Here is a 115,343-nt window from a genome sequence, read left to right as displayed (position 1 = left end):
CTACGATTAAACACGCAGATAAAATTGCTGTTTTTGAACATGGTAAGCTGGTGGATTTAGGTAATCATAAGAAGTTGATGGCGGGTTGTGAGTTATACCAACGGTTGGTTGAGCTTCAGTTTAAGCATTTAGACTCAGAATAAATCGTGATCAGTTAAGCTTATGTATTCATCTTGAACGTATACAAGAGTGAATTCTTGAAGAGATAGCTCATGTCGACAAAACAAAGAAACATTCCAACTCATCGTATTTCACGCTTTGGAAAGCTCGCAACACTGGCGACTCGTGTTGCGGGTAACGTATTAACCGAAGGGACCATGCAGTTAGCAAAGGGACAAAAACCTAAAGCAAAAGATCTGATCTTGACTCCGGCTAATATCTCCAGACTAACTAAGCAATTAGCTCATTTACGTGGGGCTGCCATGAAGCTTGGCCAAATGCTTTCGATGGATGCGGGTGATGTCTTAGAGCCGGAGCTCGCTGATATTTTGGCGAGATTGCGCTCAGACGCGGATCCGCTACCATCAAAACAGCTCAATAAGGTGCTAGAAGATGCTTTGGGAGCAGATTGGAAAAGTCAGTTCACGGCTTTTAATTTTAAGCCAGTAGCTAGTGCGTCAATAGGCCAAGTTCATCAAGCTTATAATGATGATGGTGAGAAGATCGCAGTTAAAGTCCAGTATCCGGGTATCAAAAAGAGTATCAATAGCGATGTGGACAATGTCGGGACCTTGCTCAATATTGTCGGCCTAATTCCAGACTCTGTGGATTATAAGGGGCTGTTAGAGGAAGCAAAAAAACAGTTACATGATGAAGCCGATTATCAGCGTGAAGCGGATTTTGCACAGCGTTATCACCAAGCTCTTGCAAATACTGACCACTTTGTCGTGCCTAATATCCATGAATCGATAACATCGTCATCTGTATTGGCAATGGACTTCCTTGAAGGGATCTCAATAGAAACGGTAGAAACTCTAGCCCAGAATGAGCGTGACCTTGTGATGCATCGGCTGCTCGAACTGATGTTTAGAGAATTGTTTGATTTTAAGATGGTTCAAACTGATCCAAATTTTGCCAATTACCTTTATATGCCAGAAACAAAGCAGATCGGATTACTCGATTTTGGTGCGACTCGTGAATATAGCAACAGATTCAGCGATGGTTACCGCCACGCGTTTTCGTCAGTATTGAAACAAGATGAAGTCGGATTGGATCAAGCGTTGACTCAAATAGGATTCTTTAGCCAAGATATTTTACCGGATCAGCGCCAAGCAATTCTAAATCTAGTTAAACTTGCGTGTGAACCTATGTTGGTGGATGAAGATTATGATTTCAAAGCCAGTGGTTTAGCTCAACGTCTTAGAGAAGCTGGGACAATACTAAGCATGGAGCAAGATTACTGGCATACGCCACCTGCTGATGCCTTGTTCTTACATAGAAAAATTGCTGGTATGTATCTTCTTGCTGCCCGTTTGGGTGCAAAAGTAAATATCCACCAATTAGCTATGCCTTACTTAGATGTCTGATTTATGATTAACAGCGATTAAAAAAGCCACTCGTCTGAGTGGCTTTTGTCTATCTAAAACAGAAGTACTTAAGCTTGTTGTTTTTGTAACTCAGCTTCTTTTGCTTCGTCTTCGATTAGCGCATCAACGATAACTGCACACGCAGCGTCGCCAGTGATGTTAAGCGCTGTACGAATCATGTCGAAGATACGGTCTAGAGCGAACAGTAGTGGTAGACCTTCGATTGGGATACCAGCGGCAAGAAGTACTGCCACTACTAGGAATGAAGGACCAGGAACGCCTGCTTGACCAACTGCACCTAGTGTAGATGTTACGATGATAGCAATGTAAGCGCCCATTCCTAGATCAACGTTGAATAGCTGAGCAAAGAAGATTGCAACCAAACCATAGTAGATCGCGTTACCAGACATGTTGATCGTCGCACCTAGAGGTAGAACGAACGATGCTGTAGAGTTCTTAACGCCTAGTTCGTGCTCTACAGTATCCATTGTAACTGGAAGCGTCGCCATCGAAGATGCTGTAGAAAGAGCAACTGCTTGTGGTTTCTTCATTGCTGTTAGGAATTTCTTCGCTGAAGTCTTAGTGAAGATATGTACCATTAGAGGGTAAGCAACAAAACCAAAGATAAGAATCGCAGCAACGTAAACAACGAATAGCTTGAACACAACCATTAGTGCGCCAAAGCCGAATGTACCAACTGCTTCAGCCATTAGACCAAATACGCCGATTGGTGCAATGATCATCACCTTGTTGATCATCCAAACCATAGCGTCAACGATAGCATTTACACCGTTGATGATTGGCTCACGTTTTTCTTTCGCTTGCTTAGAAATCGCAATACCGAAGAACATACAGAATACAAGGATCTGTAGGATGTTAGCTTCATTCAGTGATTGGAAAACGTTTGTTGGGATCATTCCAGTGATGGTCGCCCAGAAAGTTGGAAGTTCACCTTTTGAAGCATATTCAGCTGAGAACATACCCTCAACGCCAGATACGTCGATACCCATACCAGGCTTGAAAACTTCACCCATAAAGAGGGCAAGTGCTACTGCTAGTGCAGATGTTAGGCCAAAGTAACCTAAAGTAACGACACCAACTTTACCAGCTGATTGGCTATTGCCAAGACCTGCAGCACCAGAAATCAGTGCAACGGCTACCAATGGGATAACCAGCATTTTAATTAGGTTGATGAAGATCGCACCTAGAGGAGCGAACATCGTCGCGCTCTCACCCATGAAGGCACCAACGGCAGTACCGATAATCATGGCGATGACAACTTGCACACCAATATTGCTTAGCAAACTCTTTTCTTTTAACACTTCCATAACCTCTGTGCTAATAAAATTTAAATATCCAGAATTACCATCTAAAGCTAGTCGATAGAATGGTTAATAATTTCGCCTCGCTTTTTACACGTTATTTTTACAATTGGCAATATGAAGCATTGACCAAAAGAGACAAATTCCATAAAACAGCAAGAGTTTGGTTGTTTTATGCTCAAAAGCAAACGTTTGCCTTTGGTTTTATTGATGGTAGTTGAAAAGGTATTTATAAATGTGATGATTATTTAGGAGAGAAAAAGAGAGATTATATGTTAAAAAAAAGATCAACTTCTTAGTGTTAGATAAGAAGCTGATCTCATAGAAGTTTAGATGGCTAACACGTTACTTTTGTGTTGCGGCCTTCATGGTTGAAACAAAGCTTGCGAGCTGCTGTAACATATTATCTGGCTGTTCTAGATTGTTTTCGATAATCTTCACGACCGCTGAACCTGAAATTGCACCAGCTGCGCCAGCATCGATAGCTTGCTTCACTTGCTCAGGTTCCGAGATTCCAAAACCAAGCAATGCTGGAGGCGCATCAAACTGGTTCAACCGGTCAAGTAGGGTGCTGACTGGCATATTAGCTTTAGTTTCTGCACCGGTTACGCCGGCACGCGATAGTAAGTAAGTGTAGCCACCACCAAGTTCAGCGACTTGAGAAAGCGTTTCGTCTGATGCTGTTGGTGGAGCAATAAAGATGGGTTCGATACCGTGTTTAGTTGCTGCTGCGACAAACTCTGCGCTCTCGTTAGTCGGAACGTCAGCAATAAGAACTGAATCGATACCAGCTTTGGCACAACGTTCATAGAAGTTGTCGATGCCACGTGAATACACAAGGTTCGCATACATTAGCAGGCCAATTGGTAGCTCTGGGTATTTAGCTCGTATTTGAGCAATTAAGTCAAAGCAGATATCAGGTGTGGCGCCAGAATCTAATGCTCGAATGTTCGCGCCTTGGATTGTTGGACCATCGGCTAATGGATCTGAAAATGGGATGCCTAACTCTAATGCGTCTGCGCCAGCTTCGACTAAGGTATCCATGATCTTTAGAGATTGCTCAGGGTTTGGGTCGCAAACTGTAACGAAAGGGACGAAAGCACCTTGGCCGTTTTCGTTTAAGCGCGTAAATAGCTTTTCATAACGGTTCATTAGATCGCTCCTTTTTGTTGCAAAATGTCATGTACAGTGAAGATATCTTTGTCGCCGCGACCAGATAGGTTTACGACAAGTAGTTGCTCTTTTTCTGGATTTTCACGAGCCATACGCAGTGCATGTGCAAGAGCGTGAGAAGACTCTAGAGCAGGGATAATGCCTTCGTTACGGGCTAGTTCTTGGAATGCTTCTAATGCTTCGTCATCCGTTACATTATCGTATTCAGCGCGACCAATCGCATTAAGGTGAGCATGCTGAGGACCAACTGATGGGAAATCTAGGCCAGCAGACACCGAGTAAGATTCTTCGACTTGACCATTTTCATCTTGCATCAACGGTGCTTTCATACCAAAGAAGATACCCGTTTTACCATGTTTTAGCGGAGCACCGTGTTGGTCTGTATCAATACCTTTACCTGCAGGTTCAACACCAATTAGGCGAACCGTTTCTTCTTCAATGAAGTCAGCGAACATACCGATGGCATTTGAACCACCACCTACACAGGCGATTACTGCGTCAGGTAGGCGACCTTCACGTGCTAGAATTTGGTTTTTCGTTTCTTCACCAATCATTCGCTGGAAATCACGAACAATTGTTGGGAATGGGTGAGGGCCTGCTGCAGTACCTAGTAGGTAGTGCGCTTCTTCATAAGATGCTGACCAGTCACGCAATGCTTCGTTACATGCATCTTTCAGTGTTGCAGAACCAGAATGAACAGGAATAACTTCTGCGCCCATAAGCTTCATACGGAATACATTCGGGCTTTGGCGTTCAACGTCTTTAGCTCCCATGTAGACACGACATTTCAGACCGAGTAGGGCGCATGCTAGTGCAGTCGCCACGCCGTGCTGACCCGCGCCAGTTTCAGCGATGATCTCTTCTTTACCCATGCGTTTCGCTAGTAGAGCTTGACCTAATACTTGGTTAGTTTTGTGTGCACCACCATGAAGAAGGTCTTCACGCTTTAGGTACAGTTTAGTTTTCGTACCTTTAGTCAGATTTCGCGTTAGTGTCAGTGCAGTTGGACGACCGGCATATTCCTGAAGCAGAGTCATGAACTCGCTGCGAAATTCTGGGTCTTCTTGTGCGTCAATAAACGCTTGCTCTAGTTGCTCAAGAGCTGGAACTAGAATCTGTGGTACGTACTGACCACCGTATTCGCCGAAGTAGGCATCTAATTTAGCCATGATGTAAATCCTTCATATTTCCTATAGCACGAGTGGCTCATGCTATTAATAAACTAGTAATTGCGTATTGCTTCGAAAGCTTGTTCGAGTTTTTCTGCGTCTTTCTTACCTGGAGAGGACTCAACGCCAGAGTTAAGGTCTAATCCTAAACAGCCTTGCTCTGCTGCTTTTTGTGCGTTGAACGGAGTAATTCCTCCAGCCAACATTACCTCTGATGGGTCGCCAATCAGTGACCAGTCAAAGACCAATCCGGTGCCGCCGACTTGTTTGCCGACTTTGGTATCCAATAAATGACGGTCGATATGTTCAGCGATTAGTTCAGGCATCGACTCGCTTACCCCATACGCTTTCCAAATCTCCACAGGTTCAGGAAGCTGAGCTTTAAGTTCTGAGACAAAAGCTTGTTGCTCGTCGCCATGGAGTTGCACGGCTGAAAGGCCTAAGTCGTTACACGTTTCGACAATCGACTCAACAGAGTGATTTTGAAAAACGCCGACGTATTTTAGAGGTGCACCGCTCATTGTCAGGCGTGCTTCTTCTTTGCTTACAAAGCGCTTTGATGCTTCGACGAAGATCAGCCCCCCGAATATAGCACCAGATTGATAAACCTTAGCGGCATCATCTGGGTGAGTCAGACCACATACCTTGTTTTCGCCTAGTATGACTTTGCGTACCGCTAGTTCTAGGTTTTCTTCGGCCATTAAAGAGCTGCCAATAAGGAAGCCATCAGCAAACGCAGCAAGGTCACGGACTTGTTGGTGCGTGTAGATGCCTGACTCAGAGATCACGATAGCATCAGGTGCAAGTTCACGAATCGTAGGTGCTAATTCTTTAGTGCGATTTAGGTCGGTCGAAAGGTCACGCAGGTTACGGTTATTAATACCGATAACCTTGGCACCTAACTTAACGGCGCGATGAAGTTCTTCTTCGTTGCTGACTTCCGTCAACACGCCCATTTCAAGTGAGTGGGCTACTTTAGCAAGTTCAGCATACTCTTGGTCGTTGAGTACAGAAAGCATCAGTAAGATTGCATCCGCTTGGTAGTGGCGAGCCAAGTACACTTGGTAGCTATCCACCATAAAGTCTTTGCACAGAATCGGCTGTTTCGCCACTTTGCGCACTTGAGGTAAAAAGTCAAAGTTACCTTGGAAGTACTTTTCATCAGTTAAGACCGAAATTGCCGTTGCATGGTCGTTATACACTGAAGCAATGTAATCTAAATCGAAGTCATCTCGAATCAACCCTTTAGAAGGGGACGCCTTTTTACACTCTGTGATGAAAACCGTTTTGTCATCTTTTAGCGCATTGTAAAAGCTGCGATCTGATGGCTTTAGCTCACTTTTGAATGAATCGAGAGGTTGTGTCTCTTTGCGCTCAGCTACCCACTGATATTTGTCTTTAACGATTTTTGCCAACACTTCAGCCATTTCTGCTTCTTTCGCAGAAACGTGTTCGGATAGCTTGTTTTCAACCTGAGTCATGTTGTTTCCTTTTGATCCGGATTATGCGTGCGCAGCGAGTTGGTTGACAAGTTCATATGCCTTGCCAGAGTTCATTGCATCGATTGCTTGTTGGGTGTTGGCTTTGAGGTCTTCGTGACCGAATAGACGCATTAAAAGTGCTACGTTAGCCGCAACTGCACCAAGTTGTGCGTCGGTGCCTTTACCCGTAAGCATATTGGTAATGATGGCTTTGTTTTCTTCTGGGTCGCCGCCTTTGATTGCCTCAAGTGGATGAGTATCTAAACCAAAGTCAGACGGATTCAGCGTGTACTCGGTAATCTGACCATCTTTTATTTCAGCCACGGTTGTTTCACCATGAATAGCAACTTCATCTAGACCACTACCGTGAACGACTGCCGCGCGTTTCATACCCATTTGAAGCATGGTTTCAGCAATTGGTCGTACAAGTTCTTTTGAATAGACGCCCATCAGTTCGATATTAGGGCGTGCAGGGTTAATCAGCGGCCCTAAGATATTGAAGATGGTGCGAGTCTTCATGGTTTGACGTACAGGCATCGCATGACGCACTCCGCCGTGGTATTGCGGTGCGAATAAGAAAGCGACACCGAGTTTGTCGACTGCAGTGCGAGTGTCTTCTGCGCTCATCGCCAAATTAATACCAAAAGAGTCTAGTAGATCCGAGCTGCCCGATTTACTTGATACACTGCGGTTACCGTGTTTAGCAACTTTTAGCCCACATGCGGCTGCGACGAATGCAGCGGTAGTTGAAATGTTGATGGTGTTATGGCCGTCACCACCGGTACCTACGATATCAGCAAAGTCATAATCTGGACGAGGGAATGGGTTAGCATTCGCCAGTAACGCTTTAGCTGCACCAGCGATTTCGTCTGGTGTTTCACCTTTAATTTTGAGTGCGGTTAGTGCTGACGCCATTAGGATAGGGTCAAGTTCACCACGGATGATGACATCAAATAGCTGCTGACTTTCTGACTGAGTTAGCGACTCTTGCTCGTAAAGTTTATTAATGATCTGTTCCATGACGAATTCCTTATTGTTCCTTTTTCTCTAGAGCCCACTCGATCGCGTTAGCAAGTAATGTCGCACCATGCGTGGTCATGATTGATTCTGGGTGGAATTGGAAACCACATACTTTGTCTTCTTCTTGTACTACAGACATCACTAGTCCATCAACCTCGGCAGTCACTGTAAGAATTTCTGGTACATGAGTTGCGACCAATGAGTGGTAACGTGCAATCGCAAGAGGTGATGGCAACTGAGCGTAAGTAGGGTGGTTTTGGTGCACCATCATTGATACTTTTCCATGAATGATTTCACCAGCACCTGCAACGGTACCACCATAGGCTTCAACGATCGCTTGATGGCCAAGGCAGATACCAATCATAGGGACTTTGCCTTTTAAACGTTGAATGATTTCTGGCATTGAGCCCGCTTCAGAAGGAGCACCTGGGCCAGGAGATAATAATACAACTGGGTTCTCTAGTTCTGTAATCGCTGATTCAATAGCATCAGCAGCAATGTTGTTACGATAAATTTTCACGTCGTGACCTAGTGAGCGAAATTGATCCACTAGGTTGTATGTGAAAGAGTCAAAGTTATCGATAAATATGATATTCGCCATCTCTTTCACCTATGCTTGATTCTGATTTGGTTTGTGTGCTGCTTGTATCGCAGAGATAACAGCCTGAGCTTTACCACGAGTTTCATCCGCTTCTGCTTGAGGTACAGAATCAAAGACTACACCTGCTCCAGCTTGAACTTGAGCAATGCCGTTTTCTACATATGCAGAACGGATAACAATACAGGTATCTAACGTCCCTTCACCAGTTAAGTAACCTACAGCACCACCGTAGCTTCCTCGGCGTGTTCCTTCTACATCACGAATTAATTGCATTGCGCGAATCTTAGGAGCACCTGTCAACGTGCCCATATTCATACAGGCTTGGTAAGCGTGTAGGGCGTCAAGATCATTACGTAACTGACCGACTACGCGAGAAACAAGGTGCATTACATGGCTGTAGCGGTCGACTTTCAGTAGGTCAGCCACATGGCGTGTACCCGCTTCAGAAATACGAGCGACATCATTACGAGCCAAATCGACCAACATCATATGTTCCGCATTTTCTTTCTTATCGGTGCGCAGTTCTAGTTCGATACGGCTATCTAGATCGAAATCAATATCGCCATTTGGGCGCTTACCGCGACGACGTGTACCAGCAATCGGGTAAATCTCGACTTGGTTGGTTTGAGTTTCGTATTTCAGCGCGCTTTCAGGTGACGCACCAAATAGGGTAAACAGCTCGTCCTGCATGTAGAACATGTATGGGCTTGGGTTTGACTGTTTAAGCTCTTTATAGGCGGCAAGTGGAGAAGGACAAGGCAGAGTAAAGCGACGTGATGGAACTACTTGGAACACATCGCCTTTCACCACGAACTCTTTCAAGTCACGTACTGTTTGGCAAAAATCTTCATCTGATACGCTCGGTACTGCAGTGGTATCTGTTACCGCGGTTGCTGTTGGCAGCTGTTTTAGAGATGTACATGCTTGACGGATTTCTTCAATACGAGCTTCAAGCGCAGGTTTTTGTTCGTCGGTGGCAAACAGCGCAGCTTGTAAGTCACAGCTCTGTTTTTGGTGATCAACCACTAAGAGTGTTTCTGCGACGTAGAAAACGTAATCAGGACATTGGTTCGTCGCGTTTGCAGTGCCTAATGGTTCGAAATTAGCCACTAAGTCATAAGCAAATAGGCCGCCAATAAAAATTGCATGCTTATGTAGCCCTTCAATACTGAAGCTATGTTGAACCAGTCTTAGCGCATCAAATGAAGAGGCTTCACGTAAACGAGTATCCTCATCAAGTGTGTCGCACGGTGAAGAGTATTCTAGAACTAGCTCATTGCCGTTAAAGCGATGTTCGATATCGTCGTTTATATTGTGAGTTAAATGAGAAAGTAGGTGCTTGCCGTTTTCTGTCAGTGCAGTCATCGTGACTGTGTGGCCGAAACAAACGATGCGTACTGCAGAGTCAACGATCAACAGACTTTGTAGGTCTTGTTTGGAGTCGATTTCTGCTGATTCAAGCAATAGGCTATCTGTCTTGTTTTCGCACAGTGTATGAAACAACTGTGTCGGATCTTGAGCGTACGGAGCAGTTGTACGAATTAATTCAAGGTCGCCTAGCTTTTGGATATTAATGGCCTTGTTCACAAGACCTCCTTTTCTCTTAATAATTTTTCTTCCTGCTGTACATAGTCGCATAAAGCAAACGTTCTCCCAATTAAGATTTGGTCAAATCTGATGATTGTTTAAGCACTTAGATGTGAGGCAGACAACAAAACAAAAAGCCCGCTATGGTAGCGGGCTTTGTATACATAAAATCTATAACTTAGAAGTACACGTTAGCCCACCATGAACTTGTCCAAGTGCGCCACCAAGCAAGATCCGCTGAGCTACGATTAAACGTATCAGCGTTAACTTTTACTTTTTGCTTTTGGTTGATGTCTTGTAACATAGTGAGCCTTAATTCAGGTACTTCGTATTTGTGTACTAGTTAACTAGTGCAGAGGTAAAAAGTCAACTAAAAAAATAAAATTATGAGAATTGATTTACATAGCCACACGACCGCCTCTGATGGACGATTACCTCCGAATGAACTGATAGATAGAGCACTTAGCTTTAACCTCGATGTTTTGGCTATTACTGACCATGATACTGTTGATGGGTTGGATTTGGCGCATCAATACATCAATGATAATGAACTACCGATCAAACTGATCAATGGCATCGAAATATCTACGGTTTGGCAAAATAAAGACATCCACATCGTTGGGTTGAATATCGACCGAACTTCAGAAGCATTGTTGGCCCTAATTCAACAACAGAAAGATCACCGAGAGTCGCGTGCCGAGCTGATCGCACAACGTTTAGAAAAAGCGACGCAAGAAGGTGTCCTAGAAGAGGTCAAGCAGATAGCTGGCGATGCTCCTGTAACACGAGCGCATTTTGCTAAATGGTTAGTTGATAACGGTTATGCGAAAACCATGCAGCAAGTCTTCAAAAAGTACTTAACGCGTAATAATCCAGGTTATGTGCCACCCACTTGGTGCTCAATGAAGGAAGCCATTGAGGCGATTCATGCTGCTGGAGGTCAGGCGGTATTGGCTCACCCTGGGCGTTATGATTTGACTGCGAAATGGATAAAACGTCTTCTTGCCGCGTTTGTAGAGGCTGGTGGCGATGCAATGGAAGTTGCACAACCACAACAAGGTCAACAAGAAAGGCGCAACTTGGCGGATTATGCTATACAATACAAACTATTAGCCTCACAAGGCAGTGACTTTCACTATCCTTCACCGTGGATGGAACTCGGACGAAACCTTTGGTTGCCGTCTGGTGTTGAAGCAGTGTGGAAAGATTGGGGTATTGAGCCTTCTAATTCAGATTCAGTCGATACCAATTAACTATAGAGTCGTGAGACTCGATAATGAGGAATTACAATGAGCCAGTTTTTTTATGTACACCCAGAAAACCCACAGGCTCGCTTGATTAACCAAGCTGTAGCAATCATACGTAACGGTGGGGTAGTGGTTTACCCAACCGATTCAGGTTATGCCCTTGGCTGTCAGCTTGAAAATAAACAGGCGTTGGAAAGAATTTGCCAAATTCGCCGCTTAGACGATAAGCATAACTTCACGCTTTTATGTCGTGATCTTTCAGAGCTCTCTTTATATGCTCGAGTTGATAACACGGCGTTCCGTCTACTGAAAAACAACACTCCGGGTCCTTACACCTTTATTTTCAAAGGGACGAAAGAAGTACCACGACGCTTAATGAATGCGAAGCGTAAGACAATTGGTATCCGTGTACCGGACAACCGCATCGCGCTAGATCTACTTGAAGCATTAGGTGAACCGTTAATGTCTACCTCGTTGATTTTACCTGGTAGCGATGTAACCGAGTCAGATCCTGAAGATATTCGCGATAAACTGGAACATGCAGTGGACTGTATCTTAAACGGTGGTTACTTAGGCGAACAGCCAACCACAGTTATCGATTTCAGTGATGAAGAACCTAAGGTAGCTCGTTTAGGTTCAGGTGATCCTGCCCCTTTTGAGTAATCAAAAGTTAGTGATTTCCTCCACAGTTTTTGCGATAATGTGCGGCCGCGATTTTGGGTCGCACTTGTTTATTCGACGTCTGAGAAGACGACACATAGGTAGATAAATGAACGAAAAATTACAGAAAGTATTAGCTCGAGCTGGCCATGGCTCTCGTCGCGAACTGGAAGCTTTAATCAAAGCGGGTCGCGTGAGTGTAAATGGTGTTGTAGCTAAGCTTGGTGAACGACTAGAAGATGAAAACGCCGTTGTGCGTATCGATGGTCATACTGTTTCTGCGAAAGCTCAGGAAGAGGTGGTTTGTCGAGTTCTTGCGTACTACAAGCCGGAAGGCGAATTGTGTACTCGTCATGACCCAGAAGGTCGCCGAACTGTATTTGACCGTCTACCTAAGATTCGTGGCTCTCGCTGGATCTCTGTTGGTCGTCTAGATGCGAACACATCTGGTCTACTGTTATTTACAACAGATGGTGAACTCGCTAACCGCCTAATGCACCCTAGTCGCCAGGTTGAGCGTGAATACCTAGTGCGTGTATTCGGTGAAGTGAACGAACAGAAAGTTAAAAACCTAGTTCGTGGTGTTGAACTAGAAGATGGTATGGCACGTTTCGAAGATGTTGTTTACGCGGGCGGTGATGGTATGAACCACACTTTCTATGTTGCAATCAACGAAGGTCGTAACCGTGAAGTTCGTCGTCTATGGGAATCTCAAGATACTACTGTTAGTCGCCTGAAGCGTGTACGTTACGGTGATATCTACCTAGACAAAAAACTTCCTCGTGGTGGATGGATGGAACTGGATCTGAAAGAAGTAAACTACCTGCGCGAGCTAGTAGAACTTCGTCCAGAGAAAGAAACGCTACTTGATGAAAACAAAGCGAACACTTCTCGTAAACGCGAGCGTTCTCGTAGCCAGAAGATTCGTCGCGCCGTTAAGCGTCACGAAGAGCGTGTAAACAGCGGTGGTGGTCGTAGTAATAACCCATCTCGCCGTAAGCCAAAGAAAGGTGCAGGTCAGCCAAACGCTCGAAATAAACAGCGTTAAGCCGCACTAAGAGATTTTAAAAGCAGCCTAAACAGGCTGCTTTTTTGTTTGCGATGAATAGACCTATGGCGCTTTTCTAGCTCGTCTAGATTTGCAGTGCTCTAATATAGCTTTCTTCTCGGCACTGGTAGATTGAGACCAACTTAGTATCTCTTGGAGAGTACGGAAACAGCCTAAGCAGATATCGTCTCCATCAAGGCAACAATGACGGATACATGGGTTCGGTGGTGTTACTTCGTCATTAGAAATCGCTTTCAAGGCGGCCTCTGCGATAAAACTATATACTTTAAATATACAAAAAGACCCAGCCTGACGAGAAGTCATCTGGGTCTTTTTATTTTTAGGCAACGTTACAAGGTCTGATTTAAAGAGTAGTAGCGACCTTGTTGCTCCATTAACGCGGAGTGATTGCCATATTCAACGATTTGCCCTTGCTCGATTAGACAGATTGAATCCATCTTATCGAGATCAACCAATCTATGCGTAATAAACACAACGGTTTTTCCTTCGAAGTGTTTCTCAAACAATTGCAGGATTTGCTGTTCAGTCTGCTTATCCAACCCTTCAGTCGGTTCATCGAGCAATAAGATTGGTGCATTGTGCAACATTGCGCGAGCGATACCGATACGGCGTTTCTCACCACCTGAAAGTTGACGTCCACCGTCGCCCAGCCAGGTATCTAAACCAGTGTCTTCTAAAAGTTTAGCTAGACCAACATCTTCTAGTACTTTAGCAAGCTCGTTATCGTCTGAGTCAGGTTTTGCCATAGACAAATTATCACGAAGTGAACCATTTAAGATGTCTACACGTTGGCTCACGACACTGATTGCTTGACGAAGTTGGCTTTCGCTCCAATCTTTAATCGGCTGGCCTGCAATCTCAATCTCACCTTGTTGAACATCCCAGTAGCGGTTTAGCAGCTGAAGTAAGGTTGACTTGCCTGAACCAGTTTGACCAACGATTGCGATTCGATGTTTCGCAGGAATTGTTAGATCAACATTAGATAATACTTGGCTATCACTATCTGGGTAGTGGAAAGAGACCCCTTTATAAGCGATTGAAAATTCGTTGTTGTGCTGAGTTTCTCCCTCTGGGAATTTTACATCTGGCTCGGACAAAATGATGTCATTCAAGCGACGAGCAGACGTGAGGGTTTGCCCCAAGTGCTGGAAAGCTCCGGCGATAGGCATTAGCAGCTCGACACTTGCCATAGTGGCGAAGGCAACTAAAGCGATCATTGGGTCAGGTGTGTTACCACCTACACCATCAGCAGCTAACCAGAGCATCAATACCACAGTCCAGCCGTTAGCTAGCATAAGCAAAGCTTGAGCAATACCAGAAAAATGTGCATTAAAGAATTGGTTTTTAAGCAGTTTATCTTGAGCGTTTAGGATTGCATTACGGTAGTGTTCCTCCGCGCCAAATAACGTTAGTTCACTATAGCCTTGCAGCCAATCGAGTGTTGAGATTCTCAATTGCGCTTTATGTTGAGTAAGCTCTGTACCGTTTCGTTTGCCTAATTTGTAGAAAATTACAGGCCAAGAAACGACTAATAGCATCAAAATCGCACCAAGTGTTAAACCAAGCTCGGTATCAAACCAACAAATAAGCGTGGTCAAACCAAGTATGGCTAAAGTGCCGACGATCATCGGACTCACAAGTCGCAAGTAAACATGATCCATCGCGTCGACATCTGCGACTAGTCGGTTGAGTAGATCAGCATCACGCAGGTTTGAAACACGGCCTGGGATCAAAGGCGCTAACTTGGAGAAGAAAAAGACACGAAGATCGGTCAGTAACTTGAAGGTGGCATTGTGACTAACAACGCGTTCCCCCCAACGACCTGCTGTTCGGCCCATTGCAAATCCACGGACAAACGCTCCGGGTAACATGTAGTTAAAGGTTTCACGAGCGATGGTTAAACCTGCAACTGCAGCCGCAGATAAGAACCAGCCAGAAAGGGTTAATAGTCCAATTGACGCCGCAACGGTCAAAAAGGCTAATAGCATCCCAAGAGATAAACCAAACCAGTGCTTCTTATATAGTTTTAAGTAGGGAAGTAAATCACGCATCTAGGTTCCCCTTATTAGCTTGGTTTAAGTCGTGGTTAGCTTGAAGCATTGAATGGAACAAACCTTCTTGATTGGACAGTAGCTCGAAGTCACCGGATTGTACGATTTGTCCATCTTGCATTACGAGTATCTGGTCAACACTTTTCAGAGGTGTGAGTTGGTGGGTAACCATAAGTGCTGTTTTGCCGCTAATTTGATTCTCTAAACCTTGCATGACAAGCTTTTCGCTTCGAGCATCAAGGCTTGCGGTAGGTTCATCGAGTAGCCAGAATTTACCGTTTTGTACCATTGCACGGGCAAGCGCTAGACGTTGTGCCTGACCAACGGATAAGCCGCCAGAACGGTCTGATACTTCATACCCCAATCCATGTTGATTGACGAATTCGGCAGAGAATGATTCTTCAAGTGCAGCGTTAATCGTCTCATCACTCACATTAGATTTCCCTAGTGTGATGTTGTCACGAATTGAACCATGGAGTAGGAGAGGATTTTGGCCAACCCAACTGATTTTTTCACGCCAGTTTTCGAGTGAAAGGTCACTGCGCTCGATTCCATTGATGGAGAGTGAACCTTTGTAGGGTAGGAAACCAAGAATCGCATTGATCAAGCTTGTTTTCCCCGCGCCGCTAGGGCCTACAAGCGCAGTTGTTTGACTTGGGTTTAGTTCGAAGCTGATTGGGCCGACCAATTTCTGGCCTTCAGGCGAATAAACTTCCAGATCTTTCGCTTCAATCGTTATGTCACCCTCGTTAGAGAGTGTCTGGGAGCCAGAACGTACTGTTTCTACTTCAGTTTCAATGAACTCTACTATGCTCTCGGCAGCGCCGACAGCTTGTTGCTTAGCATGGTAGAACGTACCTAAGTCGCGTAAAGGTTGGTAAAACTCTGGAGCAAGCACAAGAATAAATAGGCCGGCAAACAAGGTCACACCAGCGCCATAATCACCAAAGTTAAGCTCGCCGATAAAGGCAAAACCAAAGTAGACTGCGGTCAGCGCAATTGAAATAGAAGTGAAGAACTCAAGCACAGCGGAGGATAGAAACGCAATCTTCAAGACGTCCATCGTACGAGTTCTAAATACTTCAGAGGCGCCGTGCATTACTTCAGTTTCTGCTTTAGTGCGATCAAACAATCTAATAGTAGTCATTGACTGTAGTCGGTCGTAAAAATGGCCAGATAGGCGTTGAAGTGCTTTGAAGTTTTTACGGTTTGCATCAGCGGCTTTCATTCCTACCAGTGCCATAAACAATGGAACTAGTGGCGCAGTAATTAGGAAAATTAGACCAGCTGCCCAGTTAACTGGGAAAACAACGATAAGGATAACGAAAGGAACTAACACTGAAAGGGACATTTGCGGCAAGTAACGCGCAAAGAAATCGTGCATATCTTCGACTTGCTCAAGCAATAACGTTGCCCAAGCGCCAGCTGGTTTTCCTTTGATGTAAGCCGGGCCTAGTTCGCGTAATTTATCTAAAATTAGTTGTCGTATGTAGACGCGTATTTGCTCGCCACAGCGATAACCAGCGATTTCACGTCCCCAAGAGCAGAGGGCGCGAACAGCGATGATTGCCGCGAGGCCGAAGAAGTGTGGAACCAGTTCGTATTTATCCACTTGTTCAATGATGAGCTGGTGCAAAATAGTGGCAAGCAAAGCTGCTTGTGCCAAGAGAAATATGCTTGAAAGAAGACCTAGACCAACAGCGATCATAAGCCAGCGCTTGGCGAGCTTACTCTGCTGCTTGAGCCATTGATTCAAGCTGCGTTGTTTCTTTTTATCCATCGTGAAGGCTTAATGAGAATTATTATTACGAAATAGAAGGGCGCATTATACAAAAGAAAGCCCCGCGGGAATACCGCAGGGCTTTAAGGATTTGAGCTAAAAGTGAAAAATATTATTTACGTTTAGCGTGCAAAAGCATGGGGTCTTACTTGTTGTCTGCTAGAGCATCAAGGTAACGCTCGGCATCTAGTGCTGCCATACAACCTGTACCGGCAGATGTAATTGCTTGGCGGTAGTTATGATCCATAACGTCACCCGCTGCAAAAATGCCTGGAATACTTGTTTGGGTTGCATTGCCCTCTAGTCCTGACTGAACGATGATATAGCCATCTTTCATTTCTAATTGACCTTCGAAAATCGAGGTGTTTGGTTGGTGTCCGATTGCAATGAACGCACCCATTACGTCGATTTGTTCAATGGTATCTGATTGAGTGTCTTTAATGCGAACACCCGTTACACCCATGTCATCACCAACCACTTCTTCAAGTGTACGGTCAGTATGAAGAATGATGTTGCCATTCTCGACTTTATCCATTAAACGCTTCACAAGAATCTTCTCTGCGCGGAACGTGTCACGTCGGTGAATTAGGTGAACTTCTGACGCAATATTCGAGAGGTACAGTGCCTCTTCTACTGCAGTGTTACCACCACCTACAACCGCAACTTTCTGGTTGCGATAAAAGAAACCATCACACGTTGCGCAAGCTGATACGCCGCGACCTTTGAATGCTTCCTCTGATTCTAGGCCAAGGTATTTTGCTGAAGCACCAGTAGAAATAATGAGCGCATCACAGGTGTATTCGCCACTGTCGCCTTTTAAACGATAAGGGCGCTGACTAAAATCAACCTCGTTAATGTGATCAAATAGGATCTCAGTTTCAAAACGTTCCGCGTGTTCTTTCATTCGATCCATTAAGCCAGGTCCAGTAAGACCTTCAGGATCACCGGGCCAGTTTTCAACTTCTGTTGTCGTCGTTAATTGACCACCTTGCTGCATACCTGTTACCAGAACAGGGTTCAGGTTTGCTCGAGCAGCGTACACTGCCGCGGTGTAGCCAGCGGGACCTGAGCCTAGGATTAGAAGGTTACTGTGTTTTACGTCGCTCATTTGTGCTCCATTAGCGGTGACGCTTGATCATTCATTTGAATTCGATTGTATGGAATATATGGGGTCTTTTAAAGAGTTCCCAAGGCTCCGGAATGTAATAATTGGTTATAGATTAGAACGCAATCGTTAACCTGTGTAACTAATTTAAACGTCTAACACTCTGATGAATATAGATATTTATAAATGGGATAGTGAAGTCATCTAGTTTTTGATGCTCTGGCTTTTTAAAACTAGAGTTTACATCTGTGAATTCCAATTAACGCAGTGAATATATCTTTAATTATAAAAATGATGGTTTGTAATACTAAAAAAAGTTGATCGAACGATATAAGTGCGCAAATAATAATTGTGAACAAGATGTTAACTAAAAACTATAGATATGTACCTTCATTAAGGAGATGATGATGCTACATCAGAGCGAAACCACTCTACAACTGACTAAGTTAAGCGACTCGGCAATTTCGCAACTTGCCCCTTCATTCATGCATTTACCGCATACAGAACATGCTGATGGCAAGTTCCGATTAAGACGCTACTCAGTGGTTGCACTCCAAGATGGGCAAGTCGTCGACTTAAACAAAAATGAATTTATGCAAACGGACGATATTAATCGCTTTCAAGGTAACGTTGTTCGTCAATTTGAAGGCATAGAAGAATCGATTATCAGCAGCGAAGGTATGCGAGAAATGTGTTCTCTTTTCGTTGCATCTAACGGTTTGCAGAATGGCCAAGAAATTGAAATACACCAAATTCGAATCTCTGCAGTTTATGATGAAACACAAGTGGCGCCAGAAGGGGTACATCAAGACGGGTTTGAGCATATTGCCCTCGTAGGGATGGGTCGTCATAACATCGAAGGTGGTGACATTATGCTGTACAACAGTTTTAACGAAGCCCCATTTTTCCGCAAAGTACTTCTCAGCGGTGAAGTAGCAATGCTAGCGGACAATAAATTATGGCATAACGCTCAGCCTATTCGTTCAGTGATTGAAGGACAAGAAGGGCACATGGATGTATTTGTTCTTACTGCAAAGGGTGGCATGAATGAGCTTCACTCCTAATTTATCGCGCGCGCAGTTTAGCGCTCTGAGTCAAACTCGCAACGATCTACCAGTGATCTTTTTAGATGGCCCGGGTGGATCTCAAGTACCCAAGTCGGTACTAGAGGCAATGCAGTCTTACTTAGGCTTTTTCAATTCAAATCTCGGTGGGCATTATTTCTCAAGTAAACACACAACCGACTTAATGAAACAAGCCCGAGAGTATGCGCAAGCTCTAGTCAATGCTGAGTCGAGTGACAATATTGTCTTTGGTGCCAATATGACCTCTTTGACCTTCCAACTAAGCCGCGCGATTAGCCGTGATTGGCAGTCTGGAGATGAAGTGATTGTTACCGCACTCGATCATTACTCTAATGTATCTAGTTGGCAGCAAGCGGCAGCTGATAAGAATGTTACTGTCCATCAAGCACGTGTTGAAGAACAAGGCTATGGTCTGGATGTGGAACATTTACTTTCACTAATTAACGATAAGACTAAACTGGTCGCATTGACATTTGCATCTAACACTACTGGCTCCATCGTTGATGTGAAACGTGTAGTTAAGGCAGCTCATGAAGTTGGGGCGATGGTTTATGTGGATGCGGTTCACTACGCGCCACACCATTTAGTAGACGTTCAAGCATTAGGGTGTGATTTCTTGGCGTGCTCGGCTTATAAATTCTTTGGACCACACGTTGGCATTGCTTATGTAGCGCCGAAATGGTTACACAGTTTAAGCCCATATAAAGTTGAACCTGCGACCAATGAAGGTCCAGGTCGTTTTGAAACAGGAACGCAAAGTTTTGAAGGGTTAGCTGGTGTTATTGCAGCGGTAAAGTATTTATCACAGTGGGGTAATACTTCAGATTCACTGAGGCAGCGACTAGTAGCGTCGTTCCAACAGTTCAATCGACATGAATCGGCAATCAGTGAAAGATTCTTAATGCGATTATCGGAATTAAATGGTGTGACTTTGTGGGGATCACAGCACGCTGATAGTGAGATCAGAACTCCAACATTTGCACTAACCTTTGATAATCATTCTCCTCAAGAGGTCGCTCGAAAACTTGGTGAACGCAATATTTGTGTTTGGAATGGCCATTTCTACGCGCTTGGGTTGGTACGTCAACTTGGCTTAGAGGCAAGTGGCGGTGTTCTACGAATTGGGTTTATGCATTACAACACATTAGAGGAAGTCGATATTTTCTTTGATGAATTGAAGATTATATTGAACCAGTAGAAAAGAAAGACCTCCAAACGGAGGTCTTTTAATTTGAGTTTATGCCGAAACTTCGACTTCGTACGAGGTGAACTTACGAATGTTGATTACGCCAGTATCAAAGATCATATACTGACCTTTAATACCTTGAAGAATGCCGGTTACTTCAGGGTTTTTGTCAAAGTTATGCGATGTAATTTTTGTTGGATGCTGGTTTACTGGGTAGCTGATCGGCGTAATGTTCTCACTTAAGATTTCAATCGCATCGTCACCAAATTGCTGCTTGATCTCGGAAATTTTGTCTTCCACTAAAGGTAACAGCTCTGCAAAACGCTTAGCGAGCTCCATTGGTTCACCGTCACCTTTTAGTAAAGTGCGCCAATTGGTTTTATCAGCGATATGTTTTGCGAGTTCAACTTCAATTAAACCAGATATGTAGCGGGTCTTAACCTTAAAAATCGGCAGCCCCTGTGTTGCGCCTTGGTCGATCCAGCGTGTCGGAATTTGAGTATGACGAGTAATGCCTACTTTCAAACTGGATGTATTTGACAGGTAGACAAAATGATCAACCATACAGTTTTCTTCACCCCACTGAGGTTCACGACAGGTACCTTGATCGTAGTGACAAGTCTCAGGCTTCATGATGCACATATCGCAGCTTGCAAGCTTCTTCATACAAACAAAGCAGTGGCCTTGTGAATAGCTTTTCTTAGTTTTCTTACCACAAGAGCTACAAAAAATGTTTCCTGTATGGGTGAGCGTTAAACGCTGTCCAATGAAAGGGGCCAGGTCAACAAGTTCATCGCCAACAGGAAGCCTATAATGGACGGTGTTTTCGAGAGAGGCACGCATCTTACTCAACGTACCTTTAGCTAATAAAGACATGACATTGCTCTTATTATTTTGGGCGAACCCATTCGATTATAAGTGAGTAGTGTAGCAGTTTTTCGTAGCGGACTCAGTCGTGAATTTGGGCATTAAAATGGATATTTTGAGTGATGGAATGTTAGGCGTTTTTCCACTAATCGATCTTGTTTATGATTGATGTCTAATATTTATTGATTCCTTGGTTAATAAAACAGGTAAAATGGAACGAGAGTTGTATTTTATACTGGTTGCTATCTTGTAAAGTAGAGAGCGAATTGCGCGGTTATGATGGGTGTAGAGTGAAATTAATACACAAAGTTATCTTTGGTTTGGTCCTAGGGACAATTCTGTTAGTGCAACTCTATTGGATGCATGGCGGTGGCCTTGTGTACAAAATATCTCCAAATAAACTATTGTTTTTGGCAACAAATGACCAAACGCAGGGGGGCGCATCTACATCTAACCTTTCTGTTGCAGATGGTGAAGCAATCTTAGAATGTTCGTTAGTTGAATCGCCTAATTATCGGTGGCCCTACTGCGGTGTCTCCGTCAACCTTGGTGAAACTGCCGATGACGGTATCAATCTTGAACAATTCCACACTATTCGCATTAACATCAACTTTGACAAATTGGACAGTGATGTGGATCCGGGGTTACGTTTTTATTTGCGTAATTTCAATCCAATTTATTCACGTGTTGGTGATGAGTACACTCAGAAATACAATGGGTTAGAGTTTACGCCTGGTGTTGGTAAGGGTGTTATTGAGATCCCAATTAAAAACCTACAGGTACTGACTTGGTGGTTAGCTGACAACAATATACCTATTGCGCATTCTGCTCCGGAATACAATAACGTGACTAAGTTAGAACTCGCGACGGGGTCTGGGCAAAACAGTGGTGATTACCGTATGGAGATCAATAGTATTGAGCTTGTGGGTCACTATATTGCCGGAGAAAGCCTAATGCTTGGCCTTCTTGTATTCTGGGTATCGTTAGCGCTTGTTTACAGCATTGTGGAGATACGTCGCAGCCATCAATTGATCCTTCAATCTCACTTTCGACAAGCTCACCTCAAAAAGCTAAACCGCAGCCTTAAAGAACAAAATGTGCACTTTGCTGAGTTAGCAAATCGTGATGCGTTGACTGGTGCGATGAACCGCCATTCCATTCGAGACTGGCTAGACCGCAACTTTGAAAGTGATAATAGGCAAAATAAAAAGCTCTCTGCGCTTTATCTCGACATAGATCACTTCAAGCTCGTAAATGACCAGTATGGACATGGAATGGGTGATGACATTCTACGAGAATTCACTATGGTATTAATGACTATGCTAAGCCCTAGTGAGCGGCTCGTAAGGTGGGGTGGGGAAGAGTTCGTCGTGTTTTGTCCAGGTGTAAATCATACAGAAGCCAGAGAACTTGCAGAGCGGATTCGTCATAAAGTGGAAGCACATATCTGGGTTCATGGTGATGTTTTGACGACGAGCATAGGTGTGGCGAGTTTAGGAAACGAACGAACCAACGAAATGTTAACGAGAGCGGATGAAGCCTTATACCTAGCAAAACGAAATGGCCGAAACCGAGTCATCGTTAGTGAGTAGTTTCTTCTGATAACTCAGAGGTTGTGTCTTGCTCGTTTTGAACGCTGAGAATTGGTTCTTTCGGACCCAAGAATCGAGGCTTGGTGTTGGTAATATAGATATCTAGTACGGCTTTAGCGCGAGCGAACACTTCACGGACCCTAACTTTCCAACCCGAATGACGTGAAGGCCCAGGAACGGCAAAGCAACTGGCGTTGATATTGTGCGATTTAGCGATAAACAGTGCTCGTTCACAGTGGAACTTTTGAGAAATAATCAAGAAGTTATCAGTGTCAAAAATCTCTTTGGCACGGACAACGGAATCCAACGTTCTGAACCCTGCATAATCGAGGAAAATTTTCTCTTCTGGAACCTCAGCCCTCAAGAGATCTCGTTTCATCGTCCAAGGCTCGTTGTAAGAGCGATGGGCGTTATCACCACTTAATAAAAAGTGACCCACTTTCCCCTCATTGTATAACTCAATAGCAGCGTCCATACGATGTGAGTAATATTCATTGAGCACTTTACCTAAGTATTTGCTTGTGCCTAAAACGACGGCAACATCAAAGTTTTCTACTTGGCTCACGTCTGTAAAGAGCTGATCTTTGGCTTGGTATGACACCCAACGATCAATGACAAATAGACATAGCCCCATCATCAACACAGCAGCAGGCACCCAAGTAATGAGCTTGAGAAGTAATGCCCAACTTAGCCTAGGTGATTTCTTTCGATGGAATAGTCTTCGCACTAGATTTGTCGATTCCTTTGTGCCCACAGGCCGATAATAACAAAAACAAATACAACCCCTGTAAACATGATTCCAGAGTCTAATGAACGTAGTGTCCTAGATAAGTAAGGCGTTGCTTTTACGATGATTAAGCCGTATCCGAAAGCGTTAATCAATATAAAGGCGAAGGTTCTAATCACGAAGTTGTATGGCCTTAACACTTTTCTCAATATCGAGTTAATTTCCCCACCGCCGACAACGAGCGCACAAGCGATAAGTGCTGTCGAGATTTCACTTAAATATGGGACAAGGTAGTCACCCAGTAAGTTCAAGTATTCCATTTAATTGACATTTTTCTGAAACGAATGAAGAGCATACCTAAACTGAGTTTGTAGAAGCAAGCATAAAAAAGCCCGGCGAACGGTGCCGGGCTTTCAACATAAAGTAATATCGTTTAGAACGCAGTACGCTTGTATCGGCGGTAAACTGGCTGCCAGAATGAAGCATCGATCGCTTCTTCTAGTGCTTCGTCCGTGATTTCAAGAGCAACACCTTGTTCAATCGCTTTCTTAGCCACTGCGAAAGCAATTTTCTTCGATACTGAATGAATAGCTTCAAGCGGCGGTAGTAGAGCACCTTGACCGTTAATTGCTAGTGGAGAACACGTTGCGAGTGCACGGCTCGATTCCATCAGCATTTCATCTGTAACGCGTTTTGCTTGTACCGCTAATACACCCAAGCCAATACCAGGGAAGATGTAGCTGTTATTACACTGAGCAATAGGGTATGTCTTACCTTCGTGTACTACAGGATCGAATGGGCTACCTGTTGCGACAAGAGCTTCACCGTTTGTCCAACGAATGATGTCGTTTGGTGTTGCTTCTACGCGGCTTGTTGGGTTCGAAAGTGGGAAAACAATCGGGCGAGCGCAGTGCTTGTGCATCTCTTTGATTACTTCTTCACTGAATAGACCCGGCGCACCTGATACGCCAACCAATACTGTTGGCTTCGCATTGCGCATTACGTCTAGTAGTGAGTAGCCATTGCCTTCTGATTCCCAGTCAGCAGTATTGCTGTGCTTTTGCACCAAACGCTGTTGGAAATCGAGTAGGTTAGGCATGCCTTCTTGCAGTAGGCCCCAACGGTCAACCATGAAGACTTGAGAGCGAGCTTGCTTGTCACTGATACCTTCAGACACCATTTGAGCGATGATCGCTTCTGCGATACCACAACCGGCTGAACCTGCACCTAAGAAGGTGACGCGTTGATCAGAGAGTTTGCTACCCGCTGCCTGACAAGCTGCAAGTAGAGAACCAACAGTCACAGCTGCAGTACCTTGAATATCGTCGTTGAAACAACAAACACGGTCTTTGTAACGTTCTAGAAGAGGCATTGCATTTTTCTGAGCGAAGTCTTCGAACTGAATCAAGGCATCTGGCCAACGGCGTTGAACGGCTTGCATAAATTCTTCAACGAATGCGTCGTACTCTGCACCAGTGATACGAGGATGACGCCAACCCATGTACATAGGGTCCGCTAGACGTTGTGGGTTATTTGTGCCGACATCTAATACGATTGGTAGCGTGTAAGCAGGGCTGATACCACCACATGCTGTGTAAAGTGCTAGCTTACCGATTGGAATACCCATACCACCGATACCTTGGTCACCAAGACCTAAGATACGTTCGCCGTCAGTCACAACGATTACTTTTACGTTATGGCTCGAAGCGTTGTTTAGAATATCGTCGATACGGTCACGGTTAGCGTAAGAAACGAAAAGACCACGACCACGGCGGTAAATGTTTGAGAAGTTTTCACATGCCGCACCTACGGTTGGGGTGTAAATGATCGGCATCATCTCTGAAATATGGTTTTGTACCAGGCGGTAAAAAAGAGTTTCGTTAGTGTCTTGAATGTTGCGTAGGTAGATGTGCTTATCCATATCGCTTTCGAAGTTACGATATTGTAGGTAGGCGCGTTCTACTTGTTCCTGGATTGTTTCAGTATTTTCTGGAAGCAGACCTTCTAAGTTGAATGAGCTTCTCTCTTCAGCTGAAAAAGCACTGCCTTTATTAAGAAGAGGGGTGCTGAGAAGCGCAGGGCCTGCATATTGGATATATAGAGGGCGTTTATCGTTATTCATCACATGCCTATAGTAAGGTTTAGGGTCGACAGACCTTGGGGAACAGGAACATAAAAATGATAGGGATTCGTTGTCGTATTGTAAACTGAATATTCCTGCATTCTGGCACAGTTTACGTATATAATTTCGCGGTTTACCCCAATAGATGCCCATGTTCATGACTTGCTTGCCAATCGATACCCTCAAAACGCAATTTTTAACCGATCTCGCTGCTCATCATCTTATCGTCGAAGCGGAAACTGGCTCAGGTAAGTCTACTCGTTTGCCATTATGGGCGGCGGAAAAAGGGCGCGTCCTTGTTATCGAACCAAGGCGTATCGCATGTACGTCACTTGCACAATTTTTGGCAGAGCAAACTGAACAACCTTTGGGTAAGGCGGTAGGCTATGCAATCAAGTTAGAAACTTGCTGTGATGAAAATACACAGGTTGTATTCGTTACCCCTGGTGTGGCTCTACGTTGGTTTTCTGAGAACAAATTGGCCGATTTTGAGACGATTATTGTCGATGAGTTTCATGAACGGCGTTGGGATACCGATCTGCTCGTTGCACTGCTTAAAGAAGAACAACAGCATCGATTGGTTGTTACATCTGCAACAATTGAAGGTGAGAAGTTAGCCTCCTATGTGGGTGCAAAACGACTACAGGCAAAGGGACGTAACTACGATGTTGCTATCGGTCATCGTAGTGGTGACTCTAGACAGTTGCCAGATTCGCGCAATTTGGATGAAAGAGTAAAACAAGAGGTTCTTGAACTGTCAGATATGGACGGTGACATTCTTGTCTTCTTACCAGGACGCAAAGAAATAACACAGTGTTTAAGTAAGCTTTCAAGTGTCGAAGGCGTGACAGCTGTTCCTTTGCATGCTTCTGTTACAGATGAGCAACGACAAACCGCCTTGAATTCCCAACCTTTTAAGAAAGTGGTGTTGGCGACTAATGTAGCTGAAACATCATTAACTATTCCAAATATTGTAGCTGTGATTGACTCGGGCCTAGAGCGTAGAACTGAGCAGAGAAATGGCCGTACGACATTGAGCTTGAAGCACATCTCAAAAGCCAGCGCCAAGCAGAGAGCCGGTCGAGCAGGGCGTGTCATGGATGGTGTATGTATCCGACTTTATGGTGAACATGCGGCACTATCTACCACCACGCCACCGGAATTGCATCGAGAAGCCCTCACCGAAGCGATGTTGGCCTCCGCAAGCTGTGGTAAGGCAATGACAAGCTTAGAGTTTTTAGAACCACTTCCTGAGAAATCGATACATCAAGCATCAACCATTCTTACTAAAATGGGTGCAATCGATGAAAGTGGCTTGGCAACGGAACATGGAACTCGAATTTACCCTTTACCCATTGATGCACTTTATGCCGACTTGGTAACACGGATCGACAAAAAAGCATTGAAAGAAGCGATGGTCGATATGACCGCGGTTTTGACAACGCCAGCTACACTATATCGCTATTCTGGCAGCGAAGAGCAAAAAGAAAAACTCGCTTTGGAAGAGCCAAAAGGCTGTGATGGCGAGCTCGCTATAGCGCTATTGAGAGGAGAGAACTTCTCAGGTGTGAATGTTGATCTGGACGTATTAAAAGAGGCCCAAGCGTTATCAAGGCAGATGCGAGAAGCGTTCGAACTGCCCCAACTGAGCGTCGCCTCACGTTACTCTCACCAAGAGCTCGTTGCTGCCGTGGCGGCTTTACACCCTGAATTGATTTTTGTAAGAAGAGCCAAACGTAGAGATGCTTTCTCAAATGGAGAAATGGAAATTACTCTTGGTAGAGAAAGCCGTCTACTGGATAAAGTAGAAGCAGCGTTAGTGCTAGATACCCATAGCCTTCCAGGTAGAGGCGTAAAGCAGACTCTGAATTTAGCGACATTCACCATACCCCTCAATGAGTCGATGTTGATTGAGCTGGGTATTGGCCAGTGGGAGCAAGGTGAAGTGCAGCTTATTGATGAACAACCCCACGTTGTTATGCGGCTCATCTACGCTGGTAAGGTGATCGCAACTAAGTTGGAACTGGCTAAGGGCGCACTTGCCATCCAGCCTATGCTTGCAGCGGTGAAAGCGAATCAAGTCATGCCTGGTTTTGCTCAATTAAGATCTCAGCAGATAGAACACTGGAAAATGTATGTGGCACTAGGCCTTAGTGAGACGAAAGAAGAACAGGAACAACTTACTTTTGATTCATGGTTTCAAGAGCAGCTAGAACTGCTTGAATTGAGTGATATTGAGGAGCTTGAGCTATTTAATGCGGATGACTTTATGTTCGAAGGTATTCCATATTGGGAATACGATGATTTCGCACAAACTTACCCGTTCGAATTGGCATTGGGAGACTTGAACCTAGACGTTGAATATCACGTTAGGAAGAAACTGGTCTATGTCATTCACAGAGATGGATTAAGAAAAACCTATCCAAAACGTTGGGAGCTACCACGATGGAATGGATGGCGAGTCCAATATAAAAAAGCGAGTAAGGTCATTGACATCAAATAGACGGTTTTGATGTATATTATTCGGTAATAAAAATATTAAAGTTCGGAAACTGTATAGCGTTTAGTTGTGCTGATTATGTTACGAAACATGTTTTTATATAGCTTTTGTTGTCCGTTAATGGGTATAAAAGATGATTGTTTTATATCCTATTGCTATAACGAGGGATATGAAGGATATTGAATACACTGTGTTGCCGATATTACGGGGGATGATATGGAACATCTAGGCAAGACAAGTGTTGTATTCGACTATACTTCTTTTCTCGGTGCTTCTTGTAGTAAGAAATGGACATTCTTAGAGGCAATGAGTACGTTCGCTCCGATCTTTAGTTTAGCTTGGAAGAATACGATAAAAGAAACTATCTCGGTTGAAGACCGCTTGTGGGAGCAGGCAATGAAATCGTTGTCTGCTAATCGTAGCGATGAATCAAACATTGTGACTTTACTTCGATTAGCTCAGACCGAGGGCATTGAAGAGTTAAAGCTCGTCATGCCTTATGAGTTAGAGACTGAACAATTAGAAAAAGTACGATCAAAAATGAATGTGGAAATATCCGCACTGTCTCAAGATGAGCTCATCATCAAGTTCTAGCAATAAAAAGATCTCTTTATGAGATCTTTTTTTCTATCTACTTTTCATAACATAGCGCTTGATCATAAATCTAACATTACTTCAGTAACTTGCCTAAAACTTAAGCTATATTTCTAACTACTATTCTATTTAAGCTTATACAAACTTTAGTGGTCATTTGCCCCAGTGTCATGGGGTGATAGGCAGATTAGTAAGGGAATCACAGGGGTTATAGATGGATTTAAAACTAAGCTGGGTATTCGCACCTCTTTTTGTCGTTACATCATTCTCATCACTGTCGAGCACAGAGATGAACAATGTTAACTATAACAACCTCTATGCCGACTTAAGTGCAGGCTCATTGAATGAAAATCTGGGTGTGAACAATAATGTGACCGCGTTGTCGATAGGGGGGAATTACCTCTGGACTGACAATATCTTGGCAACACTAGATTATTCAGCACGCTTTATCCACCCAGACGCAACGACGACAGAATTTTATACATTACTCCCGGGCATTGCTTACCGCTATCCAATCATGGATAAGCTAGATATCGTCGCGACGGCTAAGTTGGGTTATCTATGGGCGTCACAAACGGTTGATGCAACAGACCAAGAGCTATTTAAAGATAATGGCGTGATGTGGGGAGGTAGCTTAGAACTTAAGTACGCCCTAACTAAAGCGTGGGAGTTAGCAATGCGGGGAGAGCTAAATAACAGTGATACTGCAGATGTTGGTGTGTTCCACGTTCGTGCTGATTATCAATTTAGTTCAAACTTGAGTATTGGTGGCTTTTATACTCACCGAGATGGTGATTACAAAACCAGCGAAATATCAGGGAGTGCAACGACAAACGAAGGTGGGATCTCGCTTCGTTACTTCTATTAGCGCTATTTGATAGACTGAAATGAAAAGAGCCAGCATATACGCTGGCTCTTTTACTATGAAGGGGTTGCGTTATAGGACAGCAGCAATACCTTTACATAGTGGAAGCATGTTTGAACGAGTCATACCAGCAACGCTGATACGGCCAGAACCAACGATGTAAATTGCGAACTCATCTTTTAGACGGTTTACTTGCTCTTTAGAAAGGCCAGAGAATGAGAACATGCCGTTTTGACGCTCGATAAAGCTAAAGTCAGCGTCTACACCTTGTTCTTTCAGAGTTGCTACAAAAAGCTCACGCATATCTTGGATGCGGTCACGCATTTCTGCTACTTCTGCTTCCCACTCAGCGCGAAGCTCTGCGTTGTTTAAAATGTGTGTTACAACAGCGCTGCCGTGAGCTGGTGGATTAGAGTAGATTGAACGAATGATCGCTTTAACTTGAGAGAATGCTGTTGCTGCAACATCTTCAGACTCAGCTACAAGAGTGAATGCGCCAACACGTTCATTGTATAGCCCAAAGTTCTTTGAGAATGAGCTAGCTACTAGGATCTCTTTATTGTACTGAGCAAAAATACGTAGGCCTTGCGCATCTTCTTCAACGCCTTTGGCGAAACCTTGGTAAGCGAAGTCGAATAGTGGAAGTAATTTTTTATCTGCAACTAGCTTTGCAAGTGTTTCCCACTCCTCAGTGGTAGGGTCGATACCTGTTGGGTTGTGACAGCAACCGTGCAGTAGAACGATGTCGCCTTCTGCTGCTTTTTCAAGGTCTGCGACCATAGCAGCGAAGTCTTTGTCTTTGGTTTCTGCGTTGTAGTAGCTGTACTGCGCTGTTTGAATACCAGCAGCTGTGAATACGCCGTTGTGGTTAGCCCATGTTGGGTTACTGATCCAGATTTTCGCATCGCCTAGCTGGCGTTTGATGAACTCACCTGCCACGCGAAGTGCACCGGTACCACCTGGAGCTTGAGCTGTTTTCGCACGTTTACCGGCAACGATTTCAGAGTCTTCACCAAATAGAAGCTTTTGAACGGCTAGAGCATACTCTGCAGTTCCTTCGATTGTTAAGTATGATTTGGTTTTTTCCGTTTCAATAAGAGCCGCTTCGGCTTTCTTTACTGTCGCAAGAACAGGTGTTTCACCTTGTTCATTTTTGTAAATACCAACACCTAGGTTGATCTTTTCTGAGCGAGCGTCTTTTTTAAACTCTTCAGTAAGGCCAAGGATAGGGTCCGCTGGTGCCGCAACTACTTTTTCAAACATAATCGTCATCCGTGTTAATCGAAGGGAAGTATAAATAACTCGCTTATTTATACCTGTCTAAGCGATGAGTGACAACAGCGAACAGGAAGAAAATGGTGAAATATAAACGTTTAGTGGCTAAGTAAAGAAAATGAGTGTATTTAGAGCAGCTATCCCCTTAACTTTTGAGATTAAGGGGATAGTTGATTAGTGAAAACTAAAGCTCGGTTTAAGCAGGGGCAGAAGAGAAGTTTTGTAGCTGTTCACGCTCTAGCTCATTCTCTTGCTTTTCCATTCCTCGGTATTTATCGGCGATGGCGACAAACTCATGTTCAATCGCGAGGAAGGCTTGAACAACCTCAGGATCGAAGTGCAATCCGTCGCCCTCTAGTATGATCGATTTCGCTTTTTCATGACTGAATGCTTTTTTATAGACGCGCTCAGAAATAAGTGCGTCATAAACGTCAGCTAATGCCATCAAACGACCTGAAAGGGGGATTTCTTCGCCTTTTAGTCCATTAGGGTAGCCATTTCCATCCCACTTTTCGTGGTGGGTTAGGGAGATTTCCTTCGCAAGCTGAAGGAAAGAGTTACTTCCGAGCTGTTTTTCAGCCATCGACAGCGCCTTCGCCCCAATTTCTGGGTGACCTTTCATTATTTCAAACTCTTCATCGGTTAATTTTCCAGGCTTAAGAAGAATTTGGTCTGGGATACCAACTTTACCCACATCGTGTAGAGGTGCCGATTTATACAGCAGTTCAATGTAACTATCAGTAAGCAGTGCTTTATGTTGTTCAAATTGACTTAAATGCTGAGCTAACGCGCGAATGTATTCTTGCGTTCTTAATATATGTGCGCCGGTTTCATTATCACGAGATTCGGCTAAAGCAGATAAGCTGATAATGGCAACATCACGAGTTGTTTTGACTTCTTCTTGGCTTGATTGCAGGCTATCCAACATTTCATTGGTTAGAGAAGCCATTGAACCGAGTTCATCATGTTCGAAAATAGGCAATCGAGTATTAGTATTGCCTTTTGTCACTTCTACTAAAGAGCACTCTTGGGCAAGCAAGATCTTGTGCATCAGTTTGGACCACAGAGCCATAATGGTTATAGCGTAGCCGCCTAAGACCAAAGCGATATAGATAAACTCTTTAATGACGCTTACTTTTCCGCTGCCATCGAGTACTCGATCAGGGTTATGCTCTAACCAAAAAATGTCTTTGACAGCGACCATCGCAAGCATAGTCGATAGCGTAATGAGCAACAAACTAACCATCATGATCATTTGTTTAACCATTGATTGACGCTCACCACTTAATTGGAAGTTATAACGTTGCTGTGTAGAGAGGTTTTCAAATTGCTTGAGCTTCGTAGTGAGTTGTAAGATCAAGCCAGTAAAAAAGCCAAACAGAGTCATTCCAAGCAGGACTTTTAGGTTACTATCCAGCGGGAATTCGTATTGGAGGTTGTAAAACAGGGCTAGGGGAATACTTGCTAAGAAAAACAGTGTTGCATCTAAGCGAGCTAGTCGGTTTTCTAGTACAAGCGAATGGTTTCGTAGTAAGTAATGCCGAAACAAGAAAACAACGCCATATGTGACGGACACATGCCCCAGTATTTGGCTTGCCGTTAGCGTTTCTAGCATTGGGCAAACCCTTCCTCCGTAAGTACCAAAAATCAGTGCAGCTACTGCATAGAGTTTAATTGTAAGAGGTGCATTATAATTTGAATTCACCATTATCTAGCCCTTGCGTCTTAAGTTTATCCCATCGGTTTCTGGAATATTTATAACTATCACTAATAAAGACCCGGAATGATATCGCCAAATTTCGTCGCTGAACACATTTTTGCAACAATAGTTGATGTATTGGTCTCGTACTAAAGATTAGTACAGCGGAAGCAAGTAGGCGGGGGGACGTTCCATGCTAAGAGCAGCATGGAACAAGGAGTTTTATAAGAGTGATTACTTTTTCAAGTTAATTTCTGACTCGCGAGCTTGAGTTTCAATGTCTGGGCTTGAGCTAAGCTTTCCTTTTGCCCATTCATTAATATGTGACAGGATCGCTTTTACCGCGTGTTTTTCTGTCGCTACTTCACCTTCGGTGATCTCAAGATCTTGCTTAGGGTGTGAGCCTGTTGCGTCCTCAGCGATATGCAACCAGTCAGGGTGCCAGTAATAAGGCTGGCCGCTTGGCGTTGTCCAACTATGAACGCCGTTGCTTTCGCCTTTGTATTCAATATGTGATGAATCGAATTTTTTCATTATTGTTATCCCTTTCTTTTAAGGTTAATTAGATCACTTTAACTTGATAAATGTAACAGAGTTTTAAAGAATTAATGTGACTTAACTCTACAAACAGGGTTCGTTAAAAACTAATATGGTTTACGAGAGATAAGTAACCCATTGATTTTGTGAACTATGGTATGGTTCGAATAGCAAAGAGGGAACCATGAACCGATATCAACAACTCGCCCAGCAGCTCAAAGAACAGATTAGATCAAATACCTGGAGAGCAGGAGAAAAAATCCCTTCTATTCGAGCGGCAAGCCAAAGTTTTTCTGTAAGTCCTGCTACCGTTTTACAGGCTTACCAATTACTCGAATCTGAAGGTTGGCTTAATGCTCGTCCTCAGTCTGGGTACTTTGTCAGTTCTATACTTGAACGAATTGAAGATGGCGACATCGAAGTGAATGAGGACTCACCACAATTCACTGATACCCTTTTTGAATTCCTACAATCTAATGGACGAGCGACAATTGCTCTAGGTTCTGCATTTCCTGACCCTAATCTATTTCCGATTGCCACCTTAAACCGCCACTTAGCCAGCGCTGGACGAAAGATGTCTGCGGAAAGCGTTGTGTCGAATATGCCTCCGGGTAATGAAGATCTGAGGCGACTTATCGCCCAGAGGTACTTGAAACAAGGCGTAGATATTTCTCACCAAGACATTGTTATCACTTCCGGTGCACTTGAAGCATTAAACCTTAGCCTGCAAGTAGTGACCAAGCCAGGTGATACCGTCGCTATTGAATCCCCAACTTTTTATGGGGCATTGCAAGCTATCGAGCGACTGGGCCTCAAACCAATCGAGATTCCCGTTGAGGCTGAGCAGGGGCTCAATGTACAAGTATTGGAAGAGATGTTTAAAAGGCATGACGTGAAAGCATTTTGGTTGATGCCTAATTTTCAAAATCCAACTGGTTCAACGTTAAGTGACGAAAAGAAACAGGCTATCGTTCAACTTGCCAGCCAATACAACGTCAAGCTTATTGAAGACGATGTTTATTCAGAGTTGTATTTCGATAGTACTAAACCTAAGCCATTGAAAGCTTGGGACACAAAAGGGGATGTATTACTTTGCGGCTCGCTGTCTAAATCACTGTGCCCCGGTTATCGCATTGGGTGGGTGGCAAATAAACCATTTAACGAACCTATTCAAAAGCAGCAGTTGATTTCCACTCTATCTGGAAGCGTACCGATTCAGCAAGGTGTTGCGCATTTCCTGACACATGAAAGTTTTGATAGCCATCTTAGGAAGTTACGTAAAGAATTAGAGCTAAGGCAACACCATCTTGTGACGTTAATCCAGAGTTTGTTAGGAGAGAAAATCAAACTTCATGTCCCTAATGGTGGCTATTTCGTTTGGATAGAGTTACCAGCGCATATAGACAGTCATGCATTGTTCAAGGTTTTAGTTGAACAGGGAATTACCGTTGCCTTCGGTGGGTTGTTTGGGGACAACAAGCAATTTTCGAATTTTATTCGAGTGAACACCTCATTTGCACCGAGCTCTGAACTGGATGAAGCACTGACACATCTCTCATCGCAGCTATTAAAGTAACTGCTTGGCTTTTTTTGGTGGTAACTGTACTGCTTGTAAACCAATGATTTATGCTGAAATGACCTCAGTTGTTTTCGTGAGGTGACAGTATGGAAAAGCGCAGTATTAACAATGAAGTTCGTCTGATTGGTGTGGCGATTGTACTCGCATTGCTCTTAGTAGTAGGTCATTTAATTTTGGCTAAGTCATTTGAAGGGATCGCGTGGGTTGAATATACCGCCGCTGCAATACCTTTTATTATGTTTGGGTTATGTTTGTTTGGAATACACTCAGCCGCGCATTCTAATGACTCTGACTGAAACAAAAAAGCCTCCAATTTTGGAGGCTTTTCTAATTTAAGGCTTCAGCAATTAGAAGTTTGCAGAGCGCGGAGTACGTGGGAATGGAATCACGTCACGAACGTTACCCATGCCTGTTACGTAAGAAACAAGACGCTCAAAGCCTAGGCCGAAACCAGAGTGTGGCACAGTACCGTATTTACGTAGGTCGCGGTACCAGTTCATGTGCTCTGGGTCGATACCTACTTCACGCATACGCTCATCTAGAATCTCTAGACGTTCTTCACGCTGTGAACCACCGATGATTTCACCGATACCAGGTGCTAGTACGTCCATTGCCGCTACAGTCTTACCATCATCGTTAGCACGCATGTAGAATGCTTTGATGTCTTTCGGGTAGTTCTTAACGATTACTGGTGCTTTGAAGTGCTCTTCAGCAAGGAAGCGCTCGTGCTCAGAAGACATGTCGATACCCCATTCAACTGGGAACTCGAACTCTTTACCAGAATCTAGAAGGATTTGGATAGCGTCAGTGTAGTCAACTTGAGCAAAGTCAGAAGTCACAAACTGCTCTAGACGAGTGATAGCTTCTTTGTCGATGCGCTGAGCGAAGAATTCAAGGTCATCACGACACTCAGCAAGTACCGCTTTGAATACGAACTTAAGCATGTCTTCAGAAAGCTTAGCAATATCTTCTAGATCGGCGAACGCTACTTCAGGCTCAACCATCCAGAATTCCGCTAGGTGGCGGCTTGTGTTTGAGTTCTCAGCGCGGAATGTAGGACCGAACGTGTAAACTTTGCTTAGTGCACAAGCGTAAGCTTCTCCGTTAAGCTGACCAGATACCGTTAGGAATGTCTCTTTCCCGAAGAAATCTTCGTTGTAATCTACTTCGCCTTTCTCAGTACGAGGTAGGTTTTCCATGTCTAGAGTAGAGACGCGGAACATTTCACCAGCGCCTTCTGCATCAGACGCTGTAATCAGCGGAGCAGATACCCAGAAGAAACCTTGTTCGTGGTAGAAGCGGTGAATCGCTTGAGATAGACAGTTACGAACACGCGCTACGGCACCGATTACGTTTGTACGCGGACGTAGGTGTGCTACTTCGCGAAGGTATTCGATAGAGTGGCGTGTTTTTGCCATTGGGTAAGTTTCTGCATCTTCAACCCAACCAACAACTTTAACATCAGTTGCAGCTAGTTCGAAGTCTTGACCTTTTGCAGGAGACTCAACAATCTTACCAGTTACTTCAACAGAGCAGCCAGTTGTCAGCTTTAGTACTTCGTCTTCGTAATTATTAAGATTATTAGGGACCACGGCCTGAATCGGGTCGAAACAAGAGCCGTCGTAAATGGCAAGGAAAGAGATTCCAGCTTTGGAATCACGACGCGAACGGATCCAGCCACGTACAGTAACTTCACTGTCTACTGCTAGCTGACCTTTCAATACGTCTGATACAGGCGCGTAAGTCATGTTTGAAATATTCTCCATTGAGGTAAAAATTCAACCCAATGTCTTTTGGCTCTGGATAAATAGTGAGCATACATTGGGTTGGATAGAATTCTACTGAATCAAAGGAACATATTACCTCTCAAATCTTATGCTTCAACCTTTATTCTCACTTCCTCGTACAAAAAGCGTGTTGTAAGCGCTATTTCTTTACTGAAAGTTTAAATTGGTCGAGTAAAATCTCTAAATGATCAGAGAGTTGCTCAAGATTTATACTGATGTCACGTGTTTCAGCTGCGGACTGAGAAGTTTGATTCGCATGTTCAGTTATCACTTGAACCTTACTTTGAACCTGATGACTAAGGTGTGCCGTACTGCTACTTTGTTGTTGGATGCTGTTAGCGTGTGAAAGCGCCTGTTTCATTTCCTCAACAACTTCTGACATTGCCAATGATAACGTTTCGATTTCATTGGAACGTTGATGCGCTGTATTACAAACTGTATCTACAGACGAGAGTGAAGCCTCGCTATCTTGTTGGAACTGAGAAATAATAGTTTCAATACTTCCTGTTGCTTCGGCTGTTCGACTTGCTAGTTGACGCACTTCGTCAGCAACCACAGCAAACCCTCGACCTTGTTCACCTGCACGAGCAGCTTCGATTGCAGCGTTCAGTGCTAAAAGATTTGTCTGTTCTGCAATACCTTTAATGACTTCTAGAATTGTAGATACTTCTGCTGTTTGGTCGTTTAGCTCGACGATGTTGACCTTCACTTGCTCGATATCGGTAACCAAGCTCTTAATGTCGTGGCTAGCATTGTGTGCTCGGGACGCGCTTTGTTCGGCTATCGTAGTTGTGTGTTTAATCAAACTAGACGCGTCCTCGGTTGCTTTTTCAACTTCCACTTGCTGGGCTTGCATTTGTTCAATATTCAACTGAACATCAGAGGTTTCGGTTTGTTGATTCTCCGCAGCGGCGTCGGTGACTTGAGCTACTTGCGTCAGTTGTGTCGCACTGCTCGCCACCTTGTGAGAGGTCTCTTGGACTTGTTCAAGGCTCTCGTTAACCGTTGCCATAAATGAATTAATCGCACCTGAAAGTTGACCGACTTCGTCTTGCTGCTTGAACTCTAAACGCTGAGAAAGATCTTTGGAACGACTCACGCTTTGCATGTATTTAGAGGTGGTCTGGATTGGCCGAACGATGAACTTTCGGATCAGTACTAGGGTTAATACCAAGCCAATAAAGCCCAAGCTTCCCATGATAGCAATGGCAATCATAGTGCGTTGACTGACCATACTGTTTACGTGAGAAAGGTTGTACTCAAGCCTAATTGCACCTAGTACTTCACCTTCAGGTGCCATATGACAGGAAACACAGTTAGTGCCTCGGTAGTTTTCGCTCGATTTCATAGGCAAGGCGACGACAATACCTTTACCCCAGTCAGCATTGATTGGCTCGATCACTAGCTCACCCGCTAGGGCGCGTTTATCAATTTCGTCAGTAGGTTTTTGGTTTTCTTGACCTGGCCCATAGAGCTTACTCACAGCGTCAGCGCGAAGCACTTTCACTTGCTCAATGCCATCTTGTGCTAGAGCTTTTTGGCGAAGCGTTTCCTTTTGTGCCATCGTGCCAGTCAACATCATCATATTAAGGCTATCGAAGTAATTACTGGCTTTATCGTGAAGTTGTTCGCTTAAAACAGAGTTGATCAAGTCTCTTTGCTGTAAGTATTGGTAGGACGTTGAGGCTAATAACACTATGCCGAAAACGGTCACAAGTGTGATCAGAAGTTTTGTCGTTATTGTTGAGCGCATTGTCGAATATTTTATTTGATTATTGGAATAGACATCAAAATGATCGCTCATATAACCCTTTAGGGGAATCAACAAAAATTTATAATGTGACCATACGCTAGATAGGGTTATTGTAAATGTGATGTAAGCAAGGTGTAACCAAAAGATTGGCGGAGTGTCGGATTTTCGGCACTTGGCTTATAAACCATCTAAACTTCATAGAGTGAAACACTCTCGATGTGGACGAACCTTGTAACAGGACTGGGAATTACATAGTATTGCCTGTCTTTATAAAAAGCCTGAGAACCAAGATGAGAACAGAACTATACAAAGAATTCATGTTTGAAGCTGCGCACCACCTGCCGCATGTACCGGAAGGGCATAAGTGTGGTCGCTTACATGGACATTCTTTCTTAGTTCGCCTTTATGTAGAAGGTGAAGTAGACCCACATACTGGTTGGGTCATTGATTTTTCCGAGATTAAAGCGGCGTTTAAGCCAATTTACGATCGCCTTGACCATTACTACCTCAATGATATTGAAGGGCTAGAAAATCCTACCAGTGAAGTTTTGGCAAAATGGATTTGGCAACAGTTGAAGCCGAGTTTGCCTTTATTAAGTAAAGTGGAAATTAAAGAGACTTGTACTGCGGGTTGTATTTATAAAGGCGAAGATTAACTCTTTGTCATGGTTGATAAAAGCGAAGGTATCTTCGCTTTTTTATACCTAAATTACGCTACTATTGCCTATATAAAGATGTAATATTTCGAAGGAACGAACATGGCTTCTAAATTCGGCTCAGCAATTCAATTGTTGCTTGCTATTTCTATATTCTACTTGGGCTACACTATTCACTCGATGACATCGAAAGTTGGAGAATTCATCGATACTTACCCGCAAATTCTAGAAGATGTCGCAACACTATCTAAAAATCTACAAGTTGATGAATGGTTAGCGGTTGCTGATACGTTAGAGTCGTTATTACCAAGTGTGATTGAAAGTGTGGATGGAGTTACTGCTGCAGTTAATGATACCAATAAAACGGCTGCTTCTATTGATGAGAAGATCCCTTCGATTGTGAAGGAAGTGACATTATACCGTGAACAAGTTATCCCCCCAGTGTTACAAGAAACACAGCAGTATCGCCAAGACGTTATTCCTAGAGTAGTTGCAGAAAGTAAAGGGTATCGCGAAGAAACCATTCCTTTAGTGGTTAGTGAGTCTCAAGCACTAAGAAGTGATATCCCGCCTATTTTAGAAAAAGCAGATGCATTGGCGGCGAAAACAGATCAGATTATGGATAAAAGCCAAGAGATTGCTAAGCAAGCCACTCAAGGTGCAGTAAAGGGCGTCATTTTGTCACCGATTGACCTGATTCGCGATGCAGGCAATGAAATAAAAGGTCGAGTAGTGAGCCCAGAATAGATTACTAAACGTTTATGTATGGAAAAATAAGGCCAATCCAATCGGGTTGGCCTTTCTCGTTATACAATTCTGCTCAATATTATTGACTCGACTGAAAGGCCCAATTGTTTGCTAACTTGAGAGTTTTACTAGTCTAAATAATTCGCAAATGTGACGCTCTCTAATAGAATTATTAATTTCCGTTATATCCATGGTGTGCAGTACAAAAGCCCTATGCATTGATCGGATTATTCCTATATCCAAAAACGCTCGTATATATAACATAGCGCTGAGTTAGACCTTTAAAAGCTCGGTGTTATAAATGCATAAATCAAAGATACTTTTCCTCAGTTGTCTGTCAGTACTGGCTGGCTGTGACAATTACCAATTTGAAGGGGCTGTAGACCCTGACTCCAACGGTGAATTTGTGACAAAATTGCCGGCAAATACGATCGCGGGTGATGTCTACCCTGTTTCGTTCGTTGCTTCTATGAGGAACGGTCCACTTAGTGATGTAAACTCTATCCTAGCGACTGAGAACATGTCGATTGAGTCTTCTGCCTTGAATTGCTTAACGGACAAGTATGGTGACGAAGATTTATGTACCGTTTCACTTAGAGCTAAGCCATTAACAGACGGTTTGAGTAAGTTGACCCTCAATATTGGGAACTCAACGTTTTCTAACCAAACCAATGCTGGTGATAATGCCATCATAGGCTATATGCATTCAAATACGGATATGTCGTTTAGGCTAGACAAGGATATGTTTGAAGTCGGCACTGCATATCCGGTCCATTTTGTATTTGTCAATCTTGGCAATGAAACAGCGAATAACGTTAACATCCAGCGCATACACGGCTCTGCGTTAACGAACGTAAAAAGTACGTGTAGTACTTCACTTTTAGCTGGTGAAGCGTGTTACATCAATGGAGACTATACGCCCAAAACTAATGATGGTGGTGAGGGGGTGCAGTACCGGCTTACTTATGATGAAGGGCAGCCTGTCATCATCGGCGCAAAAAACATGCAAGAGAAAAGTCGCCTTGTAGGGCAGTCGATCTCTAAACTCCCCCTCAATATTGCACTTAACACCAGCTACGATGTTGAGTACAAGTTCAAGAATATCGGCGACGAAGCGGTTAACAACTTAACGACCCAGTTCTTAGCTCCGGGGCTCAGCAAAATTCGATTCGACAGTTGTATGGGGAATTCACTCTCTGCAGGAGAGTCATGTTCTATAACGGCATCCATAGTAGCGAATGAGATTGGTACTGTAACGGCTTTGGTCGCGGTGAATGGTGATGGTGGAGTAGCTCACTACGCAACAGCAACAAGTAATGTTGTCGAAGCACCCGTAGTTGCACATATCGATAATGACATTCCGCAAAGCATGGCATTAGATGACCCTTATTATTACCTGGCGACATTTACCAATGAAAGTAAAACACACGATGCAACTGGTGTTCGTTTCTCCCACTTATTCCCAGAGCATTTCGATGTGTTGAGTAATACTTGTACTGATTCCACATTGAAAGCGGAAGAAAGTTGTCATATTTCGGTGTCGGCTTCGGCTAAACAAGTCGGTGTTCAGCACTATTCGAGTTACTTATCTTTTGATCAAGGTACAGCGGTGATGGCAAGCTCAACCTTATCACAGGCGTCGAACCTATCAATTAATAGCCAGGTGGATGTGAATTTTCCACCTAACATGGTGTTACATCATTCTTACCCATTCCACGTCACGCTGACTAACACCAGTGCATTGGATACTGCGGCTTTGGCTATTTCATCAGATAATTCCGGAGGCGTAACAATCGCACATAATACATGTGTCGGCGTTTTAACGTCTGGCTCTTCATGCAGTATCAGTGGTGAGTATTATACAACGCAACTAGGGCCAACCATTTTAGTCGGAAGTGTCGAATATGGGGGGAAGTCGTCAGAAAAGTTTACGATTTCTGGGGAGGTTGTAGCTGTTCCTGTGATTGGTCATTCTGATATCGCTCTACCACATACTGTTGCTTTAAATAATTCATACCCGTTCTCTTTGGTGTTTCAAAACTTGAGTAGTGACCATGATGCTACGAACGTCGATACATCGATTTCTAGTACGGCATCAATTCATATTACAAGTGATACTTGTCAGGCTAGCTCTACATTACATGCTGGTGAGTCATGTAGAATAGAAGGGAATTTTATCCCCGACGAAGCGGGACAACAGCAAGTGTCTGCTTCTTTTAGATATAACGAAGGTAATGAAGTAAAAATTCACAACTTAGCTATGGTAAGTGATGTTGTTTTATCTTCAAAAGTTGAAGGCGTTTCAGAACTTGTAGGATTGAATGAGACTTATACTTTAATCTACACGTTTCGTAATGAATCACTCCTTGATGCGACAGGAATTTTGGTTAATACAAGCAGCGATTTAACCATAAACCCTGCAAGTACGTGTGGTTCAACGCTTAATGCGGGTCAAGAGTGTACGATTTCAACGGATTATTCGCCAACGGTCTTAGGCAACCATACTTATGAATTAACACTAAATTATGTTGAAGGTGATGAGATAAAATTAACGCAGCCCGTTAAAGTGGTTGATACGATCAGTCTCGCTGAAATGGTGTTTGAAGATGGTTCGCTAGAGCATGCGTTTGATGCTAACAACTACTTTAGTCTTTCTTCTTCTTATGGTTTTACTATGCAAGATTCATTGCAAACGGTACCAGTAAGTGGCAATCCTCAAAAAGTCGTATATTCGGGATCTGGTTCCACACCGTTAGCAATAGATCTAACGCCAGGATTAACGTTCAATTTTCAATCGAATCGAGCGAATGCGTGCTCACGAAGAACGATGAATACAACGGTTGGGTGCCAAGTGGGAAAACTGCCGAAATTCGTTCTAAAGCTAACGCAAACAGAGTTTAACTCTATAGCGGTTGGTGAGCATACAGGAGATATTTACGTGACGTTGACTCAGTCAAACAATAGCCATATAGCCTTGTTCAAGTTGCCGATTAGAGTGAAAAAGCTCTGAGAAAAATAAACCGAAGGTGATTGTTACCACCTTCGGTTTAGTTGTAATAATACAGCAACCGTATTAAACAATTGATGTAGTTGCTTACATTACTTTAGCTTCAATAGATCTTCCCAAAAACGACTTTTAGGCTTGTCTTTTTTGGGAGGGACCGTTTGAAAATTTCTCAGATTATCAATTATCTTGGTAAGAGTGCCTATATCACTACTAGAGTGTTCCGAGAGTTTACCGCTGGTCGCATCGCGAAAACTAAGGTGATATAGGCCATCATAAAAATAGATAGTGAATCCTTTGTATTTGTGACTGTTTTTTATAACCATAGTGAATCCATATCTTTTGTTTCCTCGGTATTATGCAGTCTTATTTTTATACTCTGAATCCAATAGTTCTTAATATAATGTAAGATTGTTCAAATCTAGATTAGAAAGAATAAACGACATTAACTAAGACTTATTCATCTGAAGTAATAAATATTCTTCTATTACATTACTTATTTTTGTGGGCTCATTCTTTTATTTTTGTAGGTTTGTGCCTACAAAATGGATAAATTCCTTTAAATCAATGCCTTATAGAAAGTTATTGTTGTTAATAATTTGACTATCAATTGTGATAAGGCAGAATTGGCATCCAGCTCAATAACATCGGTATTGTCCATTGATAAAGCTTCGTTTTACGTTATTGCTTGCAATACTCTTATCGTTTGCAGCGAACGCTACCAGTCTAAAAATCTTATCCGCATCGGAAAAAGAATACATCATTAATCGAGATGAAGTGCGAGTCGCGATATTTGATCGAACCAAGCATGATGCAAATACATCACCTATGACTGGTGAGTTCTACACCCTCAATCTTAACTACCTTAAACGCGTTGCCAACGAACTCGGCTTAAAATTAAAGTTTGTAGAGTTTGGCCGAGCTGATGAGATTGCGAAAGCGCTTGAAATGCAGAAGGTTGATCTCGCTGTAGGCTTTCAACATAAAGACCTTAGCCCAGAGCCTCTATTAATCTATTCCAAGCCATTTATAGAAAGCAGTGTTGCTTATTGGAGTAAGTCAGAGAGAACCAACCTTTGGGACAGTTCTTATCGATGGGCATGTGTAAAAGGAAGTATCTATTGCGACATTTTGCGTAGAGAAAATGCGTTAAACGTTACTCAAACCGCAACGTTTGATGAAGCAATAAAAAGTGTTGCTGACGACAAAAATGACGCTGTTCTTGCTAGCTATATTAGCTTGAGTGAATACTTGAATAAGTCAGACGAGTTACAAGGCATTATCCATACCCCTGATTGGGGAGGGCTAGTTACCGCCAAAATTATTGCGAACAAGCAACAAGCCCGATTGATTAAAATCATTAATAAGATCATCGATCTTATTAACCAAGAAGCTTACATCTTTACTAAGAACAACCCATACCTCGTTACGGATATGGCGAATATTGCTTATAAAGTCAAAAATGATAATCAAAACTTGATCCGTTATTCATTTAGCGATGATGCATTTCCACTGCTGTTTCGAAACTCAAATGGCGAACTAACAGGCTATTTGTACGATTTATTGTCACTAATTGAGAGTCGAACGAGCCTCAAGTTCCAATATGTACCCATGGCTGATAATGGAACACTGACTGACATGATGTCTCGCGGGGAAATTGATCTTATCCCTTATTCACTTACAGCGATGAGTCCTTTAGAAAGTGTCGAGTTTACGGATACTTTAATTTCGTTTCGCTATTACGCGGTTTCCTTGTTAGACCAACCTAGCGAGGTGGCAAAGGCAGACGGGGTTCTTTTAGCGCAAAGCAAAGAAGAGCTAGGAGTTAAAGAGAAAGTGTTCGGTCGTGACGCCATTCTTTATTCCAGCCCCAAAGGGACTTTGAGAGCGCTTGCTTCCGGAGAAATAGAACGAGCTTATATTCGTGAAGACATCATCGATATGATTATTTCTTCTCACGTTGATGATGAATACTTCATTGATAGGAAGGACTATAAAACCGTAAATGCAGTAATGGCAGTATCAGCAAGTAAGCCTATGTTAACCAACTTGCTTAATAGTGTGGTACGTACTTGGGATGGGAACGAACTGCAGAAAATCAAGAACTCGTACGACCCGTTTAATGTCGTTTACGGAATTGATTATAGGCTACTACTTCAACTGCTTTTAGGTCTAGCAGGGATTATTGCTATTGCAGGTATTGTTGTATATCTATGGCTAAAGAACCTAAATTTGCGCTTTATCATCAAAGAAAATGATGCCCGTAACTCTCGTGTAGAGAATAAGTTCTTGCAAAGCGTCATCCAGCAATTCCCAGCGCAAGTGTTTATCCATAACGAAGATGATGAACTCCTATTATCGAGTTGTGATATGTATTTGAGCGGAGACTGTCACAATTGCTCGCTACGAGAAAATAACGATACATGCACGTTATTGCTAACCAAAGAAGAGCGAAAGCAGGTACGAGACACAGATCAGTATGTAAAGAGAAATATTGATGTGATGGGTTGTGCACTGAACATGCGAACGGTTGAGTACATCTGTAAGCGTGTTAGCGCCAACGATAAGCATTATGTACTTACTATCATCAATGACATTACTTCCAAGCAGCGCCAAGAAAGAGAACTGGTCGCGGCTAAGCAGAAAGCAGAACAAGCTATCTCGATTCGCGATAAGTTCTTAGCATCAATGAGTCATGAATTAAGAACGCCAATTGCTGGTATGTCTGGCCTTTTGGAAATACTGATGGCGAGAGTGACTGACGAAGAAGGGCAAATGCTACTTGGAAATGTTTCCGCCTCCGCTAGACAGTTAAATGTATTAGTAAATGACATTCTCGACTTTTCTAAATTGGAAGCGCAGCAGCTTAAACTTGAACAGCGAGAGTGTGAAATCTTAAGTGAAACAGGTGAAGTTTTACGTATTCACTTAGCAGCTGCATACGAAAAAGGGCTAAAGCTCAACTATCAGTTTACACCAACGAACGTTAGGGTGATTTCTTTCGATTCAATGCGATATGCCCAAATCATGAACAACTTGGTCTCAAATGCCATTAAATTTACCGATCAGGGAGAGGTCCAAGTTCAGGTAGACGTTGATGATAACGCTATCCGATTATGCGTGTTAGATACTGGTTGTGGAATGTCGAAAGAGCAACAGGACATCGTATTCACTCCGTTTATCCAAGCCGATAACTCAACCGCTCGAAAGTATGGCGGAACGGGGCTTGGGCTTTCAATTGTTTCTGAATTGACGGAGCTAATGGGGGGATCAATATCCTTATCAAGTATCCAAGGCTTAGGTACCAAAGTAGAGGTTGAGCTACCGCATAAGGTTGTCTCACATTATTCGAACTTGTTTGAAGACTTTTTCATTGAGTGTACAAGCGACTCTGCGGATGTTGCTTCTTGGTTGGGTTTTTGGACTGCTGATTCCAAAGTGAAAGAGCAGCGAAAACATATCTTGATTCAAGATAAAGATAGCTTGGGTTCGACTGAAAATTATGAGCATGTTGTCGAGCTTGATCCTCAATTGCATGGATTCAAGCGAATAGACGGCAGTATTGTGACCTTAGTATCTAAACCCTTTTTCCCAGATTTGTTGCTAGAAACATTGCAAGTGTTTAAAAAGCCAATCGAGAGAACTCAACCCCAAGATCCGACGGTTTTTTCAGGGAAAGTGCTGGTGGCTGAAGATAATCCTATCAATCAGCTTGTGTTTCGTAAGCAGCTGACATCTTTAGGTTTCGAAGTCGATATTGTGGGTGATGGTTTAACTGCATACGAAAAAGTAAAGCGATGTGTGAAGCATTATGATCTATTGATCACGGATTGCCACATGCCAGTCATGGATGGTTTTGAACTCGTGCGCAAAATACGAGAAGAGTTACCTAATAGTGCTTCGCTACGAATTATAGGTTGTACCGCAGAGGACTCTAGGGCGGTACATGATCGAGCGGAATCGCTTGGCTTTGATTATATGCTCTATAAGCCTTATGGAATAGAGCGGCTTCGTAGCGCAATTGATCGGTTGCTTACAATCAATGAAGACAAGTTAGAAGAGCAAGCTGTTTGTGATTGTTGGTTAGACAAATTCGGTGAAAAAGAAGCGGTACAAATGAAACAGGTGTTTATTTCGACGATGACATCTGATGTCGATGAGCTAATGAATAGCAGTATCGAACCTGCTTCGTTAAAAAAAATAGCCCACAAAGTTAAAGGGGGAGCGTTAATTCTCGGTATAGAGCAACTGTCTGACATAGCGAAAAAAGTCGAACAGAGTGCTGAAACAGCAGAGCCAAACGAACTAGCAGAATTAACTCAAGAGTTAATTGTATGCATAAAGCAACATATTACGTTGACTGAGGAATGTGAGAGAGGCTCAAATGAATGTATTACTCCTTGATGACAACCCCATTGAAACCGAGGTGATGAGATTACGCCTTAGCGAAGTCGGTGTAGAAAATGTTAGTTGCTTTAATCATGCAGCGGCTGCTTATCAGTATTTACACCAGCATGATGTGGACCTAATACTCTTTGACCTTGATATGCCCGGTGAAGATGGTTTGTCGGTATTATCTGAACTCCATTCAATGAAGTTTCAGTCAGCGATTAGTATCTTAAGTGGTTTAAATGACGAAATAATAGCTTTGGCTGAAAAAGTGGCGGTTATGTTTGGTTTGAACTTGGTTTCTTCAAATATAAAGCCTTTAGGTGAGAATCAACTCACTGAAGTACTCAATAAAGCCAAAAAGATGAAGCATATCTCAAGTCCAATCTCGTCTAGTCAACGCCAGTATCCACTTGAGGAAATTACATCAGGGTTGAGGAAGGGCCAATTTATTACTCATTACCAGCCGCAGTATAGCTTTAAGACAACCAAGTTAATTGGGGTTGAAGTATTAGTTCGGTGGAATCATCCAGATGATGGTCTCGTTTTTCCTGATACTTTTATTCCAGTGTTAGAGCATGCCAATAGTGCTTACTTGTTACTTGAGGTTGTGCTCAACCGGGTTATGGAAGACATAGCGTCATTACCGGATTTAATAGAAGTTGCGGTGAACATTTCAGTCAACGACCTTTGTCAGCCAGATTTTGTCGAGGGCTTGCTCAGTAAGTTAGAACATTATGATGTTTCCCCTAAACGTATCAAATTGGAAATCACTGAAGCATGCGTATATGAACTTAGCCCAGAAATGCTCAAAAGTATCGCTCGCCTAAAGATGCATGGTTTTGGTTTGTCTATCGATGATTTTGGTGTGGGCCATTCAAACTTGACCAATTTGGTGACGCTACCGTTTACAGAGTTAAAGGTGGATAAAAGCTTTGTGAATAACTATCTACAAAGTATTAAACATCGCCATGCCTTAGATCTAGCGGTGCAGCTTGCGAAGAAGCTGAGTATGAATATCGTTGTCGAAGGTGTTGAAGACGAAGACGAGTATCAGGCTATGAACGCGCTCGGTGTGGACGTGTGCCAAGGTTATTATACGGGCAAACCGAAGTCTCTGACTCAACTATTCAGCGAGGAAAAGGATTTTCATAAATAGACTGATATAGGTTATGTGTTTGCCGGGTGACCTAGACACAGTCTGTGGATATGAAACTATATTGAGAAAATGATGGTGGTGCTTTCAGAAATCAAGAAGTTACACTTCAGATAAGTATTGGGCAGACTGTGAGTTAAATGATCACTATTAATCCATACTTAGCTGTATTTGTTGAGGATACAAATGTAGAGAAGTTTGGTTGAATCTGAAACAAAACGGTAGGTGTATGGCGTTTAATTCTGAGCCACTAAAAACTCCCAACGGTATTAGTAATGGTAAGCGAAAATTAGACAAGGACGTCAATCAAGCAGCAAGGGAACGCTGTCGCTATTTACTAAATAACTTCCCAAATATCTATGTCACCTTTTCTGGTGGGAAAGACTCCGCAGTAACCCTTAACATGTTTATTGAAGAAGCTAGGCTTATGAATCGACTACCAGTTGATGTCCTAGTGGTTGACATGGAAGCGCAATACAAACATACCATCGACTTTATCCAACGCATGGTTGACCGTCCAGAGGTAAACGCCTATTGGGTTTGCTTACCGTTAAGCCTCAGAAATGCGGTTTCTCAGTTCCAACCAAAATGGATTTGCTGGGAGCCCAATCTTCAACATCGTTGGCTTCGAACATTACCACCGCACAAATCTGTCATCAGTGATATTAATTACTTCCCATTTTTTAAAGTCGGTATGGAGTTTGAAGACTTTGTCGAAGAGTTTGGGTACTGGTATCAGCAACAAAAGCAAACTCAATGTGCTTGTGTTGTTGGGATCCGAGCTGATGAATCATTAAATCGATATCTAACAGTCAAAAACTTGCGCAAAAAGTGTTTTGAAAATATACGTTGGACAACAGAAGCCAACCCGTTGCTGTACCGAGCATACCCAATTTATGACTGGAAGGTACAAGATATTTGGACGGCAAATGGAAGGTTTAAATGGGACTACAACCGTATCTATGACTTGATGCATTTAGCCGGCCTTTCGTTATCCCAGCAGCGTCTATGTCAACCATTTGGAGACGACCAAAGAAAAGCCCTGTGGTTGTTCCAAATTTTAGAACCTCAGACTTGGCAAAAGCTCGTCGAACGAGTGGAAGGATGTAATTTTGGTGCGCGATATAGCAAAGCTCAAGGACGCATTATGGGGTATTACAAATTTGAATTGCCAGAAGGCTACACCTACAGAGAGTACAGTAAATACTTGCTTAGAAGTATGCCGCCAAATCTAGAACATCATTACCGAGGGCGTATCTTTCAGTTTCTTTTGTGGTGGCGTCGTAATGGGAAAAAATACGGAGTATCCCGTATTCCAGATGTGGCAGACAAAAAGTTAGAAGCCCAGAAGAAGGTGCCTAGCTGGCGTCGAATTTGTAAGGTTCTCATCAAAAATGATTACTGGTGTCGGGGGCTATCATTTGGTCAAACCAAGCGTGTAACTGAAGAGTTTACAGATTTGTATAAAGAGTATTTGCAGAAACGGAGAGTGTAATGGGGTGGTTAAAAGAACTAGAGTCCTTATTAACGAGTATTGATATTGATTCAATGGCAATAGATGAGCGTGTTCAATTATATAATAGTCTATCTGATTTTACGTCCCGGCTAGCCCCATTTAGTCACCCGATATTAAATGTTCAGTTGGTTGATACCTGTTTAGTCAAAAATAACGATTACAACCCTAATAAGGTTGCTCCCCCAGAGTTTAAACTCCTTCGTCATTCAATATTGAAAGATGGCTTGACGATGCCGGTGGTGACTGCGCGTCAACCAGGAAGCAATGAACTGGTCATTATTGACGGCTACCATCGAAGTCACTTAATGCAAAATGATACAAAAATCAGTGGAATAGCAGAAGGGTATATGCCGGTGGTTGTTCTAGACAAGAGCTTAGATGAGCGAATGTCTTCCTCAGTACGCCACAACATGGCGAGGGGCGCACACCAAGTTGAGCTTACCGCGCAATTAGTGATGAAATTGAAAAAGTTGAGCTTAAGTAACGAAGAAATTGGTCGCGAGTTAGGCATGGATAATGACGAAGTGCTGCGTATGCAGCAAGTGACGGGTCTGGCGCAAGCGTTCGAAGACAATAAATTTTCTAGCGCATGGGAATAAATGATCTAATCACGCATCTAGTACTAAAAATGGCATGGTCTGCTGACAGCTAATTAAGAAAAAACTGATTAAATGATAAGTGGGTTGTTATTAATATAGATGTTGTACGGTGCTTAAAGGGAACTAGGCTTGTACATTATATTAACTACACATTTGTGATGTATATAAACGATAGTATTTGCCACCATTGCTACCCCCGTAATGGTGGTTTTTTTTATTTCTACATGAGCCGAAAATGATCCAGTCGATAGCTAATACACTTTTTTGTGTATTAAATGCTTGTGTCACTGAGCAGGACACTTTCGATTGATTTTTTTACTCTTCTTACATATCTTCTTAAGAAAAGTCTTGTGTAATTGAATGGCATATAGCGATTCATTCACGTTGATTTGATTTAGGGATATACAGAATGGACCTCAAACTCGACCTCAATTTACTCTCAGTTCTGATTCTATTGAACAAACATCGACAGCTAAAGCCTGTCGCGAAAGCATTGGGTAAAACTGAAAGTGCAGTAAGCAAATATTTGGCAAAATTAAGGACTCAGCTTGATGATCCATTGTTTGTGCGAGGTCCTGTGGAATTTGAACCGACCGAGTACATGAGCGATCTAATTCCCGTGTTTACCTCCAGTCTTGATGCCATACAATCAGCAATTGTACATGGGGCGTTTAATCCAAAAGAATATGAACGAGAGATAGTGGTTGCACTACCAAGTGTTATCCAGTACTGGATTGGGGATAAACTAATGGCCGACCTATTCACGACGTTCCCTAAAGCCAGTATCTCGCTTATATCATGGGACAAGTACTCTAAAAATGATCTCATTGAGAGCCGCGCTGATATAGGAATCCATTACTTTAATTCGGAGTTACCTAAAAGTATTTATCAACATGACTTAGGGTATTTTTTGCCCAAAGTCATCGTAAGTGAATCTTCTGGTGTCAATGATGTAGAAAGCGCACTCAAATTGCCATTTCTAATGCCTCCGACAAAAGGGGAAAGTTATTATGGAGCCATCAGTCGTGCCATACTAAACAAGCATGATATAAATATTGATGTGAAAGGGGTTATAGACAACGTAACTTGCTTACTCAACACGATTGGTACGTGCGGTTACGCAACTATCCTACATAACTTCGATATGACTATTGGCGGATACAAAAGTTTCAGCTTACCTAGAGAGATCGAGCAGCATGAGTTTCCGAAAGTAGTCGCTATATATAGAACAATAAATCGAGGTCAACCACTCCAAGAAATACTTCTAGAACATATCCAACGTTATGTGAAATAGTTAATCTTTCTTCTGTCAATAGACTGCCATTATTTATCTAAGTCTGGTTATTTTGTAGGTTTTTTCCTTTATTTTCGTACTCACCTTCGTCTTTCTTCTATATATCACCTCACCAATTGACATGAAGTTTACTCTTGTTAGCCTGTAGCAAAATCATCGGGGGAGGAATAAGGTATGCACACTGGGGTCGTAATCAATTGTCTTATCGTAGACGATCACCCTTTAGCTTGCGCAGCGATCGAAAATTTGCTTAAAGACGTTAAATATATTCGTCGAGTAGAGAGTATGAGCTGCACTGTACAAGCACTTGAAACTATTAAATCTGGTGCTATTGATTTGCTTATACTCGACGTAAACTTAGGAAGCAGTGACGGATTCGACTTTTTGAGACGAGTTAAAGCCCATGGATACAAGGGAAAGGTTCTATTTATTTCGGCAAGTGATAGCGCCGTACATATCAACGCTGCGCTGAAAATCGGGGCGGATGGTTACGTATGTAAGTCTGAAAACCTAAACCTGATAAGAGAATCGATCGACAACATTGTTAACGGCTATTCTATTTTTAAGTTTAAACCGAGTGAGCACCACTCGTTAGGGACTGTCGAGCTGTCAAAGCGTGAAGTTGTGGTATACAACTACCTTGTTCAAGGTAAATCAAACAAAGACATTTCAGAGCTTCTATCATTAAGCTCTAAGACGGTGAGTACGTATAAACGCAGAATACTCAATAAATATAATGTTTCGAGCATTGTTGAGCTAGTAAATTCTAAAAATATTGAATGACAATTACAAACCGTTCATTGAAAACTATTATGTGCTCTAAGGTTATTTGAGCACATATCTATCAGAGCATCTCTAATTCGTGCGGTGTTTCCAATTTGGAATGTGGGTTTTCCACATCATCATGAAGATACGTTCTATTGTATAAGTATACGGAATGTGTTCGAAAGGAAACCTAAACTAAATTTATCAAAGTGAGATGGCAATGAACTCTATCAACGTACTTATTCTAGATAACCAACCAATTGTTCGAAACGCGTTAGTATCGATGCTGGATAACATGGCGATTCAATGCCAGATTGTTCAGTCTGATTCGACGAAAGACGCATATCGTGCCCTTCGAGAGAAAAACATCGACATGATCATTCTGGATGTTGATTTGAACGATGGCAATGGATTGGATTTTATTCAGCGAGTTAGAAAAGGCGGCTTTACTGGTAGAGTCTTGTTTGTTTCCTCCAACAATCATCCTTTGTATAGTCATACCGCTAAAAATGTAGGTGCGAATGGCTATATATTAAAAACAGAGGATGCATCGCTCATCAATGATGCAATTTTAGCAACATATCGTGGCTACTCTGTATTTAAACAGTGTTTAATATCAATGAGTGACATCCCTGAATTGTCTGAACGTGAATCAGTGGTATTCAACTATTTGTCTAAAGGCTATTCAAATAAGAAAATATCTGAGTTATTGTCTTTGAGTTCAAAAACAATTAGCACATATAAATCAAGAATCTTAGAAAAATACAATGCCAACTCTATAATAGAAATCATTGAACTTCAAAGGGCTTAATTAATAAAATAGTCAGCCCTGGCGCCTGTCTGTGACAAAATCTCAAGTTTCTAAAGTTTAGGGGCTTGAGATTTTTTCTTTTTAGAATGAATATCTCAAATTTATATTATTAATACTATGGTTTTTTTATTTTTGTTAATGACATTGCAATTTTATTTTTGTGAGAAAGATCTTATATTCTTGTAGGTTTGAATCTAATAATTAAGGTATTTGGCTTGGCTCTACGGTTATAGGTGATGGATAAGTATATCTTTATCTTGTGCAAATGAATTGCAAAGATATATCTGTAGTTTGTTTTTTGTGTGGCATTTTAAATATAAGAAGGTGTACCGTGAAACAATATTATAAAACCGTTCTCATAACTTCTGTAGTTTCGATTAGTGGCTGTGATTTTGGTGATGTGTTTGAATTCGATGAGGATGATATTGCGCAAAGAATCAGTACCATTATTTCTGAAGAGTATGAGGAAAATTTAGAAAGTTCTACAGCGGTAAGTGCATCAACGTCGGCGATGAAGTATTCGAGGAAGCAGTCTTCTGGTTCCGTTATATGTGGTGATGTGCTTGATGATAGAAGCCTTAGTTCAGCCGTCGGTGATTGCTTAAAGTTGCGAGAAATAGCATTAACTGGTGGAGGTGTTCAGTGGTTCACTAGCTCACCTTCAAAGCAGTTAATGGATGCATGGAGTTACTCTGCATCGGATGAGTCAAACAACAAGAATAATACATACGCATTTATATTTGATGATTATTTCAATTCACAATATGAGCAATTTGCTGCATTTAGAATGGATGGCGAAGGAGTTGAACAAGGGAAACGTTGGTGCCAAAACTTGAATAAAGTGCGTTTTGCAGGACAAGAAAATTGGCGAATACCTTCAACTTCAGAGTTGAAAGTTTTGTATTCCAAGTCAAGCGATTTATTTTCAAACTTTGGCTGGCCGACTGGCCTAGTTTATTGGACGTCAGATTCTGGAGGTTATTATCTAAATTCTTTCTGTTTAGAAAGTGGCGTCGTTGATGAGTTTTCGTATGAGGAAGATAGCTATTACGTTTCATGTGTAACTGAACCTATTTTCTAAGCGAGGTTTATATGAATTTACAGTGGTTATATAACATTAAGGTTGGAAATAAGTTAATAGTGGCATTTGTTATTCTTATTTCTTTGATGGCTATTTCTACATTCGTTTCGCTACAAGGTGTGAGTGAAATTAATGAAGAAGTCGAACACTCAGATCACTTAAACGAGATAGTAAAGGAAATTAAAGACGCTAGGGTTTTAGAAAGGGATTTAAAAATTAGAGCAGATGAAACATATGTAGAAGAAATTAATGGGATATTATCTTCTATACGAGATCTGGTCACGATTGTACAAGGGGCAGGTCTTTATGATGATGACGCGTTGTTAGCGATTCTTCAGGATGTGGATGAATACAGCGAAGCCTTGAATGGCTACGCTGATGAAATTCAATTGCTTATCCGTTTACGTGAGGATATGCGTAAGTCCGCGAGACTTACGGAAGGCGCGTTAACTGCGGTCTGGAAGTCCGAAAATGCTAACTTACAAAACTTAATCAATGAGCAACGTACGACTGGTATTTACACTGTCGTCGAAAGAGCGGATGAAGCCAATCGGTTGATTAAACAAATGTTAGAAGCGAGACAGGCTGAGAAAAACTTTGTTATTTCGGGTAACTTCAGCTACGCAGATGAAGTCAATGGCATCATTGAATCAATGCGTAAAGTGATCAGTGATTCATTTTCGTATAGAAGTGGTGACCTCGATTTAACGACTCAATATATCACTCAGTATGAGACTGAATTTAATGAGTATGTGGCCACTGTTAAGCGTAATGATACAACCGAAAAAGTGTTACTGGAAAATGCAGAACAAGTGACAAGTTCTGCCGAAAATATCAGGGAAATAGCGAAAAAGTTATTGGTAGAAAGTGGTCAAGACGTGATCTTGTTCAACTCAGTGCTTGCTACAATCGCTTTGGTGTTTGGGTGCTCTATTGCTTTTATCATGACTCGTTTAATTGTTCCTCCTTTGCGTACTGCTGTTGATACCATGCATGACATTGCAAACGGCAACTTAAACGTTAAGGTAGAGACGACAAGGAAGGATGAACTCGGCCAACTGATTGTTGCAATGGGTACGATGTCTGACCGACTGAAAGAGATGATTGGAGAAATCAGCGATAACATTGTTGTCATTGCTAGTTCATCTGAAGAGCTTTCTGCTTTAACTGATCAAACTTCCCAAGGTGTTTCTAATCAAAAGTTAGACATTGAGCAAGTTGCAACTGCAATGACACAAATGAGTGCTTCAGCACAGGAAGTCGCTATTAAAGCGGAGCTCACTTTAGAATCCGCCAACCTAGCGAGTTCTGAGGCATATAAGGGCAATGAACTTGTTAACGCCACCGTAGAAGGTATGACAGACTTGGCGCAGTCGATCGATCATTCCGAACAAGTTATTCAAAGAGTGAAAGATGGAAGTGAGAGTATTGTCTCTATTTTGGATGTGATAAAAAACATATCAGAACAGACGAACTTACTTGCGTTAAACGCTGCAATTGAAGCCGCTAGGGCTGGCGAACATGGTCGTGGCTTTGCGGTTGTTGCAGACGAAGTTCGCTCCCTTGCTCAAAAGACGCAGTCATCCACTGTAGAAATTGAACGTATGATCGAACGCCTTAAGTCTGATACAGAAGACGCGGTGGGAACAATGTTGGAAAGTAAGGAGAAGGTTGATGTGATGGTCGATAAGACTCAGGATGTCAAAGGTGCCTTGAACTCTATTACTGACGAAGTAGGTAACATTACGGAAATGAATGCCCAAGTTGCTCAGGCGGTTAAGGAACAAGGTAATGTAGCGGAAGAAGTCAGTACAAGGGCGAACACGATCCAAGATATTGCTGATCAGACTGCAGAGTCGTCATTTCAAACCTTAGATGCGAGTAAAGAGTTAGCCAGAGTTGGAGAAAACCTTCGTGTCCTCAGTAGTGCGTTTAACCGGAATTAGCACAGAGTAATAAAATACAAAGTTAAAGTAATTAGGTAATGGAAGCGTAAATCGCCATGGATGGCGTTAGATAGTTTGATGGAACTTTGACCATTTAAAAGTTAGGCCATTGCAATCAGCGCGTTAGTCGATAAGATGGTTTTATCTCATTTCGAGATAACGTAACGCAGGAAGCGTTATGAGCCCCAAAGGAATGTCTTTTACATTAGGACACCTAAATGCTTTTCAAAATTACTTCTCCAATCTTGGAGCCAACGGAAGGGTCACCACACGCCGTGACTTCGGCTCATCGTAACCTCTCTACTTCTATTACCTCCTCTCAGTACCCAAACTCGGCTTTTCTACAGCCACGTTCATTTTCTCGATTTTATTTCTCGTATTGATTCCATCTAGAACAAATACGTTTGTGCTTTCGCACGTCTAAATTATTTTAAATATTACGGTTTTAAAGAAAATGAACACAAAATTATTGGGTAGCTCCCTTATTATTTCGGGCACCGCTCTAGGTGCTGGTATGCTTGCAATTCCTATGGTTCTGGCTCAGTTTGGCTTGATGTATGGCACGTTATTAATGCTGTTGATCTGGTTTGGAACCACATACTCCGCTCTGTTATTACTAGAAGCTACAATCAAATCAGGCGGCGGTTTAGGTCTGAACTCAATTGCAAGAAAAACGTTAGGGAAGGGTGGTCAACTACTGACGAACGGTTTGTTGTACGCACTGCTTATTTGCTTACTGATGGCTTACATCTTAGGGGCTGCGGATCTATTGATTCAAGCGGCAAGTGCTGTTGGTATCACAATCACCTTTACGCAAAGCCAGGTGCTCTTTACTTTGGTATCTGGTGCTGTTGTTGCATGTGGTACTGGGGTGATTGATAAGCTAAATAGACTACTGTTCTTTGTTATGCTTGTTAGCTTGCTGATGACGCTGACAGTGCTTCTTCCTACCTTCTCGTTAGAAAACCTTGGGCAAGTTGGCAACCATGACCATGTTGGTCTAATTAAAACCAGTGCAGTTTTGTTCACAAGTTTTGGATTTATGGTCGTGATCCCGAGCCTTGTGTCATACAACACAGAAGCAAGTGATAAACAGCTTCGCAATATGGTAATCATTGGTTCGATTATTCCATTGGTGTGTTACTTGTGCTGGTTATTTGCGGTGGTCGGTAATCTACCTGCGGATAAACTGACGCAGTTCTCAAGCGTCTCTGAGTTGATGTCTGGCTTTGAGCATGACGCTCCGTGGGTCAGCGCTTTCTTATCTTTGTTCACGGGTCTAGCGCTGTTAACGTCTTTCTTTGGTGTGGCTATGTCTCTATTTGACCAAAACAAAGATATGTTTAAGCAAAACCGCTTAGTGACGTATGTTCTGACCTTTGTGCTGCCGCTGGTGGGGGCTATTTTAGCTGCAGACCAATTCTTGTCGGTGCTGGCTTACGCAGGCATTATTCTGGTATTTCTTGCGGTATTTGTGCCACTGGCGATGGTGTATAAGGTTCGTCTAGCGAATACGTTAGCAGAGCGCTACGCTGCAGAAGGCGGCAATGTAATGATGATGTTTGGTTTGGCTTTTGGTGGGTTCTTGCTCGCTTCTCAAGTTATCTAAATTGATACTTATACAGCCTTCGCTCAAGAAGGCTGTATTTTGTCCATCTGACCATTCATTGTTGGTCATGCTCTAACGGGTAGTAATATCCTTGGTGAATATGCGCTCCAAGAGTTGTAAGTAAATGGGCACAATCTGCAGTTTCAACACCCTCTACAATCACTGTGCAGTGATGAGTGTGACCAATCGCTATTAATTGGCGTAGTGTCTCAACTTTCTTGTCATCTTCCTTCAAACCCATAACAAATAATCTGTCGATTTTTAGATAATTTGGCGCTACGTGGCCAATAAGCTCGACATTGTTATTGCCCGTGCCAAAGTCATCAATACTCACTTTGCACCCTAGTTTTTTGAGCTGGGTGATGTTATCGAAGATAGCCTGATTGTAATTCATTGAGGCGTTTTCGGTCAGTTCGATAGTGAGCATTGAACAATCTAGCTTACTAAATTGGCTATACAGCTGCGTGAAGTTACGGCCTTCTAGTAACGAAGGACAGATGTTAATACTCAGAGGGGCCAATAACGATGAGCTTTTACCGTAGAGGAGTTTAATGATGAGTAACGTATGATTGATTAGCAAACCATTGGCAATCAGGGTTTCAATAAATTGTGCTGTATTCTTTACCTTGAAGCGGGAGAGTACCTCATAGTGGATATTTTGATTATTGGAAGTGTTATGGATCGGTTCTAATTTAAGGTTAAAGCTTCTAATCGCCCATAAATAGGAAACAAACGCTCGGAGCGGCTTATGACGCATAAAAACCAGCAACAGCAACGTCATAACTAGGACGTTGGTGAGTGGTTTAGATACATAATAGATTGCTTGGTACTCTTCACTGTCACCCTCACGCAGTAGTAACTGACCGTGAGTATCCCCAATCTCAAGCGCTTCCCCCATGTTAGTACATACTTTCATCCCAGAAAGAAATAAACGAGACATATGATTTTCGACACTGTTTTGAACGTTTATATCTTTGACTCTGACTAACACCTGAGCCCCACCGTGATTAAAGGAATGGTAGGTGTAGTTTAAGTTCTCAAGCCAATCCCCTCTATCTGTGACATTGACTGGTTCAACGGTTTCTGGAGTAACTAGACAGCGCACATTGTGTTTATCGGTCATGAGCGCTGATTCAACTAACTGGGCTTCGTCAAATAGACCACGCAGTAACTTCTCTTGCTCGAAACAACTATATTGCGAGAGTTCTTCGGCAAACACGATTGCCCCTTCAAAATAGTTTTGACGAACGATAGAGCTGATAGTGTAAAGGCAGACAAAAAGGTATAGCACTATAGTCAATATGGTGAAAAATAAGAGGTTTACGTAAAGCGCGCGGTTATTTAGACAGATGCTAAGCGCAGTTACTACGCTATGAGATGCTTGCTTGGTTATACGTTCGCGTTGAAGTAACCCATCTTTCTGCACATGCTGGTTATCAAATGGAACGAAGTAGCCCTTGCGATTGACATTTTCTATCAATGATTTGTTTGTTTCGATTTTACCGGCAGTTAATTGGCGAAACTTTTTTCTTAATGAGGCAACTGTATTCTTAAAACCATTTTCAGGCAGTTTTATTTGGTATTGCGAGGATAACTTTTTTTCGATATTTCTCTGACTTATAGGTGTATTAATGCTGCCGAATGCAGCGATAGTGCTTAGGACAAAATACTCAATTTGATTAATCGCAATTGAGGACTCTATGGATTCGTTGAGCTTAAGAGAAAGGCTTTTTTCAGATAAGCAAACGCAGACTTGGTTTCCAAGTTCAAACCTAAACATGTGTTAAACGCTCCAGAATTAAGGTGTAACATAAGGTATCAATATAGTTACAGAGCGTATGCGATATTCGAGCGACATATCTTGATTATTTGGATAAATTATAAAAATCACATTTATTTACAAATAACCATTTTCGCCTTGTGGAAATTGGGCGAGTAGAAAAACAAAAAGCCCGAGCATTGCTCGGGCTTTTTTAATACGACAATCTTTAGCAGATAACTTTAACTGCTAGACCACCTTGAGACGTTTCGCGGTATTTTGCGTTCATGTCTTTACCTGTCTCTAGCATAGTTTCTATAACTTTATCTAGTGACACAGTAGGAGCAGAAGAACGACGTAGAGCCATACGAGTTGAGTTGATAGCTTTAACTGCAGCAATACCATTACGTTCGATACATGGAACTTGTACTTGACCTGCAACTGGGTCACAGGTTAGACCTAGGTTGTGCTCCATCGCGATTTCAGCAGCCATACATACTTGCTCAGGGCTACCACCCATAAGCTCAGCAAGACCAGCCGCGGCCATAGAACACGCTACACCAACTTCACCCTGACAGCCTACCTCTGCACCAGAGATAGAAGCGTTACGCTTGTACAGACCACCGATTGCACCTGACGCTGCAAAGTAACGGATGTAGTCTTTTTCAGTCACGGTTTGAATGAACTTATCGTAGTACGCAAGAACCGCAGGAATAATGCCACAAGCACCGTTCGTTGGTGCAGTAACCACACGACCACCTGCTGCGTTCTCTTCGTTAACCGCAAACGCAAACATGTTTACCCAGTCAACAACAGACATAGGATCGTTTGTTGTCTTCTCTGAAGTAAGCAATTGCTGGCGAAGTGCTGCTGCACGGCGAGGCACGCGTAGAGGCCCAGGAAGAATACCTTCAGTATTCATACCTCGGTCCATACATTCACGCATCGTCTTCCAGATGTTCGCAAAGTAAGTGCGAGATTCTTCGTCAGAGTGCAGCGCCGCCTGGTTTTTCATAACTAGCGTGCTGATAGAAAGGCCGTTCTCTTTACATTGGTTCACTAGCTCTTCAGCCGTTGTGAATTCGTAAGGAGATTTGATTGGATTTTCTTCTTCTTTGCCGAAGTGTTCTTCATCAACGATGAAGCCACCGCCGATTGAGTAATAGGTTTTTGAGTATTCTTTTTCGTCGCCGATCCAAGCGTGGATCTGCATACCATTTTCGTGCAACTCAAGGTTAGTAGTATGGAAGTTCATACCACCATCTTTTGGAAACGATACTGTGTGACAGTGCATGCCAACAGGAAGGCGTTCTGTTTCTTCTACACGAGCGATGAAGCCCGGAATAGAGTCGATATCTACTTTCTCAGGGGTATTGCCAGCAAGACCCATGATGATAGCGATATCAGTGTGGTGACCTTTCCCTGTCAGTGATAGTGATCCATATACGTCAACGGTAATTTTAGTGATGTCGCGCAATTTTCCCATTGAACGTAAATCATCAATAAATTCTTTACCCGCTTTCATTGGGCCAACAGTGTGTGAGCTTGAAGGACCAACGCCGATCTTATAGATGTCAAAAACACTAATCATATCGATTACCTCAGAAGTAAGCCTCCCAAGGGGATAGGGAGGCTTATTATTATCGTTATATTCTTGGTTTAATCAGACTTTATAAAAGTGACTAGATTAAAGAGCGCCGTAGATTACAGAAGTAATTGCCGCAATACCACAAAGAGCTGTGAAAATCTGTACAGGTGCTGAAGTTTTGTACTTAGCCATTGCTGGAACTTTCTGCATTGCGAACACAGGCATTAGGAATAGAATAGCTGCAATCATTGGCGCACCCATTGTTTCAATCATACCTAGGATGCTTGGGTTAACAATCGCTACAATCCAAGTTGTGATAACGATGAAGATTAGAGACGCTTTTTCAATCTTGCTTACAGAAGTGTTAGAGCGAGACTTCACAAGACCAACTAGACCTTCATGAGCACCTAGGAAGTGACCAAAGTAGCTTGAAGTGATTGCTGCGAAAGCAACTAGAGGACCCATGTAAGAGATCAGTGGAGATTCGTGAACGTTCGCTAGGTAAGAAAGAACAGAGATGTTTTGCTCTTTAGCCATTGCTAGCTGCTCTGGAGACAATGAAAGCACTACAGAGAATACGAAGAACATTACGAAGCCCATTAGCATCATTGCTGCGCCACCAGTGATAGCGTCAGTTTTCTTAACTGCGTTGTCACCGTGTACACGACGTTGCTCTTTAGAGAACTGAGAGATTACTGGGCTGTGGTTGAATGAGAATACGATGATTGGAATTGCTAGCCAAACAACAGAAGGCATAGAAGACCAGTCTGGTGCAACAGACATCATTGAACCGTTCCAATCAGGAATTAGGTAGAATGATAGCGCTAGTAGGATTGCAACTAGTGGGTAAACCAATGCAGATGTCGCTTTTAGCATTAGTTCTTTACCAAATACAACACCCGCAGTCATAGCAGCGATTAGCGCGCCAGATAGTAGCCAGCGTGGGATAGATTCCATGCCCATTTGGTTAACTAGGAAAGAGTCAACTGTGTTTGTAATACCTACGCCGTAGATTAGAACGATTGGGTAGATAGCGAAGAAGTATGCAAAAGTGATGATGTTTGCGCCAGTCTTACCGAAGTGCTCTTCTACAGTGTCAGTAATATCCGCATCTGGGTTTTTCGCAGACAGTACAAAACGCGCTAGAGATTTATGTGCAAACCAAGTCATTGGAGCAGCAATTAGAGCAAGGATAACTAATGGCCAGAAACCGCCAGCACCCGCTTTAATTGGAAGGAAAAGTACGCCAGCACCTACAGCAGTACCGAATAGTGATAGACACCAAGTGAAGTCTTTGTAAGTAAACTTACTAGACGATTGTGCGGACGTAGCCGCAGAAGTTGTAGTATTCATTTTGTGATACTCATTTTTGGGAACAGGAAATAAGTCAGGTGCAATTTTGCATAAATTTCTCACTTCAAAACTAGATCTAAATCATGAATTGATGCGAGTTATAATATGATATGTCAAAAAGGCGTTTTTGGTCACGAAAATGATGTGCTACTAGTGATTTATGCTAATCCTTGATATTAGTTTATCTAATGTGTGGTTAAAAAAGTTTCGATGGTGTTTTAAGTAATCGTTTGCCTTATTGATAAACAATTTAGCTAATGTGAACGGGATTTGTACAATGTGTAATTTTATTAACATTGATGCATAATATGTTTCTGCATTGCGTCGATGATTTGCGCTGTCATACCCCAAATAAAGTGTTGTTTGTATGACAACCCAAACACACGATGTGAAAAATTATTAATCTGAAATTTCTGACTATGTAATTTTTGCTTATCAAGAACAATGTCAGCGGGTACTTCAAATATCTCATCGACCTCATTTTTATCAATCACGGTTTTGTAATCTGAAGCGATAAAGGCCAAAAACGGTGTCACTGTGAACTTACTGACGGTCACTAGTTCCGGCATTTGACCAAAAATGGTGATCTTCTCTTTTTGTATCCCTACCTCTTCATATGTTTCCCTCAGCGCAGTTTCAGACAGATCAAAGTCCGTCGGTTCAAATTTTCCACCGGGAAAGCTGACTTGGCCTGGATGGTGTTTCAGGTGACGTGCTCGCTTGGTAAAAATGACATGTAGACCGTGCGGCCGTTCGACAAAACCGATAAGTACAGATGCTTTACGCAGGTTGCTCTGATTCAAATGTGAGACTCGTTTAAGCGCTTCTTGATGATAGTCCACAGTCTGATGTAGCTGAAAACGTTGAATGAGATGGTTTTTATTTAGCTCTGACAACACGTTAGCTCCTGTTTCTATTTGTAAAAGTTCAGAATATGGCCCATGCTTTGTAGTGATTTTAGTTAACGCAAGGATGGCGCTACCTATGAAAGGGATTATCTTTACCGAGTTCATGGACCTAGTTGAGCAAAAGTTCGGTCTAGAAGTGCTCGACAGTTTGCTTGAAAATACTGGTGATTCTGGTGTTTATACCGCTGTCGGTAGTTATGATCACCGTAATCTAGTGAAACTTATCGTTCAGCTAAGCAAACATTCTGGAATATCCCCTGAAGAGTTACAGCGCGTGTTCGGCCAATCTGTTTTTAATAATCTTTATAACACCTTACCTGATAATAATAGTCTACAAGCGTGTAAAACGTCGTTTCAATTTATTAAGTTAGTCGAAGATTACATCCATATTGAAGTAAAGAAACTCTATCCAGAAGCCAATCCACCTTCTTTTGATTTCGTCTCTGAATCTGAGACAGAAATGATCTTCGATTATGTTAGCGCCCGTTGTATGTCTCATGTTTGTTTAGGTCTACTAGAGGGGTGTGCTGAGTTTTTTGATGAAAAGCTATCTACATCTATGAATACTGTTTCCTCGGACGGAAGCAAAGTGCGTTTTACCGTTAATTTAGTAGGGTAAACTAGATGGCAAATGATTCAGCCCTTGAACGCAAGTTAGCAAGAGAAATCGCTGCGAGAAAGGAAGCGGAGACACTGCTTGAGCGCAAAAGCTTAGAGCTGTATGAAGCCAATCAGCATTTAGAGTTGGTATTAAGCCAACTTAAGCGCCAGAACCATCAAGACCTGAATAAACTCGAGTTCGAGCAGCAGATAAATGAAGCGTTGATACACTTTGGCCGAGCCTTTCTCAGTCGAACTCTTGATGATGGACTTATATCAAGTTTAATCGAACGATTAGAATCTTCTTCTGCGCTTGAAAAGGCCCACCTATTAATTGAGGAAAAACTGCTTTCGAGTGTTATAGGTTCTGAATTTGGCAGCAATATGGGCTCAGACCTTTCTAGCGTAAAGCCTTACGCAACATGGAGAGAAAATGTTTTAGAACTGCCGATAGAAGTAGAGCATAAAGTTGTCGGTGTTTTGGCGGTGTTGGTTAATGAGGAAGGGATCAGTCGAGATTTTGTAGAGAGCCAAGTGCTGTTAGTGGGAGAACTACTTTGTAGTGCATTAAGCCGACAAATCATAGTAAAAAACCACCAAGATGCTCGAGCAAGAGCCGAAGAGTCAGAGCGCTCAACGAAAGAGTTTGTTGCGATGATAAATCATGAGCTCCGAACTCCCTTAAATGGATTACTCGGTAGTGCTGAGTTACTCGATAGCACTCAGCTTGATGAAGAACAGCGAACACTGCTGACCAACCTAACGCATTCTGGCGACCTTCTGCGCCATATTATCAACGATATTTTAGATTTCAGTAAGATGAACGCTGGAATGATGGAGTTGATTCCTTCGCAATTCCAATGGTCTGATTTACGTGATATGGTTAATGGGATCTTCGAACCCAAAGCTAGAGAAAAAGGATTGGAGTTTTCAATTGAAGAATACGGTCATCTTCCAGCGGGTTTTATTGGGGATTTTGAGCGCCTAGGGCAAATCCTTGTGAACTTAGTGGGCAACGCGGTGAAATTTACCGTTGAAGGTTGTGTGTTGGTGACCACAACGTGGGAGAACGACAGTCTTCTCGTATCAGTAAGTGATACTGGAGTTGGGATTACGAAAGAGGCTCAAAAAGAGCTCTTTACGCCATTTGTCCAAGCTGATAGAACCGCCAAACGTCATTTTGAAGGAACGGGGCTAGGCTTAGCTATTTGTAAAAACTTAATCGAGCTGATGTCTGGAACTATTTCGCTTAAAAGTGAGGTAGGCAAGGGTAGTCGCTTCGATATAATGATTCCCTTAAAAGTTGTGTCGAAAGTCGAGTTAAACAGCCCTAATAAAGAGAACGAAGTTAGATATAAGCCGGTAGAGGAACTATCGATTTTGGTCGTTGATGATATACGAATGAATCAGGTCATCATTAACCAGATGCTTAAGAAAATGTCGATTTCACCAGATATCGCGAACAACGGTATCGAAGCGATAAAATCGATCGCGGACAATAGCTATGATTTAGTTTTTATGGATTGTCGTATGCCTGAGATGGATGGATTTGAGGCGACAGCTTATCTTCGAGAACAAGAATATCGATTGCCTATCATTGCGTTAACCGCAGGTACAACGTTAGAAGAAAGAGAAAAATGTATTGAGTGTGGGATGGACGATATCTTGACGAAACCCTACACAGCGAAAGATCTCCGTTTAATGCTAGAAAAATGGGCCTGACCATATAAGCAAGCCCTTTGCATCTATATTAATGTCCTACGCAGAAAGTACCGGTAAAATACGGCTAAGCTTATCGAGTGTTTCTTGATATTCTGCATCACATTGGCTGTCGGCGACTAAGCCACCACCTGCCCAGACATGCATTGACCCTTGTTCAGCTACAAGCGTGCGAATCGTAATGCTAGTGTCCATTCTTCCATGTCGGCTGATATAGCCAATGCTTCCACAATATGCATTGCGGCGGTGTGGTTCCAATTCTTCAATGATTTCCATTGCGCGGATTTTGGGTGCGCCAGTAATCGATCCTCCAGGAAAAGAAGCGCACAATAAATCGGCTGGAGAATAACCTGTATCAAGTTTCGCTCTAATGGTACTCACCAAGTGGTGCACGGCTGGGAAGCTTTCAATATCAAATAGCTTGGGTACATGAACAGTACCTGGTTTGGCAACACGACCGACATCATTCCGCAGCAAGTCCACGATCATTAGGTTCTCTGCCTGATCTTTCTCTGCATTCGCTAAATCGTACGCAGCTTGTTGATCAAGTATCTTATCTTCACTACGCGGGCGAGTACCTTTTATCGGTTTCGTTTCTATTTCACGATCTTTAACTTGTAAGAAACGCTCTGGAGAGACACTCAAAATTGCGCCTTTATCGGTGCGAATAAATGCAGAAAAAGGACCTTGGTTTACATTTTCTAATTTTTGGTATGCTTGCCACTCGCTACCTTGATACCGAGCTTTAAAGCGCTGAGCCAAATTAATTTGGTAGCAGTCACCACTACGCAAATATTCTTGCACTTGTGAAAATTTGTCACTGTAGCTCTGCTTTGTCATGTTGGATTGCCATTCACTGGTGAGTGAAAACGCAGTGGAATCCATTGGTTTTTGCTCTAATAACCAAGCCCAGTTGGATTCGACTTGTTCACCGACAACAAACGCCTGTTTTTCCTTATGGTCAACAATCATCGCCCAATTATAAATGCCGACTGCCATATCTGGAGTTTGTAAGTCGCGCTGAGCCAGATCTGGCATGCGTTCTACGCGTCGCCCTAAGTCATAAGAGAAGTAACCTAACGCTCCACCAACAAAGGGTAGGTCACCATCGTAATCTAGGTCTGGTAAGCACTCAGATTGAACTTGCTTGATTAAGTCGAAAGGATTGCCTTTTGATACTGATGCTTCGTTTGGTGTGACCAAATGGCTTTCTTCTCCAACCGTGGTAATCGTAGCGATAGGTTGTGCGACCAAAATGTCAAAACGGCTGTCGATATGAGTATCAGACGGCGAACGCAATAACATTGCCCAAGGTAATGATTCAATGTTAGCAAAGTGTTGAACCGCAAGGTCTGGCTGATAACAGATCGGTTTGATTTCTAAGCAATTTGGCGTGATGTTATTCATTTGTTTAATTTGTGACAAAGAGATCGTTGATTACGTGGCGTGTTGAGGAAAGCAAGAGTATCATAATGCTATCAAAGGTCGCTACATCAGTGTTTTGCAATTATAACAACCGATAAGCAAACGATTGTGTACGGCTGCAAAAAGGAAGCATAAATATAACGAGGCATGCAATGACCGTAATTCGCCAGCAGGATGTGATCAGCAGTGTTGCTGATGCGCTTCAATACATTTCTTACTACCACCCATTAGACTTTGTTCAAGCCCTAGAGAAAGCCTATCACCGTGAAGAGAGCCAAGCTGCAAAAGATGCGATTGCTCAAATCTTAATTAACTCTCGTATGTCAGCAGAAGGACACCGTCCGATCTGTCAAGATACGGGTATTGTGACGTGTTTTGTCAATGTGGGTATGGGAGTTCAGTGGGACTCTACGGAACTGACCGTTCAACAAATGGTTGATGAGGGTGTTCGCCAAGCTTATACCAACCCGGACAATCCTCTTCGAGCTTCTGTCCTAATGGATCCTGCTGGTAAGCGTATTAACACTAAAGATAATACTCCAGCGGTTGTGCACATTAATATGGTGCCGGGCGATAAAGTCGAAATTCAAATCGCTGCAAAAGGCGGCGGTAGTGAAAACAAAACCAAAATGGTGATGCTAAACCCCTCTGATGATGTAGCAGAGTGGGTTGAAAAAACGCTACCTACGATGGGTGCTGGTTGGTGTCCACCAGGCATGCTGGGTATAGGTATCGGTGGTACTGCGGAAAAAGCAGCAGTACTTGCAAAAGAATCTCTAATGGAACATATCGATATTCAAGAGCTTATCGATCGTGGTCCAGAAAATGCTGAAGAAGAGCTTCGTTTAGACATCTTCAATCGCGTAAATAAACTAGGTATTGGTGCGCAAGGCTTAGGCGGTTTAACAACTGTTGTTGATGTGAAGATCAAAACAGCGCCAACACACGCGGCTTCTAAGCCAGTTTGTCTAATTCCAAACTGTGCAGCAACACGTCACGTACATTTCACCCTCGATGGCACAGGTCCAGCGGACTTAACACCACCTAAGCTAGAAGAGTGGCCAGATATCACATGGGAAGCAGGTGCGAATACACGCCGTGTAAACCTAGATGAAGTAACGCAAGCTGATGTTGAACAGTGGAAGACGGGTGAAACCGTTCTGCTTTCAGGTAAGATTCTTACCGGTCGTGACGCAGCGCATAAGCGTATTCAAACCATGCTTCAGAATGGTGAAGGCCTTCCTGAAGGTGTCGACTTCAAAGGTAAGTTTATTTACTACGTTGGCCCTGTTGACGCAGTTGGAGATGAAGCGGTTGGTCCGGCAGGCCCGACGACATCGACACGTATGGATAAGTTTACTGACATGATGTTAGACGAAACTGGCATTATGGGTATGATTGGTAAAGCGGAACGTGGTCCTGCAACGGTAGAATCGATCAAAAAGCACAAAGCAGTTTACCTAATGGCGGTCGGCGGTGCGGCTTACCTAGTTGCTAAAGCGATTAAGAAAGCACGTGTTGTTGCATTTGAAGACCTAGGTATGGAAGCAATCTACGAGTTTGAAGTCGAAGATATGCCGGTTACTGTCGCGGTTGATTCAACAGGCGCTAACGCTCACCAAATCGGTCCAGACACTTGGAAAGTGAAAATCCAAGAGATGGAAGCGTAATCTTTAAATAGTTTGTAAAACTTGTGAGAAATCGCTGATTTAATTGATGAATATTTGACAAAGGTGGAGCCCAAGCTGCACCTTTTGTTTATATAATCATATATTCGTAAAACTATACGTCAGGAGTGGCAATGCCTCGTTTTATTCAAATCCTACAGCTTATCATTGCAGTGGTAGTAGGTGCCTTCGTCGGTTACGACCTTATTCTTCATGGCATCAGTATCTTTGATGAGAAATACGTCACTATTACCTGTGTGCTGGTTGGTCTACTAGAAATCGCACTGTTTGTTATCTATAAATTGATAGAAGACGATTAGCGATTATTCGCTCTAATTTCTGCTAAGCCTCTGATTTTATCGGAGGCTTTTTTGTTCATATAAGATTAATATTAACTTCGTTAAGCTGATATCGAATTGAATGAAAAGAGATCGTGAATGAAGCAAATTACTCAAGAAGTAAATGATTTAATTAGCCGCAGTATGGATTCTCATGTGCGCATTGCTGTGACTGGGCTTTCTAGAGCAGGTAAGACTGCATTTATTAGCTCCTTAGTAAACCAGCTACTTCATACTTCTACTCATGAGAATTTACCCCTTTTCGTCGCTTCAAGAGAGAAGCGTTTGGTGGGGGCAAAGCGTGAACCTCAAACGAACATGATGGTTCCACGATTTGCGTATGACGAAGCGATGGAGCATGTACATTCTACTCCGCCAAAATGGCCTGAGCCAACCAAAGATGTCAGCGAAATACGCCTAGCACTAAAATATAAACCAAAGAAAAAAACCAAAAAGTTGTTTGGGAGCACGTCAACGGTACATATCGATATTATTGATTATCCCGGTGAATGGTTACTTGACCTTCCTCTTCTTGATATGGACTTTGAGCAATGGTCGCAAAGTCAATTTGAAGCTCTTAAAGGGAAGCGTAAAGAATTGGCACAGCCTTGGTTAGATAAGCTTGAGGACCTCGACTTATCCCTGCCCTTAAATGAAAAGGTCTTAGCTGATGTCGCGCAAAGCTACACAGATTTTCTGTATGAGTGTAAACGCGAAGGGCTACATTGGGTTCAGCCCGGTCGCTTTGTGTTGCCTGGTGAGTTGGAAGGTGCGCCAGTACTACAATTTTTCCCATGCCAAATAAAGGCAGGCGAAAAAGTGGCGAAAGAGTCGAATTTGGCAATGCTAAAGGCGCGTTATCATGAGTATCAGCAGAAAGTAGTCAAAGCATTCTATAAGCACCACTTCTCGACGTTTGATCGACAAATCGTGCTGGTGGATTGCCTTCAACCACTGAATGCTGGATATGAGTCGTTTCATGATATGCGACATGCATTAGAGCAAATTATGCATAGTTTTCGATATGGCCGCAGCAATCTATTAAAGCGATTGTTTGCGCCAAGAATCGACAAAATATTATTTGCAGCGACTAAAGCGGATCACGTGACGCCTGAGCAGCACACCAATTTGGTTTCGTTGCTTCAGCAAATGGTTCACCCCGCTTGGCAAACTGCCTCCTATGAAAACATTGAGATGAGCTGTATGACCATAGCGTCAATGCAAGCGACCCAAACTGGCTTTATTAGTAAAGGCGATGAGTCTTATCCAGCATTGCAGGGAACAACAATGGATGAACTGCCGTTGACCGTATTCCCTGGAGAAGTACCAAAGAAACTGCCAGCACAAGATTACTGGCAAGACCAAGGGTTTGAATTTACGGGGTTTAGACCAAAGGAAGGTTCACAAGATGACCCTGTACCACATATTCGTATGGATAAAGCGTTAGAGTATTTGATTGGAGACAAGCTGAAATGACAGAAAGAGACACAACGACGTTGAAGCAAAAACAGGTCTTCAATGAATCATTTGATTCTCCAAATGAAGCAGAGCAACCAGAACTCACCGCACAAATGCAGTTCGCAGAACCGGAAAAGTTTATTCCTGTTAGTGTAGAAATTGATGACGAAACAGCGCTAGAAGAGAATCTAACTCAGGTAATTCGCCCCAAAACAGGTTCTAAATGGCTAGCCACAGGGCTTATTACTGCATTTTCTGGCCTTGTCGGTTGGCAAGCGATAGACAGTGTTGTGACTGCAGTACAAACCGCGGACTGGTTATCTCTAGGCTGGGCGGGTTTTATAGCTACACTGTCACTCATGGGTATTGGTGCGATTGGAAAGGAGTTGTTTAAACTTCGCAGGCTGCGCAATCACTTTAGCGTCCAAGAACAAAGTGAATCACTTATTCATTCTGATAGTGTTGGTAAAGGAAAGGCATTTTGTGAATCCATTGCCAAAGAGTCGGGTATCAAACGTGAATCTCCGAGCTACGATCGCTGGTTAAACAGTATCAATACGTCGCACAGCGATGCTGAGATACTGGATATGTATGACTCTATGGTGATCGCTGAACAAGATAAAGCCGCAACTAAGGTCGTCTCTCAGCATGCAACTGAGTCAGCGGCACTGGTGGCAATCAGCCCATTGGCGGTAGCTGACATGCTATTGGTGGCTTGGCGAAACTTTAAAATGATTGATAGTTTAGCGGATATCTATGGTGTTGAGCTGGGCTACTGGTCGAGACTGAAGTTGTTTAAAGCTACATTGATAAACATGGCCGCTGCGGGTGCGAGTGAGTTAGCTGTAGATGCGAGTATGGATCTTATGTCGATGGACCTTGCTGGAAAAGTATCAGCACGAGCAGGGCAGGGGTTAGGCGTTGGTATTCTAACTGCAAGACTTGGACTGAAAGCGATGTCGCTACTTCGTCCTATTCCTTGGTATAAAGATCGTCAAGTAAAACTAGGTGCAATCCGCAAGCAGATTGTAGAAAAAGTCGCCGCAATAACAATCAAATAGCGCGAATGTGAAGCAAGTAATATCAGTTTGCTTGACGAGGATCTAGGCTTAAGAGAAACTACTGTCAACTTTTCGTGACACCTAAGTTAGGGACTCATTTGTGCGCTTAGAAGTTTTCTGTGAAGACAGACTTGGTCTGACTCGTGAACTGCTCGATATTCTTGCTTCAAAGAACATTGATCTCCGTGGTATCGAAATTGATATCACAGGGATTATTTACCTCAATTGTCCGGATATCGACTTTGATACCTTTAGTGAGCTTATGGCTGAAATTCGCCGTATCACAGGGGTTAAAGATGTTCGGAAAATTCAATTCATGCCTATTGAGCGTCACAACAATGAGCTCATATCGCTTCTAAACAACCTTCCTGAACCAGTATTAGCTATTGACCTCAAAGGTCATGTTGATATGGCAAACCATGCTGCACTTTCACTGTTTGCAAGTGAAGAGAGCGAGATGATCGGCCACCAAATCACCACGCTATTACCTAGTTTCAATTTCGCCAAATGGGCGGAAGGCAACATCACTCGTCAGCGTGAAGAGATTGTGATTCGTGGGTTAGACTACATGATGGAAATCATGCCGGTCTATATTACCAATGAAGCGAAAGAGTCGGTGTTAGCAAGCACGGTGATGATCATTCGCTCGGTTCAAGAGAAGCCTCTATTTGATGATTCACTCCCTCTGCACAATAACTTAGGTTTTGAACATTTCGTTGGTGCTTCTAACCGTCATAAGGCATTAATGAGCCAAGCGAAAAAACTGTCCATGCTCGATCAGCCATTATTGATTCAAGGTGAGACCGGAACGGGCAAAGAGATGTTAGCCCGTGCATGTCACAATCGCTCTCACCGTGCAGCGAATCCTTTCCTAGTGCTGAGTTGTGCGTCGATGCCTGATGACGTTGCGGAAACAGAACTGTTTGGTCATGCGCCAGGTTCGTTTAACCACGAGCAGGGGCATAAAGGCATTTTCGAGCAAGCAAATGGTGGCACGGTTTTCTTAGATGAAATCGGCGAAATGAGCCCACACCTGCAAATTAAACTGCTGCGTTTGCTCCAAGATGGTCGTTTCCGTCGTGTGGGTGAAGAAGATGAATTTCACGTTGATGTACGCGTTATCGCATCGACTCGTCACCACTTGGCGGACCTTGCCGAGTCGGGTTCATTCCGTGAAGATTTGTTCTATCGCCTAAATGTTCTGACATTACAAATCCCGCCATTGCGTGAACGCTCGAATGATATCACCCCATTGCTTGAGCTGTTTATCTCTAAGTATGTCTCGCAACTTGGGATCGCTAAGCCAAGAATCGCTGATAGTTTGGTTGATCAATTGGTGAGCTACCAATGGCCGGGCAATATGCGTCAGCTAGAGAATATGGTTCTGCGCGCTTTGACTGAGCTCGAAAGTGATGAATTAACGGCAGATCTCTTCCACCTTCCTCAACTTGATACACCGAGCACTAATGGTCCAGTGTTGAGTCTTGATGGTTCTTTAGATGAGATCATGAAAGAGTATGAATCACAGGTACTTGATCGCTTGTATCAGTCTTTCCCTTCAAGCCGTAAGCTCGCTAAGCGACTAAACGTTTCGCACACTTCGGTAGCGAATAAACTCAGAGAATATGGAATTCGTAAAAACTAAATGGAAAGAGTCAGTACACCCACTCAGGTTTATGAAGTAGAAGGGGATATTGTCATCCGTACCGCAGAGCCAACGGATGGGAAGTTAATCTCAAACTACTTCAAAACCAATCGTGCCCACCTAAAAGAGTGGGAGCCGAAGCGAGAAGATGCTTTCTATACCGAATCAGGTTGGACTCAGCGCTTAGTCAAACTAAACGAACTGCATCGAATGGGACTTGGCTACTACATTCTCATTTTGCATAGAGAAAGCAAAGAGATGTTGGGCACGGTCTCATTCAGCAACTTATCTCGATTCCCGTTTCATGCCTGTAACCTCGGTTATTCGTTAGCGGACAGTGCGCAAGGTCGTGGGGTGATGACGCGGGCGGTTAAGCTAGCGGTAAGCTATATGTTTGAAATCCAAAATATGCACAGAATTATGGCAAGCTACATGCCACGTAATAAGCGAAGTGAACAAGTACTTGAGCGTGTAGGGTTTCAAAAAGAAGGGTTTGCTGAAAAGTATCTATTGATCAATGGACAATGGGAAGATCACAACCTCACGTCATTGGTTAACCCAAACTGGGAGGATGTCTAACGTGGAGAGGCTCGAAAAACAACTTACGTTATTAATGGAGCTGGATCGTCTTAAAGCAGTGCTGCGACGTACTCGGGTTAAGAGTGCGGAGAAGAGACTAGAAAACAGTGCAGAGCACAGCTGGCATGTCGCCCTTATGGCCATTCTTATGGAAGAACATGCCAATGACCCTGTTGATATTACACGTGTTGTGAAAATGCTCCTTCTTCACGATATTGTTGAAATTGATGCGGGCGACACATTCGTTTATGACACCGCGGCATCAGCGGAACAAGAAGAGAAAGAGCTAAAAGCAGCACACCGTCTTTTTGGAATGCTCCCACAAGATCAAGGTAATGAGCTACTAGAGCTATGGCTAGAATTTGAGTCGGCGAGCAGTGCTGATGCAAAATTTGCCAAAGCACTCGATCGTATTATCCCTATGTTGCTGAATTTCCATAACCAAGGCCAAAGTTGGCAAGAGCATGGTGTTTCGAGAGAGCAAGCGTTAAGTGTGAATCAAAAAATTCAGTTTGGCTCACAAGTGCTGTGGGATAAAGCACAACAGATTATTGAAGAAGCCACCAACAATGGCTGGCTAAAAGCATAAGGCTTTAAGAGGTTAATAAATGTCGTATTTAACTTTGGATGAATACCAAAGAAAATGGATTTTCACTCATCAATCTATGCCAGTCCCAGAGGCTGACTTAGATGCGATTAAGCCAATGACACAAGCAAGAGCATCACAGTTGTGGCAAGAAAATATCAGTGCGCAAAGCCCTGATGCTGATCGTTTCAGTTCGTCGGACTGGCCAATGAAAGAGTCTAACTGGAAAGAAACAGTAGATTGGATGGCAGCTTGGGAAGATGATGATGCGGGAATGCCGGAAGAAATTCTTTCATTTATTGATTGGCAAGATGACGTAACGGTATATTTCTGTTACGAAAAATATAATGTCATTGAAACAAAATGGGCAACATTCAAGAAGCATTGGAAGAACTTCCTGTTTTACGATGATGGCCCAATCCTAATTGGACGCCGTCGAAAAGAAGCCCTTTGGTTTGATAGCAAAGGAAATGTGAAGCTAGGAATCAGAAATTAATATAAAGCGGCCAAATGGCTGCTTTTCAATTTTTAAATAGTGAGCTATTTCGGCTCTTTTCTACCATTATACATCGGCGCTTAGATTGCATAACTCTTCACTCACTGAAGATCAACTTAAGTTCAGATTAAAGATCATTTTTGATCCTCTAATCCACTGAAGTATAAGGGATGTGATTGCAATAAATATTGGGAATAACCTCAAATTTTGAGCGATTTATTTGCATATAAATTATGATTTGTTATCATTTTTAAGAATGGTTACATCCAATGAGCAGTTTTAAGCAATCAATTTGTCTTAGGGAAGAGCAGTGAACTTAAATATATCTCAATTACGTTCGGACTTTTATGCACACATTAGTGCTTTTCAGGCTTATGCTCTGCCTCAGACAAAGCCTTCGCTTTCACTATTAAGCGATGAAGAGCTTCGAGAGTTAGAAACGTTGTGGATTGAATTGTCTGTTTGGAAAAAACAGCAAGACTAGCCGTTCACATCTAGACCAAATCTTAAGCCTCACAAATTCTTAGTGGGGTTTTTTATTGCCCTAAGCTAGAAATGTTATATTATAACAATTTCTAACTAGCCGTTGAATTCTAGTGTAAGAATCCCCATAGTTAGTTCCAAGGTGGAAGATTTTGATAAATTCCACACTAGATAAGAAAACATAGAGATTCAAGTGAGTAAAAATATGGCGGAAGTAAGAGCCAGAGTAGACTTCAAAGTAGGTGCAAAAAGTAACATCGATGCGGAGTTACTCTCTTTTCACGGACTGAAAACAGAAAAAGAACACGTCGCAGTAATATTTAAGAAAGCCGATATAAATCAAGAAGCACCGCTTGTTCGAATGCATTCTGAGTGTCTAACAGGTGACGTATTTCATTCATCCCGTTGTGATTGCGGCGAGCAGCTTGATGAAACGATCAACCGTATGGGTGAATCGGGTGGGATCATCTTATATTTAAGACAAGAAGGCCGAGGCATTGGCTTGTACAACAAAATTGATGCCTACAAGCTTCAAAGCGAAGGTATGAATACCTACGAAGCAAATAATCATTTAGGTTTTGGTGATGATCTGCGTGACTTTACTGAGGCGGCTGAAATGCTTAAAGCATTGGGTGCTGAACGTATTCGCTTAGTGACTAATAACCCAAAAAAGATTAACGATCTTAAAGAGTATGGAATACAGATCGAGGAAGTTGTCAATACGTCTGCACACGTTAAAGATGGCAACGAAGGCTATTTGAAAGCAAAAGTTTCGCACGGAAAGCACAGCCTCGATATCTAACACCTTGAAAAGTCTATGTTGATAAAAGCCTCACTTTTGTGAGGCTTTTTCGTTTCTGGGTTGCAAAAAAATTGTAAGTTTGTATTATTCGCAACTAATGGTGCAAATGAGAATAATTAGCACTAGCAATACAAGATAACTATTAAGCTCAACAAGGATGCTTTTCAATGAATGTTAAAACCCTATTAGCTCAATCTGTCGCAGCTTCACTTCTGATTGCAAGCAGCTCTGCTTTCGCAGCAAACGTAACAAAAGATCAAGTTGTTGAGCATTACGCGGATGTGGCTCACGCAGTATTCGCTGATTCTTTAACGACAGCACAAGCGCTTGATGCTTCAATCGAATCTTTTCTTGCAAACCCAACTGCAGCAAAGTTCGAAGAAGTAAAACAAGTGTGGCTTGCTTCACGCGTACCTTACCAACAGTCTGAAGTATTCCGTTTTGGTAACGCGGTTGTTGATGATTGGGAAGGACAGTTAAACGCTTGGCCACTTGATGAAGGTCTAATCGACTATGTTTCTGCAGACTACCAATATGAGCTAGGCAATGAAGGTGCGAACGCAAATATTGTTGCAAACACTCAACTAACTATTGGTGCGTCAAAACTAGATGTGGCAAAAATTACTCCAGAGTTAATCGCTGACCTAAATGAAGTTGGTGGTTCTGAAGCAAACGTTGCGTCTGGTTACCACGCAATTGAGTTCCTACTATGGGGCCAAGATCTAAATGGTACAAACGCTGGCGCTGGCCAACGTGCATACACTGACTTTGTTGTTGGTGCTGAATGTACAAACGGTAACTGTGACCGTCGTGGTGAGTTCTTGAAAGCAGCGGCTGAATTGCTTGTACAAGACCTTGAGTGGATGGAAAACCAGTGGTCAGCAGATGTTAAAGGTAACTACCGTGAAGAACTTCTAAACGACTCTGCAGACAACGGTCTACGCAAAATGCTATTTGGCATGGGTTCACTTTCTCTAGGTGAACTTGCGGGTGAGCGTATGAAAGTGGCTCTAGAAGCTAACTCTACAGAAGATGAGCACGATTGTTTCTCTGATAACACGCACAACTCTCACTACTACAACGAGCAGGGCATATACAACGTATATACAGGTCTGTACAAACGTGAAGATGGCACACTACTGTCTGGTCCTAGCATTCATGACTTAGTTGCTCAACAAGACAAGAAAGCAGCAGCTGAAATCCAAAAGCAGTTCGATGTAACACGTTCTCAAGTTGGTCAACTAGTGACTTCAGCAGAGAAAAATGGTCAGTTCTTCGATCAACTTATTGCTGCGGGTAACACTCAAGGTAATGCTCTAGTGAATGAGACAATCATGTCACTGGTTGCTCAGACCGCTCAAATCGAACGTGCGGCGAAGATTGTTGGTATCAACAGCCTAAACCCAGACACAGCGGACCACGAGTTTTAATTAAAAATTTGTGCGAATACAAAGGGCTCATTAGAGCCCTTTTGACGTTTTTTACACGTCAGTTCATTGAGAATAATTCCCATTTAAAAATTGCGGACATTGTCCGCTTAGCGAGTCATCGTAATGAAGTTGTACACGAAACCTGCCATTATCAGCCTGCTTATGTTAGGTGTTTCTTCGTCTGTTGCTGCCTATGACGTCAAGTCGGGTGGTGATACATCTGTTAAGAAAGACGGCCCGAACGCTTTTTCATTACCTGCGGGTAACCTACCTATGTCTAAGCGATTAGACTTCAGCGTGGGAAACAGCTTTTTTAGAAACCCTTGGGTTCAAGCACCGGCTTCGACGGATGCACGTGATGGATTAGGTCCTTTGTTTAATACCAATGGTTGTCAAAACTGCCACATCAAAGATGGACGTGGTCATCCACCAGAAGAAAATGACCTACATGCTGTGTCGATGTTGGTAAGGTTGAGTATTCCTGCAATGACACCAGCACAGAAAAAAGCGTTTATCAAAGATGGTGTTATTCCCGAGCCTACTTATGGTGGTCAGCTTCAAGATTTCGCTTTACAGGATCAAAAGCCTGAAGGGACGATCAACATTACATATGATGAAGTACCAGTAACGTTTGCTGATGGTACTGTCGTGAACCTACGTAAACCGAATTTATCAATTACAGCGCTTGGCTATGGCGAAATGCACCCTGATACACAAATGTCAGCGCGTGTTGCTCCGCCAATGATTGGCCTTGGTTTGCTCGAAAGTATTCCTGACGAAACCCTGAAAGCATGGGCCGATGAGAACGATGCTAATGGTGACGGGATTTCAGGTAAAGTTAATGTTGTATGGGATGTGCGTAAATCTGACTTTGCGATTGGTCGCTTTGGTTGGAAAGCTGGGCAACCGAACTTAATGCAGCAAAATGCAGCTGCGTTTAATGGTGATGTCGGCTTGACCAGCAATTTGTTCCCAAATGAAAACTGTACATCCAAGCAATCCATTTGTGATGATCTCCCTAACGGCGGCAATCCAGAAGTCAGTGACAATATTTTAGACTTCGTTGAGTTTTATTCTCAGCACCTCGCAGTGCCAATTCGTCGTAATATCGATGATCCTCAAGTCAAGCTTGGACAGAAACTGTTTGCTAAGGTAGGTTGTGAAAGCTGCCACAAAACAAGTGTGAAAACAGCACAGCGAGACAATCTACCTGCTTTATCCAACCAGACCATTCACCCATATACCGATATGTTATTGCACGATATGGGGCCTGGCCTTGCGGACAACCGACCAGAATATCTTGCAAATGGTCAGGAGTGGAGAACGCAACCTCTTTGGGGTATTGGATATACTCAAGAAGTGAATAATCACACTTACTTCCTGCATGATGGCCGTGCACGTAACCTGATGGAAGCGGTGCTATGGCATGGCGGTGAAGCCGAAGCAGCGAAGCAAAATGTGTTGAAATTCAATGAAAAAGAAAGAGATGCACTGATTGCATTCCTTAACTCACTATAGGTCTGAATAATGAATATAAAACAGTTCAGCTTAGGCGCCGCCTTTTCTGTGTTTTTAATAGGCTGTCAGTCTACAAATAATGAAGAACCGAAACCGGAATTGACGAACCATTTCAGCCAAAAGGTGTATGAAGTCGAATTTGCCTCAGCTCAGACGCTACAAAATGAGGCTAAAAGTCTTGCTCAGGTTATGCAGAGTTATTGTACTGGTGATGATAGTACAGAATCATTAGAAGCACAGTGGCATCAAACTATGTTGGCTTGGATGGCACTTCAGGGGCAAGAGAGAGGGCCAGAAGAGGCATTGGCGCAAAGTTGGAATATCCAATTTTGGCCAGATAAGAAAAATACTACAGGTCGAAAGATGACGGCGTTGATAAAGCAACCTGGTCCGTCAACTCAACAAGAGATTTCGGCGCAAAGCGTCACAGTGCAAGGGCTTGGTTCGGTCGAGTGGCTGTTGTTCGATCAAGCATCTGACCTGATGAATAATCCGCAAACCTGTGTGACCGCACAGTCGATAACCAAAAATATTGAGTTAAATACAGCTAAAATCGCGCAAGCATGGGCAAAAAACCCATGGGTCGAGTTGGATGAAAAGCAATGGGACTCTGAATATATTGCTTTGTTGTCAAACCAACTTGAATACAGCATGAAGAAGATGAGTCGTCCATTGGCGAACTTTGGTAAACCAAGACCTTACTTTTCTGAGTCATGGCGATCAGAAACATCTATGAAGAACTTAAAGGCAAATGTTGCAGCGCTTGAGACGCTCTATTTTGCTGATGGGCAAGGTCTTGATGCAATTCTGCGAGCAAACGATCATGCATCTTTAGCGGATCGTATCGCCAATCAATTTTCTATGACCTTAGAAACTTGGCCAACGGATGAGAGCTTGTTTGATTTGTTGCAAACCAAGCATGGTTACCAAACGGCTTATGCTCAATACAACAAGTTGGAACAACTTAAGTATCTTATTCATGAAGAAGTCGCGATAGAGTTAGGTGTTATTATAGGATTTAATGCAACTGATGGTGACTGATACTACACGACGTTCATTACTAAAAGCTGCTCTATTTGGGGCAGCTTACCCACTAGCAGGTTGTGTTTCGACTCCTGAAAAGGCATCTACACCTGCTTTAATTGGTTGTTCTATCTCGGGGCGAGATCGTTTCAGCGCCGTCGTTGCTGATTCAAGTGGTATGCCCCTACATCAAGTTCCTTTACCTGAGCGAGGTCATGGAGTTGCTTCCAACGTAGCTCAGAGGCACGCGGTTGCATTTGGTCGTAGGCCGGGTACTTACTTTCAAGTGTTCGATTACCAATCGGGTGAGTCGGTGAAGCTGCGAGCTGCAGATCATAATCGTCATTATTACGGGCATGGTGTTTACTCGAACGACGGCCAATGGTTGTACGCCACTGAAGGAGAGCGTGGAACAAGTCGAGGTATAATTGGAGTTTATGACGTTGTGGCGGGCTATGAAAAAGTCGCCGAGTTTACCGGTTTTGGACTAGGTCCGCACGAAGTCATCGTTATGCCGGATGACTCGCTCGCTATCGGAGTAGGTGGAGTGCATACCAATGGGCGTGAACCGCTTAATTTAGATTCAATGACGCCTAGCTTGAGCTATCTTGATCGAAATGGTGAGCTGCTTGAACAAGTTGGATTACCAGATTCCAAATTAAGTATTCGCCATTTAGCCCATGATGGTTCTAAAACCGTCTTGTGTGGACAACAATATAGAGGGGAGCCCGACGAGTCCCCATCTTTATTAGCTATGCATACTGCGGGTGGGGATTTGCAACCGTTACATGCTGAACCCGAACAGTGGGCGAGATTTAATCATTATATTGCCAGCATTGCGGCGACTAAGGATTGGATCTTGGCAACTTCACCACGTGGCAATTGCTATGGTATTTGGTCGAAGCATACTCGGAAACTGGTAGAGCTCTCTCCATTGCCTGATGCCTCAGGCGTTGTGGTGCAAGCTGAAGAGTTCAAAGTGAGCTCTGGAGCTGGGAGTGTTGTCAGCCAAGCAAAGCCTGGACGTAAAAGTACAGTACGTTCTGGAATTCAATGGGATAACCATTGGTCAGTGATAAGTTAGTCATTAAATCGAGCTGACTTTACCAGCTTAATTCTCATAAACAAGTCGTCTAGTTTCCTTCTAACTCTGCCATACTTAAGGCTTAAGGAGTTAGAGGGGACTCGCATGGGAAAATGGATTTGCAAGCTGTTGGCATTGTGGTTACTTGCTCCAGCAGCTTTCGGTGCTCAGTACTTTAATCAAATTGGCTGGCTTCCATCAGACAGTCCACTTTATAGCCTTCTCCAATACCCTCAAGCGGTAGAAGAGGTCTATCGTGATAATGACAATCAAATGATCTGGTTCGACTTACAACAGAGCAGTAAGTTAGAATTTCAGCTTGAAGTTATCGACCATGCAGGTTTTAGCCCGTTATTTTCTCGTCAATTAAGTTATCTTCAGTTCTATCGTAAAAGCAATCGCTGGCACGAATACGACGTTTTGGCCACAGACACCTTGCTGCTATATCTAAGTTATGCCGAATCGTCGAAAGTTGAAGGTAAGTACTGGTTCTTTGAACACAATTTAACTACGTCTTTACCCCTTCCTCCTAAGAGTGCTCAAATAGCGTTGAAAAGGGCGATAGCTCAGCTACAGCTAATTGAACTTATAGAGAGTTACACACCTGACACTGCCGGTTACCAATATCTTGTTGATACGTATCTTCACATCATTAAGTTCGAGAAGCTAGATACCCCTATCTATCATCAATCTGGATTAAAAAAGGTAGGCGATCGGCTAGATAATCGAGAGGTTTTGATTCAGCGGTTGTCGATTGTTGATGTTGATCTTATCGATGTTAAAAAGGGAATACACTGGTTTGATGCGACACTAGAGGTCGCGGTTAAACAGTTTCAAGCTCTCCATGGTTTAAAACCTGACGGTATTATTGGGCCAGATACGATTCGATGGATTAACCTTCCGATTGAAAAGCGCTTGTCTACCTTAGCGATCAATGCCGAAAGAATTCGTTATTGGCCTGTTCAGCGAGACACTATAATCGTCGTTAACGTTCCGAGCTTTGAAATGACCTATTGGTCATCAGGGCAGGAAGTGTTTGAGTCTAAAGTGGTGGTAGGCAAAGTAGAGCGCCCAACACCGTTGATGAGAACTCGGCTTGATTCTCTTATCTTGAACCCGACTTGGAATGTGCCGTGGAAGATCATGGTAGAAGATATTATTCCTAAAGTGCAGCAAGACAAAGAATACCTAACGAAGCAGAATATTAAGATCATACCTAAATGGGGCTCGAAAGAGGTCATTGATCCAGAATCGATCGATTGGGACAGTTTAACGCCAAGCTCGTTCCCGTATCGTATGACTCAGCTCTCTGGCGATGACAACGCGCTGGGCCTATACAAGTTCAATACTCCAAACAAACGAGCCATATATTTGCATGATACCCCGAGCAAAGGCCTCTTTAGTAAACATCAACGCGCCTTCAGTTCAGGGTGTATTCGCGTGGAAAATGCAGACATTTTTGCTGATCGATTGATTGAATCCCAAGGTGTGGCGCGCAATACAAGATTAAGTGAAGAACCTGAGTCTAATCAGGCGATTCCATTAAAAAGTCGTGTTCCAGTACACATTATCTATCAGACTGCGTGGTATGAGGAAGGAAGTGTCCACTATAGGGAAGATATTTACCGCTTAGATAAATCTGCATTCCCTAAGGGATAAAATTGACGCATTATTTACAATTTTATTGATTCCGTTTTTTTACTAGATAGTTCAATAATTAAGCAGTTTCTCGCCTGTTAAATACACATTTGTGCACGGTTTATGCATTTGCACTTCATAAGAGAGTTATGTAGTGTCGCGGTTCGACACATTTCTACAACTTATTTGTGAAGGTAATTTATCGTGGCATTATCCCGACGAGATTTCATTAAGCTGGCCGGTAGTGGTTTGGTGGTAGCGACTTGTACTCCAAGCCTTGCATTTGCGTCTTATCCAGATCAACCGCGTAGTCTCGCTTTAACTAACCTCCATACACGAGAAGCATTAGAAACGTGTTACTTCGATGGCAACAATTATGTAGACAAAGAGCTGAATCGTTTGAATCACCTTTGTCGCGACTTTCGTCGCAATGAAGTTCATCCAATGGATAAACGTTTGTTCGATCATATCAGTAAGATACAGCAAGAGCTGGGTGTAGAAGCAGAGGTCCAAATCATCTCAGGATATCGTTCTCCTGCAACAAATGAGGCTTTGCGCGGTAAGTCGAGTGGCGTAGCTAAAAAAAGCTACCATATGCTTGGGCAAGCGATCGATTTCCGCCTTGATGGGGTTAACTTAAAACAAGTGCGTGATGTGGCGCGAGAGCTTAAGTTTGGTGGTGTTGGTTATTACCCAGGTAGTAACTTTATTCATATTGATACAGGGCCAGTGCGTTACTGGGCTTAATTAAAGCTCTGAGAGTTGTCAAAGTGATGAGCAAGTGTCATAGTTCAGCCAGTTTGGATATTTATCAAGGTTAATATATGTCACTTAAGTATCAAGTTGTCCCTGTTACTTCGTTTTCTCAGAACTGCTCTATCGTTTGGTGTGACGAAACTATGGAAGGTATTGTTGTCGATCCAGGCGGTGACGTAAAACAGTTAGCGGTACTTATTAAAGAGCTAGGCGTGAAAGTAGTTAACCTTGTCTTAACTCATGGGCATCTAGACCATGTTGGTGGTACAGAGCCGCTTGCTCGTGAATTAGATGGCGTAGGAATCGTTGGTCCGCATCAAGATGACAATTTCTGGCTTCAAGGCCTTGAAGGTCAAAGTCAGATGTTCGGTTTTCCGTTAACTGAAGCTTTTGAACCTGATCAATGGCTAAACGATGGCGATAAGATTAAGTTTGGTAATCAGGTGATGGATGTTATTCATACACCAGGCCACACGCCAGGTCACGTTGTATTGTTTAGCGACGAAGCAAAACTGGCTTTTGTTGGTGATGTCTTGTTTAACGGTTCTGTTGGTCGTACAGATTTTCCAAAAGGCGATTTCGATACGCTGATTAACTCTATTAAGACCAAACTGTGGCCGTTGGGCAACGATGTGCGTTTTGTTCCTGGTCACGGTCCAGAATCCACATTTGGCCGTGAAAGAGCATCAAACCCGTTTGTTGCAGATGAAATGCCATTGTACTAAATGTGAATACCTTTCAAGTTGAGGTCGCTTTATGCGGCCTTTTTTTATATCTGCTCATCAGTTGTTGCAGCCGCTAAGTAACGGCGCACCAGTCCTACGAATTCCTCTGGCGAACGATCTAAATCGTGTGCGGAAATAAAAATATCGTAATCAAAATAACATCGTTGATATTTCATCCGGTTAGCAAGCATTGCGAGTAACCCTTTATACTCATCACCTTGTTCGTTTTTATACGTCGTTGAGTCTAATACAATCTCTTCGAATCTTTCTCCTTGCTTATGTTGCCTTGCTCCGAGGTAGAGCAGGGCGCGTTGGCTAAGCAAAATCTCAGTCGCAATCCTAGGGCAAATACTATTTAGGTAAGGGGAGTAATGTTTGAGTTTGATGCCTATCCAAGGTAATGGCTGGTGCCAACCATCATTTTCATAAGTGCAGATGCCTATGTTGCTAACGTCACTCCATCTTACTACCCATCCGCCTTTAAAAAGGTGTTGCTGAAAGTGAGAAGCGGTAAGAGTAAAACGAACCGTGCTTTTCAGGATTAACAGGTAGCCAAACCCACCTAAAGATAGGATTGCGAGGATACTTAATACGGCTTGTTCTATTCCTGGGAAGTAGAGCAGTAAAATCAGACAGCCGATAATCAGTATTCCACTAATCCACCTAATTGTGACTGTAGAGAAAATAAACGGTTGATTTGTAAGGTGTACGGTTTCCATTTTTGGTACCACTCTAAACAACAAAACACATCTGTTTATATAATCAGTGGTTTCTCAACTCAATGCTAAGACTATTGATTAAATTGTAGTCTCATGTAGGAGTATCGCGTATTTTTGTGGCATAAAGGCGCTCATACTCTGTAAATGCGGGCAAATTTTTGGTATAAATCGCGCTTCAAATTTTCACCACTGCTCCGTATGCAGTGAAATGGAGAAATACTCGATGAGACTTGCTCATAAGCGTAAAGTGCAGCTTAAACTGCAAAAACGCATTAAAGCGACAGTTGCAACAGTAGAAGCAACAAAGAAAGCTAAGCCAGAAGTTGAGAAAAAAGTAGCTGCAAAACCAGCTGCGGAGAAAGTTGTAGCTGCGGCTAAAACAACTGACGTTGCGCTTACTCCAAAGCAGCAACAAGTTCTAGACATCGTTGTTAACAACGCAGAAGGTATCAACCCTAAAGGTATCGGTCTAGCAGCTGGTCAAGAAGACGCAAAAGCAGCTTCTTGGGCAACTGGCGCTCTTAAAAAACTTCTAGAAGAAAATCTAGTAGTGAAAGAGCAGCTATCTGGCAACAAAGTTATCTACAAAGCAGTTTAATTGCCAATAGCCCTTTTCCGGCATCAATATTTGCTGTGAAAACACCCTTTAGAGCCTCGACATTGTCGGGGCTTTATCGCTTCTAACATTCCAGTTGTTAATCCTTGTCACACATCTCATTATTAATTTGATTAAGTTAGTCAAACTACCACTACGTATTTTCTGCTTTAACTCTCATTATGATAATTAACTTAATCTACTGAATTTTAGGGCTAATTAGTCGATTATGATTAATATCCTACGTATTTCTACGTAATACCTTAGTCTTGGTTCAATTAAAACTGTTAAATTTTCTCCGTGTTCACGCTGATTTTATGTTGCTTATAGATAACTCACTCTATAGGTGAAACAAAAGGTACCTAGAAAGGTATGACCGTTAAACAAAGGACGTGAACATGAGTCTTATTAAACAATCTCTAAAACGAGTACTTAAGGGCACTGCAATGGCCGCTGCGCTTGCGGTTATGGCGACATCGGCAAGTGCTGCTGAAAAAGTTTATCGCTTGAAGCTAGCAGAAACTTGGGGACCGAACTTCCCAGTATTCGGAGATGCGACTAAAAACATGGCGGAAATGGCTGAGAAAATGTCGAATGGCCGTCTACAGATTCGTATCGATTCAGCAAACAAACACAAAGCGCCGCTTGGCATTTTTGACATGGTTAAGTCGGGTCAATATGACTTAGGCCATTCAGGCTCATATTACTGGAAAGGGAAAGTGCCAAATACGCTTTACTTTACGTCAATGCCATTTGGTATGACGCCAGCTGAGCAATACGCTTGGTTCTATCACGGCGGTGGTATGGAGCTTATGGAGCAGGTTTACTCTCCGCATAATTTGATGTCTTTCCCTGGTGGTAACACGGATATTCAGATGGGTGGTTGGTTCCAGAAAGAGATCAACTCAGTAGAAGATCTACAAGGTCTGAAGATGCGTATCCCAGGTTTTGCTGGTGAGATCTTAGCCGAACTAGGTGCTAAACCAACAAATATTGCACCAGGAGAACTATACACCTCTCTAGAGCGCCGTACGATTGATGCACTTGAGTGGGTTGGTCCATCACTTGACCTACGTATGGGTTTCCACAAAATTGCTCCTTACTACTACACAGGTTGGCATGAGCCAGGTTCAGAGCTTCAGTTCCTAGTGAACAAGCGTACTTATGAACGTCTACCAGAAGATCTGCGTGAAATCTTACGTATTGCAATGCGTACAGCCGCTTACGATATGTACACTCAAGCGACTCATGAAAGTGGTAAGAACTGGGTGTCAATTAAGTCTGAGTACCCAGACGTTCAAGTTAAAGACTTCCCACCTGAGGTTATGAATGCACTTCGTGAAGCGAACGATCGTCTTCTAGCTAAGCATGCTGAAAAAGATGAACTAGCGAAAGAGATTCAGAAGTCACAAGCAGACTATCTTAAGCAAGTACGCTCATGGACAGATATTTCACACCGTGCGTATCTAAATAGCCAAGCTCAATAAAGATAATAATGAAAGTAGGATAGGTGACATTGTCACTTATCCTACTTAGCCCAAGAAACCTAATTAATTCAAAACATAATTTGTCGCCACGTGAAAAGTGGCGCTATTTTCAAAATTCCATGGAGTAGGGAATGAGAAGCCTAATATACATAGAGCGTCTATTTAATCGCTTCGGTGATTTTTTAGGGTGGCTTTCAAGCATACTGTTTATATTGTTACTCGCTAACGTTGTGTATGACGTGGTGATGCGATATGTCTTTAACGATGTCTCTATTGCATTTCAAGAGATGGAATGGCATCTGTTCTCAGCAGTTTTCCTACTCGGTGTTCCCTATGCTATCAAAGCTGGTGGACATGTTAGGGTTGATTTGTTCTATGAGCGTCTCTCTCATAAAGCACAATCAATCATTGATCTACTGGGTACCATTTTCTTCTTGCTTCCATTTTGTTTACTTGTTGCGTATTACGGCATCGACTTTGCGAAAGAAAGCTACTCACTAGGAGAAACGTCAGGCGACCCTGGTGGTTTACCTTACCGCTGGATCATTAAAGCGATGATCCCTCTTTCGTTCTTGTTTATGGCTATCAGCGGTGTTGGTCTACTGATTCACTCTCTAAACAAGATCTTTAATCCGCACCTAATTCACGCTCAAGAGCAAAAGTAAGGAGACAACAATGGTCGGTATTGTAATGTTTTTTGTTGCCTTGTTTGCTTTGCTACTTGGCTTCCCTGTTGCGTTTACCTTTGGTGGTATCGCATTAATTTTCGGTGTGTGGGCAGAAGGTATGGATATGTTTGCCTTCATGCCTTACCGAATTCAGTCCATCATGGAAAACACCGTTTTGATGGCTGTTCCTTTGTTCGTCTTCATGGGGCTAGTTTTACAAAAAACTCGCCTAGCAGAGCAGTTACTTGAATCAATGGGTAAGTTGTTCGGTGGTGTGCGCGGCGGTATTGCCATCTCAACGGTTTTGGTAGGAGCGCTATTAGCTGCGTCGACTGGGGTCGTTGGGGCGTCTGTTGTGGCTATGGGCCTTATCTCTTTACCTGTGATGCTCAAGTACAATTACGACAAAGGTCTTGCGTGTGGCACTATCTGTGCGTCGGGTACATTGGGTCAAATTATTCCACCTTCTATTGTCTTGATTCTGTTAGGTGACGTACTAGGTGTCCCAGTCGGCGACCTATTCCAAGCTGCGGTGTGGCCAGGGTTAGTTCTTGTTGGTGCATACGTTATCTACATTTTGATATATGCCAAGCTGAACCCAGAAGCGGCAAAGCCTATTCCGAGTGAAGGTGATATCAGCCGAAAAGATGAAGTCATCGCAGCGCTTAAAGCCGTTGTCCCACCATTAGCACTTATCGTTGTGGTATTAGGTTCTATCTTTGCAGGCGTCGCAACACCAACAGAGTCAGCAGCCCTTGGTGGTGCTGGTGCGATTGTATTGGCGCTGTTGTATCGTCAATTTAGTTGGTCAATGGTTTACGAAGCGTCGAAAGAGACCGTCAAAGTAACAGCGATGGTTTTCGCGATATTGCTGGGTGCGACAGCTTTCTCGATGGCGTTTACTTACACCGGCGGTGATTACTTAGTCGAAGAATGGATGCTACAAATTCCAGGCGAGAAGTGGGGCTTCCTGATCATCACCATGCTAGTGATTTTAATCCTTGGGTTCTTCATTGATTTCGTTGAAATCTGTTTCATCATTGTTCCGATCTTAGCACCAGTTGCTGAGTTAATGGGCATCAATATGACGTGGTTTGCGATTCTGATTGCAATGAACCTACAAACGTCATTTTTGACTCCTCCATTTGGTTTTAGTCTCTTCTATTTAAAAGGGGTTGCACCAAAAGGAGTGACGACGCGAGACATTTATCGTGGGGTAATGCCATTTATCGCAATCCAGATTCTGGTCTTGGCAAGTTTGTTGGTCTTCCCAGAATTTTATGGAATGTGATCGGAGAGTTACGCTAAAAAGGTGACAACTGATAAAGTGAGGCTGCTTACCATGATGGTAGGCGGCCTTTGTTGTTATTTGAGGGAAAGGAATGCCTCTACAAGCCAAACTGATTTTACTCAGTTTATTGCCGCTATTACTTGTTACCGCTTTAACCAGTTGGATTTCGATTCATCAAGCGAAGACGCTGGGTGAGAAAGAGATCCAAATTTTTGAAGACGGACTGATTCGCTCCAAGGAAACGGCTCTTAAAGATCATGTTGATCTTGCTTTCGACGCGATCTCTCACATCTACAATGATTCCAGCTTGCCTGAAAATGTCGCAAAGCTTCGTGTGAAAGAAATCCTATCTAAGCTTCGTTACGGAAAAGATAAAGATGGCTATTTTTTCGCATACGATGAGTCTGGTACTAACCTCGTTCACCCGATCATGCCTGACCTCATCGGGCAGAACCTATTGCACATTCAAGATGAGAATGGAGATCATTTGATTGAGGCACTGTTAGCTCAGGCTCAGGGAGGCGGTGGATTCCATCAATATTTGTGGCAAAAACCTTCAACAGGCGAAAACGTGACTAAGCTGAGTTACGCTGCATGGTTAGACAAATGGAATTGGATGATTGGTACAGGTTTGTACATCGAAGATATTACCTATGAGGTAGCAAACCTTAAATCTGAAGTGAATAGGAACATCGAGACGACCTTCTTTTCAGTGATCGTGATTATGATTGTGACTGTGGGAGTGATCGTCGTAATTACCCTTGCTGTTAACCTGCACGAACACCGTTTAGCGGATAGAAGTCTCAAAGAACTAGCTCACAAAACGGTGATGTTTCAAGAAGATGAGAAAAAATATCTAGCCAGAGAGCTTCACGATGGGATAAACCAGCTGCTGGTATCTAGCAAGTGTCATCTAGAGCTATTGGCAAGTAAGATTGATGACGCACCACTTCAGCAACATATCGTAAAATCGCAACAATCGTTAATGACTGCCATCAACGAAGTAAGACACATATCCCACAGTTTAAGACCAAGTGCGTTGGATGATATTGGACTAGAAGCAGCGATGAACAGTTTGTTGCTAGACTTTAAATCACATTCGGGTGTCGCGATTGAAGCATCGTTATCAACTCAACCTGGCAAACTACAATCAGAAGTCGCAACGACCTTGTATCGTATTGCTCAAGAGTCACTCACCAATATTGAAAAACACGCGAGCGCTAAAAAAGTAAGTGTTATTTTGCAGCAGATGGGCAATATGCTGCAGCTCATTATTCGAGATGATGGGGTAGGTTTTGATGTGAACTCTACACTTAGGAAACAAGGGATTGGACTACGAAACATGCGTGAGCGCGTAGAGTTCATTGGTGGAGACTTTGAAATAGAGAGTGAACCTGGCTTTGGTACTGAAATAACCGTATTACTAGAATTGGATGGATTAGTTTATGGATAAACCAATTAAAGTGGTGATTGTTGATGATCACCAAGTGGTCTTAGATGGATTTATCGCTCGCCTTCAGACAGAGCCTGATATTGAAGTGATTGGCTCGGCCAGTAATGGCGTAGAGGCCGTCGATGTAGTCAAAGAATTACTCCCAGACGTAGTCTTGATGGATGTGAGTATGCCATTGATGAATGGGATAGACGCGACTCGAATTATCAAAGAGTCGTTGCCAGATGTGAAAGTGTTGATGCTTACTATGCATGACAATCGTGAGTACATCATGAAAGTAATGCAGGTTGGTGCTGTAGGCTATATGCTCAAAGAGATTTGTGCGCGAAGAATGGTACAGGCGATCAAAACAGTCTATCTGGGATCAACCTACTTTTGTGAGTCCGCCACGCAAACTCTATTTTCCCAAGAAGTGATCCCCAACATCCAGAAACCAAACCCTTTAAGCCGTAGAGAAGAAGCCGTGTTGAAGCTCGTTGCAGAAGGAAATAGCAGCAAGAAGATAGCTTCACTACTTAACATCAGCTACCGAACTGTGGAAACTCACCGTCAAAACATCAAACATAAGCTCGATTTACACAGCACTGCGGAGTTAGCTAAGTACGCGGTGGAGCAGGGTATAGTGTCATAACTTATGTAAGTGAGTTAGGTGTATATACCTATGACACTAGTGTAATGATTGTAAGTAAAGACGTAGGTGAAAGGTAAAGCTGTTAACATACTGGTACTAATAAATAGAAACAGAATGATTTATGGCCTTCCCAAAAAACATCCATCAAGATTACCACGCTCATATTTACTTCGATCAGGCGACGAGCAGTGTCGCTAAGCAGCTTCGTCACGATGTCATCGAACAGTTCTCTCTACCAGTTGGCAACTTCAATGAAAAGCCAGTTGGTCCTCACCTGATGTGGAGTTTCTCTATCACATTTACAGCCTCTGATTTTGAAGATCTAATTCCGTGGCTAGAGACACATCGCAACTCTTTCTCAGTGCTTGTTCACGCTTTAACGGGTGATGACCACAAAGACCATACCGATTTTGCTTATTGGTTAGGTGAGCCTGTCGCCCTCGACTTATCTCGTTTTTAACCTTTCATAAGTTAGGTTTGTCGTCACGGCAATAAATTTGATTTGTGCGATATCTGTTGGTTTGTGTATAAGGCGTCCTCGATTTTATCATTGGACAATAGCCATTCATGAACCAACTTATCGATGCTCTACTCACACAAGGTTACTACGTTTGGGACGACTTCTTATCAGAAGAAGAAGTTTCACAGCTAAGAGATTGCATACCAGAGGATTGGAATAAGGCTCGTATTGGACGAAATGACGAGGTCATGCGTGAGAGTGCAATTCGAAGTGACAAAATTCAATGGTTACGCCGTGATATGGGTCAGCCAGTTGAATCCTTCTTGGATAAAATGGAACGTATTCGTTTAGAGGCGAATCGTCACTTCTTCCTAGGTTTATTTGAATATGAAGCGCACTTCGCTAAGTATGAGAAAGGGGACTTTTACCAGAAGCACCTTGATTGTTTTAAAGGTAACGAGAACCGACGCCTAACCACAGTGTTTTATATGAATGAGTCTTGGTCTGAAGAAGATGCAGGTGAGTTAGTCGTTTACGATCTCGATGACAACCAGATCGCAAAAATTCCACCAAAGTCAGGTCGATTGTTTGTCTTCTTTTCTGAGCAATTCCCTCATGAAGTATTACCAACTAACGCCGAACGTTTTAGCATCGCAGGTTGGTTCCGTGTTAATGGTGTCAAAGACAATCAACTTGATATTGCGCATTAACATAAAAGCGAAACCTCTAACCAGTTTGATGCTGATATCATCCCATATTCGTAACTCTCTGTTTTATAGCCGGTTCCGCTCAGCTTAATGTTACTTTAGATTGGTTAAGGTTAATTAGTAAGAGGTTTTTATCTCCTATAGGTACTCTGTTTTGACAAGGATTACAAAACAACAATCAGACAAGAGAACCATTCATTACTACTGAGGGGTAGTGTCAGTATGCCCCTCATACTAAGAGATAAAAATTCCGTGTTAACCTTTAAACGTAAGCTTCTAATTAGCAAGTTATCGCTATTAGTTGTATCCCTTGCCACATTGGCCTACTTCCAATATTCGTTTCTTTATACCGAGCGCGAGAAGGAAATCCACAATACTATCGAGTCAGTTTTGTTGGGTGTTGAGACAACCATTGATTCTGAAATCTCGGGTTGGCGAAACATAGCCCTCTCAACAACTCAGACTATAGAAAATCAGCTTGATGCTAATTTCATTTATCAGTTGATTCGCCAACCAAAAATCAAAGAACTATTTGCCTCTGCCGGGGTGGGCTTTGAGTCGAATGGGGGGATAGTGGTCAATGTGGATGGTTGGACACCGCCTACAAACTGGGATTCTAGAGATAGGCCTTGGTATCAATTCGCGAAGCAAAAACGTGAACTCATCATCACTGAGCCCTATATCGATGTAAACACCAATCAGCAAATGGTGTCTATTTCGGCTCCTATTGACATCGCTGGCGAGTTAAAAGGGGTGAGCTTTTTTGATGTTAGCTTGTCGGTATTGAGTGACAAGGTGAACAAAATCTCTCCATTGAACGCTGGATACTTATTTCTCATGACTCAGGATGGACGAATTATTTCCCATCCAAATAGTGCAAATAATGGTCGGCCAATATCAGAAGTCTACCCGTCATTAAAAGTAGGTGAGTCAGAGCAACGGATGAAACTGAATGGAGAGCAGCAAATCGTTCAGCAACTTCCAGTAATGAGCAATGAGTGGATAATTGCTTCAGTGCTCAATGAAGAACAAGTTTACCAATCGCTTGATGAGATGCGTGATCAAACCTTAATTTACTTGGTGGCGGTTTCGCTTATCGCAATTACTGTTCTTGGCTTTACGGTTTCTAAGTTGCTTAAACCCTTAGGACAGATGACTAATGGTATTAATAGCTTGTCATCTAGTGGTTCTAAAAAAGATCTGACGTATCGTCTAGATACGAAAGTGGATAAAGAGTTCTCGCATATCGCGGGTGCGTTTAACAGCTTTGTTGGTATGTTGCAGGAAAACATTCAATCTTCAAAGTCGTTATCGAATGAGCTTGATTGGGCAGCAGACACTGCGGTGAGTAACTCGGAAAAGTCGGAAGTCGCGATCTTGCAACAGCAGCAGGAAGTTGAACAGCTCGTAACCGCCTTACATGAGATGAGCAGTACAGCGCAAGAGATGGCAAGAAGCACACAAAATGCCGCACAAGCAGCTAACCAAGCGTTTGAAGCATCAGGAGTCGGAGTCGCTACAGCACGAAAGTCAAGTTCGATTATTCTAGAGCTGTCTGAGGTAGTAGAACAGTCAGGGCAGGACGTAAATCAACTGAATATTTCTGCTGAAAGTATCAAAAGCTTGTTGCATGTAATTAGTGATATTTCAGACCAAACCAACTTATTGGCTCTTAACGCTGCAATTGAGGCGGCAAGAGCAGGAGAGTCTGGACGTGGTTTTGCTGTGGTTGCTGATGAAGTCCGACAGCTGGCTAAGCGCACTCAGGATGCAACGACAGATATAACGGGTATTCTTGATGAACTAGAAAACCATACTGAAAAAGTAGCAAGGTCGATGTCTGAAAGCATCAAGCAAGCTACAACAGCTATCGAAAGTATTTCTGAGGTTGAGTATAAGCTGACGTCTATCTCAGGTGAAGTCCAGTCGATCAATGATATGAATGTGCAAATAGCGACGGCAGCCGAAGAGCAAAGTATCGTGGCTGAAGAAATTAGCACCAATGCAACCAATATCCGTGAACTTTCTAGTCAAGTTACTGAGTTAGTTTCTGACACACGCACTGGTGTTCAGAAACTGAAACTCAGTAATGATAGGAACAGCAGTTTGGAAACTTTTATTGTTTAGATAAATAAACGTAAGAGTGCCACGATTGTTTAAGTGACGACGTGTATTCCTAAATACAAAAGTGGCAGTTCTCCTCTGTTAACCCGAAGACACCTTGTCGACTCGCAAGGTGTTTTTTCCCTTCTTCTAGGCCCATTTGATAGCCTTCATTTAGGATTTCATGCTTCATTGTAAGCCTCTTAACTGAAAACGACTCAGGTGGCGCTATTACACGAATGATGACATCTTCCGGTGGGTTTCGAATAAACGCGAGTGATTCGTTATAACGAGTTGCTCGCTCTTGCATGGCTTGGCCAATCATTGGATGTTTATTGAGAAGCTTTTTGATCAACCAAGAGCTTCGACTTACCGGCATTTCATAACTTAACGGGTGAGAAAGAACCACGGTAATTTCTTTAGCACCACGGCGATAGGCTTCGATGACAGGTATAGAGTCCGCGACGCCCCCATCTGCGTAACATCCACCTGAAAAACAAGGGGTTTGTTTGTATGCGATGGGTAATGCAGCCGTGGCTTCAAGAGCTTGTTCGATATTATCAGGAGTCACTTTATAGTAGTCAGCATAGCCAGTTTCAATATTAGTGGCTGCAGCCCATAATGGTGTGTTTGAAAAGAGCTCTTCGCTATCCAGTGGATAATGCTGTTCTGATTGAGAAACTAACCAGTTTACATCAACAAGATTTCCCCCTTTCATAAACCGTTTAATATCGTAAAACGCTTGGTCAGTCGCTAGATTCGTAATGACGTTGTAGCTACGACCTTTCTGTTTTGACAAATAGCCAACAAGGTTTGAAGCTCCCGCAGAGACGCCAATTGCAAAATCGAAAGGGAAGTACCCATCTTCTATAAATGTGTCTAATACGCCTGCCGCAAAGATGCCTCGCATAGCACCACCTTCAACAACTATCGCTTTCATAGTATCCAATGTTTTTATTGATGTTGAAGGAGAGTTTAGAAGCTCATCACGGATAGCAAAAATGGTTCATTTATATAACTGTGATAGGCAATACCTATCGTTACTTCGATAGGTTTTTACTATTGATAGTATAGATTTTGACGTTTTTATCTATTTATTGCGAGTGTGTAACATCAATCGTGTTAGAGGGTTATTAGTTAATGACTGTGTGTACATACAGTATTTTCTTGACGTTGCGTAATGTTGAATTATACTGGTTATAAATACAGTTAACTGGAGGTGCACTATGTTGTTAGATACAATTGAACGCGTTAATCGCCTACGCCAACAAGCTTTGGCTGATCCAGCTTTTATCCAGTCAGCTAAAGCGCATGAGAAAGCGATAAATAGCCAAAGCTCTCAAAGTATGACTAAGTCGAAGAGCGCCAAACCTAGAAAAGACAGAACATTGGCGGACATCTATCAGCAGGCTGAATTCGGCCAACGTGATGATACAGCTAACCATTAAGAGAGAAAGTCTAAGAAAGCAGCCATTAGGCTGCTTTTTTGTTGCAAAAAAAAGGTCGCATATAGCGACCGTACAAACAGGAAGTAATGGATACATAGAGCGGAAATTGCTTTATTTCCGCCACTTTCATTAAGTTTAGAACATGTTGAGTTTTATGCGAGTTATTCACTTTCTATGCATATTATTTTTCTAACAAGAATCGCAGGGCTGTTAACTTTTAGTGGGTCAATATGTTGTTAAGTTGTTCTATTTTGGTATCTCTACCTGAGTTCCTGCGTCTATTCCGACATATTGCGACATTTTTGGTTATTTAATGGGGCAAAAGACTTATAATGCGTCGCATGAATTGATCGGTGACAATGAAACATACGATTCGCTTTCGAAGTACGCGATATAGGTCACACAGCCCCTAACTATCGCTGACATTTAGGCGTAATATTGCACCCTCCTGAACGGTAACTCCGGAAATAATAATGGATAACAAACTCGGCTTGAGTTCTTTAACAGCGATCGTCATTGGATCAATGATTGGTGCTGGTGTGTTTAGCTTGCCTCAGAACATGGCATCCATAGCCAGCCCAGCGGCAGTGATTATTGGTTGGACAATCACTGGTATAGGGATGATCTTTTTAGCGCTTTCTTTTCAGAAGCTCGCATCACATCGTCCTCATGTAGACAGTGGTGTATTTGGTTATGCTAAAGAAGGCTTTGGTGATTTTGTCGGCTTTTGTTCTGCTTGGGGGTATTGGTTAAGTGCAATGCTGGCCAATGTTTCTTATTTAGTTATTGTATTTAGTACTTTAGGCATGCTGTTCGATACGCCTGATAACGTTATATTTGGTCAAGGGAACACCTTAATCTCAACTATTGGTGCTTCCTGTTTACTGTGGATGGTTCATGCTCTCGTCCTCAGAGGCGTACAAACCGCCGCTCTGATCAATATGGTCACGACCTACGCTAAGCTAGTTCCTCTATTTATCTTTATTATTGCAGCGATGTTTGCTTTCAGTTGGAACACGTTTACGCTTGATTTTACAGGGCTTCACTTTGGTGAGGGTCATGACCTCATGTCACAGGTTAAGAGTACAATGCTTGTGACTGTGTGGGTGTTTATCGGTATAGAAGGCGCGGTTGTGGTCTCTAGTCGTGCCCGAAACCGCAAAGATATTGGACGTGCGACGATACTTGGCCTACTTACTGCTCTCGCTATCTATGTCTTCGTCACTCTTCTATCCATGGGTGTTGTAAAACCGGTTGAATTAGCTAACTACCAGAACCCATCTATGGCGAAGGTACTGACGCATATTCTTGGCCCGTGGGGACAATACATCATCAGTGTTGGCTTATTAATCTCAGTTTGTGGTGCATTCTTAAGTTGGACTGTTTTAGCATCTGAAGCGCCATACCTTTGTGCAAAAGAGAAGATGTTTCCAAAAAAATATGCACAGCTCAATAAAGCGGGTAGCCCTGTTAGGCCGCTGACCTTGACCAATGTATGGATTCAGATTTCGCTCATCTTTGTGATGTTTGCAGGTAGTACTTACGACACACTACTTATCATTGCTTCTGAAATGATCCTAGTCCCTTACTTTTTAGTCGGTGCATTTGTTCTAAAGATTGCCATTGAAGAAAAGAATAAAGGTAGTTTGCTGTTGATTGGCGTTGGCGCGACAATTTACGGAATTTGGCTATTATACGCTTCAGGACTTAATTATTTATTGTTGTCAGCGCTCTTATATCTACCTGGGTTATATTTTTATATTCAAGCGAAGAAAGAGCAGGGAATTAACCCTTTTGAGGGCAAAGAAAAGCTCGGAGCTGGGGTGTTAGGGATTGTCGCTATGGTAGCAGTCGGAATGATTTGGCAAGGCAGCTTAAGTGTGAGCTTTTAGTTTGAAATCCCCTACCTACGCGGTAGGGGATTTTGTTTATAGGTCACAGAAAACTATCGATATTTTGCCGTATAGCGATAACGTAAGCTGTCAAATATTGTAAAAATTAAACCCGCCCAGATAAAGCTGAAACTGACTAGCTTAACTTCATCAAATGCTTCTCCAAATAAATATATTGCTAAGAAAAACTGAATTGTCGGCTCAATATATTGCATTAGGCCAATGGTAGACATAGTCGTTAGTCGAATCGCAATCGAATAGAAAACTAAAGGAAGTAAGGTTGCTGGTGCTGCACCGATGTACAAAGCGAAAGTGATAGCATCAGAATGGAGCGACTCTGTCCCAATAGTGCTTTCCTTAAACACCATATATACAAATGCGATTGGGAGTAAAACTAAGGCTTCAACGAAAAGTCCCGTACTCCAGTTATAGTTGACTTTCTTTTTACACCAACCATAGAAGGTGAAAAATATCGCCATAGTGAGGGCAATATAGGGTACTTCACCATAGTGAATGATTTGGTAGGCTAAACCAATACACGCCAGTATAAGAGCAACTTTCTTACCGACGGAAAGTGACTCTTTTAAGAAGAATACACCGAGCGCCATCATAGTTATTGGGCTGATAAAAAAGCCTAGGCTTGCATCCATTACGCGGTCATTCGTGAGTGCCCATGTAAAAGCACACCATGAAATCGACATCATTACCGTTGCCGCCGTTGAATAAATAAGCGAACGCTTGTCTGCCCAAATCGCGTTGAAATCCGGCAAACGCTTAGTGATGAATAACACGATAGCAGCACCAAATGGTACAGATGCAATAAGTCTAAGTGCTAACAGCTCATCGGTCGCCGCATTTGGGAGAAACTGATAATAAAGAGGGAGTAGCCCCCATAAAAAAAAGGAAAAGGCAGCCATCCCATTGCCTAAACGTTGCTCAGACATAAGGACCTCAGATTAGAAGTATTTGAGCGGAATTTATGCTTATTCTGATAAAAAGTAAAGGGATAAGTTCAAGTCATGAATTGAATGGATTAAAGCTTATATAACAATGGTTTATATCGTTATTGAGAGTAATCTGTTTTAAGAATAGAGCTTGTTAGGACTTCGAATATCCGGAGATTTCCCGAACTGTGACGTAAGGCTCGTCATCATAACTTATGAGTGATCAGGTACACGTTACGTAGACGCTCAGACTAAGTAGAAAATTGCTCACTAAAGGTCAGTTTTCGCTTGGGAGAAATTACACGCATTGTAAGTGTTTGTATATTAAGAAAATAGTGTTTGGTATTAAGCTTGCTATGTTTGCTAGATAGTGGTCTACGTAAATAGCAAATACAAGGATGCATAAATGCCGACGCTTAACTTGAATATCCATGTCGATGGATTGGAATACGACACTCTACGTGTCGTAGAGTACTCAGGTTGCGATAGCTTTTCTCAATCCATCAATAGTAGTGGGCATGCGGTTAATGGGTTCCGCTTTGACTTTCAGCTCGCTAGTCGGAAGCCGAGCCTACAACCTATAGACATCATTGATCGCTCTGTCGACTTTGAGATAGTGCAAAATGGTAAGGTCGTGCAGCAACTGAATGGGATTGTTCGCCAATTTAGTAAAGGCGATACTGGTCATCACCATACCTTCTATAAAATGATCGTTGTTCCAGCATTAGAGCGGTTATCTTTACGCCGTAACTCTCGAATATTCCAGAAAAAAACAACACCTGAAATACTCTCAGTTTTACTTCAAGAAATGGGTATTAGTGATTACGCGTTTAATCTCAAACACAACTACACCCAACGTGAGTTCGTCGTCCAATACCGAGAGTCTGACTTGGATTTTTTACATCGGCTTTCTGCAGAAGAAGGGATGGTTTATAGCTTTCTCCATGAGCTAGGAAAACATACGCTACTCTTTACTGACTCTAATGATGGGCTCGGCGGATTAGATAGTTCGATTCCCTACGTTAATCTAAGTGGTGGAGTGGTTGAAGAACCATTTATCAATACTTTTTCGACTCAATTCAGGTCGGAAGTAAGTCATACAGAGTTGCAGGACTACAGTTTTAAAAAACCAACTTATAGTTTTGCGCAAAAAGTGTTGGGTACGCAGACTGACTATCAACGAAGTGAAGACTACGAACATTTTGACTTTCCGGGTAGATTCAAAAGCGATGGGTTAGGAAGCCGAGTAACTGAAGCTCGGCTAGGTTTTCTTCGTCGAGATGCACGTGTCGCAATAGGTAAAAGTAATCACGGTGCGATTTCGTCAGGTAAGAAGTTTAGACTGCAAGAGCATCCTGATTCAAACTTGAATAGAGAGTGGGTGGTTGTTTCTAGCGAGCATTTTGGCACTCAGCCTCAAGCCTTGGAAGAAGAGGGCAATACAGGGGAAACGACTTATCGCAATGAACTGAAAGCCATTCCTTCAGATATGGTTTGGCAAGCTAAGCCTATGCCAAAGCCACGCATTGACGGACCTATGATAGCGACTGTGGTAGGCCCACAAGGAGAGGATATTTATTGTGACGATAACGGTCGAGTAAAAATTCATTTCGATTGGGATCGCTATTCGAATACCGATGAGTTTAGTTCCTGTTGGGTGAGGGTTTCACAAGCATGGGCTGGTTCTCGGTTTGGTATCGCGGCAATACCAAGAGTAGGTCATGAAGTGATTGTTTCGTTTCTTAATGGTGACCCTGACCAACCTATTGTCACTGGTAGAACATATCATGCCATCAATACTCCTCCATACTCGCTGCCGAAACATAAAACTAAAACGGTGATTCGAACGGAATCGTATAAAGGGCAAGGTTTCAACGAGCTAAGTTTTGAAGATCAGGTAGATCAAGAACGCATTTATATTCATGCACAGAAAGATATGGATGTTGAAGTCAAAAACGATCACGTAACCAAGGTAGATCGCGATATACATTTGGCTGTTGAAAACGATGAATTTGATTTGACTAAAAACAATCGGCATTTAACTGTTCTAGGCGAATATCGTGAAAAAGTTTCATCTGACAAGTCTATTAACATTAGCGGCTCGCTACAGCAGAAAGTGAAAAGCAAAACGGTGTTTGATGTAAGCGATGAAGTCCACTTTAAAGGAGGTAATAAAATCGTTTTAGATGCGGGTAGTGCAATTACGATTAAAGCTGGTGGTAGTTTTGTTACCGTCGATGCAGGTGGTGTCCACGTTGTTGGCTCTGCTATTAACTTGAACTCAGGTGGAAGTGCTAGCAACGGCAGTGGTTTTGGTGGCTTAGTTCCCGCGCTGCCTATGGGGTTAGAGGCGTTGGCTGCGCCAGTGGAGGTTTTACCTTTGAATATAGAACAACAGCGAAATACTCTCATCGAGGCTGCCATGAAAGGTCGCTCAATCTGTCAAGTATGTGAAGTTGCTGACTCATGAGAACTTTCCCTATCCACTCTGAGATACCTCCCCAAACGAATTCACCTCGTTGGTTGATTCTTGATGGAGCGCTACTGCCCAATCTCGAACTTAAAATCGCAACATTAGGAGTGGAGCTAAGCACCAATATCGAGTATCGCCCTTTATTGCGAGGAACACGTTGGGACAAAGTCTCTGAGCTTGGTCCATACCTAGTCCAATGGTTAGAAAACATAAATAGTTGGGCTCAAGAGGTTGCACCTTACCGCTATGGAATCATTTTCGATGCTGACTCTTCTATTGATGAGCTTAGAAGGCACTGGGAAAAACTAATTCTATGTAAGCATCTTGGTTTAGAAAACAATCTAGCGCGTTTATACGACCCCAATATTTTTCTTCGTTTACTCAAAGAAACAGAAGAAGCACGTTTTGAATCTTGGATGGGACCAATGACCACCTTGTGGTTACCAAACCTTTTCAACCAACAATACTGGGAAGCGAAGTCGCTTGCGGGAACAACCGTCGACTTAAAGGAGGTCACCTTTAATGATAAAGAGTGGCAAAGCCTGAGTGATGCGAGTAATGAATATACAGCGTGGCGACTTATCCAACATATAGAGTTGTATTTTCCTCACAAGCTTCAAGGAAGCAAACAAGAAACACACAAGTTTGTTTTGCAGCAACTAATTGACTTAAAACAACTTGGTCAAATCAATGAGCAATTGGCGACATATTACCTCAATATAGTATGCAGACTTGGAAATGTCCTAGGTCAAAATTCACACTATCCTGAAATAACAGCTTGTTTGCACAATTTTAAAGCTCCCTTAGAGCATCGTTTAAAACAAGCAAATCAATTATCTATCTCACTAGCCCGAGATCCACGCGACTCAGTTGGGAATTATCCATGAACTATACAATTCAATCAGGAGATACCTTATCCGGTGTCGCTCGTGCAAACGGAATTACATTAAAATCTATACTGAGCGAAAATCCTAAAATTACTGACCCAAACAAGATTCGCGCTGGTGATGTTATTAACATACCAGAGGATGCGGTGCTTGTTTCCGGCACTTCAGATCCTGCAACTAATGCCGCAATCGTCGCGAGCTCTAAACCTGTGGATAGTGTAGTAGAGGAATGCCCGCTACGAGATGAGTGGTTTACAGTGAAGCCTATGCGCTATGCTGTGGCGGATAAGGACAGTGATGCAAGCCTTCCTGAAGCTTTGTCAATTGGCGTCGACTTGCCTAATATGGAAGATCATCATTATATCGCTCGAGAGCTGAATAATCATACTGTCTACTTTTATAATGAAGACGAACAATACCTTATCGAAGTACTTTATCAAGATGGTATAGCGCAAGATGCCCGCAGTGTCTTTGGAGTAATGCCTCCAGAAGTAGAATCAGCTTTACCGATTCTCAAGCAAAAACAAAAAGCAAAAGCCACCATGTGGCTGAGCGTAACGCCACTATCAGAGTTAAGGCTATCAAACTTACAAACTAATCCTGATAGCATACTCAAGCTCGGTCAGCGTATCGACTTTGCTCAAGCGGCTTCAGGTAATGCACCGGATACGAGATCTCTTTACGATATTGAAAGTCTATTAGCAAATGCTCAAATTAATGAGAGCTTCTTAAAGTGGGCCTACCCGGCATTAGAGCCGATCTCAGACATCAATGGGGTAAGAGTTCCATACGAAGCTCAAACCCCCAAAAATACCTACGCGGTTTGTCTTGTAGACGCGATTGGTATTACAACCGATTTATGTAGAGAGTTCTCTATTGCCTATGAATTAACAATGTCTAGCCTGAGTACTTCTCAACACCCTCTCCAAATGGCAAAGTTAACAAGACACATTATCGACAACGAGATGACACAAGCAGGGTCTAAAGTCCCGGAATACGAACTTACAGGCCATTATGCCGCAGCCCTATCTGTCCGAAAGCGTAGTGATGAACAAATGGACCGACTCCAAACGGCAGCAAGTATTTCGAGAAAGCAAGAACTGGAACAGTGCCTTCACGTTGGTGAGATGGAAAGGTATTTACAAGACTACCAAGATGCGATGCCTAAACTCAAACAGCAGCTTGAAACGCTATCCGAAGACTGGTTGACTTGGTTAGATCATGAGCAGCTTGATTTAGCACTTGCGTGGTTAGACGATGGGAACAAAGAACAAATCGCCTTGAAAGAAAGTTTGTTGTTCGCAATGACTAATAACCTAGAGGCAACAGATCAAGGCGTCGCACTTGCTCAACGCTGGAGTAAAACCCTACTAGCAGTGGTCTCTGAGCAACCAAAAGAGGAAAAAGGAGCCGGGGCACATTTTTTAGCGGCACTCGGTTTTGCCAAACCCTTGATCTTAAATGGCTCAAAGTGGTTGAAAGAACTCAATGGGACAACAAACAGTAGTTCCAGTATTGAAGCGATTGCAAGTATAAGAAATGAACTCATTAAATCAGGTGAGATGCCCGCGACGATCGCCACCGATGGACTTGTTCAGTCTATTGCCTCACCTTTGATTCAGCTTAGTATTGAAAGCAATACACCTTTACTTTGGGAAGATACTTATTCACTGTTTACTTATCGTTACAACTATCAGTTTTCGCAAGTAACTAGCAGTCTAGGGGATGTGTTATTTGACATAGAGGCTTCTTATGCCGTGATGGTTTATGGGGCAACAGGACATATAACTAATGTTCCGGAGCATAAGCCTAGTGCTCAAACCGTGAACATGTATGCTGTCAACCAAACTTCAGCTCCTGGAAACAAAACTAGTACAGTTGAAAAACATGCGCAATTCTGGGTTAAGCAAGTAAATGGCAAAGATTTCCTGAGTGAAAAAACTGCGTTGATGAAGTTGTATCGAAAAACAGAGCAAACATTTACTCCCAATGTACAAAGTAGTGTCATAGGTTTGTTCTTTCTGGTGCAGGTTTACAATACGTCGCAAGTTAACAGTAGGTTTTCCGATGACCCTTTAAAATGGGGAATTGATCGTGCGAATGCGTGGATCGGCTTAATCACTAGTTCTTTTGCCGCTCTGGATCACTTTGCTGGTGCACGATTTGGTGAAGCGGGTGGTAAAAAAGTATTTACTGAGTTTATGAAAACAGACGGGGCAAATTTGCTTGGGACGTCGACATCTAAATCATTAACTTCATTATTAAGTGATACCAAAGTTACCTCTCAAAAAGCAATAGATATGTTTGAACGTATTGGACATTGGGCAACAAAGAGCGTGAGGGGCACTTTTCGTTGGTTACCGGTAATTGGTGGTGCTGTGGCAGTGCTTGCTAGCGGGCATCAATTTGGGAGCGATCTATTTGGCAACCAAAATGCATTATCCACTGCAGTATCAGGGGTAACATTGTTGGTAAATGGTATGGCTGCCTATTGTGCTTGGGTTGCACTAGTACCCGGGGCGGCACCAGTAATGGCGGTAGCAGCGGTTGTTCTTGGTGTTACAGCGTTGGCATTAGAAATAGTTAGAACCTCTTTGGTGGATGACAAAACTCAGTTGTTTTTAAAAGGATCTTTCTGGGGACGGGGTAATTATGATTATGGGGAGTCTAATGCAAATACGTTAGATCAACGGCTAATGTTATTTGGCCATAATGCTCAACAAAGTGATGCTCTCAAAGTGATGCAAAAAGAGTTGACCGCATTTGGAGATTTTATATTTAAACCAATCCCACAATTAATAAATGTCAGCAAAAACGGCGAGTACAGCCGTTTTGAGCTCCATATATTGTTACCTGGCTTTATTCCTTTGCAAAGCGATGTGAGTGTTTATCTCCAAGGCTATATGGAGAGTGATTCTAAGGACTTATTGGTAAGTCATAGCCGAGAAAAGAGATGGCAAACTAATCGCCTCAACGGCAATATGAATATGCTGAATGAAAATACAGCAGCATTGAGTTTTGAGGTTGACGAAGCGACATTGGCAACAAACTATCGTTTTTATGAACTGGCGCTCGCTTATCACAACCCTGCTGGTTATCCTGTTTCTCTAAAATATCCCAAAATAACCATAAGTGATGAGAAACAATGGTTTGAGTTTTGGCGCAGCACGTCTGAGTTGGAGTCTTTTGAAGTAGAGAAAAGCAAATAATGAGTGAATTAAAACAGATTGGTCCGAACCATTGGGTAGGCCCAGAGGACTTTGGTTTTAAACCTAGTTTCCACATAACCCAACATGGGGTGGACCATTACCCGAATGGCCATTTAATCCAGCAAGAGCCACTCAATCCAGGTAACAAAAAAATACCACTAATCAACCGCGTTAAAGAAGCTGAAGATATGGGGGAGTTTTTTGAAGGTTTTTCGGCAGGAGGGCACGAAGGGTTTCTTGATATGCGAGTTCAGTCTGTCCACGGGCGAGGGGAGTTTATGGGACTCGTCTTTCTTTTCACTATTATTTGGCTTGGGTTAAAAGGTTGGGGGTATATTGATGGATTGGAATGGTCAGACACTTATGTGATCGACTTACTAGCATTAGCATTGATAAGTATAACCGTAATAATAGGACTTTTTAAGCCTATTGCCATGCCAGTGCGCTTCCATAAAAAAAATCAAGAAGTCTACGTATGGCATAATAAAATTCTGTATCGAATTCCGTGGCTAGAGTGTGAAATATCAGCCATTGTTGCTAAAACGCATATGGGCTATGGTCGGTTAAAAGATGGTTATGAGTTAATGCTATGGCTAAACCCCAAGCATGCAGTTAACGCTGATTTAACAGGCAATTGCCATCAATATATCAGTCTACTCCATAATATGGGCAGCCATGTCCCTGTGTATGGGTATTGGGAATACGTTCGCCGTTATATGGCAGATGAACAGCCGCTATGGTACGAAGTCAGCAAAGAACCACGTGTGCCAGGCGTTAACACTGACAAAGCAAGAGAACAAGGCTACAGCAATTTTGTTGCATTAATTCGCTTTATCTTAGTTCTTCCTATCTTGTTTCTTCTTCGACCAGCTCTTTTCTCTCTCTGGTGTAACCCCCTCAAACATAAATGGCCTGAGCAAGTTCATGAATGGACTGGTAAGCGATGTAATTGGCATTGAAAATACTGGTTAGTTTAAAGCCGCTCACCCGAGCGGCATTGAACTATCTATCAAAACCTAACCACATTCTTCACAGTACCCACGCCCTCAACCGACACAGATACCACATCACCATCTTTCATTGCTTTGGTTCGTCCCGGCGTACCCATATAAATCAAATCGCCGGGTTTTAAGGTGAAGTGCTTGCTTAGGTAGCTCACGACTTTAGCTGGGCTATGAATCATGTTACGAGTGTTTTCTTGTTGTACAACCTGATCGTTAAGGCGAGTGGTAAGTTCTACATTGTTGTAATCCACACCGACGGCAATACTGCTGCCGATAGGGCCAAATCGATCTGAACCTTTAGCGCGAACCCATTGTAAGTCACTACCTTGCCAGTTTTGCTCAGTTATGTCGTTTCCAACGGTTACACCAAATATCCCTTCTTTAGCCTCTTTCTCAGATGCATTTTTTAGTGTCTTGCCAATAACAAGGACAAGCTCTCCTTCGTAATGAACATTGGTTGCACCTTGAGGGACATTGATTGGTACGCCAGATAATGCCAAAGAAGAAGGTAGCTTTAAAAATATTGGTGGATCTTGGTCTGAAGGAGACGCGAGGTGGCTGGCAAAGTTCATCCCAACAGCGAAGACTTTTTCAGGTTTTGTTGGCACAAGCAAAGTGACAGCGTCAAGGTCAATCGTTTGTGTTGAAAGGGCTGGTGAAGAAAACAAGTCTCCTGACAAAGGATAGATTTTGTCTTGAACCAGCTTACCATAGCTGATCTTTCCCAAATGTTGATAGCGAACATAATGAGTAATCTCAGCGAACGCGAATGAGGGAAGCAAGCAGATAGAAAAGATTAGATAACGCCATAAAGTCATGAATTGGCTCCTTTGTTGAACTGGCAAGTATATCGTAACTCTCTGTAAGCTAGCGAGTGTAATACGTGATCTCCGACCTAACATAATCGTGAAGAACTTCGACAATTTGCCGATAACTTAGTTAATATATTCAGTTCAATGATTGCTCATCAACCATATTATGGATGATAGAGCTATAATAAAGGGATGCCTGCTTCAGTGCGCAGTCTGAAATGGAACCAAGTTTATGAGTGATGTTGTACAAAAACGTAGATACTACCGATTAAAATATCCTAAACGAGCTAGGCCTTTCGTTAGGTTTGGTGATGAGATGTTTCAGGTAACAGAGGTATCTGAAGGTGGTATTCGCATGGTCACCAATCACTTTACTTCAATGTATAAAGGGCTGACAGTCAAAGGGCTATTGAACCTTAATGAAGAGAACACGGTAGAGATAGAAGGCGCAGTGCTACGTTTTGATAACGATGAAGTGATCATCCAACTTGTAAAAGGTCCTACGTTTAAAATCATGGTGGATGAGCAGCGCTATATTCGCACTAAGTACCCTGTGTTTTTTGAAAAGCTTCGAAAAGAAGCGGCTTAAGGCCCATCTTTGAAGCTACAGATTATTGATTGATAAGAAGGCCCGGTTGGGTCTTTTTCTTTTCTGGATGTAAGACCTTGTTGCAAGAATCAATCTGATGGTTGTTAGATAATTGCTCCATGATGAAGAGAGGTAGACTGTAACTAATGAACAAAAGTGCCTTACTAAAGCAGTTGTATTTGAGAGAGTGTCAAAACAATGAGCTGGTGGAGATATCCCAAACTGCGTTGGAAAGAGTGAACTCTTTAGATTATCAAGCGTGGCTCGAAACCAAGCGCGATATCGAGATTGAAGATGTAGAAAATACCCACTGGATAAAAACGTGCACTGGCGGTTATATCACCGAAGTTGCTTTCTTTGCAGGCGGTACGCTTGAAGAGTTTAGGCTTTTTGACCGGTTCAAAACGACAGGAATGTGGGACCTCAAGGATGGGGTGCTGTCAGTTGAAATTCACAAAGGGGACAATCGCTATAATTTGGTGGTGATTGGCAACGGGCAAATCAATATTCATTCTGCAATTGAACTGAAAAATGATGAGCTACATTCTTACTTAAAGCTTGCGCAGGTTAAGTGATTCAAAACAGATATGCCATGTGATTGTATCTAGAAAATGGAGGCAGCGTTCACTGCCTCATCACTATTAAAGTGTCGTTTTCTTTATCATTCCCGCCTCTGCATGGCCGGGAATGTTGCATGCGAACTCGACTTTGTTATCACCGTGGAAGTGCCAAATAAGCTGTTTCGCTTTACCCGGTTTGACAGTAACGGCATTACCTGAGTCGTGGGCATGGTGGCTCATTGTCTTCATCATTTCACGATGTTCTAGTTGCTCTTTCGCTGAACCAATGGTGAATTCATGGTCTATCTTCCCCTTGTTCATCACGACAAACTGAACAACATCGTTGGGTTCGATTTTTACTTCTTTTTTAAACTTGATGGTCATATCGTCATCTAGGATCACATGAACAACCTTGTCTGGCTTAGCTCCTTTTGCAGGCATACCAACGTCAGACATTCCTTCCATATTCATCATCGAATGGTCCATCTTATTGTTAGACATGTTGCTGTGATCCATAGAGCCATGATTCATTGTCCCGTGGTCCATATTGGCATGGTTCATTTTGCTGTGATCCATGTTCGAGTGATCAGAACTTGCGTAGACTGCGCTTGTGGTCAGAGAAAGCATGATAGCAAGTAGTGTTTTTTTCATTGTTCTTCCTTACCTAATAGGCGAAATAATGATGATTGGGGAAGTTGATTCCCCAATGTAATGAGTTAGTTGTGTGTTGTTTGCTGGTGAGATTTAAGTTCACGCTGTTTCCACAATTTAAAAATTGCAGGTAGTACAAGTAGGGTGAGCATCAGTGCTGAAGCCATACCGCCGATCATTGGTGCCGCGATGCGCTGCATAACTTCTGAGCCTGTACCTTCCCCATACATAATTGGTATTAAGCCAATGATTACGGTTAGAACTGTCATCATCACTGGTCGTACTCGTAGCCCTGCACCTTCTCGAATTGAATCGGTCAAATCATTGGGCTCTAGTGTTCGGCTACTTTCCTGAGCTCCAAGTTTGGTGTAATGCCAAGCTTGGTTGAGATAGACGAGCATAATCACGCCAATCTCAACTGCGACGCCTGCAAGGGCAATAAATCCAACTCCAACCGCGATCGAGAAGTTGTAATTGAGGTAATGCATTAACCAAAGGCCGCCAACCATAGCAAGTGGTAACGTCAGCATGATGATCATTACTTCCCCCACGCGACGGAAGCTGAAGTAGAGCAGTAGCATGATGATGGCGATAGTAATCGGGACCACTACACCTAAGCGTTCTTTGGCGCGCTCCATGTATTCATACTGACCGGACCAAGCTAATGAATAACCCGCAGGAAGCTTCAGCTGCTCAGTAACGGTTTGCTTTGCTTCTTCAACGTATGAGCCAAGATCTCGGCCATCAATGTCGACAAATACCCAACCATTCGGGCGGGCATTTTCTGTCTTGATCATCGGTGGGCCATCTTCGTAGCGAATGTCAGCAACGTCTGCGAGTGCGATGCGAGCACCATTTGGTGTGACAAGCGGTAAGTTTTGCAGTTTGACCACAGAGTCACGGTAATCTTGCGGGTAACGAACATTGATAGGGTAACGTTCCAAACCTTCGATAGTTTCACCCACGTTAATACCACCAACAGCAGTAGAGACAACCTGCTGAACATCTTTGATGCTTAATCCATAGCGGGCGGCAGATCTGCGATTGATATCGATCGTGACATAGCGACCACCAGCAACTCGCTCAGCGTAAACTGAAGTGGTACCGTTAATCGTGTTAAGGATAGGTTCAAGATCCGAACCAATCTTCTCAATCACCTTTAAGTCAGGACCTGCGATTTTGATACCAATGGGCGTTTTGATACCAGTCGCAAGCATGTCGATGCGAGTTTTGATTGGCATAACCCACGCGTTGGTTAGCCCTGGGAATTGCACTAGATCATCAAACTCCTTACGCAGTGACTCTGTAGTGACGCCGTCACGCCATTGGTCACGGGGTTTCAATTGAATCACAGTTTCGATCATAGTCAGCGGGGCAGGGTCGGTGGCGGTTTCAGCACGGCCGATCTTACCCCAAGCCGTTTTCACTTCAGGAACCGTCATGATCAGCTTGTTCGTTTGTTGTAGAAGCTCACGAGCTTTACCAATCGAGATACCCGGATAAGTGGTTGGCATGTACATTAGATCGCCTTCGTCAAGCGGCGGAATGAATTCACTACCCATTTTAGTGATTGGGTAGTAAGCCGAGGCCATGAGCACGAGGGCAAGCGAGATAATACTTTTTGGATATCTCAGGCTTAGGTTCAATAAAGGCTTGTACAGTGACACGAGCGTTTTGTTGATTGGGTTTTTGTTCTCAGGTAACACTTTACCGCGAATAAAATAGCCCATTAGTACCGGCACTAAAGTGATCGCTAGACCGGCAGAAGCCGCCATTGCATACGTTTTAGTGAAGGCAAGGGGAGAGAACATTTTGCCTTCTTGGCCTTCTAAGGCGAATACAGGTACAAAGCTCAATGTAATGATCAGCAATGAGAAGAACAGCGGAGCGCCAACCTCTTGAGCTGCATTACCGATCACTTGCCAACGGTTTTTGTCGTTGAGAGGTGTACGTTCAATATGCTTGTGCACGTTCTCAATCATTACGATCGCGCCATCCACCATAGCGCCGATGGCAATTGCGATGCCACCAAGAGACATGATGTTGGCGTTAATTCCTTGCCAGTGCATAACAATAAACGCAGAAAGAATACCAATAGGTAGGCTTAATGCGATGACCAAGGATGAACGGATATGGAACAGGAAGAGCGCACAGACGATCGCCACGACGATGAACTCTTCTGCTAGTTTTTTCCAAAGATTTTCAACGGCAGAATCGATCAGTGTTGAACGGTCGTAAGTTGCGACAATTTCCACACCTTCCGGCAAACTGTTTTGCAGTTCGTTGAGCTTGTTTTTAACTTTGGAAATAACCTCGCTGGCGTTTTCCCCAAAGCGCATCACGATAACGCCACCAACGGCTTCACCTTCACCATTGAGCTCGGAAATACCACGGCGCATTTGCGGACCAAGGTTGATGTCAGCAATATCGCCAAGTAGAAGCGGTGTGCCTTGTTTGGTCACTTTCAGTGGTAAGGCTTTAATGCCCTCAACGCCTGACAAATAACCGGTAGTACGAACCATATGCTCCGCTTCAGCCACCTCAACAACCGATGCACCACTTTCTTGGTTACCGTTTTGAATCGCCATGTTGACCTGTTGTAGCGTTAGGTCATAAGCACGCAGCTTAGCTGGGTCAATCTGGACTTGGTATTGCTTAACCATACCGCCGACAGTCGCAACCTCGGAAACGCCCTCAACCGTTTGAAGCTCATATTTTAAAAACCAGTCTTGTAGGCTTCGAAGTTCAGCTAGGTCATGCTGACCGGTTTTGTCTTGTAAAACATAGCTGTACACCCAGCCAACACCAGTTGCATCTGGACCAAGCGTTGGTTTGGCACTTGAAGGCAATTTGGGAGCGACTTGGCTCAAGTACTCCAATACTCGTGAACGTGCCCAATACATATCGGTATCATCATTAAAGATGATATAGACATAAGAATCGCCGAAGAACGAATAGCCACGCACTGTTTCGGCACCGGGTACTGCGAGCATTGCAGTGGTTAATGGGTAAGTGACTTGGTCTTCTACAACTTGAGGCGCTTGACCTGGGTAGCTCGTCTTGATGATCACCTGTACATCAGAGAGGTCAGGAATCGCATCCACCGGAGTATTTTTAATGCTGTATAAGCCACCAAATATCAGCGCAACGGTCGCAACAAGGACTAAGAATCGATTGCTGATGGACCAGCGAATAATCGCATTTATCATACTCGCTCCTCATCTAACTCAAGTTGTTTTAGGATGTACTCAGAACCTTTTTTCTCTATTAGAAAGCGTACTTTCTGTCCTTCTTCAAAACCGGATAGGTTTATCTCTTCGCCAACAGAGAAATTGATTTCACCTGAATCCCAATCCCACTCGGTGATTGGTAAATGGTTTAATGTGGTCATGCCAAAATCTGCCATCAACATAGAGATGTCACCGCTAGCCCAAACTTCGGCGACGATTGCGTCTTGACTGATTTTGTAATCGACGATTTCGTATTGGCCCTGTGGCGTTTTTTGCATTTCGAATTCAATGGCTTGCCCCTGAGAGAAAGGCGCAAAGTCCACTTGTTCAGCTACGGTGAAATTCATGACCATACCCGGCCAGTCCCATTCAGGAACAGGTTGATGGTTAATGGTCAGCATGCGATGCCCTTGCATCACATCGGTAATCTCGCCTTTGGCCCACGCTGTTTGTGCTGGGGGTTGAACGCCATTGATGCGGGATAGATCCGCCGATTGACTTGATTCCGAATCGAGCATGAAATGGGCGGCAGTAACGACTTTTTCGCCTGCTTGAAGGCCATCTAACACTTCAATTCTCTCTCCTGCTTCTCGGCCTACTTCGATTCGTGCTGAGCGATATTTGCCATCGCCTTCGGCCAAGACAACGCGAGTCATTCCACCTGAGCGAATTACAGAAGAGCGTGGAATCGTGATGACTTGTTCACTACTAACAGGGTGCAATGTGACGTTAGCAAACATATTGGGTTTCAATTCACCATTAGGGTTCGGGAACTTTAAACGGACTCTTAAGGTGCGAGTCTTTGGATCTAAAATCGGGTAGACGTAATCGACTTCACCAGTCCACTTTCCACCAGGGATAGCGTCTAAGGTCATGGAGGTTTGACTACCTTTGCTAATCCAGTGAGACTGACGCTCGAACACTTCTGCATCAACCCAGACTTCATCGAGAGGGCCTGCACTAATTACGGCTTGTGCTGGTGACAGATAACCACCTTCACGAATGTTTAAACTGGCGATAACGCCATCAGCAGGCGCTTTGATTTCTATTGTCTGGGAAGCTTTGCCTTTGAGTGCAATCGCGCGTATCTGTTCTTGATCGACGCCAAGGGTTAGCAGGCGATCTGTTGCACCCTTAATCATCCCTTTACGTTGAGTTTTATAGGCGCTTAGAAGCTCTTCTTGGGCTTTGACTAACTCAGGAGAGTAGAGCGAAAATAGAACTTCGCCTTGGGATACTTTCTCACCGACTGTGTTGATATTGAGCTTCTCAACCCAACCCGAAACGCGAACGTTAGTTTGCCACAATTGGCTTTCATCAAATGCAATGTAGCCAACGGTTTCAATGCGAGGAGATAGAGCTTCGACGGTTGCAGATTCGGTCTTAACACCCAAATTGTTTTCTACAGCAGGATCTATTTTAATCGTTCCTGGCTTATCGTTATCTCCGTTTAAATCAGATGCGTAAACAGGTATTAGATCCATACCCATTGGGGATTTCCCGGGCTTGTCTTTTTGGTAGTTCGGATCCATAGGAGCGACCCAATATAGAGGCTCATCTGAACTTGTGGATGTGTTATCTGACGTGTTTGGCATCGAATGTTCCACGCCTGATAAGAAGAAATTAGCTCCGTAACCAATAGCACTACCCACTATTAGCGCAAGCGTGGCAACTTTAAATGTACTCATGTGTATTCCTTATTCTGACTTGCTGTGAGGTGCATCTGATTTCGGGCTTTTGTATTCGAAGCCACCCAGTAGAGCTGCCAACTTGCTATTGGTAATGTTTAAGTCCGTGGTTAGACGAACGACTTCTAGCTCAAGTGCGAGCTCATCGCTTGATGCGGTAATCACATCACCAAACTGTGCAGTGTTATTCTGGTAACCTCGCTCAACGGCTTGGGTTCTTGCTATCGCTTGGGGAAGTAGGCGTTCTTGATAGCGGGTGATGCGTTCTAGTAGATTGGTGCGATCGTTCATCAAGGCGTTAACTTGGGCATTCATTTGTGCCAGCAACGTATCTTTCTGATATTTAGCTGCGCCAACCTGATACTGTGCAGCAGCAAGGTTTTTGTCTTGGCGATTACCCGTGAAGAGAGGAATATCCATCGTTAGATAGGCACTCACGAGATCAGAAGCAGGTTCGCCCATCATGTTGTTGGCTTGACGATAGGCATACATCACCTCGACGCCAAATTGTGGTGTATAAGCTTGCTCTGCTACTTCTACTTGTATTTGGTTGACAGAAATATTCGAGTCAGCCATTTGTGCCATTGGATGTTGGTTAAGCTGGTCGTAGTATTGAGCTGTATCAGCGTGGGAAGATAAAGCCTTGTCGAGAGCTGGCCAATTAAGCGCATAGCTTGCAACAAGGGAGCGATTGCTAGTCAACCAATTGGAACCAAGCCATTCCGAAAACTGAGAGACGATGCGACTTTGCATTTGATGGTTGAGTTGGAGCTTTTCTTCTAGCTTGTCCACCTGTAGCTGAGTATTAAGTAGATCTTGGGCTTCGCTTTTACCAATTGAGTAGTTGGTCGTTACGAATTGCTCCATTTCTGCCATTAGGCGCTGGTTTTCTAAGATGATCGACTCGGCGTATTGTAGGTAACCAAGCTCTAGCCATAGCTGAGTCATTTGGCTAGCAACTTCTCGTTCTCTGAGAGAAACTTGCAAAGATAATCCGCTGGCTTGCTGGCTCGCTTTTCGTTGGTTTAATTCTAATGTTGACCCACGTTCAAACTGTTGCATTAAGCCAACAGAGATGTTGGTCATTGGATCTTCATCAAACTTAAATGAGTCGACAGGTAAGCCACCGAAGCCAACCTTAAGTTTGGGATCCATTAACGTCGCGCTTGCTGCACCAGCCTCGGTCATTGCGAGTGATTGAGCCGTGTATTGTGCACGACTGGCGTCTTGGCTCAGTGCGGATTCAATTAGCGCATTGAGTTGGTGAGTTGACGCTGCAATATCCGTTGAAGTTCTTACTTCATTGGCATGAGTTATAGCGGGTATCGCAGCAACAGTTGCAGCGATACAAAGGCTTATCGGTGTGGCAAAACCGAGGCCGTATAATTCATTGTTCACAATCATAATCCATTGAGGGCGTTAAAAAACGCTTAGACTTATCCCGGTGCTTTTTTCAATAAAAGTCACATGTAGGAGCGATACTTATGAGTGAGAATTAAACGGTTGGTGGACGTAAGATAGATTGCAGGCGTGCAACAGTGTCACCAATCTTGATTGATTGATGCAAAGCCAATGAGGAGGCTGTTGCACTTAACACTTGAGATCCGAACGGTAAGGAAACAGTAGACGATACAGTAGTGCAACAAGTGTGGACGCCACCGTCGCTGTC

97 protein-coding genes and 1 other annotated feature (2 of these 98 running past the window's edge) are annotated in these 115,343 nt (G+C 43.0%); of the genes, 62 read left to right on the top strand and 35 right to left on the bottom strand.

The window, feature by feature from the left end; all coding sequences use genetic code 11:
- Both AAFX28_RS18245 and AAFX28_RS18240 read left to right on the top strand, forming a co-directional pair.
- On the top strand, positions 1-143 hold the final stretch of the coding sequence (locus AAFX28_RS18245) for an ABC transporter ATP-binding protein/permease (RefSeq protein ID WP_408689775.1). It extends 1,654 nt beyond the left edge of the window; the window shows 143 of its 1,797 coding nt (coding positions 1,655-1,797); its start codon lies off the left edge, out of view; it ends in the stop codon at positions 141-143.
- Between the two features lie 69 nt (positions 144-212).
- Entirely contained in the window at positions 213-1,526 is a 1,314-nt protein-coding gene (locus AAFX28_RS18240; RefSeq protein ID WP_408689774.1) for an ABC1 kinase family protein, read from the top strand.
- Positions 1,527-1,594: 68 nt separating this feature from the next.
- Here the strand turns inward: AAFX28_RS18240 and AAFX28_RS18235 are convergent, their stop codons facing one another.
- The 8 genes from AAFX28_RS18235 to AAFX28_RS18200 form a co-directional block, all read right to left on the bottom strand.
- Entirely contained in the window at positions 1,595-2,854 is a 1,260-nt protein-coding gene (locus AAFX28_RS18235) for a dicarboxylate/amino acid:cation symporter (RefSeq protein ID WP_408689772.1), read from the bottom strand.
- A gap of 339 nt (positions 2,855-3,193) precedes the next feature.
- Entirely contained in the window at positions 3,194-4,000 is an 807-nt protein-coding gene (trpA, locus tag AAFX28_RS18230) for a tryptophan synthase subunit alpha (protein ID WP_408689770.1), read from the bottom strand.
- A complete protein-coding gene (gene trpB / locus AAFX28_RS18225) occupies positions 4,000-5,190 on the bottom strand; it encodes a tryptophan synthase subunit beta (protein ID WP_408689768.1) in 1,191 nt (396 codons plus the stop codon). Before trpB ends, trpA begins: the two co-directional genes overlap by 1 nt.
- 53 nt (positions 5,191-5,243) lie before the next feature.
- Positions 5,244-6,671, bottom strand: coding sequence for a bifunctional indole-3-glycerol-phosphate synthase TrpC/phosphoribosylanthranilate isomerase TrpF (gene trpCF / locus AAFX28_RS18220; RefSeq protein WP_408689766.1), 1,428 nt, complete (start codon positions 6,669-6,671; stop codon positions 5,244-5,246).
- 21 nt (positions 6,672-6,692) lie between these two features.
- Entirely contained in the window at positions 6,693-7,691 is a 999-nt protein-coding gene (trpD, locus tag AAFX28_RS18215; protein WP_408689765.1) for an anthranilate phosphoribosyltransferase, read from the bottom strand.
- A gap of 10 nt (positions 7,692-7,701) precedes the next feature.
- Positions 7,702-8,292: an aminodeoxychorismate/anthranilate synthase component II gene (locus AAFX28_RS18210; protein ID WP_408689764.1), complete on the bottom strand. Its 591-nt coding sequence runs from the start codon at positions 8,290-8,292 to the stop codon at positions 7,702-7,704.
- 9 nt (positions 8,293-8,301) lie between these two features.
- Positions 8,302-9,879, bottom strand: a complete 1,578-nt coding sequence (locus tag AAFX28_RS18205; RefSeq protein WP_408689762.1) for an anthranilate synthase component 1 — start codon at positions 9,877-9,879, stop codon at positions 8,302-8,304.
- Positions 9,880-10,007: 128 nt separating this feature from the next.
- Positions 10,008-10,111, bottom strand: a sequence feature (Trp leader region).
- On the bottom strand, positions 10,058-10,183 hold the full coding sequence (locus AAFX28_RS18200; protein WP_408689760.1) for a Trp operon leader peptide: 126 nt from the start codon (positions 10,181-10,183) through the stop codon (positions 10,058-10,060). (Overlaps the previous feature by 54 nt.)
- Before the next feature lie 82 nt (positions 10,184-10,265).
- Here AAFX28_RS18200 and rnm point away from each other — a divergent pair, with 82 nt between their 5' ends.
- From rnm to rluB, 3 genes are all read left to right on the top strand, one after another.
- Positions 10,266-11,132 (top strand): RNase RNM, encoded by an 867-nt coding sequence (gene rnm / locus AAFX28_RS18195; RefSeq protein WP_408689759.1) that lies wholly within the window; start codon positions 10,266-10,268, stop codon positions 11,130-11,132.
- A 36-nt stretch (positions 11,133-11,168) separates the two neighbouring features.
- Entirely contained in the window at positions 11,169-11,789 is a 621-nt protein-coding gene (locus tag AAFX28_RS18190; RefSeq protein WP_408689757.1) for an L-threonylcarbamoyladenylate synthase, read from the top strand.
- 106 nt (positions 11,790-11,895) lie between these two features.
- Positions 11,896-12,834, top strand: a complete 939-nt coding sequence (gene rluB, locus AAFX28_RS18185) for a 23S rRNA pseudouridine(2605) synthase RluB (RefSeq protein ID WP_408689756.1) — start codon at positions 11,896-11,898, stop codon at positions 12,832-12,834.
- Between the two features lie 63 nt (positions 12,835-12,897).
- Here the strand turns inward: rluB and AAFX28_RS18180 are convergent, their stop codons facing one another.
- From AAFX28_RS18180 to trxB, 4 genes are all read right to left on the bottom strand, one after another.
- The gene (locus AAFX28_RS18180) at positions 12,898-13,158 is read right to left on the bottom strand and encodes a DUF1289 domain-containing protein (protein WP_408689754.1); all 261 of its coding nucleotides are present in this window, start codon (positions 13,156-13,158) and stop codon (positions 12,898-12,900) included.
- Between the two features lie 26 nt (positions 13,159-13,184).
- Entirely contained in the window at positions 13,185-14,906 is a 1,722-nt protein-coding gene (cydC, locus tag AAFX28_RS18175; RefSeq protein WP_408689753.1) for a heme ABC transporter ATP-binding protein/permease CydC, read from the bottom strand.
- Positions 14,899-16,686, bottom strand: coding sequence for a heme ABC transporter permease/ATP-binding protein CydD (gene cydD / locus AAFX28_RS18170; protein ID WP_408689751.1), 1,788 nt, complete (start codon positions 16,684-16,686; stop codon positions 14,899-14,901). The genes cydC and cydD overlap by 8 nt, the downstream gene beginning before the upstream one ends.
- Positions 16,687-16,831: 145 nt before the next feature.
- Positions 16,832-17,794: a thioredoxin-disulfide reductase gene (trxB, locus tag AAFX28_RS18165; RefSeq protein WP_408689749.1), complete on the bottom strand. Its 963-nt coding sequence runs from the start codon at positions 17,792-17,794 to the stop codon at positions 16,832-16,834.
- Positions 17,795-18,195: 401 nt separating this feature from the next.
- Here trxB and AAFX28_RS18160 point away from each other — a divergent pair, with 401 nt between their 5' ends.
- Positions 18,196-18,855, top strand: coding sequence for a 2OG-Fe dioxygenase family protein (locus AAFX28_RS18160; protein WP_408690900.1), 660 nt, complete (start codon positions 18,196-18,198; stop codon positions 18,853-18,855).
- Positions 18,839-20,074 carry a cysteine desulfurase-like protein gene (locus AAFX28_RS18155; protein ID WP_408689747.1) on the top strand — a complete coding sequence of 412 codons (1,236 nt, stop codon included), beginning with the start codon at positions 18,839-18,841 and terminating at the stop codon, positions 20,072-20,074. The genes AAFX28_RS18160 and AAFX28_RS18155 overlap by 17 nt, the downstream gene beginning before the upstream one ends.
- A 39-nt stretch (positions 20,075-20,113) precedes the next feature.
- Here the strand turns inward: AAFX28_RS18155 and AAFX28_RS18150 are convergent, their stop codons facing one another.
- On the bottom strand, positions 20,114-20,938 hold the full coding sequence (locus AAFX28_RS18150; RefSeq protein WP_408689746.1) for a DUF2797 domain-containing protein: 825 nt from the start codon (positions 20,936-20,938) through the stop codon (positions 20,114-20,116).
- Between the two features lie 281 nt (positions 20,939-21,219).
- Between AAFX28_RS18150 and AAFX28_RS18145 the strand changes: the two genes are divergently transcribed.
- Complete coding sequence (locus AAFX28_RS18145) at positions 21,220-22,521, top strand: GGDEF domain-containing protein (protein WP_408689744.1); 1,302 nt, start codon at positions 21,220-21,222, stop codon at positions 22,519-22,521.
- Here the strand turns inward: AAFX28_RS18145 and AAFX28_RS18140 are convergent.
- The 3 genes from AAFX28_RS18140 to AAFX28_RS18130 all read right to left on the bottom strand — a co-directional run bounded on the left by AAFX28_RS18140 (position 22,511) and on the right by AAFX28_RS18130 (position 25,370).
- On the bottom strand, positions 22,511-23,275 hold the full coding sequence (locus AAFX28_RS18140) for a vancomycin high temperature exclusion protein (RefSeq protein ID WP_408689743.1): 765 nt from the start codon (positions 23,273-23,275) through the stop codon (positions 22,511-22,513). The two genes, AAFX28_RS18145 and AAFX28_RS18140, sit on opposite strands and share 11 nt — an antisense overlap.
- Positions 23,248-23,568 (bottom strand): DUF3392 domain-containing protein, encoded by a 321-nt coding sequence (locus AAFX28_RS18135; RefSeq protein ID WP_408689741.1) that lies wholly within the window; start codon positions 23,566-23,568, stop codon positions 23,248-23,250. Before AAFX28_RS18135 ends, AAFX28_RS18140 begins: the two co-directional genes overlap by 28 nt.
- A gap of 113 nt (positions 23,569-23,681) precedes the next feature.
- A complete protein-coding gene (locus AAFX28_RS18130) occupies positions 23,682-25,370 on the bottom strand; it encodes an NAD-dependent malic enzyme (protein WP_408689739.1) in 1,689 nt (562 codons plus the stop codon).
- A 157-nt stretch (positions 25,371-25,527) separates the two neighbouring features.
- Here AAFX28_RS18130 and AAFX28_RS18125 point away from each other — a divergent pair, with 157 nt between their 5' ends.
- The 3 genes from AAFX28_RS18125 (at position 25,528) to AAFX28_RS18115 (ending at position 29,332) form a co-directional block, all read left to right on the top strand.
- Complete coding sequence (locus tag AAFX28_RS18125; protein WP_408690899.1) at positions 25,528-27,873, top strand: helicase-related protein; 2,346 nt, start codon at positions 25,528-25,530, stop codon at positions 27,871-27,873.
- Between the two features lie 213 nt (positions 27,874-28,086).
- Positions 28,087-28,464, top strand: a complete 378-nt coding sequence (locus AAFX28_RS18120) for a transporter (RefSeq protein ID WP_408689738.1) — start codon at positions 28,087-28,089, stop codon at positions 28,462-28,464.
- 214 nt (positions 28,465-28,678) lie between these two features.
- Complete coding sequence (locus AAFX28_RS18115; RefSeq protein WP_408689736.1) at positions 28,679-29,332, top strand: outer membrane beta-barrel protein; 654 nt, start codon at positions 28,679-28,681, stop codon at positions 29,330-29,332.
- A gap of 69 nt (positions 29,333-29,401) precedes the next feature.
- Here AAFX28_RS18115 and AAFX28_RS18110 read toward each other — a convergent pair whose 3' ends face one another.
- The 3 genes from AAFX28_RS18110 to AAFX28_RS18100 all read right to left on the bottom strand — a co-directional run bounded on the left by AAFX28_RS18110 (position 29,402) and on the right by AAFX28_RS18100 (position 32,837).
- Complete coding sequence (locus AAFX28_RS18110) at positions 29,402-30,592, bottom strand: amino acid aminotransferase (RefSeq protein WP_408689734.1); 1,191 nt, start codon at positions 30,590-30,592, stop codon at positions 29,402-29,404.
- Positions 30,593-30,800: 208 nt separating this feature from the next.
- Positions 30,801-32,312 carry an HD-GYP domain-containing protein gene (locus AAFX28_RS18105; protein WP_408689732.1) on the bottom strand — a complete coding sequence of 504 codons (1,512 nt, stop codon included), beginning with the start codon at positions 32,310-32,312 and terminating at the stop codon, positions 30,801-30,803.
- Between the two features lie 225 nt (positions 32,313-32,537).
- Positions 32,538-32,837 carry a hypothetical protein gene (locus AAFX28_RS18100; RefSeq protein WP_408689731.1) on the bottom strand — a complete coding sequence of 100 codons (300 nt, stop codon included), beginning with the start codon at positions 32,835-32,837 and terminating at the stop codon, positions 32,538-32,540.
- Positions 32,838-33,024: 187 nt separating this feature from the next.
- Between AAFX28_RS18100 and AAFX28_RS18095 the strand changes: the two genes are divergently transcribed.
- Both AAFX28_RS18095 and AAFX28_RS18090 read left to right on the top strand, forming a co-directional pair.
- Positions 33,025-34,416 carry a PLP-dependent aminotransferase family protein gene (locus AAFX28_RS18095; protein ID WP_408689729.1) on the top strand — a complete coding sequence of 464 codons (1,392 nt, stop codon included), beginning with the start codon at positions 33,025-33,027 and terminating at the stop codon, positions 34,414-34,416.
- Positions 34,417-34,505: 89 nt separating this feature from the next.
- Positions 34,506-34,715: a hypothetical protein gene (locus AAFX28_RS18090; RefSeq protein WP_408689728.1), complete on the top strand. Its 210-nt coding sequence runs from the start codon at positions 34,506-34,508 to the stop codon at positions 34,713-34,715.
- Positions 34,716-34,766: 51 nt separating this feature from the next.
- Here the strand turns inward: AAFX28_RS18090 and asnS are convergent, their stop codons facing one another.
- Positions 34,767-36,167, bottom strand: coding sequence for an asparagine--tRNA ligase (gene asnS, locus AAFX28_RS18085; RefSeq protein WP_408689727.1), 1,401 nt, complete (start codon positions 36,165-36,167; stop codon positions 34,767-34,769).
- A gap of 178 nt (positions 36,168-36,345) precedes the next feature.
- Complete coding sequence (locus tag AAFX28_RS18080) at positions 36,346-37,959, bottom strand: methyl-accepting chemotaxis protein (protein ID WP_408690898.1); 1,614 nt, start codon at positions 37,957-37,959, stop codon at positions 36,346-36,348.
- 290 nt (positions 37,960-38,249) lie between these two features.
- Here AAFX28_RS18080 and queD point away from each other — a divergent pair, with 290 nt between their 5' ends.
- The 13 genes from queD to AAFX28_RS18015 all read left to right on the top strand — a co-directional run bounded on the left by queD (position 38,250) and on the right by AAFX28_RS18015 (position 57,532).
- On the top strand, positions 38,250-38,615 hold the full coding sequence (gene queD / locus AAFX28_RS18075) for a 6-carboxytetrahydropterin synthase QueD (RefSeq protein WP_408689726.1): 366 nt from the start codon (positions 38,250-38,252) through the stop codon (positions 38,613-38,615).
- Between the two features lie 102 nt (positions 38,616-38,717).
- Positions 38,718-39,362: a hypothetical protein gene (locus tag AAFX28_RS18070; protein ID WP_408689725.1), complete on the top strand. Its 645-nt coding sequence runs from the start codon at positions 38,718-38,720 to the stop codon at positions 39,360-39,362.
- 301 nt (positions 39,363-39,663) lie between these two features.
- Entirely contained in the window at positions 39,664-42,372 is a 2,709-nt protein-coding gene (locus AAFX28_RS18065) for a hypothetical protein (protein WP_408689723.1), read from the top strand.
- A 654-nt stretch (positions 42,373-43,026) separates the two neighbouring features.
- The gene (locus tag AAFX28_RS18060; RefSeq protein WP_408689721.1) at positions 43,027-46,770 is read left to right on the top strand and encodes an ATP-binding protein; all 3,744 of its coding nucleotides are present in this window, start codon (positions 43,027-43,029) and stop codon (positions 46,768-46,770) included.
- A complete protein-coding gene (locus tag AAFX28_RS18055) occupies positions 46,751-47,914 on the top strand; it encodes an EAL domain-containing protein (protein WP_408689719.1) in 1,164 nt (387 codons plus the stop codon). The genes AAFX28_RS18060 and AAFX28_RS18055 overlap by 20 nt, the downstream gene beginning before the upstream one ends.
- A gap of 226 nt (positions 47,915-48,140) precedes the next feature.
- Positions 48,141-49,406 (top strand): DUF3440 domain-containing protein, encoded by a 1,266-nt coding sequence (locus tag AAFX28_RS18050; protein WP_408689717.1) that lies wholly within the window; start codon positions 48,141-48,143, stop codon positions 49,404-49,406.
- Positions 49,406-50,026: an IbrB-like domain-containing protein gene (locus tag AAFX28_RS18045; RefSeq protein ID WP_408689716.1), complete on the top strand. Its 621-nt coding sequence runs from the start codon at positions 49,406-49,408 to the stop codon at positions 50,024-50,026. The genes AAFX28_RS18050 and AAFX28_RS18045 overlap by 1 nt, the downstream gene beginning before the upstream one ends.
- A gap of 409 nt (positions 50,027-50,435) precedes the next feature.
- On the top strand, positions 50,436-51,320 hold the full coding sequence (locus AAFX28_RS18040) for a LysR family transcriptional regulator (protein WP_408689714.1): 885 nt from the start codon (positions 50,436-50,438) through the stop codon (positions 51,318-51,320).
- A gap of 174 nt (positions 51,321-51,494) precedes the next feature.
- The gene (locus tag AAFX28_RS18035; protein ID WP_408689712.1) at positions 51,495-52,103 is read left to right on the top strand and encodes a response regulator; all 609 of its coding nucleotides are present in this window, start codon (positions 51,495-51,497) and stop codon (positions 52,101-52,103) included.
- Between the two features lie 202 nt (positions 52,104-52,305).
- Entirely contained in the window at positions 52,306-52,896 is a 591-nt protein-coding gene (locus AAFX28_RS18030; protein WP_408689710.1) for a response regulator, read from the top strand.
- A 331-nt stretch (positions 52,897-53,227) separates the two neighbouring features.
- On the top strand, positions 53,228-53,977 hold the full coding sequence (locus AAFX28_RS18025) for a hypothetical protein (RefSeq protein WP_408689708.1): 750 nt from the start codon (positions 53,228-53,230) through the stop codon (positions 53,975-53,977).
- A gap of 59 nt (positions 53,978-54,036) precedes the next feature.
- Complete coding sequence (locus tag AAFX28_RS18020) at positions 54,037-55,923, top strand: methyl-accepting chemotaxis protein (RefSeq protein ID WP_408689706.1); 1,887 nt, start codon at positions 54,037-54,039, stop codon at positions 55,921-55,923.
- A 454-nt stretch (positions 55,924-56,377) separates the two neighbouring features.
- Positions 56,378-57,532, top strand: a complete 1,155-nt coding sequence (locus AAFX28_RS18015) for an amino acid permease (RefSeq protein WP_408689704.1) — start codon at positions 56,378-56,380, stop codon at positions 57,530-57,532.
- 55 nt (positions 57,533-57,587) lie between these two features.
- Here the strand turns inward: AAFX28_RS18015 and AAFX28_RS18010 are convergent, their stop codons facing one another.
- From AAFX28_RS18010 to AAFX28_RS17995, 4 genes are all read right to left on the bottom strand, one after another.
- Positions 57,588-59,312, bottom strand: a complete 1,725-nt coding sequence (locus AAFX28_RS18010; RefSeq protein ID WP_408689702.1) for an EAL domain-containing protein — start codon at positions 59,310-59,312, stop codon at positions 57,588-57,590.
- 208 nt (positions 59,313-59,520) lie between these two features.
- Positions 59,521-60,882 carry an L-serine ammonia-lyase gene (locus AAFX28_RS18005; RefSeq protein WP_053438100.1) on the bottom strand — a complete coding sequence of 454 codons (1,362 nt, stop codon included), beginning with the start codon at positions 60,880-60,882 and terminating at the stop codon, positions 59,521-59,523.
- Between the two features lie 96 nt (positions 60,883-60,978).
- Positions 60,979-62,232, bottom strand: coding sequence for an aromatic amino acid transport family protein (locus tag AAFX28_RS18000; RefSeq protein ID WP_408689700.1), 1,254 nt, complete (start codon positions 62,230-62,232; stop codon positions 60,979-60,981).
- Positions 62,233-62,522: 290 nt separating this feature from the next.
- On the bottom strand, positions 62,523-63,131 hold the full coding sequence (locus tag AAFX28_RS17995; protein ID WP_408689698.1) for a CoA pyrophosphatase: 609 nt from the start codon (positions 63,129-63,131) through the stop codon (positions 62,523-62,525).
- Positions 63,132-63,216: 85 nt separating this feature from the next.
- Here AAFX28_RS17995 and AAFX28_RS17990 point away from each other — a divergent pair, with 85 nt between their 5' ends.
- Both AAFX28_RS17990 and AAFX28_RS17985 read left to right on the top strand, forming a co-directional pair.
- Positions 63,217-63,759 (top strand): heme NO-binding domain-containing protein, encoded by a 543-nt coding sequence (locus tag AAFX28_RS17990; protein WP_408689696.1) that lies wholly within the window; start codon positions 63,217-63,219, stop codon positions 63,757-63,759.
- 5 nt (positions 63,760-63,764) lie between these two features.
- Positions 63,765-65,462, top strand: coding sequence for an ATP-binding protein (locus AAFX28_RS17985; protein ID WP_408689694.1), 1,698 nt, complete (start codon positions 63,765-63,767; stop codon positions 65,460-65,462).
- A 36-nt stretch (positions 65,463-65,498) separates the two neighbouring features.
- On the opposite strand, the gene pabB is transcribed toward AAFX28_RS17985, so the two are convergent.
- Positions 65,499-66,866, bottom strand: a complete 1,368-nt coding sequence (pabB, locus tag AAFX28_RS17980; RefSeq protein ID WP_408689693.1) for an aminodeoxychorismate synthase component 1 — start codon at positions 66,864-66,866, stop codon at positions 65,499-65,501.
- A 170-nt stretch (positions 66,867-67,036) separates the two neighbouring features.
- Here pabB and AAFX28_RS17975 point away from each other — a divergent pair, with 170 nt between their 5' ends.
- From AAFX28_RS17975 to AAFX28_RS17895, 17 genes are all read left to right on the top strand, one after another.
- A complete protein-coding gene (locus AAFX28_RS17975; RefSeq protein WP_408689691.1) occupies positions 67,037-68,554 on the top strand; it encodes a fumarate hydratase in 1,518 nt (505 codons plus the stop codon).
- A 131-nt stretch (positions 68,555-68,685) separates the two neighbouring features.
- Positions 68,686-68,871 carry a hypothetical protein gene (locus AAFX28_RS17970; protein ID WP_408689690.1) on the top strand — a complete coding sequence of 62 codons (186 nt, stop codon included), beginning with the start codon at positions 68,686-68,688 and terminating at the stop codon, positions 68,869-68,871.
- A gap of 117 nt (positions 68,872-68,988) precedes the next feature.
- Positions 68,989-70,365 (top strand): YcjX family protein, encoded by a 1,377-nt coding sequence (locus AAFX28_RS17965; protein WP_408689689.1) that lies wholly within the window; start codon positions 68,989-68,991, stop codon positions 70,363-70,365.
- On the top strand, positions 70,362-71,408 hold the full coding sequence (locus AAFX28_RS17960) for a YcjF family protein (protein ID WP_408689688.1): 1,047 nt from the start codon (positions 70,362-70,364) through the stop codon (positions 71,406-71,408). Before AAFX28_RS17965 ends, AAFX28_RS17960 begins: the two co-directional genes overlap by 4 nt.
- Positions 71,409-71,508: 100 nt before the next feature.
- Complete coding sequence (gene tyrR / locus AAFX28_RS17955) at positions 71,509-73,053, top strand: transcriptional regulator TyrR (protein ID WP_408689687.1); 1,545 nt, start codon at positions 71,509-71,511, stop codon at positions 73,051-73,053.
- Positions 73,054-73,632, top strand: coding sequence for a ribosomal protein S5-alanine N-acetyltransferase (rimJ, locus tag AAFX28_RS17950; protein ID WP_408689686.1), 579 nt, complete (start codon positions 73,054-73,056; stop codon positions 73,630-73,632).
- Position 73,633: 1 nt separating this feature from the next.
- Positions 73,634-74,221: an HD domain-containing protein gene (locus AAFX28_RS17945; protein WP_408689685.1), complete on the top strand. Its 588-nt coding sequence runs from the start codon at positions 73,634-73,636 to the stop codon at positions 74,219-74,221.
- A gap of 19 nt (positions 74,222-74,240) precedes the next feature.
- Positions 74,241-74,714 (top strand): DUF2947 domain-containing protein, encoded by a 474-nt coding sequence (locus AAFX28_RS17940; RefSeq protein ID WP_408689684.1) that lies wholly within the window; start codon positions 74,241-74,243, stop codon positions 74,712-74,714.
- A gap of 310 nt (positions 74,715-75,024) precedes the next feature.
- On the top strand, positions 75,025-75,198 hold the full coding sequence (locus tag AAFX28_RS17935; protein WP_408689683.1) for a hypothetical protein: 174 nt from the start codon (positions 75,025-75,027) through the stop codon (positions 75,196-75,198).
- 204 nt (positions 75,199-75,402) lie between these two features.
- The gene (gene ribA / locus AAFX28_RS17930; protein WP_408690897.1) at positions 75,403-75,999 is read left to right on the top strand and encodes a GTP cyclohydrolase II; all 597 of its coding nucleotides are present in this window, start codon (positions 75,403-75,405) and stop codon (positions 75,997-75,999) included.
- Positions 76,000-76,166: 167 nt separating this feature from the next.
- Positions 76,167-77,429: an imelysin family protein gene (locus tag AAFX28_RS17925; protein WP_408689682.1), complete on the top strand. Its 1,263-nt coding sequence runs from the start codon at positions 76,167-76,169 to the stop codon at positions 77,427-77,429.
- 123 nt (positions 77,430-77,552) lie between these two features.
- Entirely contained in the window at positions 77,553-78,947 is a 1,395-nt protein-coding gene (locus AAFX28_RS17920) for a di-heme oxidoredictase family protein (RefSeq protein ID WP_408689681.1), read from the top strand.
- Between the two features lie 9 nt (positions 78,948-78,956).
- Positions 78,957-79,988 carry an imelysin family protein gene (locus AAFX28_RS17915; protein ID WP_408689680.1) on the top strand — a complete coding sequence of 344 codons (1,032 nt, stop codon included), beginning with the start codon at positions 78,957-78,959 and terminating at the stop codon, positions 79,986-79,988.
- Entirely contained in the window at positions 79,969-81,054 is a 1,086-nt protein-coding gene (locus tag AAFX28_RS17910) for a DUF1513 domain-containing protein (protein ID WP_408689679.1), read from the top strand. The genes AAFX28_RS17915 and AAFX28_RS17910 overlap by 20 nt, the downstream gene beginning before the upstream one ends.
- A 105-nt stretch (positions 81,055-81,159) precedes the next feature.
- Positions 81,160-82,713, top strand: coding sequence for a murein L,D-transpeptidase (locus AAFX28_RS17905; protein WP_408689678.1), 1,554 nt, complete (start codon positions 81,160-81,162; stop codon positions 82,711-82,713).
- A gap of 183 nt (positions 82,714-82,896) precedes the next feature.
- Positions 82,897-83,439 carry a DUF882 domain-containing protein gene (locus AAFX28_RS17900; RefSeq protein ID WP_408689677.1) on the top strand — a complete coding sequence of 181 codons (543 nt, stop codon included), beginning with the start codon at positions 82,897-82,899 and terminating at the stop codon, positions 83,437-83,439.
- A gap of 77 nt (positions 83,440-83,516) precedes the next feature.
- Positions 83,517-84,173 carry an MBL fold metallo-hydrolase gene (locus tag AAFX28_RS17895; RefSeq protein WP_408689676.1) on the top strand — a complete coding sequence of 219 codons (657 nt, stop codon included), beginning with the start codon at positions 83,517-83,519 and terminating at the stop codon, positions 84,171-84,173.
- Positions 84,174-84,217: 44 nt separating this feature from the next.
- Here AAFX28_RS17895 and AAFX28_RS17890 read toward each other — a convergent pair whose 3' ends face one another.
- Positions 84,218-84,892 carry a DUF2982 domain-containing protein gene (locus AAFX28_RS17890; RefSeq protein ID WP_408689674.1) on the bottom strand — a complete coding sequence of 225 codons (675 nt, stop codon included), beginning with the start codon at positions 84,890-84,892 and terminating at the stop codon, positions 84,218-84,220.
- A gap of 223 nt (positions 84,893-85,115) precedes the next feature.
- Between AAFX28_RS17890 and AAFX28_RS17885 the strand changes: the two genes are divergently transcribed.
- The 9 genes from AAFX28_RS17885 (at position 85,116) to AAFX28_RS17845 (ending at position 94,311) form a co-directional block, all read left to right on the top strand.
- Positions 85,116-85,490: a MarR family transcriptional regulator gene (locus tag AAFX28_RS17885; RefSeq protein WP_408689673.1), complete on the top strand. Its 375-nt coding sequence runs from the start codon at positions 85,116-85,118 to the stop codon at positions 85,488-85,490.
- A 395-nt stretch (positions 85,491-85,885) separates the two neighbouring features.
- Positions 85,886-86,974 (top strand): TRAP transporter substrate-binding protein, encoded by a 1,089-nt coding sequence (locus AAFX28_RS17880; RefSeq protein ID WP_408689672.1) that lies wholly within the window; start codon positions 85,886-85,888, stop codon positions 86,972-86,974.
- A 131-nt stretch (positions 86,975-87,105) separates the two neighbouring features.
- A complete protein-coding gene (locus tag AAFX28_RS17875) occupies positions 87,106-87,639 on the top strand; it encodes a TRAP transporter small permease subunit (protein WP_408689671.1) in 534 nt (177 codons plus the stop codon).
- 10 nt (positions 87,640-87,649) lie between these two features.
- On the top strand, positions 87,650-88,933 hold the full coding sequence (locus AAFX28_RS17870; protein WP_408689670.1) for a TRAP transporter large permease subunit: 1,284 nt from the start codon (positions 87,650-87,652) through the stop codon (positions 88,931-88,933).
- A 91-nt stretch (positions 88,934-89,024) separates the two neighbouring features.
- On the top strand, positions 89,025-90,386 hold the full coding sequence (locus AAFX28_RS17865) for a cache domain-containing protein (RefSeq protein ID WP_408689668.1): 1,362 nt from the start codon (positions 89,025-89,027) through the stop codon (positions 90,384-90,386).
- Positions 90,379-91,017 carry a response regulator gene (locus AAFX28_RS17860; protein WP_408689666.1) on the top strand — a complete coding sequence of 213 codons (639 nt, stop codon included), beginning with the start codon at positions 90,379-90,381 and terminating at the stop codon, positions 91,015-91,017. Before AAFX28_RS17865 ends, AAFX28_RS17860 begins: the two co-directional genes overlap by 8 nt.
- 121 nt (positions 91,018-91,138) lie before the next feature.
- Positions 91,139-91,477 (top strand): DOPA 4,5-dioxygenase family protein, encoded by a 339-nt coding sequence (locus AAFX28_RS17855; RefSeq protein ID WP_408689664.1) that lies wholly within the window; start codon positions 91,139-91,141, stop codon positions 91,475-91,477.
- A 107-nt stretch (positions 91,478-91,584) separates the two neighbouring features.
- Positions 91,585-92,187 carry a 2OG-Fe(II) oxygenase gene (locus tag AAFX28_RS17850; RefSeq protein WP_408689663.1) on the top strand — a complete coding sequence of 201 codons (603 nt, stop codon included), beginning with the start codon at positions 91,585-91,587 and terminating at the stop codon, positions 92,185-92,187.
- A 249-nt stretch (positions 92,188-92,436) separates the two neighbouring features.
- Positions 92,437-94,311: a methyl-accepting chemotaxis protein gene (locus AAFX28_RS17845; RefSeq protein WP_408689661.1), complete on the top strand. Its 1,875-nt coding sequence runs from the start codon at positions 92,437-92,439 to the stop codon at positions 94,309-94,311.
- A gap of 49 nt (positions 94,312-94,360) precedes the next feature.
- Here the strand turns inward: AAFX28_RS17845 and AAFX28_RS17840 are convergent, their stop codons facing one another.
- Positions 94,361-95,227 carry a patatin family protein gene (locus AAFX28_RS17840; RefSeq protein WP_408689659.1) on the bottom strand — a complete coding sequence of 289 codons (867 nt, stop codon included), beginning with the start codon at positions 95,225-95,227 and terminating at the stop codon, positions 94,361-94,363.
- A gap of 286 nt (positions 95,228-95,513) precedes the next feature.
- Here AAFX28_RS17840 and AAFX28_RS17835 point away from each other — a divergent pair, with 286 nt between their 5' ends.
- Together AAFX28_RS17835 and AAFX28_RS17830 are read left to right on the top strand one after the other, a co-directional pair.
- On the top strand, positions 95,514-95,735 hold the full coding sequence (locus AAFX28_RS17835; RefSeq protein WP_408689658.1) for a hypothetical protein: 222 nt from the start codon (positions 95,514-95,516) through the stop codon (positions 95,733-95,735).
- 473 nt (positions 95,736-96,208) lie between these two features.
- Entirely contained in the window at positions 96,209-97,627 is a 1,419-nt protein-coding gene (locus AAFX28_RS17830) for a basic amino acid/polyamine antiporter (RefSeq protein WP_408689656.1), read from the top strand.
- Positions 97,628-97,680: 53 nt separating this feature from the next.
- Here AAFX28_RS17830 and rarD read toward each other — a convergent pair whose 3' ends face one another.
- A complete protein-coding gene (rarD, locus tag AAFX28_RS17825; protein ID WP_408689655.1) occupies positions 97,681-98,571 on the bottom strand; it encodes an EamA family transporter RarD in 891 nt (296 codons plus the stop codon).
- A gap of 406 nt (positions 98,572-98,977) precedes the next feature.
- Here rarD and AAFX28_RS17820 point away from each other — a divergent pair, with 406 nt between their 5' ends.
- From AAFX28_RS17820 to AAFX28_RS17805, 4 genes are read left to right on the top strand one after another with little or no spacing between them, the layout of a single operon-like run.
- Positions 98,978-101,041, top strand: a complete 2,064-nt coding sequence (locus AAFX28_RS17820; protein ID WP_408689653.1) for a type VI secretion system Vgr family protein — start codon at positions 98,978-98,980, stop codon at positions 101,039-101,041.
- On the top strand, positions 101,038-101,931 hold the full coding sequence (locus tag AAFX28_RS17815; protein WP_408689651.1) for a DUF4123 domain-containing protein: 894 nt from the start codon (positions 101,038-101,040) through the stop codon (positions 101,929-101,931). Before AAFX28_RS17820 ends, AAFX28_RS17815 begins: the two co-directional genes overlap by 4 nt.
- Positions 101,928-105,140, top strand: coding sequence for a LysM peptidoglycan-binding domain-containing protein (locus AAFX28_RS17810; RefSeq protein ID WP_408689649.1), 3,213 nt, complete (start codon positions 101,928-101,930; stop codon positions 105,138-105,140). Before AAFX28_RS17815 ends, AAFX28_RS17810 begins: the two co-directional genes overlap by 4 nt.
- Positions 105,140-106,099, top strand: coding sequence for a DUF6708 domain-containing protein (locus AAFX28_RS17805; RefSeq protein ID WP_408689647.1), 960 nt, complete (start codon positions 105,140-105,142; stop codon positions 106,097-106,099). The genes AAFX28_RS17810 and AAFX28_RS17805 overlap by 1 nt, the downstream gene beginning before the upstream one ends.
- 50 nt (positions 106,100-106,149) lie before the next feature.
- Here the strand turns inward: AAFX28_RS17805 and AAFX28_RS17800 are convergent, their stop codons facing one another.
- On the bottom strand, positions 106,150-106,962 hold the full coding sequence (locus tag AAFX28_RS17800; RefSeq protein WP_408689645.1) for a fumarylacetoacetate hydrolase family protein: 813 nt from the start codon (positions 106,960-106,962) through the stop codon (positions 106,150-106,152).
- Between the two features lie 226 nt (positions 106,963-107,188).
- Here AAFX28_RS17800 and AAFX28_RS17795 point away from each other — a divergent pair, with 226 nt between their 5' ends.
- Positions 107,189-107,545 (top strand): PilZ domain-containing protein, encoded by a 357-nt coding sequence (locus tag AAFX28_RS17795; protein ID WP_408689643.1) that lies wholly within the window; start codon positions 107,189-107,191, stop codon positions 107,543-107,545.
- A 146-nt stretch (positions 107,546-107,691) separates the two neighbouring features.
- Positions 107,692-108,120 carry a hypothetical protein gene (locus tag AAFX28_RS17790; protein WP_408689641.1) on the top strand — a complete coding sequence of 143 codons (429 nt, stop codon included), beginning with the start codon at positions 107,692-107,694 and terminating at the stop codon, positions 108,118-108,120.
- Positions 108,121-108,186: 66 nt separating this feature from the next.
- On the opposite strand, the gene AAFX28_RS17785 is transcribed toward AAFX28_RS17790, so the two are convergent.
- The 5 genes from AAFX28_RS17785 to AAFX28_RS17765 form a co-directional block, all read right to left on the bottom strand.
- Positions 108,187-108,756, bottom strand: a complete 570-nt coding sequence (locus AAFX28_RS17785) for a copper-binding protein (RefSeq protein ID WP_408689639.1) — start codon at positions 108,754-108,756, stop codon at positions 108,187-108,189.
- A 65-nt stretch (positions 108,757-108,821) separates the two neighbouring features.
- Positions 108,822-111,965, bottom strand: a complete 3,144-nt coding sequence (locus tag AAFX28_RS17780) for an efflux RND transporter permease subunit (protein ID WP_408689637.1) — start codon at positions 111,963-111,965, stop codon at positions 108,822-108,824.
- The gene (locus tag AAFX28_RS17775; protein WP_408689635.1) at positions 111,962-113,674 is read right to left on the bottom strand and encodes an efflux RND transporter periplasmic adaptor subunit; all 1,713 of its coding nucleotides are present in this window, start codon (positions 113,672-113,674) and stop codon (positions 111,962-111,964) included. The genes AAFX28_RS17780 and AAFX28_RS17775 overlap by 4 nt, the downstream gene beginning before the upstream one ends.
- Before the next feature lie 9 nt (positions 113,675-113,683).
- Positions 113,684-115,078, bottom strand: a complete 1,395-nt coding sequence (locus AAFX28_RS17770) for a TolC family protein (RefSeq protein WP_408689633.1) — start codon at positions 115,076-115,078, stop codon at positions 113,684-113,686.
- Positions 115,079-115,169: 91 nt separating this feature from the next.
- Positions 115,170-115,343 carry the 3' end of a hypothetical protein gene (locus AAFX28_RS17765; RefSeq protein ID WP_408689631.1) on the bottom strand. It continues 297 nt past the right edge of the window, so the window shows 174 of its 471 coding nt (coding positions 298-471); the start codon falls outside the window, past its right edge — the gene reads right to left on this strand; the stop codon is at positions 115,170-115,172.

This window comes from Vibrio sp. TBV020, from assembly GCF_046056895.1.
Lineage (GTDB): Bacteria > Pseudomonadota > Gammaproteobacteria > Enterobacterales > Vibrionaceae > Vibrio.
The sequence above is the reverse complement of the archived record's forward strand: the minus strand, read 5'-3'. Positions and strand labels throughout refer to the sequence as shown.

Excerpts from the sequence above, each read along its gene's own strand:
- AAFX28_RS18240 (WP_408689774.1), top strand. The coding sequence starts at position 213 with ATGTCGACAAAACAAAGAAACATTCCAACTCATCGTATTTCACGCTTT.
- AAFX28_RS18235 (WP_408689772.1), bottom strand. The coding sequence starts at position 2,854 with ATGGAAGTGTTAAAAGAAAAGAGTTTGCTAAGCAATATTGGTGTGCAA.
- trpA (WP_408689770.1), bottom strand. The coding sequence starts at position 4,000 with ATGAACCGTTATGAAAAGCTATTTACGCGCTTAAACGAAAACGGCCAA.
- trpB (WP_408689768.1), bottom strand. The coding sequence starts at position 5,190 with ATGGCTAAATTAGATGCCTACTTCGGCGAATACGGTGGTCAGTACGTA.
- trpCF (WP_408689766.1), bottom strand. The coding sequence starts at position 6,671 with ATGACTCAGGTTGAAAACAAGCTATCCGAACACGTTTCTGCGAAAGAA.
- trpD (WP_408689765.1), bottom strand. The coding sequence starts at position 7,691 with ATGGAACAGATCATTAATAAACTTTACGAGCAAGAGTCGCTAACTCAG.
- AAFX28_RS18210 (WP_408689764.1), bottom strand. The coding sequence starts at position 8,292 with ATGGCGAATATCATATTTATCGATAACTTTGACTCTTTCACATACAAC.
- AAFX28_RS18200 (WP_408689760.1), bottom strand. The coding sequence starts at position 10,183 with ATGTTACAAGACATCAACCAAAAGCAAAAAGTAAAAGTTAACGCTGAT.
- rnm (WP_408689759.1), top strand. The coding sequence starts at position 10,266 with ATGAGAATTGATTTACATAGCCACACGACCGCCTCTGATGGACGATTA.
- AAFX28_RS18190 (WP_408689757.1), top strand. The coding sequence starts at position 11,169 with ATGAGCCAGTTTTTTTATGTACACCCAGAAAACCCACAGGCTCGCTTG.
- rluB (WP_408689756.1), top strand. The coding sequence starts at position 11,896 with ATGAACGAAAAATTACAGAAAGTATTAGCTCGAGCTGGCCATGGCTCT.
- AAFX28_RS18180 (WP_408689754.1), bottom strand. The coding sequence starts at position 13,158 with ATGACTTCTCGTCAGGCTGGGTCTTTTTGTATATTTAAAGTATATAGT.
- cydC (WP_408689753.1), bottom strand. The coding sequence starts at position 14,906 with ATGCGTGATTTACTTCCCTACTTAAAACTATATAAGAAGCACTGGTTT.
- cydD (WP_408689751.1), bottom strand. The coding sequence starts at position 16,686 with ATGGATAAAAAGAAACAACGCAGCTTGAATCAATGGCTCAAGCAGCAG.
- trxB (WP_408689749.1), bottom strand. The coding sequence starts at position 17,794 with ATGAGCGACGTAAAACACAGTAACCTTCTAATCCTAGGCTCAGGTCCC.
- AAFX28_RS18160 (WP_408690900.1), top strand. The coding sequence starts at position 18,196 with ATGATGCTACATCAGAGCGAAACCACTCTACAACTGACTAAGTTAAGC.
- AAFX28_RS18155 (WP_408689747.1), top strand. The coding sequence starts at position 18,839 with ATGAGCTTCACTCCTAATTTATCGCGCGCGCAGTTTAGCGCTCTGAGT.
- AAFX28_RS18150 (WP_408689746.1), bottom strand. The coding sequence starts at position 20,938 with ATGTCTTTATTAGCTAAAGGTACGTTGAGTAAGATGCGTGCCTCTCTC.
- AAFX28_RS18135 (WP_408689741.1), bottom strand. The coding sequence starts at position 23,568 with ATGGAATACTTGAACTTACTGGGTGACTACCTTGTCCCATATTTAAGT.
- AAFX28_RS18130 (WP_408689739.1), bottom strand. The coding sequence starts at position 25,370 with ATGAATAACGATAAACGCCCTCTATATATCCAATATGCAGGCCCTGCG.
- AAFX28_RS18125 (WP_408690899.1), top strand. The coding sequence starts at position 25,528 with ATGACTTGCTTGCCAATCGATACCCTCAAAACGCAATTTTTAACCGAT.
- AAFX28_RS18120 (WP_408689738.1), top strand. The coding sequence starts at position 28,087 with ATGGAACATCTAGGCAAGACAAGTGTTGTATTCGACTATACTTCTTTT.
- AAFX28_RS18115 (WP_408689736.1), top strand. The coding sequence starts at position 28,679 with ATGGATTTAAAACTAAGCTGGGTATTCGCACCTCTTTTTGTCGTTACA.
- AAFX28_RS18110 (WP_408689734.1), bottom strand. The coding sequence starts at position 30,592 with ATGTTTGAAAAAGTAGTTGCGGCACCAGCGGACCCTATCCTTGGCCTT.
- AAFX28_RS18105 (WP_408689732.1), bottom strand. The coding sequence starts at position 32,312 with ATGGTGAATTCAAATTATAATGCACCTCTTACAATTAAACTCTATGCA.
- AAFX28_RS18100 (WP_408689731.1), bottom strand. The coding sequence starts at position 32,837 with ATGAAAAAATTCGATTCATCACATATTGAATACAAAGGCGAAAGCAAC.
- AAFX28_RS18095 (WP_408689729.1), top strand. The coding sequence starts at position 33,025 with ATGAACCGATATCAACAACTCGCCCAGCAGCTCAAAGAACAGATTAGA.
- AAFX28_RS18090 (WP_408689728.1), top strand. The coding sequence starts at position 34,506 with ATGGAAAAGCGCAGTATTAACAATGAAGTTCGTCTGATTGGTGTGGCG.
- asnS (WP_408689727.1), bottom strand. The coding sequence starts at position 36,167 with ATGACTTACGCGCCTGTATCAGACGTATTGAAAGGTCAGCTAGCAGTA.
- AAFX28_RS18080 (WP_408690898.1), bottom strand. The coding sequence starts at position 37,959 with ATGCGCTCAACAATAACGACAAAACTTCTGATCACACTTGTGACCGTT.
- queD (WP_408689726.1), top strand. The coding sequence starts at position 38,250 with ATGAGAACAGAACTATACAAAGAATTCATGTTTGAAGCTGCGCACCAC.
- AAFX28_RS18070 (WP_408689725.1), top strand. The coding sequence starts at position 38,718 with ATGGCTTCTAAATTCGGCTCAGCAATTCAATTGTTGCTTGCTATTTCT.
- AAFX28_RS18065 (WP_408689723.1), top strand. The coding sequence starts at position 39,664 with ATGCATAAATCAAAGATACTTTTCCTCAGTTGTCTGTCAGTACTGGCT.
- AAFX28_RS18055 (WP_408689719.1), top strand. The coding sequence starts at position 46,751 with ATGAATGTATTACTCCTTGATGACAACCCCATTGAAACCGAGGTGATG.
- AAFX28_RS18050 (WP_408689717.1), top strand. The coding sequence starts at position 48,141 with ATGGCGTTTAATTCTGAGCCACTAAAAACTCCCAACGGTATTAGTAAT.
- AAFX28_RS18045 (WP_408689716.1), top strand. The coding sequence starts at position 49,406 with ATGGGGTGGTTAAAAGAACTAGAGTCCTTATTAACGAGTATTGATATT.
- AAFX28_RS18040 (WP_408689714.1), top strand. The coding sequence starts at position 50,436 with ATGGACCTCAAACTCGACCTCAATTTACTCTCAGTTCTGATTCTATTG.
- AAFX28_RS18035 (WP_408689712.1), top strand. The coding sequence starts at position 51,495 with ATGCACACTGGGGTCGTAATCAATTGTCTTATCGTAGACGATCACCCT.
- AAFX28_RS18030 (WP_408689710.1), top strand. The coding sequence starts at position 52,306 with ATGAACTCTATCAACGTACTTATTCTAGATAACCAACCAATTGTTCGA.
- AAFX28_RS18015 (WP_408689704.1), top strand. The coding sequence starts at position 56,378 with ATGAACACAAAATTATTGGGTAGCTCCCTTATTATTTCGGGCACCGCT.
- AAFX28_RS18010 (WP_408689702.1), bottom strand. The coding sequence starts at position 59,312 with ATGTTTAGGTTTGAACTTGGAAACCAAGTCTGCGTTTGCTTATCTGAA.
- AAFX28_RS18005 (WP_053438100.1), bottom strand. The coding sequence starts at position 60,882 with ATGATTAGTGTTTTTGACATCTATAAGATCGGCGTTGGTCCTTCAAGC.
- AAFX28_RS18000 (WP_408689700.1), bottom strand. The coding sequence starts at position 62,232 with ATGAATACTACAACTTCTGCGGCTACGTCCGCACAATCGTCTAGTAAG.
- AAFX28_RS17990 (WP_408689696.1), top strand. The coding sequence starts at position 63,217 with ATGAAAGGGATTATCTTTACCGAGTTCATGGACCTAGTTGAGCAAAAG.
- AAFX28_RS17985 (WP_408689694.1), top strand. The coding sequence starts at position 63,765 with ATGGCAAATGATTCAGCCCTTGAACGCAAGTTAGCAAGAGAAATCGCT.
- pabB (WP_408689693.1), bottom strand. The coding sequence starts at position 66,866 with ATGAATAACATCACGCCAAATTGCTTAGAAATCAAACCGATCTGTTAT.
- AAFX28_RS17975 (WP_408689691.1), top strand. The coding sequence starts at position 67,037 with ATGACCGTAATTCGCCAGCAGGATGTGATCAGCAGTGTTGCTGATGCG.
- AAFX28_RS17970 (WP_408689690.1), top strand. The coding sequence starts at position 68,686 with ATGCCTCGTTTTATTCAAATCCTACAGCTTATCATTGCAGTGGTAGTA.
- AAFX28_RS17965 (WP_408689689.1), top strand. The coding sequence starts at position 68,989 with ATGAAGCAAATTACTCAAGAAGTAAATGATTTAATTAGCCGCAGTATG.
- AAFX28_RS17960 (WP_408689688.1), top strand. The coding sequence starts at position 70,362 with ATGACAGAAAGAGACACAACGACGTTGAAGCAAAAACAGGTCTTCAAT.
- rimJ (WP_408689686.1), top strand. The coding sequence starts at position 73,054 with ATGGAAAGAGTCAGTACACCCACTCAGGTTTATGAAGTAGAAGGGGAT.
- AAFX28_RS17940 (WP_408689684.1), top strand. The coding sequence starts at position 74,241 with ATGTCGTATTTAACTTTGGATGAATACCAAAGAAAATGGATTTTCACT.
- ribA (WP_408690897.1), top strand. The coding sequence starts at position 75,403 with ATGGCGGAAGTAAGAGCCAGAGTAGACTTCAAAGTAGGTGCAAAAAGT.
- AAFX28_RS17925 (WP_408689682.1), top strand. The coding sequence starts at position 76,167 with ATGAATGTTAAAACCCTATTAGCTCAATCTGTCGCAGCTTCACTTCTG.
- AAFX28_RS17920 (WP_408689681.1), top strand. The coding sequence starts at position 77,553 with ATGAAGTTGTACACGAAACCTGCCATTATCAGCCTGCTTATGTTAGGT.
- AAFX28_RS17915 (WP_408689680.1), top strand. The coding sequence starts at position 78,957 with ATGAATATAAAACAGTTCAGCTTAGGCGCCGCCTTTTCTGTGTTTTTA.
- AAFX28_RS17910 (WP_408689679.1), top strand. The coding sequence starts at position 79,969 with ATGCAACTGATGGTGACTGATACTACACGACGTTCATTACTAAAAGCT.
- AAFX28_RS17905 (WP_408689678.1), top strand. The coding sequence starts at position 81,160 with ATGGGAAAATGGATTTGCAAGCTGTTGGCATTGTGGTTACTTGCTCCA.
- AAFX28_RS17895 (WP_408689676.1), top strand. The coding sequence starts at position 83,517 with ATGTCACTTAAGTATCAAGTTGTCCCTGTTACTTCGTTTTCTCAGAAC.
- AAFX28_RS17890 (WP_408689674.1), bottom strand. The coding sequence starts at position 84,892 with ATGGAAACCGTACACCTTACAAATCAACCGTTTATTTTCTCTACAGTC.
- AAFX28_RS17885 (WP_408689673.1), top strand. The coding sequence starts at position 85,116 with ATGAGACTTGCTCATAAGCGTAAAGTGCAGCTTAAACTGCAAAAACGC.
- AAFX28_RS17880 (WP_408689672.1), top strand. The coding sequence starts at position 85,886 with ATGAGTCTTATTAAACAATCTCTAAAACGAGTACTTAAGGGCACTGCA.
- AAFX28_RS17875 (WP_408689671.1), top strand. The coding sequence starts at position 87,106 with ATGAGAAGCCTAATATACATAGAGCGTCTATTTAATCGCTTCGGTGAT.
- AAFX28_RS17870 (WP_408689670.1), top strand. The coding sequence starts at position 87,650 with ATGGTCGGTATTGTAATGTTTTTTGTTGCCTTGTTTGCTTTGCTACTT.
- AAFX28_RS17865 (WP_408689668.1), top strand. The coding sequence starts at position 89,025 with ATGCCTCTACAAGCCAAACTGATTTTACTCAGTTTATTGCCGCTATTA.
- AAFX28_RS17860 (WP_408689666.1), top strand. The coding sequence starts at position 90,379 with ATGGATAAACCAATTAAAGTGGTGATTGTTGATGATCACCAAGTGGTC.
- AAFX28_RS17855 (WP_408689664.1), top strand. The coding sequence starts at position 91,139 with ATGGCCTTCCCAAAAAACATCCATCAAGATTACCACGCTCATATTTAC.
- AAFX28_RS17850 (WP_408689663.1), top strand. The coding sequence starts at position 91,585 with ATGAACCAACTTATCGATGCTCTACTCACACAAGGTTACTACGTTTGG.
- AAFX28_RS17840 (WP_408689659.1), bottom strand. The coding sequence starts at position 95,227 with ATGAAAGCGATAGTTGTTGAAGGTGGTGCTATGCGAGGCATCTTTGCG.
- AAFX28_RS17835 (WP_408689658.1), top strand. The coding sequence starts at position 95,514 with ATGTTGTTAGATACAATTGAACGCGTTAATCGCCTACGCCAACAAGCT.
- AAFX28_RS17830 (WP_408689656.1), top strand. The coding sequence starts at position 96,209 with ATGGATAACAAACTCGGCTTGAGTTCTTTAACAGCGATCGTCATTGGA.
- rarD (WP_408689655.1), bottom strand. The coding sequence starts at position 98,571 with ATGTCTGAGCAACGTTTAGGCAATGGGATGGCTGCCTTTTCCTTTTTT.
- AAFX28_RS17820 (WP_408689653.1), top strand. The coding sequence starts at position 98,978 with ATGCCGACGCTTAACTTGAATATCCATGTCGATGGATTGGAATACGAC.
- AAFX28_RS17815 (WP_408689651.1), top strand. The coding sequence starts at position 101,038 with ATGAGAACTTTCCCTATCCACTCTGAGATACCTCCCCAAACGAATTCA.
- AAFX28_RS17810 (WP_408689649.1), top strand. The coding sequence starts at position 101,928 with ATGAACTATACAATTCAATCAGGAGATACCTTATCCGGTGTCGCTCGT.
- AAFX28_RS17805 (WP_408689647.1), top strand. The coding sequence starts at position 105,140 with ATGAGTGAATTAAAACAGATTGGTCCGAACCATTGGGTAGGCCCAGAG.
- AAFX28_RS17800 (WP_408689645.1), bottom strand. The coding sequence starts at position 106,962 with ATGACTTTATGGCGTTATCTAATCTTTTCTATCTGCTTGCTTCCCTCA.
- AAFX28_RS17795 (WP_408689643.1), top strand. The coding sequence starts at position 107,189 with ATGAGTGATGTTGTACAAAAACGTAGATACTACCGATTAAAATATCCT.
- AAFX28_RS17790 (WP_408689641.1), top strand. The coding sequence starts at position 107,692 with ATGAACAAAAGTGCCTTACTAAAGCAGTTGTATTTGAGAGAGTGTCAA.
- AAFX28_RS17785 (WP_408689639.1), bottom strand. The coding sequence starts at position 108,756 with ATGAAAAAAACACTACTTGCTATCATGCTTTCTCTGACCACAAGCGCA.
- AAFX28_RS17780 (WP_408689637.1), bottom strand. The coding sequence starts at position 111,965 with ATGATAAATGCGATTATTCGCTGGTCCATCAGCAATCGATTCTTAGTC.
- AAFX28_RS17775 (WP_408689635.1), bottom strand. The coding sequence starts at position 113,674 with ATGAGTACATTTAAAGTTGCCACGCTTGCGCTAATAGTGGGTAGTGCT.
- AAFX28_RS17770 (WP_408689633.1), bottom strand. The coding sequence starts at position 115,078 with ATGATTGTGAACAATGAATTATACGGCCTCGGTTTTGCCACACCGATA.